At 67.9% G+C, this 112200-nt stretch carries 104 protein-coding genes (2 of these 104 running past the window's edge); 50 read left to right on the forward strand and 54 right to left on the reverse strand.

From position 1 onward, the window contains the following. From ACZ5YA_RS06940 to ACZ5YA_RS06950, 3 genes are all read right to left on the reverse strand, one after another. On the reverse strand, positions 1–246 hold the 5' portion of the coding sequence (locus ACZ5YA_RS06940; RefSeq protein WP_464092241.1) for a hypothetical protein. The gene continues 72 nt to the left of window position 1, outside the view; only the first 246 of its 318 coding nucleotides appear in the window; it begins with the start codon at positions 244–246; the stop codon falls past the left edge of the window. After that, the gene (locus ACZ5YA_RS06945) at positions 236–754 is read right to left on the reverse strand and encodes a 2-thiouracil desulfurase family protein (RefSeq protein ID WP_464092242.1); all 519 of its coding nucleotides are present in this window, start codon (positions 752–754) and stop codon (positions 236–238) included. Before ACZ5YA_RS06945 ends, ACZ5YA_RS06940 begins: the two co-directional genes overlap by 11 nt. 104 nt (positions 755–858) lie before the next feature. Further along, the gene (locus tag ACZ5YA_RS06950) at positions 859–1125 is read right to left on the reverse strand and encodes a hypothetical protein (RefSeq protein ID WP_059380117.1); all 267 of its coding nucleotides are present in this window, start codon (positions 1123–1125) and stop codon (positions 859–861) included. Positions 1126–1222: 97 nt separating this feature from the next. Between ACZ5YA_RS06950 and ACZ5YA_RS06955 the strand changes: the two genes are divergently transcribed. Further along, entirely contained in the window at positions 1223–2017 is a 795-nt protein-coding gene (locus tag ACZ5YA_RS06955; RefSeq protein ID WP_118933940.1) for an AraC family transcriptional regulator, read from the forward strand. Between the two features lie 26 nt (positions 2018–2043). Here the strand turns inward: ACZ5YA_RS06955 and ACZ5YA_RS06960 are convergent, their stop codons facing one another. After that, entirely contained in the window at positions 2044–3798 is a 1755-nt protein-coding gene (locus ACZ5YA_RS06960; RefSeq protein WP_464092243.1) for an NYN domain-containing protein, read from the reverse strand. A 101-nt stretch (positions 3799–3899) separates the two neighbouring features. Between ACZ5YA_RS06960 and ACZ5YA_RS06965 the strand changes: the two genes are divergently transcribed. The 3 genes from ACZ5YA_RS06965 to ACZ5YA_RS06975 all read left to right on the forward strand — a co-directional run bounded on the left by ACZ5YA_RS06965 (position 3900) and on the right by ACZ5YA_RS06975 (position 6543). Beyond that, the gene (locus ACZ5YA_RS06965) at positions 3900–4469 is read left to right on the forward strand and encodes a GNAT family N-acetyltransferase (protein WP_464092244.1); all 570 of its coding nucleotides are present in this window, start codon (positions 3900–3902) and stop codon (positions 4467–4469) included. Between the two features lie 221 nt (positions 4470–4690). Beyond that, positions 4691–5581 (forward strand): motility protein A, encoded by an 891-nt coding sequence (locus ACZ5YA_RS06970; RefSeq protein WP_464092245.1) that lies wholly within the window; start codon positions 4691–4693, stop codon positions 5579–5581. After that, complete coding sequence (locus tag ACZ5YA_RS06975; RefSeq protein ID WP_306637271.1) at positions 5578–6543, forward strand: OmpA/MotB family protein; 966 nt, start codon at positions 5578–5580, stop codon at positions 6541–6543. Before ACZ5YA_RS06970 ends, ACZ5YA_RS06975 begins: the two co-directional genes overlap by 4 nt. Before the next feature lie 46 nt (positions 6544–6589). Here ACZ5YA_RS06975 and ACZ5YA_RS06980 read toward each other — a convergent pair whose 3' ends face one another. Further along, entirely contained in the window at positions 6590–7042 is a 453-nt protein-coding gene (locus ACZ5YA_RS06980) for an Lrp/AsnC family transcriptional regulator (RefSeq protein WP_059380123.1), read from the reverse strand. Positions 7043–7142: 100 nt separating this feature from the next. On the opposite strand from ACZ5YA_RS06980, the gene ACZ5YA_RS06985 reads away from it, so the two are divergent. Then, positions 7143–7775, forward strand: a complete 633-nt coding sequence (locus tag ACZ5YA_RS06985) for a LysE family translocator (protein ID WP_118933944.1) — start codon at positions 7143–7145, stop codon at positions 7773–7775. 17 nt (positions 7776–7792) lie between these two features. On the opposite strand, the gene ACZ5YA_RS06990 is transcribed toward ACZ5YA_RS06985, so the two are convergent. Then, the gene (locus ACZ5YA_RS06990; protein ID WP_464092246.1) at positions 7793–9529 is read right to left on the reverse strand and encodes a SulP family inorganic anion transporter; all 1737 of its coding nucleotides are present in this window, start codon (positions 9527–9529) and stop codon (positions 7793–7795) included. Positions 9530–9687: 158 nt separating this feature from the next. On the opposite strand from ACZ5YA_RS06990, the gene ACZ5YA_RS06995 reads away from it, so the two are divergent. Both ACZ5YA_RS06995 and ACZ5YA_RS07000 read left to right on the forward strand, forming a co-directional pair. Further along, positions 9688–10116 carry an SgcJ/EcaC family oxidoreductase gene (locus ACZ5YA_RS06995; RefSeq protein ID WP_118933946.1) on the forward strand — a complete coding sequence of 143 codons (429 nt, stop codon included), beginning with the start codon at positions 9688–9690 and terminating at the stop codon, positions 10114–10116. A 115-nt stretch (positions 10117–10231) separates the two neighbouring features. Then, entirely contained in the window at positions 10232–10585 is a 354-nt protein-coding gene (locus tag ACZ5YA_RS07000; RefSeq protein ID WP_059380126.1) for a YciI family protein, read from the forward strand. Between the two features lie 49 nt (positions 10586–10634). On the opposite strand, the gene ACZ5YA_RS07005 is transcribed toward ACZ5YA_RS07000, so the two are convergent. Then, complete coding sequence (locus ACZ5YA_RS07005) at positions 10635–10787, reverse strand: hypothetical protein (protein WP_165867926.1); 153 nt, start codon at positions 10785–10787, stop codon at positions 10635–10637. A 202-nt stretch (positions 10788–10989) separates the two neighbouring features. Between ACZ5YA_RS07005 and ACZ5YA_RS07010 the strand changes: the two genes are divergently transcribed. The 6 genes from ACZ5YA_RS07010 (at position 10990) to ACZ5YA_RS07035 (ending at position 15639) form a co-directional block, all read left to right on the forward strand. Next, on the forward strand, positions 10990–11400 hold the full coding sequence (locus ACZ5YA_RS07010; RefSeq protein ID WP_059380127.1) for a YciI family protein: 411 nt from the start codon (positions 10990–10992) through the stop codon (positions 11398–11400). Positions 11401–11437: 37 nt separating this feature from the next. After that, complete coding sequence (locus tag ACZ5YA_RS07015) at positions 11438–11977, forward strand: SRPBCC family protein (protein ID WP_059380128.1); 540 nt, start codon at positions 11438–11440, stop codon at positions 11975–11977. Between the two features lie 18 nt (positions 11978–11995). Next, on the forward strand, positions 11996–12403 hold the full coding sequence (locus tag ACZ5YA_RS07020; protein ID WP_464092247.1) for a VOC family protein: 408 nt from the start codon (positions 11996–11998) through the stop codon (positions 12401–12403). After that, entirely contained in the window at positions 12400–13677 is a 1278-nt protein-coding gene (locus tag ACZ5YA_RS07025) for an RNA polymerase sigma factor (RefSeq protein WP_059380130.1), read from the forward strand. Before ACZ5YA_RS07020 ends, ACZ5YA_RS07025 begins: the two co-directional genes overlap by 4 nt. 50 nt (positions 13678–13727) lie before the next feature. Further along, positions 13728–14597 carry an AraC family transcriptional regulator gene (locus ACZ5YA_RS07030; RefSeq protein WP_464092248.1) on the forward strand — a complete coding sequence of 290 codons (870 nt, stop codon included), beginning with the start codon at positions 13728–13730 and terminating at the stop codon, positions 14595–14597. A gap of 82 nt (positions 14598–14679) precedes the next feature. Beyond that, entirely contained in the window at positions 14680–15639 is a 960-nt protein-coding gene (locus ACZ5YA_RS07035) for a DMT family transporter (RefSeq protein ID WP_059380131.1), read from the forward strand. A gap of 11 nt (positions 15640–15650) precedes the next feature. Here ACZ5YA_RS07035 and ACZ5YA_RS07040 read toward each other — a convergent pair whose 3' ends face one another. Both ACZ5YA_RS07040 and ACZ5YA_RS07045 read right to left on the reverse strand, forming a co-directional pair. After that, positions 15651–16325, reverse strand: a complete 675-nt coding sequence (locus tag ACZ5YA_RS07040; protein ID WP_464092249.1) for an HAD family hydrolase — start codon at positions 16323–16325, stop codon at positions 15651–15653. 70 nt (positions 16326–16395) lie between these two features. Further along, the gene (locus ACZ5YA_RS07045; protein WP_118933948.1) at positions 16396–17574 is read right to left on the reverse strand and encodes an MFS transporter; all 1179 of its coding nucleotides are present in this window, start codon (positions 17572–17574) and stop codon (positions 16396–16398) included. 107 nt (positions 17575–17681) lie between these two features. Between ACZ5YA_RS07045 and ACZ5YA_RS07050 the strand changes: the two genes are divergently transcribed. Beyond that, positions 17682–18620, forward strand: a complete 939-nt coding sequence (locus ACZ5YA_RS07050; RefSeq protein ID WP_280016905.1) for a LysR family transcriptional regulator — start codon at positions 17682–17684, stop codon at positions 18618–18620. Here the strand turns inward: ACZ5YA_RS07050 and ACZ5YA_RS07055 are convergent. After that, entirely contained in the window at positions 18587–19378 is a 792-nt protein-coding gene (locus ACZ5YA_RS07055; protein WP_059380135.1) for a DUF169 domain-containing protein, read from the reverse strand. The genes ACZ5YA_RS07050 and ACZ5YA_RS07055 overlap by 34 nt on opposite strands. 173 nt (positions 19379–19551) lie before the next feature. Between ACZ5YA_RS07055 and ACZ5YA_RS07060 the strand changes: the two genes are divergently transcribed. Then, a complete protein-coding gene (locus ACZ5YA_RS07060; RefSeq protein ID WP_054456432.1) occupies positions 19552–20301 on the forward strand; it encodes an SDR family oxidoreductase in 750 nt (249 codons plus the stop codon). A 48-nt stretch (positions 20302–20349) separates the two neighbouring features. On the opposite strand, the gene ACZ5YA_RS07065 is transcribed toward ACZ5YA_RS07060, so the two are convergent. Together ACZ5YA_RS07065 and ACZ5YA_RS07070 are read right to left on the reverse strand one after the other, a co-directional pair. Then, positions 20350–21129: a HEAT repeat domain-containing protein gene (locus ACZ5YA_RS07065; protein WP_059380136.1), complete on the reverse strand. Its 780-nt coding sequence runs from the start codon at positions 21127–21129 to the stop codon at positions 20350–20352. Continuing rightward, positions 21126–21656: a MarR family winged helix-turn-helix transcriptional regulator gene (locus tag ACZ5YA_RS07070; RefSeq protein WP_464092250.1), complete on the reverse strand. Its 531-nt coding sequence runs from the start codon at positions 21654–21656 to the stop codon at positions 21126–21128. The genes ACZ5YA_RS07065 and ACZ5YA_RS07070 overlap by 4 nt, the downstream gene beginning before the upstream one ends. A gap of 126 nt (positions 21657–21782) precedes the next feature. On the opposite strand from ACZ5YA_RS07070, the gene ACZ5YA_RS07075 reads away from it, so the two are divergent. After that, positions 21783–22298, forward strand: coding sequence for a GNAT family N-acetyltransferase (locus tag ACZ5YA_RS07075; RefSeq protein WP_464092251.1), 516 nt, complete (start codon positions 21783–21785; stop codon positions 22296–22298). 39 nt (positions 22299–22337) lie between these two features. Then, positions 22338–22796, forward strand: a complete 459-nt coding sequence (locus ACZ5YA_RS07080) for a bleomycin resistance protein (protein ID WP_464092252.1) — start codon at positions 22338–22340, stop codon at positions 22794–22796. 43 nt (positions 22797–22839) lie between these two features. On the opposite strand, the gene ACZ5YA_RS07085 is transcribed toward ACZ5YA_RS07080, so the two are convergent. The 3 genes from ACZ5YA_RS07085 to ACZ5YA_RS07095 form a co-directional block, all read right to left on the reverse strand. Then, a complete protein-coding gene (locus tag ACZ5YA_RS07085; RefSeq protein WP_464092253.1) occupies positions 22840–24822 on the reverse strand; it encodes a TRAP transporter large permease in 1983 nt (660 codons plus the stop codon). Then, positions 24819–25442 (reverse strand): TRAP transporter small permease subunit, encoded by a 624-nt coding sequence (locus tag ACZ5YA_RS07090; protein ID WP_059380141.1) that lies wholly within the window; start codon positions 25440–25442, stop codon positions 24819–24821. Before ACZ5YA_RS07090 ends, ACZ5YA_RS07085 begins: the two co-directional genes overlap by 4 nt. 80 nt (positions 25443–25522) lie before the next feature. Next, complete coding sequence (locus tag ACZ5YA_RS07095) at positions 25523–26647, reverse strand: TRAP transporter substrate-binding protein (RefSeq protein WP_059380142.1); 1125 nt, start codon at positions 26645–26647, stop codon at positions 25523–25525. Between the two features lie 264 nt (positions 26648–26911). On the opposite strand from ACZ5YA_RS07095, the gene ACZ5YA_RS07100 reads away from it, so the two are divergent. Further along, positions 26912–27649: a hypothetical protein gene (locus tag ACZ5YA_RS07100; protein ID WP_118933264.1), complete on the forward strand. Its 738-nt coding sequence runs from the start codon at positions 26912–26914 to the stop codon at positions 27647–27649. Here the strand turns inward: ACZ5YA_RS07100 and ACZ5YA_RS07105 are convergent. From ACZ5YA_RS07105 to ACZ5YA_RS07120, 4 genes are all read right to left on the reverse strand, one after another. Beyond that, entirely contained in the window at positions 27636–28301 is a 666-nt protein-coding gene (locus tag ACZ5YA_RS07105; protein ID WP_464092254.1) for an NHL repeat-containing protein, read from the reverse strand. The two genes, ACZ5YA_RS07100 and ACZ5YA_RS07105, sit on opposite strands and share 14 nt — an antisense overlap. A gap of 35 nt (positions 28302–28336) precedes the next feature. Continuing rightward, entirely contained in the window at positions 28337–29566 is a 1230-nt protein-coding gene (locus ACZ5YA_RS07110; RefSeq protein WP_118933265.1) for a helix-turn-helix domain-containing protein, read from the reverse strand. Between the two features lie 111 nt (positions 29567–29677). Next, positions 29678–31066 (reverse strand): ATP-binding protein, encoded by a 1389-nt coding sequence (locus ACZ5YA_RS07115; RefSeq protein ID WP_464092255.1) that lies wholly within the window; start codon positions 31064–31066, stop codon positions 29678–29680. Then, positions 31063–31725: a response regulator transcription factor gene (locus ACZ5YA_RS07120; RefSeq protein WP_059379509.1), complete on the reverse strand. Its 663-nt coding sequence runs from the start codon at positions 31723–31725 to the stop codon at positions 31063–31065. Before ACZ5YA_RS07120 ends, ACZ5YA_RS07115 begins: the two co-directional genes overlap by 4 nt. Before the next feature lie 139 nt (positions 31726–31864). Here ACZ5YA_RS07120 and ACZ5YA_RS07125 point away from each other — a divergent pair, with 139 nt between their 5' ends. From ACZ5YA_RS07125 to ACZ5YA_RS07170, 10 genes are all read left to right on the forward strand, one after another. Continuing rightward, positions 31865–32002: a hypothetical protein gene (locus ACZ5YA_RS07125; protein WP_251879778.1), complete on the forward strand. Its 138-nt coding sequence runs from the start codon at positions 31865–31867 to the stop codon at positions 32000–32002. Then, on the forward strand, positions 31999–32940 hold the full coding sequence (locus ACZ5YA_RS07130) for a LysR family transcriptional regulator (RefSeq protein ID WP_251879776.1): 942 nt from the start codon (positions 31999–32001) through the stop codon (positions 32938–32940). Before ACZ5YA_RS07125 ends, ACZ5YA_RS07130 begins: the two co-directional genes overlap by 4 nt. 129 nt (positions 32941–33069) lie before the next feature. Then, the gene (locus ACZ5YA_RS07135) at positions 33070–33903 is read left to right on the forward strand and encodes a DUF3348 domain-containing protein (protein ID WP_059379512.1); all 834 of its coding nucleotides are present in this window, start codon (positions 33070–33072) and stop codon (positions 33901–33903) included. 10 nt (positions 33904–33913) lie between these two features. After that, positions 33914–37603 carry a DUF802 domain-containing protein gene (locus ACZ5YA_RS07140; protein ID WP_464092256.1) on the forward strand — a complete coding sequence of 1230 codons (3690 nt, stop codon included), beginning with the start codon at positions 33914–33916 and terminating at the stop codon, positions 37601–37603. After that, entirely contained in the window at positions 37600–38250 is a 651-nt protein-coding gene (locus tag ACZ5YA_RS07145; RefSeq protein WP_054456414.1) for an OmpA family protein, read from the forward strand. Before ACZ5YA_RS07140 ends, ACZ5YA_RS07145 begins: the two co-directional genes overlap by 4 nt. Continuing rightward, entirely contained in the window at positions 38240–38890 is a 651-nt protein-coding gene (locus tag ACZ5YA_RS07150) for a DUF2894 domain-containing protein (RefSeq protein ID WP_464092257.1), read from the forward strand. The genes ACZ5YA_RS07145 and ACZ5YA_RS07150 overlap by 11 nt, the downstream gene beginning before the upstream one ends. 80 nt (positions 38891–38970) lie before the next feature. Then, a complete protein-coding gene (locus tag ACZ5YA_RS07155) occupies positions 38971–39216 on the forward strand; it encodes a ParD-like family protein (protein WP_054456412.1) in 246 nt (81 codons plus the stop codon). Continuing rightward, positions 39217–40008, forward strand: a complete 792-nt coding sequence (gene map, locus ACZ5YA_RS07160) for a type I methionyl aminopeptidase (protein WP_054456411.1) — start codon at positions 39217–39219, stop codon at positions 40006–40008. 104 nt (positions 40009–40112) lie between these two features. Further along, a complete protein-coding gene (locus tag ACZ5YA_RS07165; protein ID WP_464092258.1) occupies positions 40113–41333 on the forward strand; it encodes an MFS transporter in 1221 nt (406 codons plus the stop codon). Positions 41334–41427: 94 nt separating this feature from the next. Further along, positions 41428–42051 (forward strand): glutathione S-transferase family protein, encoded by a 624-nt coding sequence (locus ACZ5YA_RS07170; protein ID WP_464092259.1) that lies wholly within the window; start codon positions 41428–41430, stop codon positions 42049–42051. 12 nt (positions 42052–42063) lie between these two features. On the opposite strand, the gene sodC is transcribed toward ACZ5YA_RS07170, so the two are convergent. From sodC to ACZ5YA_RS07190, 4 genes are all read right to left on the reverse strand, one after another. Next, positions 42064–42588 (reverse strand): superoxide dismutase family protein, encoded by a 525-nt coding sequence (gene sodC, locus ACZ5YA_RS07175; RefSeq protein ID WP_054456408.1) that lies wholly within the window; start codon positions 42586–42588, stop codon positions 42064–42066. Between the two features lie 605 nt (positions 42589–43193). After that, the gene (locus tag ACZ5YA_RS07180) at positions 43194–44513 is read right to left on the reverse strand and encodes a DUF445 domain-containing protein (RefSeq protein ID WP_373429127.1); all 1320 of its coding nucleotides are present in this window, start codon (positions 44511–44513) and stop codon (positions 43194–43196) included. Positions 44514–44565: 52 nt separating this feature from the next. After that, entirely contained in the window at positions 44566–45954 is a 1389-nt protein-coding gene (locus tag ACZ5YA_RS07185) for a GntP family permease (RefSeq protein ID WP_059373075.1), read from the reverse strand. Between the two features lie 139 nt (positions 45955–46093). Next, positions 46094–47023, reverse strand: coding sequence for a LysR family transcriptional regulator (locus ACZ5YA_RS07190; protein WP_059373077.1), 930 nt, complete (start codon positions 47021–47023; stop codon positions 46094–46096). A 203-nt stretch (positions 47024–47226) separates the two neighbouring features. Between ACZ5YA_RS07190 and ACZ5YA_RS07195 the strand changes: the two genes are divergently transcribed. From ACZ5YA_RS07195 to ACZ5YA_RS07220, 6 genes are read left to right on the forward strand one after another with little or no spacing between them, the layout of a single operon-like run. Then, on the forward strand, positions 47227–49347 hold the full coding sequence (locus ACZ5YA_RS07195; protein ID WP_464092260.1) for a 3-hydroxyacyl-CoA dehydrogenase NAD-binding domain-containing protein: 2121 nt from the start codon (positions 47227–47229) through the stop codon (positions 49345–49347). A 25-nt stretch (positions 49348–49372) separates the two neighbouring features. Continuing rightward, entirely contained in the window at positions 49373–50554 is a 1182-nt protein-coding gene (locus tag ACZ5YA_RS07200; RefSeq protein WP_118933274.1) for an acetyl-CoA C-acyltransferase, read from the forward strand. 9 nt (positions 50555–50563) lie between these two features. Beyond that, positions 50564–51760 carry an acyl-CoA dehydrogenase family protein gene (locus ACZ5YA_RS07205; RefSeq protein WP_464092261.1) on the forward strand — a complete coding sequence of 399 codons (1197 nt, stop codon included), beginning with the start codon at positions 50564–50566 and terminating at the stop codon, positions 51758–51760. A 9-nt stretch (positions 51761–51769) separates the two neighbouring features. After that, the gene (locus ACZ5YA_RS07210; protein ID WP_464092262.1) at positions 51770–52903 is read left to right on the forward strand and encodes an acyl-CoA dehydrogenase family protein; all 1134 of its coding nucleotides are present in this window, start codon (positions 51770–51772) and stop codon (positions 52901–52903) included. A 15-nt stretch (positions 52904–52918) separates the two neighbouring features. After that, the gene (locus ACZ5YA_RS07215) at positions 52919–54850 is read left to right on the forward strand and encodes an acyl-CoA synthetase (protein ID WP_464092263.1); all 1932 of its coding nucleotides are present in this window, start codon (positions 52919–52921) and stop codon (positions 54848–54850) included. A 44-nt stretch (positions 54851–54894) separates the two neighbouring features. Next, complete coding sequence (locus ACZ5YA_RS07220) at positions 54895–55878, forward strand: tripartite tricarboxylate transporter substrate binding protein (protein ID WP_059373090.1); 984 nt, start codon at positions 54895–54897, stop codon at positions 55876–55878. Positions 55879–55898: 20 nt separating this feature from the next. Here ACZ5YA_RS07220 and ACZ5YA_RS07225 read toward each other — a convergent pair whose 3' ends face one another. Continuing rightward, on the reverse strand, positions 55899–56513 hold the full coding sequence (locus ACZ5YA_RS07225; protein ID WP_118933278.1) for an ABC transporter ATP-binding protein: 615 nt from the start codon (positions 56511–56513) through the stop codon (positions 55899–55901). Positions 56514–56825: 312 nt separating this feature from the next. Between ACZ5YA_RS07225 and ACZ5YA_RS07230 the strand changes: the two genes are divergently transcribed. Further along, entirely contained in the window at positions 56826–64379 is a 7554-nt protein-coding gene (locus ACZ5YA_RS07230; protein WP_464092264.1) for an autotransporter-associated beta strand repeat-containing protein, read from the forward strand. A 132-nt stretch (positions 64380–64511) separates the two neighbouring features. Here the strand turns inward: ACZ5YA_RS07230 and ACZ5YA_RS07235 are convergent, their stop codons facing one another. After that, positions 64512–65108 (reverse strand): short chain dehydrogenase, encoded by a 597-nt coding sequence (locus ACZ5YA_RS07235; RefSeq protein ID WP_059373096.1) that lies wholly within the window; start codon positions 65106–65108, stop codon positions 64512–64514. Between the two features lie 130 nt (positions 65109–65238). On the opposite strand from ACZ5YA_RS07235, the gene ACZ5YA_RS07240 reads away from it, so the two are divergent. Continuing rightward, on the forward strand, positions 65239–66129 hold the full coding sequence (locus ACZ5YA_RS07240; protein ID WP_118933280.1) for a LysR family transcriptional regulator: 891 nt from the start codon (positions 65239–65241) through the stop codon (positions 66127–66129). 43 nt (positions 66130–66172) lie between these two features. Here the strand turns inward: ACZ5YA_RS07240 and gcvA are convergent, their stop codons facing one another. Continuing rightward, positions 66173–67090, reverse strand: a complete 918-nt coding sequence (gene gcvA / locus ACZ5YA_RS07245; protein WP_464092265.1) for a transcriptional regulator GcvA — start codon at positions 67088–67090, stop codon at positions 66173–66175. 149 nt (positions 67091–67239) lie between these two features. On the opposite strand from gcvA, the gene ACZ5YA_RS07250 reads away from it, so the two are divergent. From ACZ5YA_RS07250 to ACZ5YA_RS07275, 6 genes are all read left to right on the forward strand, one after another. After that, a complete protein-coding gene (locus ACZ5YA_RS07250; protein ID WP_464092266.1) occupies positions 67240–67914 on the forward strand; it encodes a cupin domain-containing protein in 675 nt (224 codons plus the stop codon). Next, positions 67911–69023 (forward strand): flavin monoamine oxidase family protein, encoded by a 1113-nt coding sequence (locus ACZ5YA_RS07255; protein ID WP_464092267.1) that lies wholly within the window; start codon positions 67911–67913, stop codon positions 69021–69023. The genes ACZ5YA_RS07250 and ACZ5YA_RS07255 overlap by 4 nt, the downstream gene beginning before the upstream one ends. After that, on the forward strand, positions 69020–70090 hold the full coding sequence (locus tag ACZ5YA_RS07260; RefSeq protein ID WP_464092268.1) for an alcohol dehydrogenase catalytic domain-containing protein: 1071 nt from the start codon (positions 69020–69022) through the stop codon (positions 70088–70090). The genes ACZ5YA_RS07255 and ACZ5YA_RS07260 overlap by 4 nt, the downstream gene beginning before the upstream one ends. 25 nt (positions 70091–70115) lie before the next feature. Then, positions 70116–71339 (forward strand): MFS transporter, encoded by a 1224-nt coding sequence (locus ACZ5YA_RS07265; RefSeq protein ID WP_118933284.1) that lies wholly within the window; start codon positions 70116–70118, stop codon positions 71337–71339. Positions 71340–71396: 57 nt separating this feature from the next. Next, entirely contained in the window at positions 71397–72425 is a 1029-nt protein-coding gene (locus ACZ5YA_RS07270) for a MerR family transcriptional regulator (RefSeq protein WP_059373637.1), read from the forward strand. A gap of 79 nt (positions 72426–72504) precedes the next feature. After that, complete coding sequence (locus tag ACZ5YA_RS07275) at positions 72505–73191, forward strand: GntR family transcriptional regulator (RefSeq protein ID WP_059373109.1); 687 nt, start codon at positions 72505–72507, stop codon at positions 73189–73191. A 16-nt stretch (positions 73192–73207) separates the two neighbouring features. On the opposite strand, the gene ACZ5YA_RS07280 is transcribed toward ACZ5YA_RS07275, so the two are convergent. Further along, positions 73208–74092 carry a LysR family transcriptional regulator gene (locus ACZ5YA_RS07280; RefSeq protein WP_464092269.1) on the reverse strand — a complete coding sequence of 295 codons (885 nt, stop codon included), beginning with the start codon at positions 74090–74092 and terminating at the stop codon, positions 73208–73210. Between the two features lie 153 nt (positions 74093–74245). Between ACZ5YA_RS07280 and ACZ5YA_RS07285 the strand changes: the two genes are divergently transcribed. Beyond that, a complete protein-coding gene (locus ACZ5YA_RS07285; RefSeq protein ID WP_464092270.1) occupies positions 74246–75757 on the forward strand; it encodes an MFS transporter in 1512 nt (503 codons plus the stop codon). A 26-nt stretch (positions 75758–75783) separates the two neighbouring features. Here the strand turns inward: ACZ5YA_RS07285 and ACZ5YA_RS07290 are convergent, their stop codons facing one another. The 9 genes from ACZ5YA_RS07290 to ACZ5YA_RS07330 all read right to left on the reverse strand — a co-directional run bounded on the left by ACZ5YA_RS07290 (position 75784) and on the right by ACZ5YA_RS07330 (position 87488). After that, positions 75784–77067 (reverse strand): cystathionine gamma-synthase family protein, encoded by a 1284-nt coding sequence (locus tag ACZ5YA_RS07290; RefSeq protein ID WP_059373115.1) that lies wholly within the window; start codon positions 77065–77067, stop codon positions 75784–75786. 290 nt (positions 77068–77357) lie between these two features. Further along, positions 77358–78371, reverse strand: a complete 1014-nt coding sequence (locus ACZ5YA_RS07295; RefSeq protein ID WP_059373117.1) for a response regulator — start codon at positions 78369–78371, stop codon at positions 77358–77360. A 34-nt stretch (positions 78372–78405) separates the two neighbouring features. After that, positions 78406–79416 carry a chemotaxis response regulator protein-glutamate methylesterase gene (gene cheB / locus ACZ5YA_RS07300; protein ID WP_059373119.1) on the reverse strand — a complete coding sequence of 337 codons (1011 nt, stop codon included), beginning with the start codon at positions 79414–79416 and terminating at the stop codon, positions 78406–78408. Next, positions 79413–81671 (reverse strand): response regulator, encoded by a 2259-nt coding sequence (locus ACZ5YA_RS07305; RefSeq protein ID WP_464092271.1) that lies wholly within the window; start codon positions 81669–81671, stop codon positions 79413–79415. The genes cheB and ACZ5YA_RS07305 overlap by 4 nt, the downstream gene beginning before the upstream one ends. Beyond that, positions 81668–82321, reverse strand: a complete 654-nt coding sequence (locus ACZ5YA_RS07310; RefSeq protein ID WP_223283417.1) for a chemotaxis protein CheW — start codon at positions 82319–82321, stop codon at positions 81668–81670. Before ACZ5YA_RS07310 ends, ACZ5YA_RS07305 begins: the two co-directional genes overlap by 4 nt. A gap of 1 nt (position 82322) precedes the next feature. Continuing rightward, positions 82323–83606: a CheR family methyltransferase gene (locus tag ACZ5YA_RS07315; RefSeq protein ID WP_464092272.1), complete on the reverse strand. Its 1284-nt coding sequence runs from the start codon at positions 83604–83606 to the stop codon at positions 82323–82325. Further along, on the reverse strand, positions 83603–84139 hold the full coding sequence (locus ACZ5YA_RS07320) for a chemotaxis protein CheW (protein ID WP_464092273.1): 537 nt from the start codon (positions 84137–84139) through the stop codon (positions 83603–83605). The genes ACZ5YA_RS07315 and ACZ5YA_RS07320 overlap by 4 nt, the downstream gene beginning before the upstream one ends. Further along, complete coding sequence (locus tag ACZ5YA_RS07325) at positions 84139–85758, reverse strand: methyl-accepting chemotaxis protein (protein WP_464092274.1); 1620 nt, start codon at positions 85756–85758, stop codon at positions 84139–84141. The genes ACZ5YA_RS07320 and ACZ5YA_RS07325 overlap by 1 nt, the downstream gene beginning before the upstream one ends. Before the next feature lie 248 nt (positions 85759–86006). After that, positions 86007–87488, reverse strand: a complete 1482-nt coding sequence (locus tag ACZ5YA_RS07330; protein WP_464092275.1) for an amidase — start codon at positions 87486–87488, stop codon at positions 86007–86009. A 217-nt stretch (positions 87489–87705) separates the two neighbouring features. On the opposite strand from ACZ5YA_RS07330, the gene ACZ5YA_RS07335 reads away from it, so the two are divergent. Beyond that, the gene (locus ACZ5YA_RS07335; RefSeq protein WP_059373127.1) at positions 87706–88113 is read left to right on the forward strand and encodes a group III truncated hemoglobin; all 408 of its coding nucleotides are present in this window, start codon (positions 87706–87708) and stop codon (positions 88111–88113) included. On the opposite strand, the gene ACZ5YA_RS07340 is transcribed toward ACZ5YA_RS07335, so the two are convergent. The 9 genes from ACZ5YA_RS07340 to ACZ5YA_RS07380 all read right to left on the reverse strand — a co-directional run bounded on the left by ACZ5YA_RS07340 (position 88114) and on the right by ACZ5YA_RS07380 (position 99589). Continuing rightward, positions 88114–90384 carry an ATP-dependent DNA helicase gene (locus ACZ5YA_RS07340; RefSeq protein WP_280016212.1) on the reverse strand — a complete coding sequence of 757 codons (2271 nt, stop codon included), beginning with the start codon at positions 90382–90384 and terminating at the stop codon, positions 88114–88116. Then, positions 90381–92024: a VRR-NUC domain-containing protein gene (locus tag ACZ5YA_RS07345; RefSeq protein ID WP_464092276.1), complete on the reverse strand. Its 1644-nt coding sequence runs from the start codon at positions 92022–92024 to the stop codon at positions 90381–90383. The genes ACZ5YA_RS07340 and ACZ5YA_RS07345 overlap by 4 nt, the downstream gene beginning before the upstream one ends. 69 nt (positions 92025–92093) lie before the next feature. Beyond that, the gene (locus ACZ5YA_RS07350) at positions 92094–92606 is read right to left on the reverse strand and encodes a P-loop nucleotide/nucleoside kinase family protein (protein ID WP_464092277.1); all 513 of its coding nucleotides are present in this window, start codon (positions 92604–92606) and stop codon (positions 92094–92096) included. Between the two features lie 256 nt (positions 92607–92862). Beyond that, on the reverse strand, positions 92863–94176 hold the full coding sequence (locus ACZ5YA_RS07355) for a cytochrome c (protein WP_059373137.1): 1314 nt from the start codon (positions 94174–94176) through the stop codon (positions 92863–92865). 12 nt (positions 94177–94188) lie between these two features. Beyond that, the gene (locus ACZ5YA_RS07360; RefSeq protein ID WP_059373138.1) at positions 94189–95964 is read right to left on the reverse strand and encodes a GMC family oxidoreductase; all 1776 of its coding nucleotides are present in this window, start codon (positions 95962–95964) and stop codon (positions 94189–94191) included. A 3-nt stretch (positions 95965–95967) separates the two neighbouring features. Beyond that, positions 95968–96681 carry a gluconate 2-dehydrogenase subunit 3 family protein gene (locus ACZ5YA_RS07365; protein ID WP_059373140.1) on the reverse strand — a complete coding sequence of 238 codons (714 nt, stop codon included), beginning with the start codon at positions 96679–96681 and terminating at the stop codon, positions 95968–95970. Between the two features lie 323 nt (positions 96682–97004). After that, complete coding sequence (locus ACZ5YA_RS07370; RefSeq protein ID WP_464092278.1) at positions 97005–97727, reverse strand: arylmalonate decarboxylase; 723 nt, start codon at positions 97725–97727, stop codon at positions 97005–97007. A gap of 32 nt (positions 97728–97759) precedes the next feature. After that, positions 97760–98719, reverse strand: a complete 960-nt coding sequence (locus ACZ5YA_RS07375; RefSeq protein WP_464092279.1) for a Bug family tripartite tricarboxylate transporter substrate binding protein — start codon at positions 98717–98719, stop codon at positions 97760–97762. Positions 98720–98812: 93 nt separating this feature from the next. Beyond that, a complete protein-coding gene (locus ACZ5YA_RS07380) occupies positions 98813–99589 on the reverse strand; it encodes a GntR family transcriptional regulator (protein ID WP_118933295.1) in 777 nt (258 codons plus the stop codon). A 177-nt stretch (positions 99590–99766) separates the two neighbouring features. Here ACZ5YA_RS07380 and ACZ5YA_RS07385 point away from each other — a divergent pair, with 177 nt between their 5' ends. The 4 genes from ACZ5YA_RS07385 (at position 99767) to ACZ5YA_RS07400 (ending at position 102225) form a co-directional block, all read left to right on the forward strand. Next, positions 99767–100333 carry a hypothetical protein gene (locus ACZ5YA_RS07385; RefSeq protein WP_306637222.1) on the forward strand — a complete coding sequence of 189 codons (567 nt, stop codon included), beginning with the start codon at positions 99767–99769 and terminating at the stop codon, positions 100331–100333. A gap of 154 nt (positions 100334–100487) precedes the next feature. After that, positions 100488–101084, forward strand: coding sequence for a hypothetical protein (locus tag ACZ5YA_RS07390; RefSeq protein ID WP_251879741.1), 597 nt, complete (start codon positions 100488–100490; stop codon positions 101082–101084). Next, on the forward strand, positions 101081–101662 hold the full coding sequence (locus tag ACZ5YA_RS07395) for a hypothetical protein (RefSeq protein ID WP_280016218.1): 582 nt from the start codon (positions 101081–101083) through the stop codon (positions 101660–101662). The genes ACZ5YA_RS07390 and ACZ5YA_RS07395 overlap by 4 nt, the downstream gene beginning before the upstream one ends. Continuing rightward, positions 101659–102225: a hypothetical protein gene (locus tag ACZ5YA_RS07400; protein WP_059373162.1), complete on the forward strand. Its 567-nt coding sequence runs from the start codon at positions 101659–101661 to the stop codon at positions 102223–102225. The genes ACZ5YA_RS07395 and ACZ5YA_RS07400 overlap by 4 nt, the downstream gene beginning before the upstream one ends. Position 102226: 1 nt before the next feature. Here the strand turns inward: ACZ5YA_RS07400 and ACZ5YA_RS07405 are convergent, their stop codons facing one another. Next, entirely contained in the window at positions 102227–103501 is a 1275-nt protein-coding gene (locus ACZ5YA_RS07405; protein ID WP_306637217.1) for a hypothetical protein, read from the reverse strand. Positions 103502–103608: 107 nt separating this feature from the next. Here ACZ5YA_RS07405 and ACZ5YA_RS07410 point away from each other — a divergent pair, with 107 nt between their 5' ends. Next, positions 103609–104064: an N-acetyltransferase family protein gene (locus ACZ5YA_RS07410; RefSeq protein WP_464092280.1), complete on the forward strand. Its 456-nt coding sequence runs from the start codon at positions 103609–103611 to the stop codon at positions 104062–104064. Here ACZ5YA_RS07410 and ACZ5YA_RS07415 read toward each other — a convergent pair. The 3 genes from ACZ5YA_RS07415 to ACZ5YA_RS07425 all read right to left on the reverse strand — a co-directional run bounded on the left by ACZ5YA_RS07415 (position 104057) and on the right by ACZ5YA_RS07425 (position 107939). After that, positions 104057–105670 (reverse strand): ATP-binding cassette domain-containing protein, encoded by a 1614-nt coding sequence (locus ACZ5YA_RS07415; protein WP_464092281.1) that lies wholly within the window; start codon positions 105668–105670, stop codon positions 104057–104059. The genes ACZ5YA_RS07410 and ACZ5YA_RS07415 overlap by 8 nt on opposite strands. Before the next feature lie 162 nt (positions 105671–105832). Then, the gene (locus ACZ5YA_RS07420) at positions 105833–106960 is read right to left on the reverse strand and encodes an alpha-hydroxy acid oxidase (RefSeq protein ID WP_118932179.1); all 1128 of its coding nucleotides are present in this window, start codon (positions 106958–106960) and stop codon (positions 105833–105835) included. A 7-nt stretch (positions 106961–106967) separates the two neighbouring features. Continuing rightward, positions 106968–107939 carry a Bug family tripartite tricarboxylate transporter substrate binding protein gene (locus ACZ5YA_RS07425; protein WP_118932178.1) on the reverse strand — a complete coding sequence of 324 codons (972 nt, stop codon included), beginning with the start codon at positions 107937–107939 and terminating at the stop codon, positions 106968–106970. A gap of 143 nt (positions 107940–108082) precedes the next feature. Between ACZ5YA_RS07425 and ACZ5YA_RS07430 the strand changes: the two genes are divergently transcribed. Further along, on the forward strand, positions 108083–108997 hold the full coding sequence (locus ACZ5YA_RS07430) for a LysR family transcriptional regulator (RefSeq protein WP_464092282.1): 915 nt from the start codon (positions 108083–108085) through the stop codon (positions 108995–108997). Positions 108998–109009: 12 nt separating this feature from the next. Here ACZ5YA_RS07430 and ACZ5YA_RS07435 read toward each other — a convergent pair whose 3' ends face one another. The 5 genes from ACZ5YA_RS07435 to ACZ5YA_RS07455 form a co-directional block, all read right to left on the reverse strand. Then, entirely contained in the window at positions 109010–109531 is a 522-nt protein-coding gene (locus tag ACZ5YA_RS07435) for a helix-turn-helix transcriptional regulator (RefSeq protein ID WP_059373175.1), read from the reverse strand. Positions 109532–109535: 4 nt separating this feature from the next. Next, the gene (locus ACZ5YA_RS07440; RefSeq protein ID WP_251879733.1) at positions 109536–109811 is read right to left on the reverse strand and encodes a hypothetical protein; all 276 of its coding nucleotides are present in this window, start codon (positions 109809–109811) and stop codon (positions 109536–109538) included. Positions 109812–110060: 249 nt separating this feature from the next. After that, positions 110061–110474, reverse strand: a complete 414-nt coding sequence (locus ACZ5YA_RS07445; RefSeq protein ID WP_059373177.1) for a PaaI family thioesterase — start codon at positions 110472–110474, stop codon at positions 110061–110063. A gap of 221 nt (positions 110475–110695) precedes the next feature. Further along, positions 110696–111829 carry a thiolase family protein gene (locus ACZ5YA_RS07450; protein WP_280016224.1) on the reverse strand — a complete coding sequence of 378 codons (1134 nt, stop codon included), beginning with the start codon at positions 111827–111829 and terminating at the stop codon, positions 110696–110698. Between the two features lie 24 nt (positions 111830–111853). After that, positions 111854–112200: the end of an SDR family NAD(P)-dependent oxidoreductase gene (locus ACZ5YA_RS07455; protein WP_464092283.1), read on the reverse strand. It continues 454 nt past the right edge of the window; 347 of the gene's 801 nt are visible here — the last part of the coding sequence; its start codon lies beyond the right edge, outside the window — the gene reads right to left on this strand; it ends in the stop codon at positions 111854–111856.

The following is a 112200-nucleotide window of genomic DNA, read 5'->3' on the forward strand; positions in this document are numbered from 1 at the left end:
GAATCCCGAATCCGTGTAGACCACCTGCTCGACCGGGTCGTAGTAACGGCCCAGCTCGTTGAAATCCCACTTCAGGTATTGCGCGTACCAGGCGTAGAAAAAGAGCGCGGACAGGGCCAGGCTTACGCCGGCGGCCGCACGCAGCAGGCCTTTGCTGCGGCCGGCGCGCACGGCCGCCTTCCAGGCCAGGACCGCGCAGCCTGCCACGGCCAGCAGCACCAGCAGGTCGCCCACGTCAGCGCCCATCCCAACGCCCATCCGCCGCCTCCAGGCCGGCCAGACAGGCCTGGGCCTCATCCCATTGCTTTTCACTGAAGACGCGCAGGCCGGCACGGGCCAGCAGTTCGGCCGTCACGCCCACGCCGGGCTGCTGGCGGCCGGCGAAATGGCCGTCGTACACGTAGCCGCTGCCGCAAGAAGGACTGCCCTCCTTCAGTACCGCGATGCCGATGCCATGCTTGCGCGCGGCTTCCAGCGCCGCTTGCGCGCCGTGCACGAAGGGGGCGGTGACGTCCTCGCCCGACACCGCCATCACCCGGGCGCGGCCAGCCAACACGGCGGCGGCGTCCGAGTCCGGCTCGATCTCGGCGGGCGGGCGCGGAACCGGCATGCCACCCGCCATTTCCGGACAGACCGCCACCACCCGGCCCTCGTCCCGCCAGCGGGCCAGCACGGCGTTGTCATGGGACACGCCGCGTCCGTCGTAGCGCACGGGGTTGCCCAACAGACAGGAACTGACCAGAACGTATTGCATGCGTAATCCGAGGCAATGAGCCGCTGCGCAGCGCGCGGCCCGTATCCAAAGCATGCATGATAGAGCACCGGACCCTGGCTGCTGGTCGTCCGCATAGCCTGGGCTCAGCCTGCCGCCGCGCCCATTTCAAGCAACCACGCGCGCAGCGCAGGATCGCGCACTTGCAGCACCTCGAACAGTCCCAGCGCATTCAACGCCGGCAAGGCCTCCTGGATGTCCCTGCGCGCATCGGCCACGGCCTGGGCCGGCGCCTGCGGATCGAGGCAGACGCGGGCGTTGGCGAGAAAAGCCCCCACCGTACCCTTGCGGACGGCCACGCCGTTGAACTGGCCCAGATCCCTGCCGTCGGGCAGGACGTCGCTTGCTTTCATGTTGTGCTCCTGTAGGTGTTCGAGACAGGAGTTACGATAGATGCGCCCGCGTGGCAAGTCTGCGCGGTTTTAGCCATTCAATACGGTGTTTCTGCCAATGGCACTGCCTGCTCCCAACGCTCCCCTGCTCGACCCCGGACGCACCCGCGCCGGCGGCGGCCCCAGGCTGATCGCCGTGCGCAGCCAGGACGGCGCGCTGCGCCATACCGCCATGCATCAGCATGCGCGGGGGCAGCTGTTGGGCGCCTATCAAGGCCTGCTGACGGTCTATGCGGGAGACCATCAATGGGTGGTGGCATCCCGACAGGCGGTCTGGATACCCCCCGACGTGCCGCACGGGCTGTACTCGCATGGTCCGTATGCCGGCTACAGCGCGTACTTGAGCCCGGCGGCGTGCGCGGGGCTGCCCGCCGCGCCCTGTGTGCTGCACGCCTCGGACTTGCTGCGGGCCGCCGTGGACCGCGCCGCATCCTGGAGCGACAGTGCGATCGACCCGGCGCGCAGCCGCGTGATCGAGGTGATCCGGGATGAGATCAGAACCCTGCCGCATGCCGGCCGGCCCCTGCTCCTGCCGCGCGACGCGCGGCTGCAACGGTTGGCGCTTGCGCTATCGGACCAGCCTTCGGACCCCCGGACACAGGAAGAATGGGCCGCCGCCATCGGCATGTCGCCGCGCACGCTGGCGCGCCGTTACCTGGCGGAAACCGGTCTGACCCTGGGCGCCTGGCGGCAGCGCGCCCGTCTGATGCGGGCGCAGGAGATGCTGGCCGAAGGCGCGGCCGTGACCACAGTGGCCTTGGAGCTGGGCTATGACAACGTCAGCGCCTTCATTGCCATGTTCAAGCGCGAACTGGGCGCCACGCCGGGCCGTTACGGCGGCCCGGGCGGTTAAGCGCTGTCAGCCCTGAGGCCCGGGCTTCAGGATTCCTCGGCCGTCTTGCTGGCCCGGCGCGCGCGGGGAGCCGCCTTGCTGGCGGTCTTGGCGGCGCTCTTGCGGGCAGGCTTGGCGGGCGCTTCGGATGCCGCCGCCACTGGCTCGGCCGCCGCCGCTGGCGCGGTCTTGGCAGAGGTCTTGGAGGCGGTCTTGGCGGCGGTCTTCTTGGCGGCGGGACCGCTGCGGGTCGTGGCCCGCTTCGCAGCGGGCTTGTCGGCTGCGGGTTCTGCCGCCGCAGGCGTATCCGCGACCGGCTTGCCGGCCTTGGCCTCGTCCCTTGCGGCAATCCTGGCCATGCCGCCCTCGAACGGGTCGGACATCTTGGCAGGCGTCTTGCTCGCGGGCTGGCTGCGGTTTTCCGCGGCAGGCTGGGCAAAGGTCCATTCAGCGATGTTCACCGCCGGCAGCGGCTGACGCGCCTGCGGCAAGGGCTTGGGCATGGGCGGCAGGCGCGAGGGTTGGACGGGTTTCGATTCCTGCGCCCGAGCCAGGGCGTCGGCCCGCATGGCATCCAGCTTGGCGGCATCCGCTTGTTCGCCGGGCTGCCGGGCGGCGTCGGCCTGCGCGGCTGCCGGCGCGGTAGCGGACGATTGCGCGGCTGGCACGCTTGGAGCCGGCGCCTTGGCCGGCGCTTCGGCCGAGGGTTGCGCGGAAGACACCACGGGCGAAACTTCGGAGGCTGCGGCAGCGCTCTCACCGCCGGCTTCCTGCTCGGCGACCTGGCCGGTTCCCCTGCCCTCGCCGCCCGATTTGCGCCCGCCACGCGATTTGCGGCCGGAGCGGGAACGGGATTCTTCCTGAGCCGCTCCGACTGGCGCATCGCCGGTCTCAGCCGCCGCCGGCTGACGAGTCGAGGCAGAACGGGATCCGCCATCGACGGGGGCTCGGTTCACTGCCGGCGCGCCGCCTGCGCTGTCGCGGTACACATAGGTGCCGGCGTTTTCCTCGCGCCCGACTTCCAGCAGGCCGCGCGACTGCGCCTCGTCCAGCAGGTTGCCGAAGGCGCGAAAGCCGTAGTAGGACTCGTTGAAATCCGGGCGGCGGCGCTTGAGGGCGTCCTTCAGGGCGGACGCCCAGATCTTGCCGCTGTCGCCGCGTTCGGCCATGAGCGCCTCGAAGGTTTCCGCGACCATTTCCACGGCCTGGGTCTTGCGGGCCTCCAGCTCTTCCTTGCGGCGGCGTTCCTCGTCGGGCGTGCGGCGCTGCTGGCCCGCGGCGGCGCCGCCACGGTTGTCGCGGCGCGCGTCCGCCGCGCGCTGGCCTTCGCGCGCCAGGTCGTCATAGAAGATGAATTCATCGCAGTTGGCGATGAGCAAGTCCGAGGTGGACTGCTTCACGCCCACGCCGATCACTTTCTTGTTGTTCTCGCGCAGTTTGGAAACCAGGGGCGAAAAATCGGAATCGCCGCTGATGATCACGAAAGTATTGACGTGCGACTTGGTGTAGCAGAAGTCCAGCGCGTCGACCACCAACCGGATGTCGGCGGAATTCTTGCCCGACTGGCGCACGTGCGGGATCTCGATAAGTTCGAAATTGGCCTCGTGCATGGGGGCCTTGAATTCCTTGTACCGCTCCCAGTCGCAATAGGCCTTCTTGACCACGATGCTGCCCTTGAGCAGCAGCCGTTCCAGCACCGGCCGGATATCGAACTTCTGGTACTTGGTGTCGCGTACGCCCAGCGCCACGTTCTCGAAATCACAGAAAAGCGCCATGCTGACGTTTTCGTTGGGGGTATTCATGTTTTTGCTCCAATGCTGCGGCGGCGCCGGGCGAGACGCCGCCAGATGACGCTCATGATATACATATATGCCGCCGGTACGCGGCGCCCACCCCAGCAGCCATGCCTGAAGCTCCGTTGTTTCCCCCTCTTGCCACCGACCGCCTGGTCCTGCAGCCCTTGGAAATCGGCGACGCCGAGGCCATCCAGCGCCTGTTTCCGCAGTGGGAAGTGGTGCGCTACCTGGTCGACCAGGTGCCATGGCCCTACCCGCCCGACGGCGCTCGCAACTATCTGGAGCAAGTGGCGATCCCTGCGATGCGCCAGGGCAAGGAGTGGCATTGGTCCATCCGCACCCGTGAGAACCCCGGCAACCTGATCGGCATCGTCAGCCTGATGGACGATGATTCCTGGAACAACCGTGGTTTTTGGCTGGACCCCGCCCATCACGGCCGGGGCTACATGACCGAGGCCAGCGAAGCCGCCACCGCCTACTGGTTCGAGGTGCTGGGCAAGCCGCTGCTGCGCGCGCCCAAGGCCTCCGTCAACGCGGCTTCGCGCCGCATCTCGGAGCGCGGCGGCATGCGCCTGGTCGCCACCGAGGAGCGCGGTTACGTCAGCGGACGGCTGCCCACGGAAATCTGGGAGATCACGCGCGAGGAATGGTTCGCCCGCAAGCCTGGCCAGGGCTGATGCCGGACCCGCGGCATGCCGGCGCCAGACGCCGGACGATTCCGCGCCTTATCCGCCCCCATTATTTCCGGGACGACGCGCGCCGCCCGCCCGGTCCAAGCCGCCGCTTACCGCCCTTTTCGCCCCGTTTTCCGGCCGATTGACTCGGACCTGCCCTGGCTAGAATTCCCCGAAATCCGGCATTCCGCGTACGGGATGCCTATGTTTATCGGGCAAGATCCATGAATCCGTCTACCGTCATCGGCGCCGCCGTCGGCCTGCTTACCCTGGCTATCGTCGTGGCCCTGGCCGCCACCGACCCTGGCATGTACATCAACCTGCCGGGCCTGGCCATCGTGCTGGGCGGCACCGCGGCCGCCGTGTTCATCGCCTATCCGCTGCCGGAAGTGCTGCGCGTCTTCAAGCTGGTGCGCACCGTCTTTCGCAACGACCAGCACGACCAGCAGCGCGACATCGAGGAACTGGTGTCCATGGCCCAGCTGTGGATGAACACCGACGTCCGCAAGGTCGAGCAGGAACTCAAGAAGGTCAGCAACCCCTTCCTGCGCACCGGCGTGCAGCTGATCATTGACAACACGCCCGAAGACCAGATCATCGAGCTGCTGCAATGGCGCGTGGCGCGGCTGCGCGCCCGCGAGCAGGCCGAGGCGCAGATGTTCCGCGTCATGGCCACCTTCGCCCCGGCCTTCGGCATGCTGGGCACGCTGGTGGGCCTGATCAACCTGATGTCGGTGCTGGGCGACGGCAGCATGCAGATGATCGGCCAGCAGCTGGCCATCGGCCTGATGACCACCTTCTACGGCATCCTGCTGGCCAACCTGGTCTGCAAGCCCATCGCGCTCAAGCTGGAACGCCGCACCGCAAGGCGCGTCGAATCCATGAACATGGTGCTGCAAGGCATCGCCATGATGTGCGAGAAGCGCGGCCCCGCGGTAGTGCGCGAAACCCTGAACTCCTTCGTCATGCACGTCGAGGACGAGATCTACGATGGCGGCGCGGACGCCAAGCCGCAGGCCGCGCAAGCCAAGGCGGAAGGTCAGATCAAACCCGCGGCCAAACCCGCCGCAGCCCAGCCCGTCTCCATCGCCCGTCCTGCCGCCGCGCGCCAATGAGCCTGATTTCCCCCACCCTGGCGCAGCGGATCGAGCAGGCCCGCCAGGCCCAGCTGCGCGCCGAGAAAGCGGCGGCCAACAGCGGCTGGCGTCCCAGCCAGAGCGACCGCAAGGACCGCTATGCCCGCTGGCACGTCGAGGAAACCGTCGAACAGGATTCCGAGAACTGGCTGCTCAGCTACCTGGACCTGATCACCCTGCTCCTGGCCATGCTGGTCGTGCTGCTGGCGCTCACGCGCCTGCATGGCGGCGCATTCGGCCAATCGGAACAGCCGGTGGAGCTGGTCGGCACGCTGGCGGCCAGCGGCCTGCCCACTTACGACGGCGAGTATTCCGAATTCGACGCCGTCCAGATTCCCGCAAGCTGGGCGCAGGCCGAGACGCCGGCGGCCGCCGCCGCGACCACGCCGGCGCAGCCGGCCCAGGAAGGCGAGATCGTCGCCGACGCCGCCCCGCCGCTGCGCGCGCCCTCCAAGGAATCACTGGGCCTGGGCGACCTGGGCAAATCGGTGGACGTGATCATCAACGAACAGTCGGTGAGCTTTCGCATCAGCAATGAACTGCTGTTTCCGTCCGGCCAGGCCACCCTCAGCCCCACCGGCCTGGACGTGATCAAGCGCCTGGCCGCCATCCTCAACAAGAACGAGTACCAGGTCTCGGTCGAGGGCCACAGCGACCCGGTGCCCATCCAGACCCGGCAATTCGCGTCCAACTGGGAACTGTCCAGCAGCCGCGCCACCAGCGTGCTGCGCGAACTGGTCCGCGACGGCGTATCGGCCCAGCGCCTGCGCGCCGTCGGCTACGCCGAGACCCGTCCCATCGAGTCCAACGACACCCCGGCGGGCCGCGCGGCCAACCGGCGCGTGGAACTCATCATGGACATTGCACCCGCGCAAAAGGCGGCGCAGGGCGCGGCGCCTGGCGCCGCGGCGGCCGCTCCCGCCTCCGCCACAAAATCCTGATCCGGGTCCAGGCCGCGCAGCCGCGCGGCCTGTCTCTCCGTCCGCCTCAGAGCGGCACAGGCCGGTTCCTCAGCACGTTCTTCATCACCAGCGTCGACCTCAACCGCAGTACGCTGGGCAACGCCGACAGCACGCGGTCATAGAGCGCCTGGAATGCCGGCAAGTCCTGGGTGACGACGTGCAGCATGTAGTCCGGGTCGCCGAACAGCCGCTGCGCCTGCACCACCTCGGGAATATCGGCCAGGGCGGCCTCGAACGCCGACACCCGGTCGCTGCTGCCTTCGCGCATGGTGACGAAGACGATGGCCGAAAAATTCAGCCCGACCGCGGCCAGATTGATGTTCGCGCCATAGCCGCTGACGACGCCCGCCTCTTCCAGCGCCCGCAGCCGCCGATGACACGGAGACAGGCTCAAGCCGACCCGTTCCGCCAGGTCCGTGATGGAAATGCGGCCGTCTTCCTGTAGCTGCGCAAGAATTTTTCTATCTAGATCATCCATTAGGAAGATTCTACCCAGAACTTCAATTCTTGCGGTAGATGGAAGAAGCACTTCCCCCTGCTTCGCCGATAACATTCCCCGCCTGAGATTCATTTGGGGTATGCAGTTGGAAACCGGCAATCTGGTGGCGTTTTGGCTTGTTTCGCTTTCTTTGGTTGTCGTCCCGGGCGCGGATTGGGCCTATGCCATATCCGCCGGCTTGCGGGACAAGGCCGTCCTTCCCGCCGTGGCGGGGATGTTGACCGGCTATCTGATGATCACCATGGTGGTCGCGGCGGGCATAGGCGCCCTGGTGGCGAGCGAACCCGCGATCCTCACCGTCCTGACCCTGGTCGGCGCGGCGTATTTGCTTTGGCTCGGGGCCAACGTGCTGGCGCATCCCGCCGAGCCCAAGGCGGGCGATGCGCAGGCCGCGGGGCATTGGCTGGGCTGGGCCGCAAGAGGTTTCGCCGTCAGCGGCGTGAATCCCAAGGCCATCCTGCTGTTCCTGGCCCTGCTGCCGCAATTCACCAGCCGCGACGGCGCCTGGCCGATATCCACGCAGATCACGGCGTTGGGGATCCTGCAGATCCTCAATTGCGCCGTCATCTATACCCTGGTGGGCCTGGGGTCGAAGGCGGTACTGCAATCGCGCCCGGTCGCCGCGCGCAGGGTCAGCCAGTTTTCGGGCCTGGCCATGATCGTCATTGCGCTGATCCTGTTCGGCGAACAGGCCGCGGTATTGATGGCCTGACCCAAGCGAGGCGGGTCTTAATCTCCGGGATGCCTGCCGCCCGCGCTTTCCTGGTAGCTGTCCACCGCGCTCCCCACCGTGGGATGGAAACGGTCGTCGCCGAACACCTCCGTCAGTTCGAAGCGCTTGAGCTTGTCGCGCACGGGATCCTTCATTTCCGCAAAATGCAGCGCCGCGCCTTGCTGGGCCAGGCTGCGGCTTAGTTCACGCAGCATGTCCGCCGACGTGACGTCTACGCTGGTGACCGGCTCTGCAGCCACCACCACCCAGCGCACCGGCGTGGGCGAGGCCTCCACGGCTTCCATCAGGCGCTGCTGGAAGAGTTCGGCATTGGCGAAGAATAGCGGCGCATCCCAGCGGAACAGCACCAGGCCGTCGATCAGCGCGGCATTGGGATAGCGCTTCATGTCATGGTAGCCGCGCAGGTTGGGCACGCGGCCGAGCACCGCGAAATGCGGCCGCCAGCCGTCCCACAGGAATTCGATCACGGCGATGACCACGGCCAGGCAGATGCCCGGAATGGCGCCGAACACGGCCACGCCCGCAAAGCACGCCATCGACAGCCAGAATTCCCATTGCTGGATGCGGTAAATGCGGCGCAGGTCCTTGAATTCAAAGAGGCCGATGGCCGCCGCGATCACCACGGCCGCCAGCGCGCTGTTCGGCAGATAGCGCAGCAGATTGGGCGCCGCGACCAGCAGTACCGCGACTGCTATCGCCCCCACCACGCCTGTAAGCTGCGTGCGCGAACCCGCCGCCTCGGCCACCGGCGTGCGCGAAGCGCTGCTGCTGATCGGAAAGCCCTGGAAGAAGCCCGCCGCCAGGTTGGCCACGCCCAGGCCCACCATTTCCTGGTTCGGATCGACCCGGGTGTTGGTGCGCGCGGCATAGGTGCGCGACAGCACGCTGGTGTCCGCGAAGGCGATCAGCGCCACCGCGCAACCGCCCAGCGCGATCTTGACCAGGTCCGCATGGCTGAGCCAGGGCAAGACGAACTTGGGCAGACCTTGCGGGATTTCGCCCAGCACCTTCACGCCTTGCGAGTCCAGGTGGAACAGGCTGACGGCCAGCGTCGCCAGGATCACGGCGATCAGGATGCCCGGCACGCGATCGTAGCGCTTGAGCAGCAGGATCAGCGCCAGGGTCGCCGCTCCCACGGCGAAGGTAAACCAGTTGGCCTCGCCCATGAATACCGCCCGCCCCAGCCGCCACAATTCGGTCAAGGGGCCGGCATCGTCTATCGATACCGCGAACAGCTTGGGCAACTGGCTGACCAGCACCGTCAGCGCGATGCCGTTCATGTAGCCGTAGCGGATCGGCTTGGATAGCAGTTCGGTGATGAAGCCCAGCCGCAGCAGGCCCATCACGATGCAGAACACCCCGGCGACCAGGGCCATCAGGCTGGCCGCGGCCACCGCACGCATGGGGTCGCCTTCGGAAACGCTGAGCACCACCGCCAGGATGGGCGCGGCCAGGGCGGAGTCCGGACCCAGCACCAGGATACGGCTGGGGCCGAACAGTGCATAGGCCAATAGTGGAATGATGGTGGCATAAAGGCCGTAGACGCCTGGGACGCCGGACGCTTCGGCATAGGCGATGCCGACCGGCACCAGCATGGCCGTCAGCACCAGGCCGGCGGCCAGGTCCTTGGGCAGCCAGGCGGCCTGGTATGACCTGAGCACCGCCAGCCCGGGCAGCCAGCGCAGCCAGCCGGCGGCGGACACATCCTTGGAGGCGGGAGTATGGGATGCCATGGGACCTTCGCAATGTGAGCAGGCGCCGGCAGCGCGTATCAGGCTGCAAATCCGGTGGCGCCGATTCCATAGTCTGACGCATTATTCATGCTTGCGGCTATGCATGACGGCGCGAGGCACGGCGTCCTCTCTTTATACAGACACTGGTGACAACCCACATGACACAGATGCGGAATCCCGAGGACATTCCAGGCGCGTTCCAGGCGGCCTGGAACGACCACGACATGCAGGCGCTGGGCGCGCTGTTCCATGAGGACGCGACATTTGTGAACCGGTTCGGCCACTATGTGCGCGGCGTCGAGGAAATCGTCAAGATGCATGCCCCCATCCACTCCACCATCTATAGCGATTCCACGCTGGCGAACGAACTCGTCGACGTGACGCCGGTAGGCGGCGATGCGGCGATCGTGCACTTCTGGAGCCGCCTCTCGGCCGGCGCTGCCCATCCGGCGGGCGTGCATGCCGTCGACACGATGATTCTTGCCGTGCTGACGCGGCAGGCCGGCGCCTGGCGCATCCAGGCGCTGGAGAACGTCACGCTGGTGAATCCCCGCACGGGAGCGGCAGTGCTGCGGGACGATGGATAAGCTCCGTCTACCTCTGCTTACAAAGAACGCCGGGGCGTGTATTGCAAGATGGCACCGGCGCAACAAATAGCGGTAATCTGGCGAACCTTATCGGCAGTCCGTACTGGAAGATCCCATGTCCTATCTGCTTTTCATCGTCGAACCGGTGGGCCAGCGCGCCCAGCGCACGCCCGAAGAGGGCCGCGAAGCCTATGCGCAAATGCTGCGCTATGCGGAAGACCTGAGTTCGCGCGGCCTGTTGGCGCGCGCGGAATCCTTGAAGTCCGAGTCGGAAGCCGTGCGCCTGCGCATCCGCGACGGCGAACGTTCCCTGGTGGATGGCCCCTATGCCGAGGCCAAGGAAATGATAGGCGGCTTCTTTCTGCTGAACTGCGATAGCCGGGAAGAAGCGCTGGCGCTGGCGGCCGAGTGCCCGGCCGCGCAATGGGCCACGGTGGAGGTCCGCGAACTGGGCCCGTGCTTCATGTAGGCACAGGGCCCATGCTGGACCGGCGGCTGGCGCGCGCCAGCCGCACGATTCAACAGTTCCCTTTCTTGGCCTGGCCCGGCGGACAGAAACCGCCACGGCCGCCGCCGTCGTGGGGATCGACGATGACCGCGCCGCTCGGGGTATAGACGGCACAGCCCGTCAGCAAGGAAGCCAGCAAGGCAAGACTGCACAGGATCTTCATATCGGTGTTCAAAGTTGTGGACGCTGCGAGTGTATGGAGGCGCGCTGCAACCAGGGCTGTACCTTTGTAACCGTGTGCGGACCCATTTTCCTGGTACTTACCCTAGGTTCATCATTTTTCTGTCGATTTCGCGTCTTGCCGTTCGTCGTGCCAGTACAAGCCCCCCTTCGGGCCTTGTTTACCGAATCCAGGAGTCACAGGAATGCGATACATGATCATCGTCCGCGCCACGGCGGACAGTGAAGCCGGCGTGATGCCGCAGGAAAGCCTGCTGGGCGCCATGGCGTCCTATCACGAGGCGCTGGCCAAGGCTGGCGTGCTGTTGGACGCCAATGGCTTGCACCCCTCCTCCAAGGGCTGGCGAGTGCAGTACGACAAGGATCAGCGCACGGTGGTCGACGGCCCGTTCGCCGAGACCAAGGAGCTGATCGCCGGCTACACCATGATCCAGGTGCGCTCGCGCGAGGAAGCCATGCAATGGGCGCTGCGCTTTCCCCAGCCTTTCCCCGGCCAGTCCTGCGCCGTCGAAGTGCGCCAGGTCTTCGAGCTGGACGACTTCGGCCCCAGCGAGGGCGTCGAACGCTTCCGGCAGATACCCGGCAACGGCCAATGAGCACGCTCGCCGCCTTCACCATCAACGGACCTGATTCATGCTGAAAACCTTGTTGCTCATCGTCCTGGCCGCCATCGCGCTGGTGCTGGCCTACGCGGCCACGCGCCCGGACACCTTCCGCGTCGAACGCAGCGCGCGCATCCAGGCGCCGCCGGCGCGCGTGTTCCCGCTGATCAATGACCTGCACGCGTTCAACACCTGGAACCCCTACGAAAAGAAAGATCCGGCGATCAAGGGCACCTATGGCGCCGTGACGGCGGGCCCGGGCGCAACCTACGCCTGGGAAAGCAAGGAAGTGGGCGTGGGTGAAATGCAGATCGAAACGGCCGTGCCGGATTCGTCCGTGGCCTTGCGGCTGACCTTCGTGAAGCCCTTCTCCGCCGTCAACCAAGTCAACTTCACCCTGACGCCGGCCGGCGACGGCACACAAGTCACCTGGGCCATGGAAGGCCGGCTGAACTACGTCGCCAAACTGATGCATCTCTTTTTCAACATGGACAGCATGGTCGGGAAGGACTTCGAAGACGGGCTGGCCAACCTCAAGACCCTGGCAGAAAGGCGCCAGGACTCACACTAAAAAGGAAGCGGGAACATCATGCACAACCAGATCTTCGTCAATCTCCCCATCAACGACATGCAGAAATCGCAGGCTTTCTTCAAGAGCCTGGGCTTCAGCTTCAATCCGCAGTTCGCCAACGACCAGGGCGCCTGCATGGTCGTGAGCGACAGCATCTACGTCATGCTGCTGGTGAAGGACTTTTTCCAGACCTTCACCGGCAAGCCGGTGGCCGACGCCACCAAGACCACCGAGGTGCTGATCGCGCTGTCCTGCGACAGCCGCGCCGAAGTTGACGAACAGGTGAAGCGCGCGCTCGCCGCCGGCGGCACCGCTCCGCGCCAGCCGCAGGATCACGGCTTCATGTACGCCCATGGTTTCGAGGACCTGGACGGCCATGTGTGGGAGCTGATTTACATGGTCCCCGGCGAAGTGCCCAACGCATGACGCGGGAGGCCGTGCATCGCGCCATCGAGGCGGTCTGGCGGATCGAGTCCGCCAGCGTCATCGCCGGCGTCGCGCGCCTGGTGCGCGACGTCGGACTGGCTGAAGAGCTGGCGCAGGATGCCTTGGTCGCCGCCCTGGAACGCTGGCCCGAAACCGGCGTGCCGGACAACCCGGGAGCGTGGCTGATGACTACCGCCAAGAATCGCGCGCGCGACCGCCTGCGGCTGGACGCGCTGCATACGCGCAAGCACGAGCAGATCGGGCACGAGCTGGAGGCCCTGCAGGCCGACGTCGAACCTGATTTCGTCGACGCGCTGGACGCCGCGCGCCAGGACGACATCGGCGACGACCTGCTGCGGCTGGTGTTCACCGCCTGCCATCCGCTGCTGTCCACCGAGGCGCGCGTGGCGCTCACCCTGCGCCTCTTGGGCGGGCTGACCACGGCCGAGATCGCGCGCGCCTTCCTGGCATCCGAATCCACCATCGCGCAGCGCATCGTGCGCGCCAAACGCAGCCTGTCCGCGGCCAACGTGCCGTTTGAAGTCCCGCGGGCAGAGGAGCGCGCGCCGCGCCTGGCGTCGGTGCTGGAAGTCATCTACCTGATATTCAACGAGGGCTATTCGGCCACTTCGGGCGATGACTGGATGCGCCCGGCGCTGTGCGACGAAGCGCTGCGCCTGGGCCGCATCCTGACCCAGCTGGCGCCGGGCGAAAGCGAAGTCCATGGACTGGCGGCGCTGATGGAATTGCAAGCCTCTCGCCTGCATGCCCGCACCGACGCGCAAGGCCGCCCCGTCCTGCTGATGGAGCAGGACCGCGGCCGCTGGGATCCCTTGCTGATCCGCCGCGGGCTGGCGGCGTTGGCGCTGTCGGACAGCCTGGGCGCGCCGCGCGGCCCTTACGCCTTGCAGGCCGAGCTGGCCGCCTGCCATGCCCGCGCGCGTACGCCCGAGGACACCGACTGGCCGCGCATCGTGGCCTTGTACGACGCGCTGGCGCAAGCCATGCCCTCGCCGGTGGTGGAGCTGAACCGCGCAGTGGCCGTGGGCATGGCGTTCGGCCCCCAGGCCGGGCTGGACCTGGCCGACCATTTGGCCGAGGAGCCCGCCCTGGCCAATTACCATTGGCTGCCCAGCGTGCGCGCGGACCTGCTGGCCAAGCTGGGGCGCCGCGCCGAAGCGCGCGCCGAGTTCGAACGCGCGGCCGGCATGACGCGCAATGCGCGCGAGCGGGAATTGCTGCTGGCGCGGGCGCGCGACATGTCCGACTCCTAGGCGCGCCGGTCCGGGCGCAGCGGACCCGGCCGGCATGCTTAAATCCCTCCATGCGCCCCGCCGATCATGTCCCGTCCGACCTGGCCGCGCCCGTCATGCCGGGCGTGCCGCAGGCGTTCGAGCATCCCGGCGACCGCGCCGAGTTCCGGCAGGCGGCGTACCTGCCCGGCGTGGAGCTGTATCGTGCGCACATCATCCGCTACGCCTTCGAACCTCACACCCATGAAGCCTACGGGCTGGGCGCGATCGAGTCCGGCGTCGAGCGCTTCCGTTACCGCGGCGCGGAGCATCTGGCGCCCTCGGGCTCGGTGGTGCTGATGAACCCCGATGAATTGCACACCGGCCGCGCCGAAACCGAGGGTGGCTGGCGCTACCGCATGGTCTACCTGGACCCCGACGTGGTGGCCCGCGTCACCGGCGAAAGCGGCTGGTGGTTCGATACGGCCGTCGGCCATGACGCGGCCGGCGCGCAGCGCGTCACCGCGCTGCTGGACACCTTGTGGCAGGCGCGCGAACCGCTGGCTTTCGATAGCGCCTTGTACGCGCTGCTGGCTGAATTCCGCCGCCACGCGCGCGTGCCGCGGGCGGCCCGTGACGAAGGCGCGCCGCGCTTCGCGCCCGTCATCGACTACCTGCGCGCCAATCTGGCCCACCGCCTGACGCTGGATGAACTCGCGGCCGTGGCCGGGCTCAGCCCTTTTCATTTTCTGCGCAGCTTCCAGGCGCAGTACCACGCCACGCCGCAGCAGATGCTGATGGCGCTGCGGCTGTTCGAGGCCAAGCGCCGGCTGGCCGCCGGCGAATCGCCGGCCCAGGTGGCGCTGGCCTCGGGGTTGACCGATCAGGCCCACCTGACCCGCGCCTTCTCGCGCCGCTACGGCGTCACACCCGCCCGTTATCAGAAGCAAGTCCGCGCCTGAACTCCGCACCGCAATCTGGTACAAGACGCGGCGCCCGCCCGCTGGCTAGACTGCCGCCATTCGTGACCTGGAGCGACGTCGTATGTGGGCTGGAACCCTTTATGCCCTGGCCGCCGGCCTGATGTGGGGGCTGGTGTTCGTCGGGCCCCTGTTGCTGCCGGAATACCCTGCCGCGCTGCAATCCGTGGCGCGCTACCTGGCGTTCGGCCTGATCGCCCTGCCGCTGGCCTGGCTGGACCGCCGCGGCCTGCGCCAGTTGCAGCGCGCCGACTGGATCGAGGCGCTGAAGCTCGCCGCCATCGGCAACCTGCTCTACTACCTGTGCCTGGCCAGCGCCATCCAGCGCGCGGGCGGCCCCTTGCCCACCATGATCATCGGTACGCTGCCGGTGGTCATCGCCATCAGCGCCAACCTGCGCAACGCGCGCCGCGACGGCCGGCTGCCCTGGAAGCGGCTGGCGCCCGCGCTGGCCTTGATCGCGCTGGGCATTGCCTGCGTCAATCAGGTCGAATTGCAGGCCTTGCGCCAGGATGCCGACGCCGACATGTCGCGCTACGCCATCGGCGCGCTGCTGGCGCTGGGCGCGGTGGCCTGCTGGACCTGGTATCCGCTGCGCAACGCGGACTGGCTGCGCGCTCATCCCGACCGCAGCCCGCGCACCTGGGCCACCGCCCAGGGTGTGGCGACGTTGCCGCTGGCGCTGGCGGGCTATGCGGTCCTATGGGCAGGCATGGCGGTGTCCGGCAGCGCCTTTCCCATGCCAGCCGGCCCCAGGCCCGAGGTCTTCCTGGCCTTGATGGCCATCATCGGCCTGTTCGCGTCCTGGCTGGGCACCTTGTGCTGGAACGAAGCCAGCCAGCGCCTGCCCACCGCGCTGGCGGGGCAATTGATCGTGTTCGAAACGCTGGCGGCGCTGGCCTATGCCTACATCCTGCGCGGACAGATGCCCCAGCCGCTGACGCTCATCGGCATCGCCTGCCTGATGGTGGGCGTGCTGCGCGCCGTGCGGGTCAAGCCGGAGCCCGTGCCTGCGGCGGCATAGGCGCGCGCACCCTAGTCCAACAGCAATTCCGGCAAGCGCCGCAGATCGTCGATGACGTCCGATGCGCCTTCGTCCAGCAAGCGCTGGCGCTGGTCCGGCCCGTTATGCGTAGCGCCCACGTAGCCGATGGCGCGCATGCGCGCGGCGCGGGCGGCGCGCACGCCGGGGACGCTGTCCTCAACCACCACGCAATCCAGGATTGCGGCGCGCATCTGCCGGGCGGCAAAGAGAAACACGTCCGGCGCCGGCTTGCCGTGCGCGACCTGCGCGGTGCTGAATATATTGGGCGTGAACTCGTCCCAAAGACCCACCAGCTTCAGGGCCGCCTCCAGCTTGGGCGGCGTGCTGCTGGAGGCCACGCAGACCTGCAGGCTGCGCTCGCGCAGCATGCGAACCGTCTGCAGCGCGCCGGGCAGCGCGCGCAATTCCTGGCGGAAGATGGCTTCCAGCCCGTCCGCGTATTCGCGCGCAAAGCCTTCGGGCAAGCTGCGGGCGTTTTCCTGTTGCAGGGTCCGCCACATGTCCGCGTCGGGAATGCCGGCGAAGCGGCGCGCGGCGTCCTCGGGCGTGATGGCGATGCCATGCTCGGCCAGCGCCCGCGATTGGGCGCGCGCCGCGATGATCTCGCTATCGATCAGGACGCCATCGCAGTCGAAGATGACCAGGCGGGGGGCAGGCGTATGCATGGTGGCTCCATTTCAGGACAAGTCCCCATGATATGCCTGGCTCGTGACACCACCGCGCTATCCGCGCCGCCTACATCCCCGGACCTTTGAGGCGCCGCAAGCGCCACGCCAGAAACACCCCGCCCAATCCGGCGGCCGCGACGATAAGCGACGCCACCGACCAGCCGTAGCGGTCGATCGCGCCGCCCACCGCCACCGGGCCGATCACCTGCCCCAGGCCGCTGCCCTGCATCACCAGCCCCACCGAAGCCGGCGTCAGCGCCGGCCGCGGCGCCAGCAACGGCGCCGTGCCCAGCAGCGTGGCCGGTATCAGTCCGCCCACGGCCGAGAACAGCACGCACAGCAGGAAGGTGGGCATGGCCGGCAACACCGAGCGGAAGATCAGCAGCGCCACCGCGCCCATGACCAGGCTGGCGCAGGCGATCAGAGTGGAACGCCGCCAACCGCGCGCCAGCAGCACGCCCGCGCCCAGGTTGCCGACCACGTTGGCGGCGCTGGCGATGGCGCTGTACAGGCCGGCGGTCGCCAGCGGCAGGCCCAGCTGTTCGGTCAGCAGCACGGGCAAGAACGTGAACAGCGCGAAGAACATCAGGCTGTAAAGCGTGAACGACAGCGCCAGCAGGCGCGGACCGGGCGCGCCCATGGTATCGGCCGTGTCCTGCCGCAAGCCCCGCCACGACAGGCTGGCGCCGCCCGGCGTGGCTGGCGCCAGCGCCGCCACGCACACCATGGCCACCAGCACCGCCGCGCCCGCGCACCACCAATAGGCCTGCCAACCGCTGAAGGCCTGCGAGGCCAGCATCGCAATCGCCATCCCGGCCGGCATGTAACAGCTCCATAGCGCGAAGGCGAAGTCGCGGGTGGCGGCCGACACCATGCGTTGCAGGGCCGCGGGTCCGGCCACGGTAATCATCAGAAAGCCCAGCCCCTCCACCACCCGCGAGACCAGCAGGACGCTGTAGGCGGTCGCCATGGCGCCCATCACGGAGCCTACCGCCGTCGCCGCCAGGCCCGCCAGCAGCATGCGCCGCGCGCCGTAGCGGTTGATGACCCCGCCCGCGGCAATGCCGCCGACCAGGCCCAGGATCGAGAACACCGCGGCCAGCGCCCCGATGGAGGCCAGATCCAGCCCCATGTCCTTGCGCAGCAAGGGCGCGGCGATGATGACCTTGCCCACTTGCAGCGCCGCAACCACCCCAGCCCCCACGATGGCCAGCACCGCCGACCAGCGCGTTCCTTCCTTGCCCATCCTTGTCTCCCTTGTTCTACGACCCAGCCAGGATGCCAGCGCAAACCGATCCTGGTAAGTGATAATCTTTTGATGGAATTGATCGATTGGATAGATCAGCCGGCAGAATGATAGACGCCCTGACCCTGGACCAGTTGCGCGTATTCGCCGCCGTGGCCGACGCCGGCAGTTTCCGCGCGGCCGCGCGCCGCCTGGCGCGCGTGCAATCGGCCGTCAGCCACGCCATCGCCAACATGGAAGCGCAGCTGGGCGTGACCCTGTTCGACCGTAGCGGCCACCGGCCCGTGATGACGCCGCAAGGCGCGGCCCTGCTGGTCAACGCCCGCGACATCCTGCTGCGCGTGGACGCCATGCGCGCCCGCGCCCAGGGCCTGGGCGAAGGCGTGGAGCTGGAGCTGTCGCTGGCGGTGGACACGCTGTTTCCGATCGCAGACGTAGGCGCCGCCCTGAACGCCCTGCGCGCGGCCTACCCGTCCGTCGCCGTCCGCGTTTCCGTGCTGCCTCTGGGCGGCCCGGTGGAAGCCCTGCTGACGCGCAGCCATACGCTGGCCATCGTCGCGGGCGACCATTTCCGCCATCCGCGCGTCGTGATGCAGGCGCTGTCGTCCGTACAGATGGTGGCGGTGGTCGGCGCCGGGCATGCGCTGGCGCAGCGCGTCGCCGCCGACATGCCGCTGGGCCCGGCCGAACTCGCCGACCATGTGCAGATCGTGCAGATGGACCCTTCCTCCCTGACCCAGGGCCGGGACTTCGCGGTGCTGTCGCCGCAGACTTGCCGCGTCAGCGGCCAGGACACCAAGCATGCGCTGATCCTGGCGGGCGTGGGCTGGGGCCGGCTGCCCTACTGGCAGGTGGAGCGCGATCTGGCCGAAGGCCGGTTGCTGCGCCTGCCGACCGACAGCCTGGGGCGCGGCAGCCAGGTGGTCAGCGAAACCTATCTGGCGCACCGCATCGACCAGCCGCTGGGACCGGCCGCCCGCGTGCTGGCGGGCGCCTTGCGCGCCGCCGTCCATCAGGGCTTGGACGACGCGGGCGCACGCGCATAGCTGACGCCCATGCCGGCGCGCACGTCGTTCTGGATGCCGTAGGGCGGAATCGGGTAGCGCAGGCCATTCGCCGACAGCGCCTTCATGCCCTCGATGGCGATGGGCAGGTAGCGCGGCGGCAAGGCCATCAGCATTTCCTCGTCGGGCACGCCGCCGTAGCGGCGCTCGGCGTAACAGGGCAAGGACAGGCTGGGCTCGCCGGTGGCGAGCGCGCGACCCCAGGAGTCGGCACAGGCCGTTTCGCCCACCACGCTCCAGTCGAAGCGCCGGTAGTTCTTCCATTGCAGGCCATTGATGAGGATGATCATCTGGCCCGGCGTGGCGTAGATCAGGCAGATGTCCGGCGGGTCCAGCCGGCCCGCCGCCAGCGGCGACGCCACCAGCCCGCGGTACTTGCCCGCCGGCACACAGGACAGCGCCTCCTGGCGCGCCTGGGCGTCTTCCTGCGTGGCGTGCCAGACGCCCACGTAATCTTCGCCGCGCTTCCAGGCCTCGTCCTGCGGCCCCAGGCCGACCACGGCGCGGCATTGCGCGCCGACCAGGTCGTCACCCGTGATCCCCACCGTCCAGCCCAGCCTGGCGGCCATGCCCACGATCTGGTCGGTGGTGTGCGTGGCTTGCGGGCGCCGCAGGCCCTTGACCGCGGCCATGTCGTCTTCACGCTCGTAGAGCTTCATGCCGATGACCGTGGTCTTCAGGCGCAGCAATTTGTTCAGGTCATCGACCAGCGATGCCCAGTTCAGTGTCGTCTCTTCCATGCCCGTCCCTTGGACTGTTGTGCGCGGACTTTGCCGCATTGCCGCAGATTGAGCGCGGTCAGCGATGACTATAACGAATCGCCCGCCGGGCCCCTGATTGATCTATCGTGGATGGCGGCAAACCCGCCCGCCGCAAACGCGCAGGACACACCCCGGCTTCCAAGGAGCCCGACATGAACCGTTTCGAACAGAAGACCGTCCTGATCACCGGCGGCACCAGCGGCATCGGCCTGGCCGCCGCCCAGGCCTTCGCCGCCGAAGGCGCCCGTGTTGTCGTCACCGGCCGCGACGCCGCGGTGCTCAAGCAGGTGCGCGCCAGCCTGGGCTCGCACGCGCTGGCGCTGCGCAACGACGCCGGCGCCCCCGGCGCGCCCGCTGCGCTGGCGGCTGAACTGCGCCAGGCCGGCATCCGCCTGGACGCCGTCTTCATCAACGCCGGCGTGGCCCGCTTCGCGCCGCTGGCCGAAGCCACCGAAGCGCTCTGGGACCAGACCTTCTCGACCAACGTCAAGGGCGCCTTCTTCCAGTTGCAGGCGCTGGATCCGCTGCTCAACCCGGGCGCGTCCATCGTGCTCAACGGCTCGATCAACGCCCGCATCGGCATGCCCGCCTCGTCGATCTATGCCGCCAGCAAGGCCGCGCTGATTTCGCTGGCCAAGACCTTGTCGGCCGAGCTGCTGCCGCGCGGCATACGCGTCAACGTCATCAGCCCCGGGCCGGTCGCCACGCCGATCTACGACAAGCTGGGTCTGGATGCGGCGGCGCTGGAGAAGACCGCCGCCAGCATCCGCGCCCAGGTGCCGCTGGGACGCTTCGGCACGCCGCAGGAAATCGCCTCCACGGTGCTGCACCTGGCCTCGCCCGAGTCCGCCTTCATCGTGGGCACGGAGATCATCGCGGACGGGGGCATGAGCCAGCTGTAGTCGCTGGCCGGCCAGGGTTGGCGCAAGCGCACCTGCCGATACCCGCGGCTAGGCGCCGATGGAACGCAGCGCGCGCTTGCAAATCCGCTGCGTCGCCTCGGCCGGCCTGCCCTTGGACCAGCGCGCGCAGACCTCCCGCACCCAGTCCGGCTGGTCCTTGCTGGCGTCGTTCAGCCAGTTCGCCACCGAGTCCTGCACATAGACGGCCGGATCGGCCCGCAGCGGCTCCAGCAGCGGCAACGCGCGGCCGGGATCGGCCTTCAAGGCCGCGATATGCGCGCACCAGACCCCACGCGGCCGCAGCGATTCACTGGCGAACCGGCGCACGCGTTCGGACGCATCCGCGGTCCAGGGCCGCAGCAGTTCCACTGCAGCGGCCAGTTCCGCCGCCAGTTGCGGACGCAGCGCCAACCAGGCCCATTCCCTTACGCCGAAATGCGCGTCATCGGCCAGCGGCCGGATCAGCGCCAGCCGCTGCTCCAGGCTCAGGTCCGGCATTGCGCCGACCATGAAGCAGGCCCATCCCCGGATGGTATCCGAGCGGTGATCGCGCAGTTGCTCGAAAGCGTCCGCACCCAGGCCGTCCAGCAGCGTCCGCGCCGCCACGGCCATGCGCTTGGAGATTCCCGTCGCAGCCTGCGCGCGCAGAACGGCGATGGCTTCGGCGCCGACCTGCGGCGCGGCTGCCTGCATCAATTCGGCAAAGTCCACCGCCAGGCATTCGGTCAGGTTGCGCGCCGGCTCGCCCGCGTTCAACTGCGCCAGGCGTTCGGCGCTGATGTCCTTCACGCCCCGGCCCGTCGGCGCAGCAGCTGCTTTCTTGGTCATCGCGTGGTCTCCTTTCGCGCGGCCCGGCCCGCGTCGGTTCCCTGCCAGATCTTGCCCAGCAGCGCGCGCAAGCTGGCCCGGTCCGCCGGGCCCAAGCCCGCGAACAAGGCGCCTATCCAGTCCGTATGCGTCTTGAACAGCTGCGCGGCCTCGGCCCGCCCCTTGGCGCTCAGCTTCACCACGATCTTGCGCCGGTCGTCCTTGCCCGCGCGGCGCGAGACGAAACCATCGCGCTCCAGGCCGTCCAGCAGGCCGGTGACCGTGGCCCGCGTGACACCCGCGCCATCGGCCAGCTCGTGCGGCGACATGCCGTCGGCCTGCTCGTGCAGCAGGAACAGCAGCACGAACTTCCCTTCCGACAACTGGCGCGGCGCCAGCCGGGCAGCGCAATCGCGGTCGATGGCGTTGGCCAGCGACAGCAGCTGAAAGCAAAGGGCTATGCCGTCGGCCGACGCCAGGCCGCGCCTGGCGGCGACGTCAAGCAGCGCGCGGTGCTTGGGTTCAAGCATGTGTTGTGGGTCTTGCATGAGTAAACCAGCCCTGGTGATTCTCGATGCCATTATAGTAAGGCGCCTAACTATATCTATGCAAGACGGATCGATGGCTTCGAACCGCTATCATCCCGGCTATCTCAGCGATCAGTGACTGAATCCATGCCCTTGCCTTCCCGCGTGACCCTGCGCCGCATGCAGGAAGATGACATCCCCATGCTGCTGGCCATGGAGTCCGATCCCGAGGTCATGCGCTACAGCACCGGCGTCAAACCTGCAGACGAAGCGCGGCGGCAGGAGCTGCTGGCATGGCTGCGCGAACCGCTGACCAGGCTTGGCCACTGGGCAATCACAGTAGACGGCGCCGCCGTGGGCTGGGTGAGTCTGGTCCCTTTGGCTGGCACGGACAGCATCCAGCTTGCCTATCGGCTGCAACGCGCGGCTTGGGGAAAGGGATATGCGAGCCAGGCAGCGAAGCAGTTGTGCGAGTACGCCTGGCGCGAGACGGAAGTTTCCGAACTGGTCGCGGTTGTCTGGCCCGACAACCAAGCCTCCGTACGTGTCCTGGAAAAGCTCGGGTTTGCGTTCCGGTCGCGCGAATGCCACTACGACCGCGAAACCATCGTCTATACACTGCCGCGTCCTGCCGCTGGATCCGACCGATTCCCGCAGCCTTGATCCCCGCCCTCCTGCGCGCCATTCCTGCAGATATACGCCATGACCTATCCCGTCCTTCCCGCCTCCGAATTCTTCGCCGCCCGCGTCGTGCCCGAACTGCTGGTGTCGGACATCCACAAAAGCCTGCATTTCTGGTGCGGGCTTTGCGGGTTCTCGATAGCCTACGACCGCCCGGAAGACCGTTTCGCCTACCTGGACAAGAACGGCTCCCAGGTCATGCTTGAGGAATACGGCCACGGCAGGAACTGGATCACCGGCCCGCTGGAATCGCCCCTGGGACGCGGAATCAATCTGCAGATCGAGGTGCCCGCGATCATGCCGATCGTCGATGCCTTGCGCCTCACCGGCTGGCCGCTGTACATGCAGCCCGAGGAAAAGTGGTATCGCGCCGGAACCACGGAGGTGGGCGTGCACCAGTTCCTGGTGCAGGATCCGGACGGTTATCTCATCCGCTATTCGGCGGGCCTGGGCCGGCGCGACATTCAGGCAGAGGGCTGAAGCAAGGCGGCACGGGAGGCGGCGCGCCGGCCGCCCCCGCCTTTTACCGGTACAGCACCGTCGGCAGCCACAGGCCGATGCCCGGGAACACGTACAGCAGGAAGATCGCCACCACCTGGATCCCCATGAACGGCATCATGCCCAGGAAGATCTGGTTCAGCGTCACGTGCGGCGGCGACACGCCCTTCAGGTAGAACGCCGACATGGCGACTGGGGGCGACAGGAAGGCCGTCTGCAGGTTCAGCGCGACCAACAGGCCGAAGAACAGCGGGTCGATGCCGAAGGTGTTGAGCAGCGGCACGAAGATGGGCATGAAGATCACGATGATCTCGGTCCACTCCAGCGGCCAGCCCAGCAGGAAGATGATGACCTGCGCCAGCAGCAGGAACTGCAGTTGCGACAATCCCAGCGACAGCACCCATTCCTCGATGATGCGCTGTCCGCCCAGCAGCGCGAACGCCGCCGAGAAGATCGATGAGCCGACGAACAGCCAGCACACCATGGCGCTGGTCTTGGCCGTCAGGTACACCGATTCGCGCAGCACCGGCAGGTTCAGCCGCCGGTACGCCAGCGCCAGCAGCGCGCCGCCCATGGCGCCCATGGCCGCGGCCTCGCTGGGCGTGGCCAGGCCGAAGGCGATGGAGCCCAGCACCGCCGCGATCATCACGGCCAGCGGAAAGAACGACGCCATCAGCATCTTGAAGATTTCCATGCGCGCCCAGGTCAGCATCGCATAGAACGCCACCAGGATGGCCGCGCATATGGCCGCGAAGATCCAGAAGCCCTGGGGCGCGGCGATACTCTCGTCGGCGGATGCCGGCGCCTGCGCGGCGGCCGTCCCGGGTGCGGCCGCTGGCGCCGCGGCGGGCGTGCCCGGCGGCTCGGCCAGGCCGCCGGCCGCGGGCGGCTCGCTCGAAGGCGGCTCCGCCAACTCGTTCGCAGGCGGTTCGACCAATTCGTTCGAAGGCGGCTCCGCCAGTCCGTCCGACGGCGGCTCGCTCAGGCCCGAATCGAATCCCCCCGATCCCAGCTGCAATTCGGCGGGGATCTCGTATACCACCGCCGGCCGCGTCGTCGCCTGGTAGACCACGGCCACCAGCAGCACCGTAACCGCCAGCGGCGCAATCGCCAGCGCCATGTTGCGCATCAGGAAGCCCAGTGGCACGTCCTTGTTGCGGCGACCCTTGAACAATGCCGCCAGCATGCCGGACACGGCGCGCGTGTAGCCTCCGGAGGCCAGCGCCGCGGATTCCGGGGACAACGGCACGCCGCGCTCTTCCTTGGGCAGGGGCGGCGCCATGTCGGGGCGCAGCTTGGCCACGATGATCACGTAGATCATGTACAGCACCGCCAGCATGATGCCCGGGAACAGCGCGCCGGCATACAGCTGCACCACCGACACGCCGGTGGTCGCGCCGTACACGATCAGCATCACGGAAGGCGGCAGCAGGATGCCCAGGCAGCCGCCCGCCGTGATCGACCCGGCTGTCAGGCGCACGCTGTAGCCGGCCTTCAGCATGGCCGGCATCGCCAGCAAGCCCATCAACGTGACCACGGCGCCCACGATGCCCGTGGCGGTGGCGAAGATGGCGCAGGTCGCCAGCGTGGCCACCGCCAGCGCGCCCGGCAGGCGCGCCAGCGCCAGGTGCATGGAGCGGAACAGCTTTTCGATCAGGTTGGCGCGTTCGACCAGATAACCCATGAACACGAACAGCGGGATCGAAATCAGCGAGTCGTTGGTCATCGTGGCGTAGGTCCGCTGCACCATCAGGTCCAGCGTCTGCCCGACCGAACGCGCCGCGTCCGAACTCTGCATGTAGTACGCCAGGAAGGTGAACAACACCCCCATGCCCATCAACGTGAACGCCGTCGGAAAGCCCAGCATGATGGCGACCACGATAAGCGCCAGCATCAAGAGGCCGATATGCCCCGTGGTCAGATGGTCCCAGGGCGTCAGGAACACGATCATCAGCAGCACCAGGCCGATGCACGACAGGCCGAACCACAGCGCCTTGTGGATCTTCATGAGCGCGGCTCCCCGGTGGTGACGTAGCGGTCCAGCTTGGCGATGTCTTCGTCCTTCACATGCACCATCTTCTTGAGCTTGTCGACGTCCACTTCCTCGACGTCCTCCTCGCGCGAGGGCCAGGCGCCGCGCTTCAGGCACAGTACGCAGCGCAACACTTCCGCCACGCCCTGCACCAGCAGCACCGCGCCGGCTATCGGGATGAAGGCCTTGAAGGGATAGATGGGCGGCCCGTTGGCCATCAGCGACGAATGCTCGCGGATGGCGATGGAGTAGCCGGCGTAGTACCAGCCCGCCCACACCAGCGCGATCACGCCGGGGAAGAAGAACACGATGTACAGGATCAGGTCCAGCGCCGCCTGCACGCGCGGCGGCAGGAAGCCGTACAGGATGTCTCCGCGCACGTGTCCGTTCTTGGCCAGGGTATAGGCCCCCGCCATCATGAACAGGATGCCGTAATACATCATCTGCATGTCGAACGCCCAGGCGCTGGGCTGGTTCCACAGGTAGCGCGCGGCCACCTCCCAACACACATGCAAGGTCAGGACTACGATCAACCAGGCAAAGGCCTGCCCGACAAACGTGGAGATGCGGTCTATGAAACGTATGATTCGGATCATCTCGCTTCCAGGTCAAGACGCATGGCGTCCCGCCGCGCGCCGGGGTGCGGCGCGCGGCGCGGAATACAGGTAGCGGCCCTTCAAGCCTGTTTGGTGGAGCGCGAGAAGTAGTGGTTGTAGGCCATGCGGAAGTTGACCGAGGTATCCCCGTGCCAGCGCCCGACGCGCTCGGCGAAGGCCCGCTGGGATTCCAGCACCTTCTTGAACAAGGGGTTTTCGGCCGAGCGCTTGGCGATCATCTCGTCCCAGATCTTCAGCTGCTGCTGCAGGATGGCGTCGGGCGTCTTGTAGAACTTGACGTTGTGGTCCTTCTGCAGCTTGACGTAGTCCTGCGAATAGCGGTTTGCCGCCTTCCAGGACATGTCCGCGCTGGAGGCCTGCGCGGCATAGCTGAGGATGTGCTTCAGGTGCTCCGGCAGCGCGTCGTACTTGGCCTTGTTGAACAGGATTTCGAACTGCTCCGCGCTTTGGTGGAAGCTCTGCAGCATGCAGATCTTGGAGACGTCCTGGAAGCCCAGGGCCAGATCCGACGAAGCGTTGTTGAACTCCGCCCCGTCCAGCAGGCCGCGGTCCAGCGCGGGCACGATTTCCCCGCCGGGCAACGCGTTCACGGCGGCACCCATGGCCGTGTACATGTCGATGGCCAGGCCCACGGTGCGGAACTTGAGGCCCTTGACCTCCTCCATCTTTGTGATAGGACGTTTGAACCATCCGAAAGGCTGAGTCGGCATCGGCCCGTACATCAGCGACACCACGTTCACGCCCATGGCTTTCTGGATCTCGACCAGCAGCTCCTTGCCGCCGCCGTACTCGTGCCAGGCCAGCAGCATGTTGGCATCCATGCCGAAGGACGGCCCCGATCCCCACAGCGCCACCGCCGTGTTCTTGCCGTACCAATAGGCGACCACCCCATGCCCGCCGTCCAGCGTGCCGGCGGACACCGCGTCCAGCAGGTCGAAGGCCTTGACCACGGCGCCAGCCGGCAGGATCTCGATCTTCAACTGGCCGCCGGCCATGTCGTTGACCTTCTGCGCATAGTCGCGGGCGAACTCGTGGAAGATGTCGTTGGCGGGCCAGGTGCTCTGGAAGCGCAGGGAAACCGGGGCGTTCTGCGCGCGGGCCACTGCCGGAAATCCTAGTGCGGCGGCCCCGGCGACAGCGGCGCCGGAGATGAACTTGCGGCGGGGCTTGGTAACGTGTTGCATGGCGTCTTGTCTCCTGAATTAGGACTACATGGACCAGCTTGTAGTTACTACTCCTGCGTGGGCGCGGGATGGTGAAGCCTGCTGCGGGATCCCGCCGGCGCGATTGCGGACGATGCGCAAAGCGTGAGCCTGATTAAACCTTTCTGACTAATCGCTGACAATCAGCTTCTTGTCAGGAATTACCCTAGAAATGCGGATTAGGTCTTTTGGATGATGGACAGTGCACGCGTTACCATCGCGGCACTGTCATCAGCAGGGGTAGGAATGAACCAGAAGCAGCGCGCCGTCAACCGCCGCCGGATGCCACGCAAGGCCTGGGCCTTGGGCCTGATCATCGCTGGCGCCGCGGGTTTTTATGCATGGTGGCAATCGCCGCTGGGCCCGGGCCTGAGCGAAGGCAAGATGCGCAAGATCCTGGTCGAGGCCACGGCGCAACCGGAATATGCGCCGGTCGGCGCCTGCGTCAACGTCGTGGGCGTGCGGCCCTTGCCCACCGATGTCTACACCGCGTTCCTGGAAAGCCAGGACAGGATCGTGCAGGGGTTGATCAAGCATCAGCTGGTCACGGTCAAGCGCGTCAGCGCCAGCGGCGACGGCGGGCCGCCGCGAGCGGACGAGGATCCGGAGGACGCGAGCAGCCGCATGGAGCTGACGGATAAAGGCCGGCCCTACTACACCGATGGCGAGGCCCGCCTCAGCTCCAAGCTGGTCTATACCGCGAAGTTCTGCGCCCCCGGCCTGCAGATCGGCAAGATCCTCACCCATACCAAGCCGCTCAAGAATCCATTCGACGACAACCCCAACCTGGTCTCGGCGGTGAAGTTCGAGTGGCGGCTGGACCGGAGCACTGCGGATTGGGCGGCGGATCCCGCCTTCCGTCCGTATCTATCCGGCTTTGCGCCGGAGGACCAGCCGGACGAATGGCAGACCGAGTACATCATGCTGGAACGGAAAAACGGCGTGTGGGAACTGGGAGACAGGCCCTACATCATCCGTTGGTGACCGCCGTATCGTCGGCCTTGGCTGGCGGACGGCGCACCGCCCTCAGCTTGCCGCTGTCGCCGCCGCCGCAGAAAAAGCAGCCGGCGCCATCCGATTCCAGCCCCGACACGCCGATGCCGGCCGGCATCTCCACGCTTTGCAGCACTTCGCCGGTCTTTTCGTCCAGCTGCCGCAGATCGCTGGCGCCGTCCTCCCAGGTGCCGTGCCACAGCTGGCCGTCCACCCAGGTCACGCCGGTGACGTAGCGGTTGGATTCGATGGTGCGCAGCACGCGGCCGGTTTCGGGATCCACCTGGTGGATCTTGCGCTGGCGGTACTCGGCCACCCACAGGCTGCCCTCGGCCCAGGCCATGCCCGAGGCGCCGCCGCCACCGGGCGCTGGGATGCGGCTCAGCACCCGGCCGCTCCGCGGTTCCAGCTTGACGATGGTGCCGTCGGAAATCTGATAGAGATGCTTGCCGTCAAAGGCCGTGCCCGCGTCGGCGACGATGTCGATCGTGGCTTGGGTGCTGCCGCTATCCGTGTCCATGGCAATCAGCTTTTCGCCGGCGGCGAACCACACCTGCCGGCCGTCATAGGTCACGCCATGCACGGCCTGCACGCCGGGAAATGGGCCGTACTCGCGGATGATCTGGGCTTGCGTTCGTTTCATGTCGATGTCCTTGAACTGGAGTTCGAGCATTCATGCTAGTCGGCGGCCAGCGCGGCCGGGAGTAACAAGGTTGTCGTGAATCCCGGTACCGGCGGCGTCATCCAGCGGCGGGCCCGGCCCTGTCCGCAAGCCTGCACCTTGCCCGCCACGGCCAATGCGTCCAACGTACGCTGCACCGTGCGCTGGCTTGCCCCCAACGCCAGGGCCAGGGCGGAACTGGACCAGGCTTCGCCGTCCGCCAGGCAGGCCAGCACCGCTCCCTGATCCCTGTCGCCTTCGCCGCCAGGCTGGGCCAATAGCGCGACCGGCCGGCCGGCCTGCGGTTTGAGGACGAAACCGCCGCGCGCGGCGCTGATACCGGCCACACCGTCCAAGGCCGCGCGCAGGCGCCCTATCTCGACGCGCAGGCGCGCGCGGTGCGTTTCATCGAAATAGGCGGTGCGGAAGGCCTGCTCGATGAGCGTTTCCCTGGGCGCGGGCTGCGGCCAGGCTTCGGCCAGGACACGCGCCAGCGCGAACAGCACCGGCCGGCTCGCCAGCGCAATCTCGCGGCCCGCGCTGCGCACCGCATGGCGACAGCCGTCCACGACCAGCGTGTCGGATGCCAGCAGCGCCTCCACTTCATCCAGCAGAATGGGCCGCTGGACGCCCTGCCCGATCAGGCGCGCGGCTGGCGTATTCAGGACCAGGGTGGCCTGTTCCACCTCGGCCATCAGCGCGGGGATGCCGGCGACGCGGGCCGCCAGCTCCGCCTGGGTCAGCGCGGCGCGCGCGCGCTCAGTGCGCAGGCGCCGCAAGGCGATACCGGCAGCTATCAATTCATGGATGGCGCGGGAAGCCGGGGCCAGCAAGGCCGGGTCCAGCGTGGTCAGGGCGTCCTCGGCCCGGTCGAGCTGGCCAAGCAGCAGTTCGCGCCGGGCCTGCAGATGACGCGCATGCGCGGCATTGGCCGGGTCGCCGTGGGCTTGCAGCGCAGCGCGCGCGGTCTCCAGGGCCTTTTCCGGCCAGGCCAGATCGCGCGATACCAGGGCGATCTCGGCCTCGGCCACGACGCATCGGGAGCGCGCCAGCACATTCTTGTGATCGAAGTTCCGGGCCGCGCTGCGCAGCAAGGTCCGGGCGCGGCGGAAATCGCCCAGCTGGGCCATGGCGATGCCGCGCAGGGCCAGCGCGGGCGCGTCGTCGCGCAGGGCCACAAGGTTCAGGGCGCCCAGCGGATTGCCGGCGGCCAGCGCGCGCGCGGCCGAGGTGATCAGAACATCCATGGAACTCCCGCCACTGACGCTGCTCCCGCAGTCCGCTTACCGGGAACTAATCTACCATCCGGCGGCGATTCGCAGCGTAGTCGGGGCAGCCGGCTTCACGGCCGGCGGGATTCAGGCGCGCGGCGCCGCTGCCGCGGCAGTTCCCCCGACCGCAGGCGGGAAACTCACTGTCAGCGCCACGCCCGCGCCGCGCAGGCCCTCGCCCAGCGTGACCTCGGCGCCGTGCTGCTGCGCGATCTGCGCCACCAGCGACAGGCCGATGCCGCTGCCGCCCGCGGCGCTGCCCGGGGCGCGATAGAAACGGTCGAACACGCGCGCGCGTTCCTCCGGCGCGATGCCCGGCCCATCGTCCGCCACGCGCAGACAGGCTCCGCCGTCCGCCGACGGTTCGCAGGACACGGCGATCTGGCCGCCGCTCTGCGTATAGCGCACGGCATTGTCCAGCAGATTGCGCACCAGCACGCCCAGCGCGTCCAGCCGCCCCCTGACGACGCAGGCCTGCACGTCCAGCTGGATGCGCAGCTGCTTGCGGGTGGCGTCGGTTTCCCAGTCGCGCACCAGCATGGCGACCAGCGCGTCCAGTTCGACCAGCTCCGGTTCATCGGCGCTGGCGCTGAGCGCATCCATGCGGGCCTGGTCCAGCAATTGTTCCGACAGGCGCGAGGTGCGCTGGGCGACCAGGCGCAGTTTCTCGATGGCGGCCGGGGCGTCTCCCGAACCCGCGCTGCGGGCCACCAGCTCCGCGTGCGCGCTCAGCGCGGCCAGCGGGGTGCGCAGCTCGTGCGCAGCATCTTCCAGAAAGCGTCGTTCACGGTCCATGCCGCCCTTGACCCGCAGCAGCAGCTGGTTGATCGAGCGTATGAAGGGACGCAGTTCGCCCGGCATGCCGGCCATGGGCAGCGGCGCCAGGTCAAACGGACCGCGCCGCGCAATGGCCACGCCGGCACGGTCCACCTTGCGGAAGGCTCGGCCGACCACCATCCAGCTCACCACGGCCAACAGCACGAACAGAATAGACACGATGAGCAGTCCGCGCTTCAGGCTGTACAGCGACTGCGCGCGCAATTCGCTCTGCGGTCGCGCCACCTGCACCTGCACCCGCCCCTGCGCGTCGGAGATCGCGTACACGCGCCAGTCCATGCCGTCGGCGCGCACGTCGAAATAACCGTCCTGGAAGCCGCCGCTCAAGGGCTGCGCGGGCGACTCGGGCGAGCGCAGCAGCAGCCGGCGGTCGACCAGCGACCACAGGTGGAAACGCACCTTGTCGCCGTCGACACGGCTGGATGCGGGCGGGGTAAAACGCTCGGACGGGGCCTCGTTGCCCAGCAGGCTGACCGGCAGCGACGCCAGCATCTGGCTGGCCGCGTCGTGCAGCCATTGATCGCGCGCGCCGGTCTGCGAGCGCGCGGCTTCGTACTGCTGGAAGGCGAACACCGCGATCCAGGACAGCGCCATCGTCAACAGCAGCGTCAGCGTGAGCTGCTTGCGCAGCGTCTTCATTCGCCGGCCTCGATGCGGTAGCCCAGGCCGTGGACGGTGGCGATGAGCTTGTCGCCCAGCTTGCGGCGCAACTGGTGGATGTAGACGGCCACCGTGTTGCTTTCGATGGCGCCGCTGTCGCCGTAGACCGCGGCCTCCAGCTGTTCGCGGCTGACGGTGTGGCCGACGCGCTCCATCAGCGCCAGCAGCGTGCGGTATTCATGCGCGCTGAGGCTGACCTCGACGCCCGCGCGGGTCACCGCCCGCCTGGCCGGCTCCAGCACCACGTCGCGGCAGCGCAGCGCCGAGACCACGGCGTTGCTGCTGCGCCTGACCACGGCGCGCAGCCGCGCCAGCAGTTCGTCCAGTTGGAATGGCTTGACGATGTAGTCGTCGGCGCCGGCATCCAGGCCCTGTATCCGCTCGCTCAGCCGGTCGCGGGCGGTCAGGATCAGCACCGGCGTGGCATCGTAGCGCGTACGAAGATGCTTCAGGACCGCCAGTCCGCTGCCGTCCGGCAGCCCCAGGTCCAGCAGCACGGCTTGAAAGCCGTGATCCACCAGGGCCAGCCGCGCCTGCGCAACATCGCGCACCCATTGCACGTCGGCGCCGGACTGCGCCAGGCTGGTATGCACGGCGTCGCCCAGCATGGCGTCGTCTTCAACTAGCAGGACACGCAAGAAAACTCCAGAACCGTCCACGATGCCGCAGCATGCAGGCATCGCTTTAAAAAATTATTAAAACCCCATGCCGACAATGCGCTCCTATGACGGGGAACTGGACCCCGGCCCGCCGAAAAAACGCATGGGAAGCAACGGAATGAAGCAACACATTTTAGCAAGCGGCCCCCTGACGGCCGGCGCGCTGCCCGCCGCGAGCGGCGCGCTGGCCAGCCAGGGCCGTCCGGACTTCATCAGCGCGCCAGCGCGCCTGGCCGCAGGGGAGGCACGCCCATGAAACGCCTGCAAGGCATGGAACTGTTCGCCGAAGTGGCGAAGGCGCATAGCTTCAGCCGGGCCGCCGCGACGCTCGGCATGCCCACCTCCACGGTGTCGCGCCAGGTGGCCGAACTGGAGCGCTCGGTCGGCCTGCGGCTGCTCAGCCGCAACACGCGCCGCGTGGAGCTGACCGACGCCGGGCGGCTGTATTTCGAACGCTGCCGCCGCATCGTGGCCGAGGCCGAGATCGCCCACGAGGAACTGCGCGAACAGCTGGAAATCCCCAGCGGGCCGCTGCGCATCCAGTTGCCCGCGGCCTATGCGCTGGACGCATTGATGCCCGCCCTGGTGGCGTTCGGCAGCCGCTACCCGGCTATCCAGCTCCAGATGAGCGTGGCCGGACCCGAGTTCGCCGAGCACCCGCCCGAGATCGGCGACGTCGCCATCCGCCTGGGCGAACTGCCCGACTCGTCGCTGGTGGCGCGCCGCCTGGGCGCGGTGCATGCCGGCCTGTATGCCTCGCCCGCCTACCTGGCCGCGCGCGGCACGCCTGTCAGCCCCGCCGACCTGGCGCGCCACGACTGCATCGGGCTGCGCGCCGGCGGCGGGCAGCCCGCGCCCTGGCCGCTGCAGCGCGGGCGTGAACAGTTGCTGGTTCCGGTGGAGCACCGCTACGGCGCCAACGACGCCTGCATGGCCAGGCAGCTTGCCGTGTTGGGCGCCGGCATCGCGGCGCTGGGCGGCGACGAAAGCGGCCGGCTGCGCTCGGGCGAGCTGGCGCGCGTGCTGCCGGCCTGGAGCCTGGGACCGATCGAGGTCCATGCCCTGACTGAAACCCGCTTGCTGCCAGCCCGGACCCGGTACCTCATCGATTTTCTGGCCGAATACCTGGACGCCCGGCAGGACAACCCGGCGCATGGCTTGGCGCCAGAACTCCGGATCCGCCGGGTGGCATAACCCCGTCACAATATTGCATCCGCAGATGATGCGACCCTCTTTTTGCCGACGGCACGCCCTTGCCGCCCGCCCCCTGCCCCTGACGCCGCCCTCCACCGTGTAAACTCCCCCCTTTTTGACTCTGGTGGTATGTTGCAGGCCCCACAGCGCACAGGTTTAAGCGGCCCGACGCTCATTCGCTTGCTGACTCGCCTGACGGATGTCGACGTTCCGCAATCCAGGCAATCGCTCTCGGACCATCTGAGCCAGTGGCTCGGCTGGACGGACGCGATCGCGCTCTCTGCGGCGCTGAATACCAGCCCGCCGGTAATCGCCCCCGGCGCGCGCATGTTCAGCAGCGCCGAAGAGCGCGAGTGCGAACGCGTGCGGACCACGTTGGCCGACGCCATCGCCAGCGACACCGCGGCCACGGCCGCCAAGCGGCGCACGCCGGGACAAGCGCCGGCCCCCGCCAAACAACTGGCGGCGCTGGCCGAGGCCGACGCCGATTACGCGAATTTTCGCCAGCGCTATCTGTCGTTGCAGCACACGATGGAAACCGCGGTGGGCAATCTGCGCAGCCGGCTGCGCGGCATGGTCGCGGCCAAAAACGGCGAAATGACGCGCCTGGCGGTGGTCGACGCCATCATGGACCGCGCCCTGCTGCCCAAGGAACGCGCGCTGTTCGGCGCGATTCCGAAGTTGCTGCAGGGCCATTTCGAGCGCCTGCGCGACGCGGAGGCCGCTGCCTTGGCCGAGGCTGCCGCATTGGCTGAAGTTCCAGCCGAGGCCGGCGCCGAGACCGAGGCGCAAGGCGATGCCGCGGCCGAGACGGGCGCGGCGCCCGCTGCGGCGCCGGCATCGATAACGCCGGGCGCCTGGCTGGACACGTTCCGCAAAGACATGCGCAGCGTGCTGCTGGCCGAATTGGATGTTCGTTTACAACCGGTCGAAGGGCTGCTTGCCACCCTTCGCGCCAGCTAACCGGGACACTATGTCCAAATATCTGACTAATCTCGTGGTTTTCTTGGCGGGTCTGGCCGTCGTGGGCTGGATCGGCGTGGGCTATGCGGGCACCAACCCGCTGGCGCTGGCCGTGACCTTGCTGATAGGCGTCTGTTACCTGGGCGGCGCGCTGGAACTGCTGCGCTACCAGCAGGCGACGTCCTCGTTGACGCGCGCGCTCTCGGGCCTGTCCGAAGCGCCCGGCAATCTGGGATCCTGGCTGAACCAGTTGCCGCCGGGCCTGCGCAACGCCGCGCGCCTGCGCATCGAAGGCGAGCGCGCGGGCCTGCCTGGCCCGGCGCTGACGCCATACCTGGTCGGCCTGCTGGTGCTGCTGGGCATGCTGGGGACCTTCCTGGGCATGGTCGTGACCCTGCGCGGCACCGGCCTGGCGCTGGAAAGCGCCACCGACCTGGCCGCCATCCGCGCCTCGCTCGCCGCGCCGGTCAAGGGCCTGGGCTTTGCCTTCGGCACCTCGATCGCCGGCGTGGCCAGCTCCGCCATGCTGGGTCTGCTGGCAGCCCTGTGCCGCCGCGACCGCGTGCGCGCGGCGCAACTGCTGGACAGCAAGGCCGCAACCACCCTGCGCGTGTACTCGCAGGGCTATCAACGCGAAGAATCCTTCAAGCTGCTGCAACGCCAGGCTGAAGTGATGCAGCGCCAGGCGGAGGCCATGCCCACCCTGGTCGACAAGCTGCAAGCCATGATGGGCGACATGGCCCGCCAGAACCAGGCCCTGAGCGACCGCCACATGGCCAGCCAGGACGCGTTCCAGGGCAAGGCCGAGGCCGCCTATTCGCGCCTGGCCGCCGTCATGGAACAGTCCATGAAGGAAAGCGTGTCGCAAAGCGCGCGCTCGGCCGGCGCCGCCCTGCAACCCGTGGTGGAAGCGACGATGGCCAGCCTGTCGCGGGAAACCGCGTCCCTGCAGGACACCGTGACGCAAGCCGTGCAGCGCCAGCTGGAAGGCCTGACCTCGGGCTTCCAGGCCACCACCAGCAACGTCGCCGGCATCTGGAACCAGGCCCTGGCCGGCCAGCAGCGCGCCAGCGAGGCCCTGTCGCAGGACCTGCGCGCCTCGCTCGACCACTTCGCCCAGACCTTCGAACAGCGCTCGGCCGCCCTGCTGGACAGCGTGTCCTCGCGCCTGGAGGAATCGTCGGGCAGCATGTCGCAAGCCTGGACCCAGGCGCTGTCGCGCCAGGAGCAGGCCAGCGAAAAGCTGGCTGGCGACAATCTGCAGGCCCTGACCGCGGCCGCGGCCAGCTTCGAGCAGCATTCGGCCTCGCTCTTGCGCACGCTGAACCAATCGCACACCCTGCTGCAGTCCGAGCTGGCCTCGCGCGACCAGCAGCGCCTGGCCGCCTGGACCGACACCCTGGGCGCCATGGGCGCCACGCTGCGCCAGGAATGGGAGCAGTCCGGCGCGCAGGCCGCCGAACGCCAGGAAGCCATCAGCGCCACGCTGGCGCAGACCGTGCGCGACATCACCGCGCAAGCGGAAGTCCAGGCGCGGCTGCTGGAAGGCGTGTCCGCCCGCATGGAGGCGGCCGCCAACGGCGTCTCGCAGCAATGGGCCAGCGCCCTGGCGCGCCAGGAACAGGCCGGCGAAAAGCTGGCTGGCGACAACCGCGAGGCCCTGGCCGCCGCGGCCGCCACCTTCGAACAGCATTCCGCGGCCCTGCTGCAGACGCTGGACCAGTCGCACACGCAACTGCAGGCCGCGCTAGCCTCGCGCGACCAGGAACGCCTGGCCGCCTGGACCGGCACGCTCACCGCCATGGCCGCCACGCTGAACCAGGAATGGCAGCAGGCCGGCGCCGACACCGTGGCCCGCCAACAGGCCGCCAGCGACACGCTGGCCCAGACCGCGCGCGACATCGCCGCGCAAACGCAGGCCCAGGCCGGCCTGCTGGAAAGCGTCTCGGCCCGCCTGGAAACGGCGGCCGGCAGCGTCACCCAGGCCTGGACCGAGGCGCAAGCCCGCCAGGAACAGGTCAACGCCAAGCTGGCCGGCGACAACCAGCAAGCGCTGGAAACCGCCGCCGCCACCTTCGAACAACATTCCGCCGCACTGCTGCAAACGCTGGACCAGTCGCACGCCGAATTGCAAACCGCGCTGGCCTCGCGCGACCAGGAACGCCTGGCCGCCTGGACCGGCACGCTTACCGCCATGGCCGCCAAGCTCGGCCAGGAATGGGAACAGGCCGGCACCCAGGCCGCCCTGCGCCAGCTGGAAGTCAACGACACCCTGGCCCAGACCGCGCGCGACGTTTCGGCGCAAACCCAGGCCCAGGCGGGATTGCTGGAAAGCGTATCGGCCCGCCTGGAAACGGCCGCCACCGGCGTCACCCAGGCCTGGACCGAGGCGCAGGCGCGCCAGGAGCAGGCCAACGCCAAACTGGCCGGCGATACCCAGCAAGCGCTGGAAACCGCCGCCGCCTCCTTCGAGCAACATTCCGCCGCGCTGCTGCAAACGCTGGACCAATCGCACGCCGAGTTGCAGGCCGCGCTGGCCTCGCGCGACCAGGAACGCCTGGCCGCCTGGACCGGCACGCTCACCGCCATGGCCGCCAAGCTCGGCCAGGAATGGGAACAGGCCGGCACCCAGGCCGCGCTGCGCCAGCTGGAAGTCAACGACACCCTGGCCCAGACCGCGCGCGACATCACGGCCCAGACCCAGGCCCAGGCCGGCCTGCTGGAAAGCGTATCGGCCCGCCTGGAAACGGCCGCCACCGGCGTCACCCAGGCCTGGACCGAGGCGCAGGCGCGCCAGGAGCAGGCCAACGCCAAGCTGGCCGGCGACAACCAGCAGGCGCTGGAAACCGCCGCCGCGGCATTCGAACAACACTCCGCCGCCCTGCTGCAAACGCTGGAGCAATCGCAGACGGACCTGCAGAACGCGCTCGCCGCCGAGGACCAAGCGCGCCTGGAAGCCTGGACCGGCAAGCTCGGCACGATCGCCGACTCGCTGCGCGCCGAATGGGAACAGACCAGTTCCTACACGGCCAACCAGCAGCAGCAGATCTGCGACACACTGGCCATCACGGCGCAGGACATCAGCGCGCAGACCCAGGCGTCCGCCAACGACACCATCGCCGAGATCGGCCGCCTGGTGCAGGCCGCGTCCGAAGCGCCGCGCGCGGCCGCCGAAGTCATCGGCGAACTGCGCCAGAAGCTCTCCGACAGCATGGAGCGCGACAACGACATGCTGGAGGAACGCAACCGCCTGCTGGAAACCTTGGGCACCCTGCTGGACGCCGTCAACCACACCGCCGCCGAACAGCGCACGGCCGTGGACGCGCTGGTGTCCTCGTCGGCAGAGCTGCTGGACCGCGTCGGCACGCAGTTCACCGAACAGGCGCAGGCCGAAACCGGCAAGCTGGCCGAGGTGGCCGCGCAGGTCGCCAGCGGCGCGGCCGAAGTGGCCAGCCTGGGCGAGTCCTTCGGCACTGCCGTGCAGCTCTTCGGCGAGTCCAACGACAAGCTGGTGGCGCACCTGCAGCGCATCGAAGCGGCGCTGGACAAGTCCATCGCGCGCGGCGACGAGCAGCTCGCCTACTACGTGGCGCAGGCCCGTGAAGTGGTGGACCTGAGCATGGTGTCGCAGAAGCAGATCGTCGAGAACCTGCAGCAGCTGGCCATCCAGCGCGCGACGGCCGGAGCGGAAGCGGCATGAGCGAGGACATCGACGGCGGCGTGGAGCCCACAGTCCCGGCCTGGGCCGTCTTCGGCGACCTGATGTCGGTGCTGCTGGGCGCCTTCGTCCTGATCCTGGTGAGCGTCGTCGCGGTGCAGCTGCAGCTGTCCACCCAGCTGGAAGAAGAGGTCAAGCAACGCCAGGTCGAAACCCAGCGCCGCGAAACGCTGGAGCAGGCGCTGGCGGGTCCGCTGGCCGCCGGCCGCGTGACCCTGATCGACGGCCGCATCGGCATCAGCGGCAGCGTCCTGTTCGCCCTGAACTCCGACCAGTTGCAGCCCGAGGGCCGTGAAGTCCTGAAAAGCCTGATCGAACCCTTGTCGGCCTATCTGAAGTCGCACAACGAGATCCTGATGGTCAGCGGCTACACCGACGACCAGCAGGTGCGCGAAGGCAACCGGCGCTTTGCCGACAACTGGGACCTGTCCGCGCAGCGCGCCTTGACCGTGACGCGCGCGCTGATCGACGAGGGCGTGCCTTCGTCGGCCGTGTTCGCCGCCGCCTTCGGTTCGGAACAGCCGGTGGCCTCGAACGCGGATGAGGACGGCCGGTCCAAGAACCGCCGGGTCGAAATCGCGCCCATTCCCAAGCCCTCCAGCGACGCCGGGACCTCGCATGGCCAGTGACGGCACCCGCGGCGAGATCATCGACGCCCGCGCCATGCTGGACGCCTGGCGCGAGGCCGGCGCCGACCGCGTGGCTCCCGTCCGCTTCCAGTTCATGGACGCGCTGCAACGGCGCGCAGCCGCCCAAGGCGGCGAAGCCCGCAGGCTGCTGGACGGCAAGCTGGCGGCGCTGATCCAGGCCTACGAGGCCGAGCTGGACGGCGCGCCCGCGGATGCGGCCGAAAACGTCTCCGCGCCTGCTGCCGGCATCCCGGAACCCGGACCGCTGGCGGCGCTGACCGCGTACATCGCCGACGCCGGCCCCGACGCGCGCGGCGCCGCCGACCTGCGCGCTTCCTACCCCGAACTGCAAACGCTGGAATACTTCCGCGGCGTCTGGTCGCGGGTCAGCGCCGACCGCCAGGTGCGGCAGTCCCAGGAGCAGGTGCACAAGAACGCCGGCCCGCTCAACTCCAACCAGCTGGTGCACCGCGCGCTGTCGCTGATGCGCGAGGTGTCGCCCGGCTATCTGCAGCAGTTCCTGTCGTACACCGACGCGCTGATGTGGATGGAGCAGGTACACGCCGCCATCGCGCCCCCGCCCAAGGAAGCCGCGCCCCGCGCCGGCGCCAAGAAGACGGCGCGCGGCAAGGGCCGCTAGCCCACTGCCGATTTGCGCCCTGCCGCCCATCGGCGGTAAGATACGATCCATATACAAACCATATATGGATCATTCACTCCATGGGTATCGTCAAGATCTCCGAGCAGATGCATGAGAACCTCCGCGTCGCCAGCGGCGCGCTCAGCCGCTCCATCAATTCCCAGGCCGAACACTGGATGCGCATCGGCATGCTGTCCGAGCTCTACCCCGAGCTGCGCCACGCCGACATTTGCCAATTGCTGATCCGCATCGAACAGGCCGAGGGCTTCGCCATCGCCTCCTTGTCCCAAGGCTTGCCACAGCCAGCCCAGCAGGAGGCCGCGTAAATGGCGAAGAAGGTTTCCATCAAGTCCGCCGCCGACATCGAAATGGCCCGCAAGGCCGGCGCCATGGCGGCGGAAGTGCTGCACATGATTGCCGAACACGTCCGCCCCGGCGTCACCACCGATGAGCTGGACCGCATCTGCCACGACTACATCGTCAACGTGCAGAAGGCGATACCCGCCAACGTCGGCTACCACGGCTTTCCCAAGACCATCTGCGCCTCGGCCAACCACGTGATCTGCCACGGCATCCCGTCCGCCAAGGTGCTGAAGAACGGCGACATCCTCAACATCGACGTCGCCGTGATCAAGGACGGCTGGTTCGGCGACACCAGCCGCATGTACTACGTGGGCCAGCCCAGCCCGCTGGCGCGGCGCCTGGTCAACACAACCTATGAAGCCATGCGCGCCGGCATCATGGCCGTCAAGCCCGGTGCGACGCTGGGCGACATCGGCCACGCCATCCAGACCGTGGCGCACCGCGAGCACTTCAGCATCGTGCGCGAGTACTGCGGCCACGGCATCGGCCAGATCTACCACGACGATCCGCAGGTGCTGCACTACGGCCGCCCCGGCGAAGGCATGGTGCTGCAGCCTGGCATGATGTTCACCATCGAACCCATGATCAACGCCGGCAAGCCCCAGACCAAGCAGCTGCCCGACGGCTGGACCGTGGTCACCAAGGACCGCTCGCTGTCGGCGCAATGGGAGCACATGGTGGTCGTGACCGAGACCGGCTACGAAGTGCTGACGCCCTGGCCGGACGGCTTCGGCGACTATCCGCCCATCCCTTGATGCGGTGAGCTGAGGCGCCGCCTTGCCCATGGCAAGGAACGGAGTGCCGGCGGACAAGGGCACGATCATGATCGTGCCCTTGTCGTTTCCGCCGTCCGCGCCCCATGTCCGCCCTGCCCTCAGCGTTCCGCCGCCTGGCCGCCTCCAACCTGGCCGCCCAATTCTCCGAACAGATGGCGCTGGCGGCCGCCCCGCTGGTCGCGGTGCTGGCGCTGGGCGCCAGCGCGGCCGAAACCGGCTATCTGCAAACCGCCCAGACCCTGCCCTTCCTGCTGCTGTCCCTGCCCGCCGGCGTGCTGGCCGACCGGATGTCCCGGCGCGCGCTGATGACCGCGGCGGAGTGCGTGCGCGCCGCCAGCCTGCTGGGCCTGCTGGCGCTGCTGGCCACGGGCGGGCTTGACCTGGGCTGGCTGGCCGCGCTGGGATTCCTGGGCGCGGTCGGCACGGTCGCGTATAACGTCGCCGCGCCGACGCTGGTGCCGCGGCTGGTCGCGCCCGCCGGACTGGCCAGCGCCAACCGCTGGCTGGAACTGGCCCGCAGCACCGCCTTTTCCGCAGGGCCAGCCGCCGGCGGCGCGCTGGTCGGCTGGATGGGCGCGCCCTCGGCCTATGTGCTGGCCACCGTGCTGTCGCTGCTGGCGGCCCTGCTGCTGGCCGGCCTGCCCCACGACACGCCCGGCCTCGCGCCGCGCCGCCACCTGCTGGAGGAACTGCGCGAAGGCGCGGCGTTCGTCCTCACGCATCCGCTGCTGCGCCCGGTGCTGGTGACCGCCGTGTTCTTCAATACCGCGTGGTTCGTGCTGCAGGCCATCTATGTGGCCTACGCCATCGAACGGCTGGGCCTGTCGGCCGCGGCCGTCGGCCTGACGCTGGGCGTGTACGGCGGCGGCATGGTGGCCGGCGCCTTGCTGGCCCCCTGGCTGGCGCAGCGGCTGAGCTTCGGCGGCATGATCGCCGTGGGCCCGCTGGCCGCGCTGATCGCAAGCGCCATCCTGCTTTCCACGCTGGCATTTCCGTCCGGCGCATGGGCCGCGGCGGGCTTCTTCCTGTTCGGCGCGGGCCCCATACTCTGGACCATCACCACCACCACGCTGCGCCAGGCGATCACGCCCAACGCCCTGCTGGGCCGCGTGTCCGCCGTGATCCTGACCGCCACCTTCGGCGCCCGGCCGGTCGGCGCACTGATCGGCGCCGCGCTTGCCGCGCGCGTCGGCGTCGAAGCCTGCCTGTGGGTATCGACCGCCGGCTTCGCAGTGCAATTCGTGGTGCTGTACACCTCGCCCGTGCTGCGCCTGCGCACCCAGCCCGAGGCCGGCGCCTATTAAGCGCTGTTGCGCACGCAAAAGCGGCAATCTGTATCTGTGCGCGCCCGCCGGCGACCGCTAGACTGCCGCCGTCAATCAACACGGCGGCGGCAAGATGCTGAAAATCCTGGGTAAAGCCTCATCCATCAACGTGCGCAAGGTGCTCTGGACCTGCGCCGAACTGGACCTGCCTTTCGAGCGCGAAGACTGGGGCTCCGGGTTCCAGCCCACCGGCGATCCCGCCTTCCTGGCGCTCAACCCGAACGCGATGGTGCCCGTCATCCAGGACGGCGACTTCGTGCTGTGGGAGTCCAACAGCATCATCCGCTACCTGGCCGCGCAATACGGCGGCCAGCGCCTGTATCCCGTCGAACCCAGACTGCGAGCCCGCGTCGACCAATGGATGGACTGGCAGGCCACCGACCTGAACCGCGCCTGGAGCTACGCCTTCATGGCCCTGGTGCGCGAATCCCCCGCCCACCGCGAGCGCGCCGCGATCGAGGCGTCCTGCCGCGAATGGGCGCGCTACATGGCGATACTGGACCAGCGCCTGGAACAGGCCGGCCGCTACGTCGCCGGCCCCGCGTTCTCGCTGGCCGACATACCGGTCGGCCTGTCGGTGAACCGCTGGTTCAGCACCCCATTTGAAAAACCACGGTTGCCGGCCGTCGCCGCCTACTACGACCGGCTCGCCGAACGGGCCGGCTACCAGCTGTACGGCCGCAACGGCACGGCCTGACCGCCCAAGCGGCTACTTCACCACGCCGCAAACCAGCCGGCCGCCCCCGCCGCCCAGCGGCGCCGGGGTATCGCTGTAGTTGTCGCCGCCCACGTGCACCATTACCGCACGGCCCTTCACATCGGCCAGCTTCAGATGCGGCGCCACCACCGCCTTCGTCGCCGTGCCATCGGCAGCGACCACGATGAACGGCAGATCGCCCTGATGCCCGTCGGTCGCCATCGGCCCCTTGTGCGCCTTGGTGCCCTTGGGATCGAAATGCCCGCCCGCAGCGCCGCCAGCCGCCATCTGGTTGTTCACCATGCCAGGCTCGCAAGAACCCTTCTCATGCACATGAAAACCGTGTTCGCCGGGCGGCAAACCCTTCAAATGCGGCGTAAGCTGCAGCCCGCCCTTGGTGTCCTTGAGCGTGATCGTGCCAGCGCTCTTGCCCACGCCGTCCACGCTCAGGAACGACATCGACACGTCTTCCGCCAGCGCCGCGCCAGACGCGCCTGCGAACGCAAGCGCCGCGACCAGCATCGAGATTTTCTTCATGGGGTGCCTCCAGGATACGCGCCCGCAGGCCGCGGACGCCCGTTGCTACATGGCCGGCCCGTTGCCGTCCATTCCGAAAAAAACAATAGCACCGGCTTCCGCGCACCTGCCAGCAATCTTCGTTCCTGATACAAACAAGGGCGATACGGCCAGAGAAAATCTGACTGTTCTGCTTGCCCGCCAAAAATCCCGCGCCCGCCCCGTCCGCGCGGACCCACCGCCCCACCACCACGTACGCAACCGCGTAAGCCGCCAATGGCCGCCCGCGCGGCCATTGGCGGCGGGCCCCGCAAACCTCGCAACCAAACACGGCTGCAGCAGCGCCCCATACCAAGACATGGATAGCCCGTCGGCGCGGGCGCATGGGTGGCGAGCAACCTCGATGCGCCCGAGGGAATCGGAAGGAGCCGCCGCAGGCGGTGACGACGATGACGACGGGGCAGTCCGGAGCGTAGGCTCCGGACCGCAATCGTGGGCGCTCGCCGCCCATGCGCCCGCGCCGACGGGCGGCCTACGAAGCACAGGAAACAGCAGTCAAATCCCGGCCTACAAAGCCCCGGGAGGACTAGCAAAGCCTCGAATGAAACAGTCAAAAAGCACCCGCATCACCCTCGAACCAGCAACACCACAGCATGCAGCACCACCCCTATCAACCCGCCCACCAAGGTGCCATTGAACCGGATGTACTGCAGATCCTTCCCCACGCTCAGTTCAAGCTCATCCACCAGATGCCGCTCATCCCAATTCTTCACCGTGCGCGAAATATGCTCCGTGACCCCGCTACGCAAGCGCCCCGTCAGCCTCCGCGCCCCGCCCAGCACGTGATTGTTGATCGCCTCCCGCAACCCCGGATCTTCCCCCAGCTTGCGCCCCAAGGCCAACAAGGCGCTCTCCAGATGCCGCGCCAGCGCCGAATCCTCCGATGACAGATCGCGCCGCAACGCCGCGTGGATATCGTCCCACAGCCCCTGCACATACTCCTGCACCTTCGGATGATCGATCGCCCGCTGCTTCAAGGCCTCCACCTGCGCCGACAACGCCGGATCATCCCTCAGCCGTCGGATGTAATCCTGCACCCAGGCCTCATAATCCCGCCGCACCGGATGCCCAGGCTCGGACAGCACGTCCCGCAGTTCCTCCACCAGCGCTCGCGCCAGCCGGTCCGCCAGATTGTCGGCAATCCCGTCCACCGACTTGACCACGTCCACCGCCGCAATGATGCGCGGCCATTCCTTCTTCGCGAACTTCACCAGAAGGCTTGAGGCCCGCGCCTTCACGTCCTCGTCGCCCAGATAGCCGCCCAGCCGCTCCAGCGCCGCGTCCAGCAGCTCCTGGTGTCGCCCGTCGCGCGTCAGCAGCCCCAGCACCTCGCCCGCCGTGTCCGCCGCGTCCCAGCGCCGCAGATTCTTCACCACGAACTCCTGGATCACCCCGCGCACCGCCCGCTCGTCCAGCAGGTCCAGCGTCTGCAACGCCACATTGCGCGCCCCCTCGCTCAAGGCCCGCGCCTGCCGCGGACGCCCCAGCCAGCGCGCAAGCCGCGCCGCGGGATCGAACACTCGCAGCTTCTCCATCAGCGTGTCCGGGTCCAGGAAATGGTCGCGCACGAACACCGCCAGGTTGTCGCCGATGCGGTCCTTGTTGCTGGGAATGATGGCCGTGTGCGGGATCGGCAATCCCATCGGCCGGCGGAACAGCGCCACCACCGCGAACCAATCGGCCAGCGCGCCCACCGTGGCCGCTTCGCAGAACGCCCGCACCCAGGCCCAGGCGCCCTGCCCGCCCATGACGTGGCTGGTGATGAAGCCGCAGACCATCGCCACCAGCAGCGCCAGCGCGGCGATCTTCATGCGCCGCAACTGCGTGCGGCGCGCTTCGGAAGCCAGCGCGGAATGCGTGGCGGCGGAACGGGGCATCTCTGTCATGGGGTCTCCGGAAACGACAGACCCAGCATAACAATTGCGGCCCGCAGGCGTGTCAGCCCAGCGGCGGCAGCATGTTGAACAGCAGCACCATGACCAGCCCCACCACCGACACGATGGACTGCACCACCGAGATGGTCTTGGTCGCTTCGCCCATGGTCATGCCGAAGGACTCCTTCACCATCCAGAAGCCCGCGTGATTGGCGTAGTTGAAGAACAGCGAACCGCAGCCGATGGCCAGCGCCAAGAGCGGCAGGTTCAGGCTGGGATCGGCGCCCGCCAGCGGCGCCAGCAGGCCCGCCGCGCCCACGATGCCGACCGTGGCCGACCCCGTGGACACCGACAGCAGCATGGCGATCAGCCAGCCCAGCGCCAGTGGCGGCAGCGAAAACTGATGCGTCAGCTGCACAATGGCATCGCCCACCTTGGCGCTGGTCAACACCTGCTGGAACGCGCCGCCGCCCGCGATGATCAACATGATGCCGGCGATGGGCTTGAGGCTCTTGCCCATGGCATCGCGCAGTTTTTCCGCGTCGCCGCCGCGCATCAGCACCAGGGTGAATGCGGCGAACAGCACGCCCAGCAGCATCGCGACCATCGGGTCGCCCAGGAACGCCGCCACGTGCATGGCGCGGGAATCCTTGGGCAGCAGCATCTCCGCGCCCGCGTGCACCAGCATCAGCAAGGCGGGCAGCAAGGCCGCCAGCACCCCCAGGCCCACGCTCGGCGCATTGCGGCCGGCGGCATCCTGGCGGGTCGTGGTGAACTGTTCCAGCAGCGCCTCGTCCGGACGCGTCGTCATGCGCCGCGAAATGAAAGCGCCATACAAGGGACCGCCGAAAACCATGGCCGGCAGCGCCGCGATGAAGCCGTAAATCATCGTCGGCCCCACCGTGGTCTTGAGCGTGGCGATCGCCGTCAGCGGCCCCGGATGCGGCGGCACCATGCCGTGCATCGCCGCCAGCGCCGATATCACCGGCACGCCCACGTACACGTAGGCCGAGCCCTTGAAGCGCTCCTGGCTTTCCAGCTTGCGCGCCACGCTGAAGATCAGCGGCAGCATCACCACCAGGCCGACTTCGAAGAACATCGGTATGCCGATGACGAAAGCCACCAGGGTCATGGCCCAGGGAATCATGCGAGGCGAGGTATGGTTCAGGATGGCATTGGCCAGGCGTTCGGTCGTCCCCGAATCCGCCAGGATCTTGCCCAGCATCGCGCCCAGCGCGATCACCACGCCCACCGCTCCCAGCGTCTTGCCCGCGCCATTGCTCAGGTTCTTGACGATGGCCACCGGCTCCATGCCGGTGGCGAAACCCACGCCGATGGAAACGATCAATAGCGCCAGCAGCGGATGCATGCGGATGCGCGAAACGATCAGCGCAACCAGCACCAGCACGCTTGCCAGCGCGGTAAGAAGCAATTGGACGTCGGAGGAAGACATGGACGGGCCTGGGAAAAAATGGGCGCGGCCCCGCGGCCGTTTGCCGTAAAGAACAGGAATTTTATGCCTGCCAAGCTGAACGCCCAGTCAGGAACGCCGCGCCTCCCGACCCTGTACAGCCCTCCACGGACCGGCGCCGCTAGCCCGCCGCCTCCAGCAATCCCGGCTTGCCTTCGTGCGCGGCCTGGGCGCGTTCGAGGATGAATTCGATGATCATCGAGATCGCCCGCGGGTGGTGGCGGTTGGGCATGTACAGCATATACATGCCGCGCCCGAAGATGCTCAGCCGCCACTGAGGCAGCGCGGCCACCAGGTCGCCGCGCGCGATGTCGTCGTGCACCACGTAATCCGGCACCACGCCCACGCCCAGCCCCGCCAGGGTCGCATCGCGCAGGAAGGCGTAGTTGCGCGAAATCACGGTCGGCTCCAGCACCACGTGCTGCCGCGGCTGGCCGCCGTAGTAGGCGGAAAGCCGCAAGGGGCGGCCGATGACCGCGGCGCTGATGGTGGGTGTGCGCGCCAGCTCTTCCGGATGCTGCGGCAGGCCCCGGGCGGCGACATAGTCCCGCGAGGCGCAGGCCACGTAGCGGACCTGGCCCAGCTCGCGCGCCACCAGGTTCTGCGGCGGCTCGGACATGATGCGCACCGCGATGTCGACCTCGTCGCGCAGCAGGTCATCGACACTGTTCTCGAACAGCACGTCCAGCACGATGTCCGGATAGGTCCGCTTGAACTCCAGCAGCCAGGGCGTCATCACGAACTGCCCGTAGCCGCTGGGCACGCTCAGCCTGACCTTGCCCTGCGGCGTCTTGCCCAGGGTCTCGACGGATTCACGCGCCGCCGCGAGTTCGTCCTGGATGCTGCGGCCGTGGCGATACAGCTTCAGTCCGATTTCAGTCGGTTCCACATGCCTGGTGGTGCGGCGCACCAACTGCATGCCGACCGAGCGTTCCAGCTGATTCAGGTGGTAGCTGACATTGGCGCGCGTCATCTTCAAACGGCGCGCGGCCTCGCTGAGATTGCCCGCGTCCAGGATTTCCACCAGCAAGGTCAGGGATTTGGTGTCCATTCGGGCCTCCACGCCGCCGCAATTCACCCCGGCATTGTCAAATTTTTTTGACCTCAATGTCAATTATCGATGCCATTGTCAAGACTTCTTTACTGCGAAAGAATGAGCCCATAAAAGACGGGCCGTTCCTGGTCCGCCCGGCCGGGCCCTGGCGGCCGCCCCAAGCGGCGTCGCAGCGGCAGGCCTCATCGGAGACACTGTCCATGACAGACAGCGCAAGCACCGGCGCGGCCAGCGCGCGCCGCTACGACGACATCCTTGTCGTCACCATCGACCATCCCCCCGTCAATGCCCTGAGCGCCGCCGTGCGCCGCAATCTGGCCGCGGCCGTGCGCGACGCCCAGGCCGATCCGCAAGTACGCGCCATCCTGCTGATGGGCGCGGGCAAGAACTTCATCGCCGGCGCCGACATCCGCGAATTCGGCAAGCCGCCGCAGCCGCCCATCCTGCCCGACGTCTGCAACCTGATCGAAGCCAGCGCCAAGCCGGTCGTGGCCGTGCTGCACGGCGCGGCGCTGGGCGGCGGGCTGGAAGTAGCGCTGGCCGCGCACTACCGCGTCGCGCTGGGCGGGGCCAAGCTGGGCCTGCCTGAAGTGAACCTGGGCCTGCTGCCCGGCGCCGGCGGCACCCAGCGCGCGCCGCGCCTCATGGGCGCGCAGGCCGCGCTGGACTTGATGCTGACCGGCAAGCACCTCTCCGCCAGCGCCGCCCTGGAAGCCGGATTGGTGGACGCGCTGTCCAGCGAAACCGATCCCCTGGACGCGGGCCTGGCCTATACCCGGCAATTGCTGGCGATCGGCGCCGGTCCGCGCCGCACCCGCGACGCCGGCGCGCTCGCCGACCGGGCCGCCGCGTTGGCCCAGGTCGAGGCAGCGGCCGAACGCGTGGCCCGGACCACCCGCGGACTGTACTCGCCCGGCAAGATCGTCGAGGCCGTGCGCGCCGCCATCGAGCAGCCTTTCGAGGACGGCCTGCGCACCGAACGCGCGCTGTTCCTGCAATGCCTGGACAGCCCGCAGCGGGCGGGCCTGGTGCATGCCTTCTTCGCCGAACGCGATACGGCCAAGATGCCGGGACAGCAGCCCGCCCGGGCGCGGCGGCTGGAGCGCATCGGCATCGTCGGCGGCGGCACCATGGGCGCTGGCATCGCCGTTTCGGCGCTGGACGCCGGCTTTCCCGTGACCATGGTCGAACAGGACGAGGCCGCGCTGGAACGGGGCCGCGCCCGCGTGGCGCAGGTCTACGAACTGCTGGTCCAGAAAGGCCGGATCAGCGCAGACGAGCGCGACGCCCGCATGGCGCGCTACACCGGTTCGACCCGCTACGAGGCGCTGGACGACGCCGATCTCATCATCGAAGCCGTGTTCGAGGACATGACGGTCAAGCAGGCCGTGTTCGCGCAGCTGGACCGCGTGGCCAAGCCCGGCGCGGTGCTGGCCACCAATACCTCGTACCTGGACGTCAACCTCATCGCCGCCGCCACGCGCGGCCCCGCCGACGTGCTGGGCCTGCACTTCTTTTCGCCGGCCAACATCATGAAGCTGCTGGAAGTCGTGGTGGGCGAGCACACCGCGCCCGACACCGTGGCCACCGGCTTCGAACTGGCCCGGCGCCTGCGCAAGATCCCGGTGCGCGCGGGCGTGTGCGACGGCTTCATCGGCAACCGCATCCTGGCCGTGCACCGCCAGGCGGCCGACATGATGATGGAGGACGGCGCCTCGCCCTACCAGATCGACGCCGCCGTGCGCGCCTTCGGCTACCCCATGGGCCCCTATCAGATGGCGGACCTGGCCGGCGGCGACATCGGCTGGGCCACGCGCAAGCGCCGCGCGCCCACGCGCGATCCGGCGCTGCGCTACGTGCAGATCCCCGACCGGCTGTGCGAACGCGGCTGGTTCGGCCAGAAGACGGGCCGCGGCTTCTACCTCTACCCCGATGGCGCGCGCCAAGGCGAACAAGACCTCGAAGTCCTCGCCATCATCGACGCCGAACGTACGCGCGCCGGCGTCGCGCCGCGCGCCTACACCCAAGAGGACATCCAGCGCCGCTACCTGGCCGCGATGATCAACGAAGCGGCCAACGTGCTGCACCAGGGCATCGCCCAGCGCCCGTCCGACATCGACGTGGTGTTCCTGTCCGGCTACGGCTTTCCGCGCCATCGCGGCGGCCCCATGCACTACGCCGACAGCGTGGGACTGGAGCGCGTGCTGGCGGACATCCGCGGCTACGCGCAGGAAGACCCCGCCTTCTGGAAGCCCTCGCCCCTGCTGGTGCAGTTGGCCGAATCCGGCCGCGATTTCGCCAGCCTGAACCAGGCCGCCTGACCCGCACTCCACACAGGAACACGCCATGCGCGAAGCCGTCATCGTCTCCACCGCCCGCACCCCCATCACCAAGGCGGGGCGCGGCGAATTCAACCTTATCGCCGGCCCCACGCTGGCCGCGCACGCGGTGCGCGCCGCCGTCGACCGGGCCGGCATAGACCCCGCCCTGATCGAAGATGCCTTCATCGGCTGCGGCTATCCGGAAGGCGCCACCGGCCGCAATATCGGCCGCCAGGCCGTGGTCCGCGCCGGCCTGCCGGTCAGCGTTGGCGGCGCCACCGTCAACCGCTATTGCGCCTCCGGCCTGCAGGCCATCGCCTCGGCCGCCAGCCGCATCGTCATGGACGGCGCGCCCGCCATGATCGCGGGCGGCGTGGAACTGGTCTCGCAGATCCGCACCCGCGACGACGGCGTGAGCGGCATGGATCCGTGGATCGTCGCCAACAAGCCCGAGCTCTACCTGCCCATGATCGAAACCGCCGATATCGTGGCGGCCCGCTACGGCATCAGCCGCGAAGCCCAGGACCATTTCGCCGCGCAAAGCCAGGCGCGCACCGAAGCCGCCCAGGCCGCGGGACGGTATCTGGAAGAGATCATCCCCGTCACCACGACCATGTCCGTCACCGATCGCGCCACCGGCGCCGTCAGCGAACGCGAAATCACCGTGGACCGCGACACCTGCAACCGCCCCGGCACCACCTACGAAGCCCTGGCCTCGCTGGCGCCGGTGCGCGGCGCGGGCCAGTTCGTCACGGCGGGCAATGCCTCGCAGTTGTCCGACGGCGCTGCCGCCTGCGTGCTGATGGAAGCCTCCGAGGCCCAGCGCGCCGGCATCCAGCCGCTGGGCGCGTTCCGCGGACTGGCGATCGCCGGCTGCGAACCCGACGAGATGGGCATAGGCCCGGTCTACGCCGTGCCCAAGCTGCTGGCGCGCCACGGCCTCAAGGTGCAGGACATCGACCTCTGGGAACTGAACGAGGCCTTTGCCTCGCAAGCGCTGTATTGCCAGCAGAAGCTGGGCATCCCGATGGATCGCCTGAACGTGGACGGCGGCGCCATCGCCCTGGGCCACCCCTTCGGCGTCACCGGCGCCCGCCTGGCTGGCCACGTGCTGATCGAAGGCCGCCGCCGCGGCGCCCGCTATGCCGTCGTCACGATGTGCGTGGGCGGCGGCATGGGCGCGGCCGGCCTGTTTGAAATCTACTGAGGATCCCCCATGGACCTGGAATTCACCCCCGAAGAAAACGCCTTCCGCGACGAAGTGCGGGCCTTTCTCGCCAGCAAGCTGCCCGAGCGCCTGTCCGCCAAGGTCGCGCAGGGCAAGCTGCTGACGCGCGCCGACATGGTCGAGTGGCACGCCATCCTCAACCGCCAGGGCTGGCTCGCCAGCCACTGGCCAATGGAATACGGCGGTACCGGCTGGAGCGCCGTGCAGAAGTACATCTTCGAAAACGAATGCGCGCTGGCCGGCGCGCCGCGCATCGTGCCCTTCGGCCTGAGCATGCTGGGCCCGGTGCTGATCAAGTACGGCAGCGAGGCACAGCGGCGCCACTGGCTGCCGCGCATCCTGGACGGTTCCGACTGGTGGTGCCAGGGCTATTCCGAACCCGGCGCGGGCTCGGACCTGGCCTCCGTCAAGACCACCGCCGTGCGCGACGGCGACAGCTACGTCGTCAACGGCCAGAAAACCTGGACCACGCTGGGTCAGTACGCCAACATGATCTTCTGCCTGGTGCGCACCTCGCAGGAAGGCCGGCGCCAGGAAGGCATCAGCTTCCTGCTGATCGACATGACGAGCCCCGGCGTGGAAGTGCGCCCCATCATCACGCTGGACGGCGAACACGAAGTCAACGAGGTGTTCTTCTCCGAGGTGCGGGTGCCTGCCGCCAACCTGGTGGGCGAGGAAAACCGCGGCTGGACCTGCGCCAAATACCTGCTGACCTACGAACGCACCAACATCGCCGGCGTCGGGCAATCCACGGCAGCGCTGGAACGCCTGAAGACGGTGGCCGCAAGACTACGCAAGAACGGACGTTCGCTATCTGAAGACCCGGACTTCGCTGCCCGGCTGGCGCGCGTCGAGATCGAGCTTGCCAATATGCGCACCACCAACCTGCGCGTGGTCGCGGCGGTTGCCGGCGGCGGCGCGCCCGGCGCCGAAAGCTCGATGCTGAAGATCCGCGGCACCCAGATCCGCCAGGAAATCAGCGCGCTGAACCGCCGCGCCATGGGGCCTTACGCCCGTCCCTTCGTACCCGAGGCGCTGCACGACGGCTACGACGCGCCGCCCATCGGCCCCGAGGGCGCCGAGAGCGCGGCCGCGCAGTACTTCAACAACCGCAAGCTGTCGATCTTCGGCGGCTCCAATGAAATCCAGAAGAACATCATCTCCAAGATGATCCTCGGACTGTAAGGGCCGGCCATGAATTTTGAACACACCGAAGACCGGCGCATGCTCTCCGACATGCTGCGCCGCTTTGTCGCCGAACAGAGCGACTTCGCCACGCGCGACCGCAACGCCCGCTCGGAGCGGGGCTACAGCCTGGAACTGTGGCAGCGCTACGCCGAACTGGGCGCCATCGGCGCGCTGTTTGCCGAAACAGATGGCGGGCTGGGCGGAAGCGGCTTCGACATTTCCGTCGTGTTCGAGGCGCTGGGCCGCGGCCTGGCCGTCGAACCGCTGCTGGACGCGCTCATGGTCGGCAGCGCCATCGCCGCCGCCGGCACGCCAGCCCAGCGCGAAGCCCTCGAAGGCCTGATCGCGGGCGCCATCACCGCCGCGCTGGCCCACGCCGAGCCCGGCTCCGGCTATGAGCTGGCGCACGTCGAAACCCGCGCCGAACGCAGCGCGGACGGCTGGGTGCTCAACGGCGCCAAGGCCGTGGTCGCGGCGGGCGAACACGCCGACCTGTTCCTGATCCCGGCCCGCAGCGCGGGCGGTCCGGACGACGAAGCCGGCATCAGCCTGTTCCTGGTCAGCGCCGGCACGCCCGGCCTGAAGGTGCGCGGCTATGGCCTGATCGACGGCGGCCGCGCGGCCGAACTGGTGCTCGACGGCGTACAGCTTGCGCCAGATGCCCTGCTGGGCGAGGCCGGCGCAGGCTACCCGCTGCTGGAGCGCGCCGCCGGCCGCGGCATCCTGGCGCTGTGCGCCGAAGCCGTGGGCGCCATGGACTGCGCCCGCGACGCCACCCTGGAATACCTGCGCACGCGCCGCCAGTTCGGCGCGCCCATCGGCAGCTTCCAGGCGCTGCAACACCGCATGGCCGACGTGCTGCTGGAAATCGAACAGGCGCGCTCCGCCGTGATCAACGCCGCGGCCGCGCTGGACCACCCGGACCGCGCCACCCGCGAACGCGCGCTGTCCGCCGCCAAATTCACCATCGGCCGCATCGGCACGCTGGTGGCCGAGGAAAGCATCCAGCTGCACGGCGGCATCGGCATGACCTGGGAGCTGCCGCTGGCGCACTACGCCAAGCGCCTGGTCATGATCGACCACCAGTTGGGCGACGAAGACCATCACCTGCGGCGCTACATCGCGCTGGGGCAGGCCTGAGCGGAGGACCACGCCATGACCCAGGTCCATGCCGCCCCGCCCCTCTCGCCGCCTTTCGCCGCCCCGTTCCCCGTGCGCAGCGCGGCGGACGTACAGCGGCTGCAGGCCCGCCCGCTGACCGAGACGCTCACGGTGCGCAGCACCTACGAGATCTTCCGCAACTCGGCCGCGGCCTTCGGCGACAAGACCGCGCTGACCTTTCTGCGCAGCGCCGACCCCGGCGACGCGCCGGTGCGCTGGAGCTACCGCGAACTGCTGGCCGGCATCCACCAGACCGCCAACCTGCTGCATGAACTGGGCGTGGGCCCGGGCGACGCCGTCGGCATCCTGCTGCCCGGCTGCCTGGAGTACCACCTGGCGCTCTGGGGCGGCGAGGCCGCCGGCATCGTCCAGCCTTTGAACCCCCTGCTGGCCGAGGACAAGCTCGCCTCCCTGATGACCACGGCGCGCGCCAAGGTGCTGATCGCCTATGGGTCCGACGTGGAATGCGGCTCCTGGTCCAAGGCGCTGCGCCTGCGCGAACGCGTGCCCACGTTGCACACGCTGCTGCGCGTGGCGCCCTTGGACGAGCCGCCCTCGGCGCGCCCGGCGCTGCCCGGGCATGCGCTGGATTTCAACGCTGCGCGCACCGCGCAGCCGGCCGACCGCCTGGTCAGCAACCGCGACATCCATGCCGGCGACGTGGCCGCCTATTTCCATACCGGCGGCACCACCGGCGCGCCCAAGCTCGCCATCCACACGCACGCCAACCAGGTCTTCAGCGCCTGGGCCGCGGTGCAATTGCAGAACGCCGGACCGGACGACGTGGTCATCAACGGCTACCCGCTGTTCCATGTGGCGGGCGTGCTGCCGGCATCCCTGGCCGCCTTGTCGGCGGGGGTCGAGACCGTCATCCCCACCACCCTGCTGCTGCGCAACCGTGACGTGCTGCGCAACTACTGGCGCCTGGTCGAACACCACCGCGCCACCTCGCTGCAAGGCGTGCCGACCATACTCGCGGCGCTGGCCGAGGTGCCGCTGGCCGGCGCCGACATCTCGTCGCTGCGCTATTGCCGCACCGGCGCCGCGCCCTTGCCCGCCGAGCTGGCCGCGCGCTTCAAGCGCCTGTTCGGGCTGCACGTCAACGAAAGCCTGGGCATGACGGAGATGGCGGGCATCTCCACCATTTCGCCGCCAGGCTGCGAGTTTCCGGTGGGTTGCGTCGGCTTTCCGCTGCCCTACGTGCAGGTACGCATCGTCGGGCTGGACGTGCCGGCTGGCGCGCCCGCGCGCGACCTGCCCGCCGGCACGCCCGGCATGGTGCTGTTCAAGGCGCCCAACGTGATCCCGGGCTTTCTGGACGCCGAAGACACGGCGCGCGCTTTCACCGACGACGGCTGGCTGATCAGCGGCGATGTGGGCTATCTGGACGAAGCCGGCCGCCTGCATCTGCAGGGCCGCGCCAAGGACCTGATCATCCGCAGCGGCCACAACATCGATCCCAAGACCATCGAGGACGCGCTCGCCTCGCACCCGTCGGTGCAGCTCTGCGCCGCGGTCGGCGCCCCCGACGCCTATGCCGGCGAGCTGCCCATCGCCTTCGTCACGCTGGCCGAAGGCGCGCGGGTGCAGGAAGCCGAGCTACTGGCCTACGCCGCCGAACACGTGGACGAAAGCCCGGCGCGGCCCAAGCGCGTCATCGTGCTGGACAACATGCCCATGACCAACGTGGGCAAGATCTACAAGCCCGATCTGCGCCGCCTGGCCACCGCCGTGTCGGCGCAGGCCGTGGTGGCGCGCACCCTGCAGGACGCTGGCCTGATCGACGACGGCGCGCTGTTCCGGGTCGAGCCCGACGCGCAGCCCGATATCGCAGTCCTGGCCGACGCCCGCGCGCCCGCGGCGCTGAAAGCCAGCCTGCGCGACGCGCTGGCCCGCCTGCCGGTCAAAGTCGTCCTGCGCGACTGAGCAGTCCCCCTCCCACACACAACAACACCCCAGGAGACAAACCCATGACCCACCAGCCCCTGCGGCGCGCCTGCCTCGGCGCCGCACTGCTCTCGATCGCCGGCGCCGCCCTGCCATTCGCCGCCGCGGCGCAAGGCGCCTATCCGTCCAAGCCCATCACGCTGATCGTGCCCTTCCCGGCCGGCGGCTCCACCGATCGCCACATGCGCATCGTGGCGCAGGACGCCTCCAAGTACCTGGGCCAGCCCGTCATCGTCGAAAACCGGCCCGGCGCCGGCGGCACCCTGGGTCCGGCCACCATGGCCAAGACCGCCAAGCCCGACGGCTACACCATTACCCTGTACACCCTGGCCATGCTGCGCATGCCGTACATGCAGAAGAGCAGCTGGGACCCCATCAACGATTTCACTTTCATCCTGGGTCTGTCCGGCTACACCTTCGGCTTCACCGTCCGCTCCGACTCGCCGTACAAGACCTTCAACGAATACATCGAGGCGGCGCGCAAGGCGCCCGGCACCATCGACTACGGCTCCACCGGCATCGGCTCATCGCCGCACCTGCTGATCGAGGAAGTCGCCATCAATGCCAAGGTGAAGCTGAACCACGTGCCGTTCAAGGGCAACGCCGACATGCAGCAGGCGCTGCTGGGCGGCCACGTCATGGCGCAGAGCGACGCCACCGGCTGGGACCAGTTCGTGGATTCCGGCAAGATGCGCCTGCTGGTCACCTTTGGCGAAAAGCGCACCACGCGCTGGCCCGACGTGCCTACCGCCCAGGAGTTGGGCTACAAGGTCGTGTCCACCTCGCCCTACGGCCTGGCGGGCCCCAAGGGCATGGACCCGGCAGTCGTGAAGACCCTGCACGACGCCTTCAAGAAGGCGCTGTTCGATCCCGCCAGCCTGGACGTCATGAAGCAGCTGAACCAGGAACCCGCCTACCGCAACAGCCAGGACTACAAGGAATGGGCGCAGGCCACCTACGTCAAGGAAAAAGGCCTGATCGAATACCTGGGCTTGATGGCGAAGTAGTAATAAGGGCCGCGGCGCCTTCAGCGCAGCGCCGCAACCTCGACTGATCTGGCGCCGCTGGCTTCCACCAGCTCGGGGTCGTGGCTGGCGAACAGCACCACCCGATCCTGCGCCCAGATCTTGAACTGTTCGGCCAGCACGCCGCGCGCCTGCGCATCCAGGCCGTTGCTGGCCCCATCCGCAATGATGACGGCCGGGTCGCCCAGGGCGGCGGCAGTCAGGTAGACCTTGCGCCGCGTGCCCGTGGACATCTGCTCGAAGCGCTTGTCCAGATGCGGCTCCAGCCCCAGCCGGAACGCCAGGTCCAGCACGCTGTCGGCCAGCGGCACATTTTTCTCCGCCGCAACCTGCTCCAGCAATCCGCGCCCCGTCTGCGCGGGCAGCGCCATGCAATTGTCGGGCACATAGGCCAAGCGGGACCGGGCTTGCGCCGGTGCCTGGGTCAGCGCGTGTCCGTCGATCCAGACCTCTCCCGCATCCGGCGCGATCACGCCCGCAATGATGCCCAGCAGCGTGGACTTGCCGGTGCTGTCTTCTTCGCATAACGCCACGCATCCGGGCGTGAACGTATGGGTCAGCCCCTGGAAGACGAGATGGTCGCCGTAGCGCTTGCCGAGATTGTCGATTCGTAGCATGGCCGGGAGTGTACGCAGGAATGCGGCGCTCGGCCATCGCCGCCTCGGCGTGGCGTCAACGCAGCAAATGTGAACTGAACTCAAATTTTTCCGCATTGACGATGTGGAAATCTGCATTTTTGCCGTACATTACGCGGCGTAAATAAATGTTAATTTTCAGCAAAACATTTCGAATTCTGTAACGGTTGCCTCGTCCGTTCGTGCTATCGGCCCAGTTGAGCGACCTACCACCAAGACGCATTTAGTTTCATTTACATCAATACAACGTCCAATTTTGCCGGGCTGGCATCGGCTCCGGCATAGAAGAGATCAATGAATCACGTCTATCGAGTAGTCTTCAACGCCGCCGCCGGCGTGTGGCAGGCCGTCAGTGAAATCGCCCGCGGGCCGGCAAAAAGCAGCAGTCCTGCCCGGCGCCTGCGTCGCGGCGGTGCACAACTGGCGGGCGCGCTGGGCATGGCGATGGTCGCCGCCAACGCCTACGCAGTTCCCCCCAGTCTGTACTGGGACGGCAGCCAATCCGTGGCGAACGGTTCGGCGGATGGCGGCTCTGGCATCTGGGATTACTCCGATACCAACTGGACTTCCGATATCGGGACGCCGAATCAATCCTGGAACGGCGGCAACGCGGTATTCTCCGGCCCCCCCGGCACCGCCGGCACCGTGGCGGTCGGCGGCCAACACAGCATCACGGGCCTGGAGTTCCAGAACGACGGCTACAAGCTGGTGGGCGGAGCCAATGGCCAGCTGAATACCAGCGGCATTGCCAATATTCGGGTCAATCCCAACGTGACCGCAACCTTGGGCGTCGCCATAGGCGGCAGCGGCACCCTGCGCAAACAAGACAGCGGCACGCTGGTACTCAACGGCAACAACAGCTATACCGGCGGCACGATAATCGAGGCCGGCCGTCTGGAGGTCGGCAGCAATACCGCTCTGGGCAGCGGCGCCCTGACGGCGCTCAACAACACGGTTCTCGACGCCAATAACAAGGTGGCCCTCGACAACAATGTGAATCTGATGGGCAGCGTGGGGATAGGCGGAAGCGCCGACCTGACGCTGAACGGCGTCGTTGACGGCCCAGGAGGATCGCTGATCAAGAACGGCGCCGCCAACCTTGCCTTGAACGGGGCCAATGTCTACCAGGGGGGCACCACGCTGAACGCCGGCACGCTGACGGTGGGCAACGATCAGGCTTTGGGTTCCGGCGGCCTGACCGTGGGCGGCGCTTCCACCCTGACGGCAAGCAACACCGTAACGCTAGGCAACGCCATCGCCCTCAATGCGAACCTGACGGTTGCCGGCGACAATGACCTGACCTTGAATTCGCTGATCTCGGGCCCTGGCCAATTGGTCAAGACCGGCACTGGCACGCTCACCCTCAACAACACCAACCCCGGCCACGCCGGCGGCATCGCCCTCAATGGCGGCACATTGGCGTTCGCCAACGCGACTTCCCTGGGGAGCGGCACGCTGGTCGCCAACGGCACGGCCACGCTGAAGAACAACGGGCCCGTGATGCTGCAGAACGCCATCAGCGTCAATGGCGAACTGACCATGCAGACCTCGAATCCGCTGCAATTGGCCGGCCCATTGAGCGGCAGCGGCAAGCTGATCAAGACTGGCGCGGAAGAATTGCTCCTGTTTACCAGCAACACATACTCCGGCGCTATCGACATCGAACAAGGGTACGTCACGACATTCGCCAACAATGCTCTGGGTACCCCCGGCAGCGTGAAGTTGGCCGCAGGCACTGTTCTGACCCTTACTGGCAACGCGCAGATTGGGGCTCTTAGCGGCAGCGGCACCACCAGCACCGGCGTGGCCAGCTTGCTCCAACTGGGCGGCACCAACGCAGACAGCACCTATGCCGGCGCGCTGGTCGGCGGCGGTTCGGTTGAAAAAGTGGGCATTGGCACACTGGAACTCTCGGGCAACAGCTCCCTGAGCGGCCCTGTCACCGTCAAAGCCGGCACCCTGAAAGTCAGCGGCGCCTTGAACAACACCGGTGTCACCGTCCAGAGCGGCGGCACCGTGAGCGGCGGCGGCGCCATCAACGGCACGCTGACCGTTGCCAACGGTGGCACCCTGGCCGGCAGCAGCGGCCAGAAACTGACCGCGGGCGCGATAGACCTCTCGCAGACCTCCAATATCAATGTCGCGCTGGGTGCTCCTAGCACGGGCAATCCCGCGCTCTTCCAGGCCAACAACGGCTTGACCTTGGATGGCGTGTTGAACATCACCGATGCCGGCGGGCTCGGCAATGGCGTCTACCGCCTGTTCGACTACTCCTCCGGCAACCTCGTGAACAACATCCTCGACTACGGCACCTTGCCTGGCACGATGCCCACGTCGGAACTGACGTTGCAAACCTCGGTCACGAATCAGGTCAACCTGATCGTCGACTCGCCGAACCGGACCATGCAATTCTGGGATGGCGCCGCCACGGTGCCCGACGGCCTTATCGCTGGCGGCAACGGCTCGTGGGATTCCACAAACACCAATTGGACCGACTCCAACGCCGTTCTCAATCGGTCGTGGATCGGCCAGTTCGCCGTATTCCAAGGCCAGGCCGGCACCGTGACGGTGAAGGGCGAGCAGACCGTGAACGGCATGCAATTCATGACCGATGGCTACCAACTGGCGGCAGGCATCGACGGCAAGCTCATAGCGGTCAACCGCGATGGCGGCAATTTCGCCGTGCGGGTCGATCCGGGCGTCACCGCGACGATCGGCGTGGACATCAATGGCACCGGCACCCTGCAGAAGCTGGACCAGGGCAAGCTGGTGCTCAATGGCAACAACGGCTACCAGGGCGGTACCCTGCTGGCGGGCGGCACGCTCGTGGTCGGCAATAACAACGCGCTGGGCACGGCGACCCTGACCGCTACAGGCGGCACCACGCTGGACAACAACCAGGCCCTCACGCTGACCAACCAGATCGTTGCCCAAGGCCAGCTGAACCTGGGCGGCAGCAATAACCTGATCCTGAACGGCGACATCGCCGGCAACAGCGGCGGCCTGAACAAGAACGGCAGCGGCACCCTGACCCTGGGCGGCAACAACTCCTTCGGCGGCACGATGGCGCTGAACGGCGGCACGCTGGTGCTGGCCTCCAGCAATCCGCTGGGCAACAGCACCCTGACTGCCGCCTCCGGCATGCAGCTGGACAACAGCGTGGCATTGAGCCTCGCCAACACGGTCAACCTGGCCGGCGACCTGAGCCTCGTCGGCAACCAGGACCTCACTTTGGACGGCCTGGTCAACGGCACAGGCGGCCTGGCCAAGCGCGGCACGGGCAAGCTGACCTTGAACGGCGCCAACACCTTCCAGGGCGGCGTCAACCTGACGGGCGGCAACCTGGCCGTGGGCCACGACGCCGCGCTCGGCGAGGGCACGCTGACCGTGCGCAACGCGGCCACCCTGGAAGCCAGCCGCGCGGTGACCCTGGCCAACAACGTGCAACTGAGCGCTTCCCTGACGCTGGACGGCAGCAATGATTTCACCCTGAACGGCGTGATCAACGGCTCCACCGAGCTGGTCAAGAACGGCGCCGGCCGACTCACCCTCAATGGCGAAAACCGCCATAGCGGCGGCACCACGGTCAATGCCGGCGACTTGAGCCTGGGCAATGCCGCGGCGCTGGGCACCGGCATGCTGACCGTCACGGGCAACACGCAGCTGGACACCGCCGGTCCGATGCGCCTGAACAACGACGTCAATGTAGGCGGCACGCTCAAGGTGGCGGGCAACAACAGCCTGATCCTGGATGGACAGCTCAACGGCAACGGCACGCTACGCAAGACGGGCGCGAACGACCTCTCGCTCACCAGCAGCGCCAACACCTTCAGCGGCATGATCGATCTGCAAGGCGGCAGCTTGACCACCGCGGGCAACAACGCGCTGGGCCAGAATGCCACCGCGAACGTGGCAGCCGGCGCCAATCTGTTCATCACCAATCTGGCTCGTCTGGCCAGCCTGAACGGCAACGGCACCGTAACGGTCTCGAACGGGAACAACCTGACCATCGGCGCCAACGGGGCCAACAGCAACTTCGGCGGCCAGCTCGACGGCATGGGTTGGTTGACCAAGAGCGGCACGGGATCGATGGTTCTTTCCGGCAACAACACGCTTACCGGCCAGACCTCAGTCAGCGCCGGCAGCCTGTGGGTAGACGGCTCGCTCGCCAGCACCAATGTGATGGTGTACAGCGGCGCTGCCCTGGGTGGAACCGGCAGCATCGCCGGCGACGTGACGCTCCAGAGCAACGCCACCCTGAACTTGACGGACGGCCACACCCTGTCGGTCGGCAGCATGGGGCTCGGCACCCAGTCGATCGTGAATGCCAGCCTGGGCGCCCCCGCCCTGGGCGGCGGCACTGCCTTGGTGAACGTGACCGGCAACCTGCAGCTGGGCGGCACGCTCAATATCAGCGACGCCGGCGGCTTCGGCACCGGCGTGTACCGCCTCATGAACTATGGCGGCAGCCTGACCAACAGCGGCATGCGCTTCGGCAACCTGCCCAGCAATGTGCAGGCGCCCGACCTGACGCTGCAGACCTCCGTCGCCAACCAAGTCAACCTGCTGGTCGCCGCGCCCAACGTCACCGTGCAGTTCTGGGACGGCTCGCAAACCGTCGGCAACGGCGCGATCGAAGGCGGCAGCGGCACCTGGGACGGCGCCAACGCCAACTGGACCGGCGTCGACGGCAACGGGAACCGCTCCTGGGCCGGCAACTTCGCGGTGTTCCAGGGCGCCGCAGGGACGGTCACCGTCGCAGGCGCGCAAAGCACGACGGGCATGCAGTTCTTGACCGACGGCTATGTCCTGGAGCCCGGCTCGCTGGGATCGCTCAACCTGGTCAACGGCGGCTCGGGCTACGCCTTCGTGCGCGTCGATCCCGGCGTGACCGCGACCATCAACGCCCCGCTCGTTGGCAGCGGCACGCTGGCCAAGGTCGACCCCGGCACCCTGGTGCTCAACGCGTCCAACGGCTATACCGGCGGCACGGCGCTCAACGGCGGCACGCTGGTGCTGGGCAACGACAAGGCCTTGGGCAACGGCCTGCTGACCGCTGCCAACGGCACCACGCTGGACAGCAACACGGCAGTCACCGTGCGCAACAAGGTCGCGCTGAACGGCGCGCTGACGATCGCCGGTTCCAACACCATGGAGCTGAACGGCACCGTCGGCGGCGCGGGCGGCCTGATCAAGAACGGCGCGGCCAACCTGACCCTCAGCGGCGTCAACAGCTACGTCGGCGGCACCCTTCTGAACGCGGGCGGCCTGATCGTCGGCAACGGCGCCGCGCTCGGTTCCGGCACGCTGACGGTAGGCGGCGCGGCCACGCTGGACAACACCCAGGCGCTGGCGCTGGCGAACAACATCGCCCTGAACGCCGGCCTCACGGTGCAAGGCAGCCAGGACCTGACGCTCAACGGCAACATCTCGGGCGCGGGCAGCCTGACCAAGAACGGCGCCAGCACGCTGACGCTCAACGGCGCCAACAGCTACACCGGCGGCACCTACGTCAACAGCGGCACGGTCGCGTTGGGCGCGGGCAGCAGCCTCGCCGCCACCGGCGTCGTGACCGTCGCCAACGGCGCGACCTTCGACCTGTCGGCAGGCCAAGGCGCCCAGGTGTTCGGCACCCTCGCGGGCGCCGGCAACATCAAGATGGGAACCAACACCCTGCTGGCGGGCGGTTCGGCCGACGGCATCTTCGCCGGTTCGGTCATCGGCACCGGCACCCTGGTCAAGCAGGGCTCGGGCACGCAGACCCTGACCGGCGTAAACAGCTATACCGGCGGCACGCTGGTCGCGGGCGGCACCTTGCGCGCAGGCTCCGCGACGGCATTGGTCCAAGGCACCGGCTATCAGGTATTGACGGGCGCCGTGCTGGACCTCAACGGCAACTCGCTGCTGGCCAGCAGCCTGAGCGGCGGCGGCACCGTGGCGCTGGGCGGCGGGCGCTTGACCGCCGACATCGCGGCGGGCAGCGCGTCCACCTACATGGGCATCTTCGTGGGCGGCGGCGACCTGGTCAAAACCGGCGCTGGCGCACTCGCGCTGACCGGCGGCAGCACCTTCACGGGCGGCGTGCAGCTCAAGCAAGGCAGCATCGCCCTGGGCCATGCGCAAGGCCTGGGTACGGGCACGCTGGCCATGGACGACGGCACCGTCATTAGCCTGATCGCCAACGGCATGACCATCGCCAACGACCTGGCCATGACGGGCACCAACGACCCGGTCATCGACACCGGCGCCAACACGGCCACCTGGGCCGGCGCCATCACCGGCGGCGGCTTCCTCACCAAGCAGGGAACCGGCGTCCTGACGCTGACCAGCGCAGGCAACAGCTACACCGGCGCGACCGATGTCGCGCAAGGCACGCTCAAGGCCGGCGCGGCAAACACCTTCAGCAGCGCCTCTGCCCACACCGTGGCCAGCGGCGCGGTGCTGGACCTGGCAGGCTACAGCCAGACCGTGGCCAGCCTGAACAACAGCGGCGCGGTCAATCTCAGCGGCGCCACGCCGGGGGCCGTGCTCAAGGTCACCGGCCCCTATGTCGGCAACAACGGCAAGTTGGGCGTTTCCACCGCGCTGGGCGCGGACGGCAGCGCCACCGACAAGCTGCTGTTGAGCGGCCCCAGCGCCATCGCCAGCGGCAGCACCACGGTGCAGATCACCAATGCCGGCGGCCTGGGCGCACAGACAGGCAGCCAGGGCATCCAGGTCATCGCCACCGAAAACGGCGCCAGTCTGCAACCCGGCAGCTTCACCCTCGCGGGCAACCATGTCGACGCCGGCGCCTATGAGTACCGCCTGACCCAGACGACGCAGGGAGCCGCGCTGCACTCGACCAACACGCAGAACCCCGGCCCCGGCGTCACGCCGGCGCCCGCCTACCGCGAAGAAGTGCCGCTGCTGTCCTCCCTGCCCGCGCAACTGCGCCAGGCGGACATGGCGATGCTCGGCGACATGCGCAAGCGCATGGGCGACGACGCCGCTCAAGGCGCCATCGATCAGGACCCGAACCACCGCGCCTGGGCCCGGGTGCTGCGCACGGCGCCGACCATCACGCAGCAAGGCACGGTCAATCCCGAGAGCAGCGGCCACCTGACCGGCTTCCAGGCAGGCGTGGACGTGTACGCCGACCGCAACCTCAAGGCCGGCCTGTACGTGGGCCAGCTGGACGGCGACATGGGCGTGCGCGGCTTCTCCAGCGGCATGGAGCGCAAGTACGCGGGCTACAACAACCTGCGCGGCCGCTACGTCGGCCTGTACGGCACCTGGCAGCATGACTCCGGCCTGTACGCCGACGCCGTGATCCAGGGCGCCGACTACCGCAGCAGCCTGCGCACGGCCGACACCGGCGCTGGCGCCACCACCAAGGGCCACGGCTGGCTGGCCTCGCTGGAAGTGGGCAAGCCCTTCGACCTGGGCGGCAGCTGGCAGTTGGAACCGCAAGCGCAAATCATCTACCGCAAGCTCAACCTGGACGACACCACGCTGAGCCTGGCCAAGGTGAAGAACGATGCGGACGATGACTGGACCCTGCGTCTGGGCGCCCGCGTCAAGGGCAGCTACAGCATTGGCGGCACCGTGCTGCAGCCCTTTGCCCGCGTCAATCTGTACAAGGCCAGCAACACCACCGACGTGGCCAGCTTCAGCGCTCCAGCCGGCACCACCGACATCCGCGCCAAGGGCGGCTACACGTCGACCGAGTTCGCGGTGGGCGCCATGCTGCAGCTGACCAAGAACACCAGCCTCTACGGCGACGTGGGCAAGCTCTGGGCCAACAGCGGCGACAGCCGCGTCAAGACCGGCGCGCAGGGCTCTGTCGGGTTGAAGGTGCTCTGGTAAGCCTCGTGACCTGGGCCGGGCAGCCGGTCCCTGGCATGCCCAAGCCCGCAGCGGTCCGTCCGCTGCGGGCTTTGTTTAGGCTGGGTCCCAGGGTGGCGGCATGCCGCTACCGCGCCAGGACCTCCTGAGCAATCACCACACCCGGAACACCCGCCCCGTCTGCGCGCCTTCCACGCTGCGGCTGTAGGCCAGCGCGACGCGGCTGGCCGGCGCGGATTCGAAGCCCTGGAAGTACGGCCCGTAGGCATCCAGCGATTCCGTCAGGACCGTGGGGCTGACCGAATTGATGCGCACGCCCCGCAGTTCCACGGCGGCGCCGCGCACGAAACCGTCGATGGCGGCATTCACCGCGGACGCATTGGCGCCGTAGCGGATCGGTTCATCGGTCAGGATGCCGCTGGTGAGCGTGATGGAACCGCCTTCGTTGACGTAATGCTGGCCGATCAGCGCCAGATCCACCTGCCCCAGCAGCTTGTCGTGCAGGCCGATCTTGAACTGCTCCGCCGTCATTTCGGCCAGCGGTCCGAAGTGCAGGCTGCCGGTGGTGGAGACGATGGCGTCCACCTTCCCCACGCGCTCGAACAAGGCGCGGATGCTGTCGCTCCGGGTCACGTCGACCTGATGCTCGCCGCGCGTCTTGCCGACGGCAATGATGTCGTGGCGCTGGCCCAGCTCTTGGGCGACCGCGCGGCCGATGGTGCCGGTGGCGCCGATCAGGATGATTTTCATGGGAACTCCGATTCGTATGTTGTGGGGTGCGCCCGCGATATCGCCAGCGCTTGTACGCATTCTGGCCAAGGACGCATCCTGGAAAAATCCTAGAATGGTGGGTTCACTTCACACTCAGGGTGCGTAATCCATGGACCGCTTGCTCAGCATGGAAGTCTTTGTGGCGGTCGTTGAGCTGGGCAGCCTGACCGCGGCGGCGGCCCGCCACGAGATGTCGCCCGCCATGGCGGCCAAGCACATCAAGGGCCTGGAAGCGCGGCTGGGCCTGAGGCTGATGAACCGCACCACGCGCCGCCAGAGCCTGACGGAAGCGGGCCAGGCCTATTTCGCCCGCTGCAAGGTGATCCTGTCGGACATCCGCGATGCCGAACAAGGCGCCGAAGCCATGCGCGCGGCGCCGCGCGGCCATCTGCGCATCACCTCCACCGTGACCTTCGGGTCGTTCGCGCTGGCCCCCGCCATCGCCGACTACCTGTCCGAGTACCCCGACGTCAGCGTGGACCTGGCCTTGAGCGACGCCGTCGAAGACGTGGTGGCCTCGCGCTACGACCTGGCGGTGCGCATCGGCGAACCCGCCGATTCCAGCCTGGTCGCGCGCAAGATCGGACGCTACCAGATGATCATCTGCGCGGCGCCCGCCTATCTGGAACGCCACGGCACGCCCGAAACGGCAAGCGACCTGGCGCGCCATCAATGCCTGGACTTCTCCTACTGGAACCGCCGCACCGGCTGGCGCCTGAACGCGGAGAATGGCGGCGCGGCCTACCCTGCGGGCCGCTTCGTGTCGAACAACGGCCAGGCGCTCAGGCAGGCGGCGCTGGCCGGATTCGGCATCGTGCTGCAGCCGGAGCTGCTGCTGGCCGAAGACGTGCGCGCGGGCCGACTGGTCCCGATCCTTGAATCGGCCTGGCCCGTGGCCCGGCCGATCACGCTGCTCTATCCCAAGGACCGCAAGGCCCTGCCCAAGCTCACGACCTTCGTGGAATTCATGGTGAAGAGATTCACCCGCGCCGCGAAGTAAGCGCGGCGGGTGTCACGCAAGGTCCGCCGGACTCCGAACCCGGCTACCGACAGGCAGCGGCCTCGTCGAACAGCCAGTCGCGGAAGGCGGCCAATCGGGGCAGCTCCCGCTCCTGCGGCCGATAAACAACGTAGTAGGCCAACGCGGAGGGAACCGCCAACTGCGGAAACAGGCGCACCAGGCGGCCGGCGGCGAGATCATCATGCGCCATCACGCTGCGGGCCAGCGCCACGCCATGGCCATCGATAGCCGCCTGCAGCACCGCGGCGGAATTGTTGATCTTCATGCCTCGGGCCGTGGATACGCCTTGCACGCCGACTTTCTCCAGCCACATGGCCCAGGTCGGAAATCCCGTCTGCGCGTCCATCGACAGATCATGGATCAAGGTCTCGCCCGCCAGCTCGGCCGGACGCTTCACCGCCTTGCGCCGACGCAACAGTTCCGGGGAGCAGACCGGGTAGACCTCTTCGTCCATCAGCTTTTCCGCCGCCAGGCCGGGCCAGACGCCAGCGCCATAGCGCACACCGATATCGATCTGCTGGGCCGCGAAATCCACCGGCTTGAGGTTGGTGTCCAGGCGCACGTCGGTATCGGGCCAGGCGTGCTGGAAGCGCTCGATCCGGGGCAGCAGCCACTTGGCGGCGAACGCCGGACTCACGGCCACGGTGAGCATGCCGCTCAAGGAACCTTCCTTCAAGCGCTCCAGGCCGAGTGCCAGCTTGCCGAGCCCCGCCTGTATCTCCGGCAACGCGCGTTCAGCCGCCGCCGTCGGGACCAGCCGCGCCTTGCCGCTGGCGCCGCGATGGAACAGCGGCGCGCCCAGCCATTGCTCCAGCGCGCGCACGAGCTGGCCCACCGCGGCAGGCGTCACGTGCAGCTCGGCCGCGGCTGCCGAAAAGCTTTGATGGCGCGCGCTGGCCTCGAAGGTGCGCAGCGCGTTGAGGTGCGCAAGAGACTTCATGACGATAAAGTTTTTCTTTCTATTAGAGGTAGTTTATCTGGTTTGTCTGCTGCTGCCGATTGGCCAAGAATACGCTCTATCTCTAGCCTTTTCAGCACATGGCAGCCAAGGGCCAGACGTCATCCTGAAATAGCTTTTCTACCAATATCATGCTTATCAATGCCGATTTCTCACGCAACGTCGTCGTAACGCCGGAGCAGTACCAATGGATGCCGTCGCCGCAGCACGGCGTGGAACGCATGATGCTGGACCGCGTGGGCGGCGAACAGGCGCGCGCCACCAGCATCGTGCGCTACGAGCCGGACAGCCGTTTTCCACCGCACGCCCATCCCGGCGGCGAAGAAATACTGGTGTTGTCCGGCACTTTCTCCGACGCCAGCGGCGACTATCCGGCAGGCTGGTACCTGCGCAATCCGCCCGGTTCCGCCCATGCCCCTTCCAGCAGGAACGGCGCCACCATCTTCGTCAAATTGCGGCAGATGCCCGCGGATGAACAATCCATCGTGCGCATCGACACGCGCGATCCCGCTGCCTGGACGCGCGAGCGCGGCGGCGAAACCTGCCCGCTTTACTCCGCGTCCTATGAGCAGACTTGCCTGCGGCGCCTGCCCGCCCACGCACCGCTGCCACGGACCGCGGCCGCGGATGCGGAAATACTGGTGCTGGCCGGATCAATTGCCGATGGACAAGCCTCTTACCCGCAAGGCAGCTGGCTGCGCCTTGCCCGTGGCGCGCACGCCGCGCTCGCCGCTGGCGCCCAGGGCGCTACCGTCTATCTGAAGACCGTCCATCTGCCGGACCCGAACGGCGGGAGCCAGCCATGACGACACAAGTGGACACCGTCATCGTCGGAGGGGGACTCTCCGGCCTGTACGCGTCCCTGCTGCTGCAACGGCATGGCGCCGGCAGCCATCTGCTGCTGGAAGCGCGCGACAGGCCCGGCGGCCGCATCCTGGGCGCAGGTTCCTACGATCTGGGCCCCACGTGGTTCTGGCCTGCGATCCAGCCCGGGCTTGGCGCCATCGTCCGCGATTTCGGCTTGTCTATCATCCCGCAACACGAAGCGGGTTCCATGATGGTCGAGCGTTCAGGAACGCCGGTGCGCATGCATGGCTACCCCAGCCATCCGGCGTCCATGCGGCTGGCGGCCGGCATGAGCGGCCTGATCGATGCCCTGCGCGCACGCCTGGATCCGGCGCGCATCAAGCTGGGCCAGACCGTGACCCGGCTGCGTGCGACCGGCCCCGCCATCGAAGTGCACGCGCGGGACAGCGAGGGACGGCCCAGCGTCTTTCAGGCCTCGCGAGTGCTGCTGGCCGTGCCTCCGCGCCTGGCGCAATCCCGTATCGATTTCGACCCTCCGCTGCCGAGCGCGCTGGCAACGCAATGGCGCGGCACGCCGACCTGGATGGCTCCCCATGCGAAGTACCTCGCCGTCTACGGCTCGGCATTCTGGCGCGAGCAAGGCATGTCTGGCGCGGCCCGCAGCAGCCGCGGGCCTCTGGCCGAGGTCCACGACGCGAGCACCCCGCAAGGTCCTGCCCTGTTCGGATTCGTAGACGTGCCCGCGGCGGCGCGCCGTTCCGTCGGCCAGGACGTGCTGATGGCCCACAGCCGCGCGCAGCTCGCCCGGCTGTTCGGCCCCCAGGCGCTCAAGCCCGAGCGGGAGTTCTACAAGGACTGGTCGCAAGACCCCGACACCTCCACGGCGGCGGACTGCATGGATGGCGGCGCGCACCCGGCCGCACCCGCGGTTGCGGCCGAGACTGGCGTATGGGCGGGCCGCCTGGCCGGGATAGCCAGCGAATGGTCCGCCGCATTCCCCGGCTATCTGGCTGGCGCCATCGATGCCGCGGACGCCGGCGTGAAGTGGCTGCTGGACCGCGCTGCACCCGCCCCCAACGCGGTCCCGCCCGGAGTCCCCGCCCGATGACGCGCGTCCCTTCCACCTATCGCGCCATTCGGACCACCGCGCCCGGCCGGCTCGAATTCGTTGAATTGCCCACGCCCGAACCCGGCCTCGGAGAAGTACTGCTGCGTGTCGAAGCCTGCGGCGTCTGTGGCGCCGACGCGGCCGATATCGACAATCCGGCGCTGCAACGGCCGCGCATCCCCGGCCACGAAGCCGTCGGGCGCGTCGCCGCGCTCGGCGCGGGCGTCGACGCCCACTGGAACATCGGCCGACGCGTCGGCGTGGGACGCCTGGGCGGTCATTGCAGTACCTGCGCGCAATGCCGCCAAGGCCTCTTCAATCTCTGCACGAATCAACCGGTAGTCGGCGTCACCCAGGACGGCGGCTATGCCGAACTGATGCTGGCCCGGACGACCGGACTGGTTGCCATACCCGACGAGCTCGACGCCATACAAGCCGCCCCGATACTCTGCGCCGGCATCGCCACCTTCAACGCGCTCAGGAAATGCGGGGCGCAGGCCGGCGATCTCGTCGCCGTGCTGGGCATAGGCGGCCTGGGCCACATGGCGCTGCAATACGCCCGCCGCATGGGCATGAAGGTTGTAGCCATCGGCCGGGGCTGCGACATAGCCGCTGACGCCTTGCGCCTGGGCGCCCATGTCTACATCGACAGCAACGGGGAAGACGCCGCGCAACGGCTCCTCGGCATGGGCGGCGCACAAGCGCTGATCGCCACCATCACCGACACGCAGGCCGTGTCCGAGGCCATGCGCGGACTGGCTCCGCAAGGCCGCACGATGTTGCTGGGCGTGGGCCGCGTCCCGCTGGCGGTGCCTCCGGGCTTTCTGGTGGGCGGCGAGCGGACCGTTGCCGGGTCCATGACCGGCACGCCCTGGGAAACTGAAAAAGCGCTGAACTTCAGCGTACTTGCAGAGGCGCTGCCCATGGTCGAGACTCTACCCCTGGAACGCGCAGCCGACGCCTTGCTGCGCCTGAAGTCCGGCGATGCGAAGTTCCGCGTGGTCCTGACCATGGACGCCGCGCGGGAACGACGCCGCACATGGCAAACCGCTACCCATACCAACTAAAACCGCAATCCTCGAGGAGACCCACTTGTCCGCATCAACCCCGGCGCCATCGGCCGCGCCCAGCGCTGAACTCTCGCCCCAGGCGCAGCGCGGCAACATCGCCCGGCTGACGATCGCCCAGGCGCTGGCAGGCGCCAACGCCGTCGTGGTCTACGCCACCGGCGCCATCGTCGGCGACATGCTGGCGCCGGACAAGGCGCTGGCGACCCTGCCCATTTCCCTCTTCGTGGTCGGCATGGCCGCCTGCATCCTGCCCATGGGCGCCATCGCGCGGCGTTACGGCCGCCGGGCCGCCTTTCTCGCTGGCACGGCCTGCGGCGTGCTCGTGGGTCTGCTGGCCGCCGCCGCCATCGTGCTGAGCTCGTTCTGGCTGTTCTGCCTGGGTACCTTCTTCGGCGGCGCGTACGCCGCCGTCGTGCTGTCGTTCCGCTTCGCGGCGGCCGACGGCGTGTCTCCCGCCCGGCGCGCCCGCGCCCTGTCCTTCGTGATGGGCGGCGGCGTGCTGGCCGGCGTGGTCGGCCCGCAACTGGTCACATATACGATGTACCTGTGGCCGGTCCACATGTTCGCGGCGACCTATCTTGTGCAGGCCGCGGTCGCGGCGATCTCGGCCCTGGTCCTGCTGGGCGTGCACCTGCCCATGCCCAGCGCGGCCGAAGTCGCGGGCGGACGGCCGCTGGGCTTGATCGCGCGCCAGCCGCGCTTCATCACGGCCGTGGTCTGCGGCGCCGTCTCCTACTTGCTGATGAATTTCCTGATGACCGCCGCGCCGCTGGCCATGCATCTTTGCGGCCATTCGCAGGAAAGCGCCAACCTGGGCCTGCAATGGCACGTCATCGCCATGTACGGCCCCAGCTTCTTCACCGGACGCCTCATCACGCGTTTCGGCGCCGGACGCATCGTCACGGCGGGCCTGGCGCTGACCGGCCTGTCCGCGGCCATCGGCCTCACGGGGATCGACGTGGCGCATTTCTGGGTCACGTTGATCCTGCTGGGCCTGGGCTGGAACTTCGGCTTCGTGGGCGCGTCGGCGCTGGTGCTGGAATGCCATCGGCCCGAGGAAAGGACCCGGGTGCAGTCGCTCAATGACTTCATCATCTTCGGCACCATGGCGGTCGGCTCCTTTGCATCGGGCGGCCTGCTGGCCGCGTACGACTGGGCCACGGTGCTGTGGGTGTCATTCATTCCCCTGGCGATTGCGGCGGTCGCGCTGCTGGCCGGGTCCGCCAGGAGCCGCCAACAGGCTTGACCCTCACGCAACGTCATGTCCCAGAGTTCGTTCCGCGCCATCAACAGGAGGAATGCCGTGCAACTGAAAGTAGGAGAACTGGCCAAGCGCAGCGGACTGACCGTCCGCACGCTGCACCACTATCACGCGATCGGGCTGCTCACGCCTTCGGCGCGCGCCGACAACGGCTATCGGCTGTATGGCCGCGACGACATTGCCCGGCTGCATCAGATCCAGGCGCTGCGCCGCTTCGGATTGCCGCTGGCTGAAATCGGCGCTTATCTGGACCAGCCCGACACTCCCATGGACGAGATCATCGCCAGGCAGATCGCGATGCTCGACCGCCAGATCCAGCAAGCCTCCCGGCTGCGCGAGCGTCTCGCCCAGCTGCAGGGCCAGTTGGCGCAAGGCAAGGAGCCAGAGCTGGCCGATTGGCTCACCACTCTGGAACTCATGACCATGTACGACAAGTATTTTTCCCCCGATGAACTGGCCCGCCTGCCCATGTACCGCAGCAGCCAGGATGGCGACGCGGACTGGCTCGCGCTGATCAAGGAGGTGCAGGCGCAGATCGATGCCGGCGCCGCACCCGAAGAGGCGCGACCGCGCGAATTGGCGTTGCGCTGGATGACCTTGCTGCTGCGCGACACCAATCGCGACCCGCGCCTGCTGGTCAAGCTGAACCGGATGCACGAACGGGAGCCCGCGATGCAGGCGCACATGGGCGTCTCGCCGGCCTTGCGCGACTACGTGCTGCAGGCCTTCTCGGAAAGCAAGCTGCGGATCTACGAGAAGTACCTCACCGCGGACGAGGCGCGCTACATGCGTGAGCATTACGGCGACCGCATCGGCGAATGGCCCGAGCTGATGGCCGACGTGCGCGACGCGCTCGACGCGGGCGCGGCGCCGGACTCGGCCACGGCGCTGGCGCTGGCCCGGCGCTGGCTGGACCTGTTCCGCAGCTATGCCGGCAACGACCCCGCCACCCAGGCGAAATTCCGCCAGGCGCTGATGAACGAGCCCGAACTCACCGCCGGCACCTGGACCGATGACGCCACCCTGTCGTTCATGCGGCAGGCGATGGGCGCGCTGGCGGCGGCGCGCTAGGCCCGGTCCGGCAGGCCCCGTCACCGCCGGGCCTGCCCATTTGCTAGACTGACCGGCCCTGTCCCTCTCCTGCCCCAACATGTCCCAGGAAGTCCGCCCCGACCCCAGCGCCGACGATATCGCCAAGGAAATCTCGGCGGCCATCGTCGCGCACAAGCTGCCGCCGGGCACACGGCTGCGCGAAGAGGCGCTGGCGGGGGTGTATCAGGTCAGCCGGACCAAGATCCGCGCCGCGTTGCTGATGCTATCCAAGGACAAGCTGATCAACATCGTGCCGGACAAGGGCGCCTTCGTGAGCAAGCCGGACGCGAACGAGGCGCGCGAGGTCTATGCCGTACGGCGTATCCTGGAAGCGGCGCTCGCGCGCGAGTTCGTGGCGCGGGCAACGGCGGCGGACTACCGCCGCATCGACGCGCACCTGGCCGCGGAGCGCCGCGCGCTGGAAGGCGGCGACGTGCAGGAACGCAACCGGTTGCTTGGGCATTTCCACATCCTGCTGGCCGAGGCCGTAGGAAATTCCGTGCTCACGGGGATGCTGCGCGAACTCTCGGCACGCAGCGCCGTCATCACCGTGCTGTACCAAAGCTCGCACGATGCCAGTTGCTCGTCGCAGGAACATCACGCCTTCATCGAGGCCGCCCGCGCGGGCGATGCCGACCGCGCCTGCGCGCTGATGGATGCGCATCTGGAACACGTACAGACGGCGCTGGATTTCAAGAACGGCGGCCGCAGCGGCGGCGATCTGGTCAGCGCGCTGCTCAGTTGAAACCGGGCCGGCCGTGCTACGGCTGCGCCTGCGTCCCCGCCAATAGCTGGCCCATGCGCTGCTGCAGCCAGAGTTCCGTCTCGCTCAGGCTGCCGCCCCTCAGCCACAGCGTGCGCACGGACAGCATGGGCAGGAACAGGTCCGCGCAACGCACGCTGACCAGCGCGTTGCTGAAGCCCTCGTATTCGCCGATATTCAGCGGCAGGATGGCCCAGCCCACGCCATTGGCCGCCATGGCCGCGATGTTGTAGCTGCTGTCGGCCCGCCAGACCGAGGGGCTCAGCACCACCTGGTCTACGCCGTCCATCTGCATGAGCAACTGCCTGTGCCGCGCCAGATCGTTGCGCCCGACCTCGGGCAACGCGGCCAGCGGATGGCCCTGGGCCACGAAGATGCCTTGCGCCACGTTGCCCAGATGGCGGTGGGCGAAGGCGCTGCCGGGATCGCCGCGATCGAACTGGAAGGCCAGGCTGGCGCGGCCCTGCTCCACGTATTCGGCGACCTCCGTCGCGGTGCCGTTGAGCTGGGTCAGCTCCAGCGCCGGATAGCGTTCGGCCAGTTCCTTCAGCAACTGGTCGGCCACCAGATAAGGCAGGCCTTCGTCCAGCGCAAGGCCCAGGCGCGCTTCGCGCCCGGCGGCGAACGACAAGGCGCGCTGCTCCAAGGCGCCCGCTTGCCGCAGCAGCTCCTGGGCCTCCTGCAGCATGACTTCCCCGGTAGCCATCAGCGTGGCGTTGCGCCGCGACCGGTCGAACAGCTCCACGCCCAGATCCGTTTCCAGCAGGCCCACCGAGGTGCTGATCGCCGATTGCGCCTTGCCCAGGCGCCGCGCGGCCGCCGAGAACGATCCCGATTCCGCGGCGGCGACGAAATGGCGCAGCTGGTCCAGTGTCCATTGCATATCCCAGCCCTCCTTTATCCATCCATTTTATAGATGGTTTCCAACTTTTTTATGGCAAATAGAAGATGGATAATGGCGCGCTCTGGAACCCGGCCATCCCGGCCCCGCCCGTATCCTCGGCGCGGCAGGCGTTTCAGTTTCAGGAGTAGAACCATGCAGCGGACTGAACCGAACGCTGTCGCCACGGCCGCGCCCGGCCGCTGGCTGGTGCTGGCCATCGTGTCCAGCGCCTTGCTGTTGATCGTGGTCGACATGACCGTCCTCTATACCGCCCTGCCCCGGCTCACGCATGAGCTGAACGTCAATGCGTCGGAAAAGCTGTGGATCGTGAACATCTACGCGCTGGTCGTGTCCGGCCTGCTGCTGGGCATGGGTACGCTGGGCGACCGCCTCGGTCACAAGCGCCTGTTCATGGCGGGGCTGATCGTGTTCGGCGCGGCGTCCCTGTGCGCGGCCTACTCGCCAGGCGCGGCCACGTTGATCGCGGCGCGCGCGCTGCTGGCCGTGGGCGCCGCCATGATGATGCCGGCCACGCTGTCCATCCTGCGCCTGACCTTCGCCGACGAGCGCGAACGCGCCATCGCCATCGGCGTATGGGCCTCGGTGGCCTCGGGCGGCGCCGCGGTCGGTCCGGTGGTGGGCGGCGTGCTGCTGGAGCATTTCTGGTGGGGGTCCGTATTCCTCATCAACGTGCCCATCGTGCTGCTGGCGCTGCCGCTGGCCTGGCGCCTGATCCCGGCCAGCCGTCCGGACGCCTCGCGCCCCTGGGATCTGCTGGGCTCGCTGCAGGTCATGGCCGGCTTGATCCTGTGCGCCTACGCGCTGAAGGAACTGGGCAAGACCGCCCCTTCCTGGCGCGATGCCGGCCTGGCCTGCGCCGCGGGCGCGGCCATGCTCGCCGTATTCGTGCGGCGCCAGCGCGCGCGGCCCTATCCGCTGATCGACTTCGCCATCTTCCGCAACCTCAGCTTCAGTTCGGCGGTGGCGGCCGCGCTGTTCGCCGCCGCCGCTCTGCTGGGCATGGAGCTGGTGTTCAGCCAGCGGCTGCAGCTGGTCATGGGCATGTCGCCGCTCGAAGCCGCGCTCTTCATCCTGCCGCTGTCGCTGGCCGCTTTCATCGCGGGTCCTCTGGCGGGCTGGCTGCTGGGCCGCGTCAACAGCGCCACGATGCTGTTCCTGTCGCTGCTGGTCTCGGGCCTGGGCATGACCGGCTATCTGCTGAGCTATGACGCGGCGCTGCTGCCGCAGATGGTCAGCCTGTGCGTGCTGGGCGCGGGCATAGGCGCCACCATGACGGCGGCGTCCAGCACCATCATGCAGAGCGCCACCCCGGAGCGCGCCGGCATGGCGGCCTCGATCGAAGAGGTCTCGTACGAGCTGGGCGGCGCGCTGGGCGTCACCCTGATGGGATCGATCCTGTCCGGGGTCTATGCGCACACGCTGGCCGTGCCGGCGGGCCTGCCCCAGTCCGACCTGGCGCGCGACAGTCTGGACCAGGCCCTGATCGTGGCGGACGGACTGTCGTCGGACCTGGGCATGGCCTTGACGCGCCTGGCCAAGACCGCCTTCGACACCGGCTATGCCGCGGTCATCGCCACCGCGGCGCTGATGCTGCTGGTCACGGCGGGATTCGTGCTGTTCAACCGGCGGCGCATGGCGGCCTGAAACCGGCCGGCCATGCCGGCCCCGGCTCAGCAGTTGCGGAAGGCGTGGTCCATGTCCGCGATCAGGTCTTCCTCGTGCTCCAGTCCGATCGACACACGCACCAGCCCCTCGGACACGCCGGCCGCCTCGCGCTCGGCCGCCGGCACGCCGGAATGCGTGGTGGACGCCGGATGGCAGATCAGCGATTCGGTGCCGCCCAGGCTGACGGCCGACTTGAAGAGGTGCAGCGCATTGATGAAGCGAAAGGCCTTGGCGCGCCCGCCCTCCAGCACGAAGGCGAAGGTCGAGCCGGGCCCGGTGCACTGGCGCTTGTAGACGTCCTGGTAGGCCCGGTCGGCAATCATTTCCGGATGGAAGATCTGCACTTTTTCATGCGGATTGCCGGACAGCCATTGGGCCACCTTGGTCGCCGTGCGCGCGGCCTGCTTCATGCGCAGCACCACGGTTTCCATCGAGCGCGTGATCATCCAGCAGGAATGCGGGTCCAGCTGCGAACCGAAGGCGCTGCGGATGGCGCGCACCTTCTTGATCAGCGCCTTGCTGCCGGTGACGGCCCCCGCAACCAGGTCGCTGTGGCCGCCCACGTACTTGGTCAGCGAATACACGCACAGATCCACGCCATGCTCGGCCGGCTTCTGGAAGATCGGGCCCAGCAGCGTGTTGTCGCACACCGACACGGGACGATAGCCGTGCCGCGTTTCGAAGGCGTCCAGCTCATTCTTCATGGCTTCGAAATCGATCAGCGCATTGGTCGGATTGGCGGGCGTTTCAACAAAAAACAGCCGCACCGGCCCCTGGGCCGCCGCGGCCTCCAGCGCGGTGCGCATGCTCTTGGCCGACAGGCCGTCTTCGACCGCATGCGAGCCTATGCCCCACTCCGGGAAGATCTTGGAGATCAAGGTCTCGGTGCCGCCATACAGCGGCACGGACTGCACCAGTTGATCGCCCGGCCGCAAAAAGGCCAGGAACACCGCGCTGATCGCCGACATGCCGCTGGAAGTCACCGCGGCATCTTCCGAGCCATCCAGCAGCGCCAGGCGGTCTTCGACGATTTCCAGATTGGGATGGTTGAAGCGGCTGTACACCAGCCCCGCCGACTCCCCCTGCGGCAAGGGCTTGCGGCCTGAAACCAGGTCGAAGAACGCCGCGCCGTCCTCGGCCGAGCGGAACGCGAAGGTGGACGTCAGGAACACCGGCGGCTTGACCGCGCCCTCCGACAGGAAGGGGTCGAAGCCGTAGGACATCATCTGGGTTTCGGCATGCAGCGGGCGGCCGAAAATGTCCTTCTTGTGATAGCTGGAGTAACTCATGCTGTGCCTCTCTGTCTGGTTTCCGGATGCCCGGCCGGGCCGCCGGGCAGACGCGTCACGCATGCGGAAACGATAGCGCTGTCGGCCCCGGACTGCATGGAAGAATGACGGTGGCCGGCCGCAAGGGCCTTTCCACCTGCATCGTCCGGCAGGGACAGTGAGAAACAATATTTCTCTTCACCAGGATTTCATGAAAGACGCTGCCGGGTTACATCGACTTGGCGCAATCGCTTGGAAAATCATGAGATCCCGCGGAAGATGGCTGGCGCAGCCTGCCCGCGGCCGCGCCCCTACATCACGCCGGGAACGACGCGGTTGCGGCCCTGCCGCTTGGCTTGATAGAGGCCGCGGTCGGCCACCTGGATCAGGTCGGTGCAAGGCTGGTCGCCCTGAGGCACCGCCGTGGCCGTGCCTATGCTGACCGTCAGCCAGGGGCCATCACCCGTGTCCTTCTGCGGAATCTGCATGGCCTCGACGGCGCGGCGCAGCTTCTCGGCGGCCAGCCGCGCGCTGCCGGCCGGCGTGCCCGGCAGCACCAGCGCGAACTCTTCGCCGCCGAATCGCGCCGCCAGGTCGGTGGACCGGTCGCAGCTGGCGAAGATGGTGTTGGCCACCCGCTTGAGCGCCTCGTCGCCAGCGATGTGGCCATAGGTGTCGTTGTAGGCCTTGAAGTGGTCCACGTCGATCATGAGCATGCTGATTTCGCGGCCGTCGCGGCGCGCGCGCTGCCATTCCGCATTCAGGTACTCGTCGAAATAACGGCGGTTGCCCAGGCCCGTCAGGCCGTCGGAATTGGTCAGCCGGCGCAGCTCCATATTGCTTTCCAGCAGTTGCTGCTGGCTCTGGCGCAAGGCCTGGTAGGCCTCGTCGCGCTGCACCAGCGCCAGATACGAGCGCGAGTGATAGCGGATGCGCGCCACCAGTTCAATGGAGTCGGGCAGCTTGACCAGGTAGTCGTTGGCGCCGGCGGCAAAGGCCGCGCTCTTGATCGCCGGATCTTCCTTGGTGGACAACACGATGATGGGGATGTCGCGCGTCACCGGATGGCCACGGTACTCCTGCACCAGGCTCAGTCCGTCCACGCCCGGCAGCACCAGGTCCTGCAGGATGACGGTGGGCCGGGTCTGGATCGCCACGGTCAGCGCTTTTTCCGGGTCCGAGCAATAGTGGAAGTCGATGTTGCCCTCCGTGGCCAGGGCCCGTCTGATGGCCTCGCCGACCATCACCTGGTCGTCGACGAGCAACACCATGGCCGCATGCGAATTCAGGTTCGCCGAAGCCGAGCTGTCAATGGGAGGTTGCATAGTGAGTCCTTGAATGCTGTCGTGGTCCGCGCGCTCAGGCAAAGGCCTGGATCACGCGGGGAGCGATTTGGTCCAATGGGCGGATTTCCACGGCCGCCTGCATGGCGGCCGCGGCCTTGGGCATGCCGTAGACGGCGCTGCTGGCCTGGTCCTGCGCAATCGTCAGGTAGCCGCGCTCGCGCAGCGCCTTCAGCCCGCGCGCGCCGTCCTGGCCCATGCCCGTCAGCAGCACGCCGACGGCCAGGCCGCGCCAGTGCTGCGCCACGCTATGGAAAAAAACGTCGATGGAAGGCCGGTACAGGCTTTCCTTGGGGGTTTCGGTGTAACGCAGCGTACCGTCGGCCAGCATGTGCAGGTGATCGCCCGTGCCAGCCAGCAGTATCTGGCCGGGCTCGGGCCATTCGCCCTCGCGCACCAGCCTGACGGGCAGCGGCGCCTGTTCATTGAGCCAGTCCGCCATGCCCGCGGCAAACGAGGCGTCCACGTGCTGTACCAGCACGATGCCGGCGGGGAACTCCGGCGGGATTCCCTTCAGCAGTTGCGCCAGCGCCGGCGGGCCGCCAGCCGACGCGCCAATGACCAGGAGCCGCTTGGCGTCCGCCAGCTGCATGGGCCGTGCGACCGGCGTCAGCGCGGGCCGCTTGCCGTAGCGGCCGATCAGCCAGCCCACGTTGCGGATCTTGCGCAGCAGCGGCGCCGCCGCCATGCGCATGTCGCCGCTGCCGATCACTGGCGTGTCCGCCGCGTCCAGCGCCCCGTGGCCCATGGCGTCGAACACGCGCGAGGTATGGCGCGCCACGTCGGCGGTCACCACCACGATCGCGCAGGGCGTTTCGGCCATGATGCGGCGCGTGGCTTCGACGCCGTCCATGATGGGCATGATGAGGTCCATCAGCACCACGTCCGGCCGGTCGCGGGCGCACAGGTCCACGGCCTCCTGGCCGTTGGTCGCGACCCAGGCGAGGTCCAGCCCCGGCTCCAGCGCGATCGCGCGCCGCAGCACTTCCACTGCCATCGGCATGTCGTTGACGATTCCGACTCTCACGTGCGCGCCTTTCCGATCAGGTCTTCCACCGCGTCGAGCAGCGCGTCGTCATGGAAGCTGCCCTTGGCCAGATAATAGTCGGCGCCGGCGTCCAGCCCGCGCCTCCTGTCTTCTTCCCTGTCCTTGTACGACACCACCATCACCGGCAGGCCCTGCAGCTTGGGATCGGCCTTGATGCGCGACACCAGTTCGATGCCGTCCATGCGCGGCATGTCCACGTCGGTCACCACCAGGTCGAATGCCTCGCTGCGCAACATGTTCCAGCCGTCCATGCCGTCCACGGCCACGGCCACGTCGAAGCCGCGGTTCAGCAGCAGCTTGCGTTCCAGCTCCCGCACCGTGAGCGAGTCGTCCACCACCAGCACGCGCTTGCGCCGCCGCGCCTGTTCGGCCGCGCCCGCGCCGTCCACCCGGCTCAGCTGTCCGCCTTCCACCAGCTTCTGCACCGACACAAGCATGTCTTCCACGTCCAGGATCAATAGCGGCGTACCGTCGTCCATCAGGGCGCCCGCCATCACGTCCTGCACCTTGCCCAGGCGCGGGTCCAGGGGCTGCACCACCAGCGTGCGTTCGCCCACGTAGCGGTCCACGGCCACGCCGTAAAGCCGGTCGTGGTCGCCCACCAGCACCACGCACACCGTTTCGGCGGCCGGCGCGGCGCCGCCCGTGCGCAGGATCTGGCGCGCGGAAACCAGCCCGATCTGGCGGTCCATGAAACGGAAATGCTGATGCCCTTCGAGCTGTTCGATGTCTTCGGCGCGCACTTGCAGCGCGTGGTTGACGTAGGCCAGCGGGAAAGCGTAGATCTCTTCCTGCACCTTGACCAGCAGGCTGCGCACCACCGACAGCGACAAGGGCATCTCCAGCATGAAACGGGTGCCCTGCCCCGTCACTTGCTGGATGCGCACCGCGCCGCGCAACTGGCGCACCATGGTCTGCACCACGTCCAGCCCCACGCCGCGCCCCGAGATCTCCGTGACTTCGCCGCGCGTGCTGAAACCCGACAGGAACAGGAACTCCAGCAGCTCGGCCTCGGTCAGCCTGGCCGCGGTTTCCGCGCTGGCCAGCTTGCGCTGCACCACTTCCACGCGCAGCCGGTCCAAGGAAATGCCGGCGCCGTCGTCGCTCAGCTCGATCAGCAGCATGCCGGCCGCATGGCGCGCCGACAGCCTGATCCGGCCTTCGGCCGGCTTGCCCGCGGCCAGCCGGTCCTGCGGCATCTCGATGCCGTGGTCCACTGCGTTGCGCAGCAGGTGCATCAGCGGCGCATCCAGCTTTTCCAGGATGTCGCGATCCACCTGGGTGGATTCGCCTTCGATCTCCAGCCGCACCTGCTTGCCCAGCGCGCGGCCTACATCGCGGACCATGCGCGCCATCCCGCCCACCCCGTCGCCGAACGGCCGCATGCGGCAGGCCAACGCGGTGTCGTACAGACGCTGGGCCAGGTGGCCCATGCGCCAGCCGAATTCGTCGACCTCGCTGGTGCGCTGCGACAGCTCCTGCTGGCATTGCTGGACGATGCGCAAGGCATCGTCCAGCGCGGCTTGCGCCTGCGCGTCCAGCGCCTGGCCAGCCAGGGCCGCGCGCACGCCATCCAGCGCCTGGACCGCGCCCGCCTGCATGCGCTTCAGACGCAGCATGGACGCGCCGAAGGGCGCGATCCAGTGCGACTCCACCAGGGTTTCGCTGGACAGGCCCAGCAATTTATTGAGGGTGTCGGCCGTCACGCGCAGCACGCGTTCGCCCTCGCCCAATCCCGCGTCCGAGCTGCGCCGTTGCGGCGCGGTGGCGGGCGGCTCATCCAGGACCGGAATCGGCGGCAGGAAATCCGCGGGCTTGGGGAGCGGCGCGGCAGCCGGCGCTGCCGGCAGCGCATGCGGCGCATTGCTCAGCCGCGCCACCAGTTCGTCGATCTCGCTGCCCAGCTCCGCGCCCGGCGTGGCCACGCGCTGCAACAGGTCCGCGCCCATCAACAGGGCGTCGATGTCCGCGGCCTGCAGCCGCAGCCGGCCTTCGCGCGCCTCGACCAGGCAATCCTCCATGGCGTGCGCGATGCGCACCGCCGGATGCAGATCGACGATGCGGGCCGCGCCCTTGAGCGAATGCGCCGCGCGCATGCAGGCTTCCAGCTGCGGCGCGGACGTGGGGTCGTGTTCCAGCGCCAGCAGGCCCTTGTTCAACACCTGCACCTGGGTGCGGGTCTCCAGCTGGAACAATTCCAGAAGCGAGGCGTCGCGCATCTGTTCCGGATTCACGCCAGGCTCCGTTCCAAAGCTTGCATCAGCAAGGTCTCGTCCAACACGCCCACCGCGCGTCCGCCGCAGCGGGCCATGCCGCGCGAGTACTTGAGGCTTGCGCCCTCCACGGTCGCGGGCAGGGGCTCCAGCCCGTCCAGGTCCACGGCATGCATGCCTTCGACCTCATCCACCGGCACGACCACCGCGCGGCCCGCGCCGCCCAGGATCAGCATGCGCGCCGTGGCGGGCCGCTCGCGCGCGTCCTCGACCGCGGCCTCCAGGCCCAGCAGACGCGCCAGCGATACGCACACGGTAAGGGAGCCGCGCACGTTGGTCACCCCCAGCATCGCCGGGTCACGGCGGTGCGGCAGGCTCAGGATGCCGCGGCTGCCGGCGACTTCATCCAGCGCGCGGGTCGGCAGTCCCAGCCATTCGCGGTGCACGCGGAACACCAGCAGCGAAGACAGCCTGCCGCGCTCCTGCGGGGCCGCTTCGGCGCCCTGCTCTTCCATTTGCGGCGGCAGACGGTCAAGTATGCGCTTGGCCGCCGCCGCATAGACCGGACAGTTGCGGCAGTGCACGTGCTCGGCCAATTGCGCGCAACTCTTGTCGCCGCGGATGCCGATGCGGTTCCAGCAGTCGTCCACGTCGGACAGCGCGTGCATCATTTCATCCACGTCGCGCCTCCCCGCGCGCCGCGCGCGCCTGCAGGCGGCTGGCCGCTTCGTGATCGCCGTCCGACGCCACCAGCGCGGCCAGGTGCAGCAGGGCTTCGCGATGGGTCGGATCCAGGTAGAGCGCCTTGCGGTAGGCCGCTTGCGCCTGGCGCGCATCGCCTGCCGCGTCCTGCAGCAGGCCTTGCAGATACAGGGCCTCGGCGCTCGCGCCGTGGGCGCCTATGTGCGCCAGGCACTGCGTCATCGCGTCCTGCACCCGGCCCTGGTCGGCCAGGGTCGCGATATGGCGCAAGGAGGCCTGCGCGTCGGGCAACGCGGCCGAGGCGGCCACGGGCGCCGCGGGTATCGCCGGCATGGGCGCATGCGCCAAGGGCAGGCCCGGCTCCGGCGCCTGGGCCAACGGCCTCCTGGGCGGCATCCAGCTGTGCACGATGGGCCGCGCAGCCGCCGGCGCGGCAGGTTCCGCGGGCGGCGGCAGCGGCTTGGCCAGAAAGGCGAACGAACGCGCCATCGGCACCGCGGGCAGCCTGCGGCCCGTCAGCAAGGTGGTTTCGGCCGGGCCGACGAAAAGCACGCCATCCTCGCGCGTGAAGCTGCGCAGCACCTGCACCGCGCGGGCCTGCGTCGCCGCGTCGAAGTAGATGAGCAGGTTGCGGCAGAACACGAAGTCATAAGGCGCCACCCCGGCCAGCAGATCGGGATCGAACAGGTTGCCCGCCTGAAACCGCACCTGCGCCGCCACGTGGGCGGCCAGTTGGTGGCCGTCGGCGGTCTCGGAAAAATAACGGTCGCGATAGCCCAGGTCATCGCCGCGGAACGAATTGCGGCCGTACAGGCCGCGCCGCGCGAACTCGACCATGCGCACGCTGATGTCGAAGGCGTCGATCTGGAAGCGTTCGGCGGGCACGCCGGCGTCCAGCAGCGCCATGGCAATGGAGTAAGGCTCCTCGCCGCTGGAACAGGGCACGCTCAGCACGCGCAGCACACGGCCTTCGGCGCCCGCGGCGTACAGGCGCGCCCGCGCCAGCGCGGCCATGGCCGTCTGCGATTCGGGATAGCGAAAAAACCAGGTCTCCGGCACGATGACCGCTTCGATCAGCTGCTGCATCTCGGCGGGTGCAGCCTGCACCTGCCACAGATAGTCCTGTTCGTCGGCAATGCCGGCCATGCCCATTCTGCGCCGCACCGCGCGCTCCACGGCGGCCTTGCCGATGGAGCCGCTATCCAGGCCCATGCGCCGCTTGAGCAAGGCGCTGAACTCGTCGATCAGCATCATGGCCGCGCCTCGCGCGCCGCGCCAGCGGCATCGGCATGGGCGGGAAACAGCAGCGTCCGCACCGGGGCGGGCAGCAGGTCGCCCACGTTGACGGCCTGCACCATGCCGCCGGCATCGCCGAGCACCGCGCCCAGATAGCGCGCCTGCGGATTGTCCAGGCCGCCGGACTGGAACGCGGCGGGATCGTAGTGCACGGTTTCGGTCGCCTGCTCCAGGATCAGTCCCAGCAGATGCTCCGGCCCGCCTGCCTGCGCCTGATAGCGCACCAGGGCCAGCCGGGTGCTGGTCACGGCGGCGGCCGCTCCGCCCCCCGCCAGCGCGCTCATGTCGATGACGGGCACTGCCACGCCGCGGCGGTCCATCACGCCGGCCACCCACGCGGGCGCGCCCGGCACCTGCTTGAACTGGCGCAGGCCCAGCACCTCGGCAATGTCTCTTGCGTCCAGCGCATAGCGGTCGCCGCCGATGCGGAACAGCAGGTACAGCCGGCGTCCGGCCGCGGCAGAGGGAGCGTGCTGCGCCATGGCAACCATCACACCTTGAAGCGCGAAACGCCGCTGCGCAGGTCGTTGGCGACCAGCGTCAGTTCCTCGATCGCCAGCGTGGACTGGCGCAGCGATTCCACGGTCTGCTGGGCGGCGTCGCTCAGCTGCTGCAAGGCCTGGTTGATCTGTTCGGCGCCGGTGGCCTGCGCCTGCATGCCTTCGTTGACCATCTGCACGCGCGGCGCCAGCGTCTGCACCTGCTGGATGATCTGCGACAGCTGGTCGCCCACCTGTTGCATGTCGGCCATGCCGCGCCGCACTTCCTCGGAGAACTTGTCCATGCCCATGACGCCGGCCGACACCGAGGACTGGATCTCGCGCACCATCTGCTCGATGTCGTAGGTAGCGACGGCGGTCTGGTCCGCCAGCCGGCGGATCTCGGTCGCCACCACCACGAAGCCGCGGCCGTATTCGCCCGCCTTCTCGGCCTCGATCGCCGCGTTCAGCGACAGCAGGTTGGTCTGGTCCGCCACTTTCGTGATGGTAGTAACCACTTGTGTGATATTGCCGGCCTTCTCGTTCAGGATCGCCAGCTTGGCGTTGACCGAACCGGCCGCGCCGACCACGTTGCGCATGGTGTCTTCCATGCGCGCCAGGCCCACCTGGCCGCTGCCCGCCAGCGCCGCGGTCTGCTCGGCGGCGCCGGAGACTTCGGCCATGGTGCGGACCAGCTCGCGCGAGGTCGCGGAAATTTCGCGCGAGGTCACGCCGATCTCGGTGGTGGTGGCGGCGACTTCGGAAGCCGTCGCCTGCTGCTGCTTGGAGGTGGCCGCGATCTCGGTAACGGAGGTGGCCACCTGCACCGCGGAGCGCTGCGTCTTGCCGACCAGCCCGGTCAGCTCGTCCACCATGCCGTTGAAGCCGGTTTCGATGGCGTTGAATTCGTCCTTGCGCGCCAGCGTCAGGCGCCGCGTCAAATCGCCGCCGCCGGTGGCCTCCAGCGTCTTGACGATGGCGCGCATGGGATTGGCGATGGCGCGCATCAGCAGGATGCCGCAGATGATGGCGGCCACGATCGCCAGGCCCAGCGACAGCAGCATGCGCGTTTCGGCGCTGCTCACCGATTGCTTGATGGCGACGGCCGCTTCATCGGCCTGTTTCTTGTTTTCCAGCACCATCCTGGCGAGGATGTCGCGGCCCTTGTAGAACGCCGGTCGCAGGTCGGCCTTGATCAGCCCCTGCGCCCGCGCCGGGTCCGCCAGCGTGGCGGGTGCAAGAATGTTGGCGCGAATGCGCCTGTACTCCTGCAGTTCTTTCTCGAACTCCTCGAACATCTGCCGGTCATCGTCGCGCGCGATGGTGCGGCGGTACTGTTCAGTGTGTTCCGCCAGCAGCTTATCGGTTTCGGGCAGCCCCGCCAGGATGCTGCTGCGTTCCTGCTCCGTCTCCATATTGAAGGCATCCTGGACCAGCACGAAACCGGCGAACCAGGAGGCGCGGATCGAGGTGCTGTAGTAGATGCCGGGCACGGCATCGTTATTGATCAGCTCGACTTCGGACTCGATGACCAGCAGGCGCCGGTAATCCATCACCACCATCAACGCCATGATGGCCAGAATCGCCAGGAAGCTGGCCAGGATGCGCTGGCGTAGTGTCAGATTCTTCATGCCGGGAGACCTCTATGCAAAATCAACTCGTCGATTGGACCGAAATATTCTGGAACAAAACCAGGGACACAAGGCTGTCCATTTATTACGGGATGTTGTGAGTTGGTCGACAATTATTGCAAAGGCAAACGCCGACAGCCACGTAAAACGCGGAAATTGCCGGAAATATGGCGTTTTGCGTCGGAAAAAAGCAAAGCCCTCTTACAAGGGCTTGTCTTTTCCCGCAACAATGCGTACCGGACCCGTTTTCAGGCGGCGCCGCTCCAGAGCGCCGCGGGCGGGCGGGATTGCACCCAGTCGCGCGCCTGCCCGTAGGCGTGCGCAAGCTGCAGCACGGCCAGGTCGGCCTGCGGCGGCCCGATAAGCTGCATGCCCATGGGCAGCCCGGCGGCGTTGAATCCCACCGGCACGCTGATCACCGGGCAGCCCGCCAGCGTCCAGGGCGTAACGGTCTCCATCCAGCGGTGATAGGTGTCCATGGAACGCCCGGCGATCTCCTTGGGCCAGTCCAGCGCCGCGTCGAAGGGGAACACCTGGGCCGACGGCACCGCCAGATAATCCACGTCGTCAAACATGCGCAGCACGGTCTGATACCAGGCGCTACGCTCTTCCGTGGCCTGGTAAACCTGCCGCGCCGTCATGCCTTCCAGCCCTTCGACCTCCCAGACCACGGCGGGCTTCACCAGCTTGCGGGTTTCGGGATTCTGGACCAGGGGGTGCAGTTGTCCGCCCACCATCAGGTGGCGGTGGGCCAGCCAGATGCGCCAGAGGCGCTCGCCGGCGAATGGCACCTGGTAGTCGACCGCTACGCAGCCGGTCTGCGCCAGGTCGGCCAGCGCCTGCTCGCACAGTTCCAGAATGCCCGCCTCCATCGGCAGATAGCCATTCCAGTCGCCCAGCCAGCCCACGCGCTTGCCGCGCAGGTCGGCGTCCAGCGGCTGGGCGAACTGCGCCGGGTCGCCGGTCAGGGACAACGGCACGCGGCGATCGGGGCCGGCCATCACGGACAGCAGCATGGCCACGTCGCGCGGCGTGCGGCCCATCGGCCCCTCAAACGCGAGCTGCTTGAGGAACACCTCGGTCGATGGCCCGTAAGGCACCCGGCCGGCGGACGGACGCATGCCGTAGACGTTGCAGAACGCCGCGGGATTGCGCAACGAGCCGCCGAAATCGCTGCCGTCCGCCACCGGCAACATGCGCGCCGCCAGCGCAGCCGCCGCCCCGCCGCTGCTGCCGCCCGCTGTCCGGGAAGGATCGTAGGGGTTGCCGGTGGCGCCATACACCTGGTTATAGGTGTGCGAGCCCAAGCCGAACTCCGGCACGTTGCTGCGGCCGATGAAGATGGCGCCGGATGCGCGCATGCGTTCGATGATGATGGAGTCATGCGCCGTGACCTGATCCTTGTAGACCAGCGAGCCCATGGACGTGACCATGCCGCGCACCGCGATCAGGTCCTTGGGCGCCTGCGGCATGCCATGCAGCCAGCCCAGCCACTGTCCCGCAGCCAGTTGGGCGTCGCGCTCATCGGCTTCGCGCAGCAGTTCGTCGCTGTCGCGCCGCGCAACGATGGCGTTGAGCTTGGGATTGACCCGGTCGATGTGCGCCAGATAGGCCGCCATGACCTCGCGGCAAGACACCTGACGCTTGCGGATCGCCTCGGACAGCGCGTGCGCGGGCAGCGCCACGATGTCGTTCAATGGGGCGGCTGCGGCCGGGGCGGCAATGGTCATGCGGGTCTCCTTGCGGCGCGCCTTCGACTCGGGGCGCCTGTTCATATGGGGTCGCGCTTGCCGGACGCCGGCCGCGCAGGCAGACAATACTACGCAAACCACAGGCGCCGCGCTTGCCGCGCCGGATCCCGCGGCAGGCCGGAAAACTTGCGCCAGATCAAACCGCTGGCGGGCGCACCCGCCCTAAGATCGCCATCCGCCCCCCAAGGAGACGAGCTTGAACTCGACCGCCGACATCTGCACCGAAGCCGAAATCCGCGACCTGGTGCACGCCTTCTACGGCAAGGCGCGCGCCGACGCGCAGCTGGGCCCGGTCTTCAACAGTCAAGTGCACGACTGGGACGAGCATCTGGCGACCCTGTCGGATTTCTGGTCCGCCGTGCTGCTGGGCACACGCCGCTTCACCGGCATGCCCATGCCCAAGCATGCCGCCATGCCGCATCTCAGCGCGGAACTGTTCGAGCGCTGGCTGGCGCTGTGGCAGGAGACCACCGACGCCCTGCCCAACCGCGCCCTGGCCGACGCGGCACAGGAAATGGCCAGGCGCATGGCGCGCAGCCTGTGGTACGGCTACCAGCTCAGCCGCGATCCCAACCAGCCGCTGACCGAGTTGCGCCCGGCCTGATCACTCCACTCGCCACCAGCCGGGCAACAAGCCGCGCACCTTGGCGCGGCGGTAGCGGTCGTCGATCAGGTGCACCGTGCCCACGTCGTGTTCCGTGCGGATGACGCGGCCCGCCGCCTGCACCACCTTTTGCATGCCGGGGTACAGGTAGGTGTAGTCGTAGCCGTTCTCCACGCCATAGCGCAAGTCCATGGCGCGCTTCATGTTCTCGTTCACGGGATTCACCTGCGGCAACCCCAGCGTGGCGATGAACGCGCCGATCAGCCGCTTGCCGGGCAGGTCCACGCCTTCTGAAAAAGCGCCGCCCAGCACCGCGAAACCCACGCCCTGCCCCGTTTCGGTAAAGCGCGCCAGGAACGCGGCGCGGCCCGCCTCGTCCATGCCCGGCGTCTGCAGCCAGATCGGCACCGAAGGATGGCGCTCGCGCATCAGGTCCGACACCTGGCGCAGATAGTCGAAGCTGCTGAGAAAGCCCAGGTAGTTCCCCGGCCGCTCGGCGTATTGCCGCGCAATCAGTTCGACGATGGGCGACAGCGAGCGCTCGCGGTCGCGATAGCGCGTGGACACATTGCCCACCACCCTCACCGCCAGCTGCTCGGCCTGGAATGGCGCGGCCACGTCGAGCCAGGGGGTGGCCGCGGGCAGGCCCAGCGTGTCGCGGTAGAACTGCTGCGGGCTCAGCGTGCCCGAGAACAGCACCGTGGCGTGCGCGGCCGCGTAACGCGCCGCGAGGTACGGCGCCGGGATCACGTTGCGCACGCACAGCACGGAGGGCGGCGTCTTGGCGCCGGCCGCGCTGGCGTCCGACAAGGTCACGTCGAACAGCGCATGCGAGCCGAATTGCTCGGCCAGGCGCATGAACTGCAAGGCCTCGAAATAGAACCCCAGCACGGGATCATCCTGCGGCAACGGGTTTTCGGCCATGTGCTCCATGATCGCGCCGACCGCCTTCTGCACCGCGGCCAGCACCCCGGCCGCGACTTCGTCATAGGCCTGGTAGCGCTCCGCCTGCTTCTTGTTGAGCGCGTTCCATGAGCGCTGCAAGCCATCCAGGGACTTCTTCAACCCCTTGGGCGCGGCGTAGCGCGCCGCCGCCAGCGAGCCCTGGTCGAGCTCGCCCGTGTACATGCGGCGCGCCCGGTCGACCAGGTTGTGGGCCTCGTCCACCAGCACGGACACCTTCCACTGGTAGGCCTGCGTCATGGCGTACAGCATTGCCGTGGCGTCGTAGTAGTAGTTGTAGTCGCCCACCACCACGTCGCTCCAGCGGATCAGCTCCTGCGACAGGTAGTACGGACAGACCTGGTGTTCGCGCGCGGCCGCGGCCACCGTCGCGGCATCCAGCCGCGCGTGCGCCAGCGCGGCCTCGCGCGCCTGCGGCAAGCGGTCGTAGAAGCCCTGGGCCAGCGGACAGGATTCGCCATGGCAGGCCAGGTCCGGATGCACGCAGGTCTTGTCGCGCGCCTGCAGATCCAGCACCCGCAAGCCGGGCGCGGCGGGCTGCGCGTTGACCGTGTCCAGCGCCTCCAGTGCCAGGCCGCGGCCCGGGCTCTTGGCGGCCAGGAAGAAGATCTTGTCCAGGCCCGCGCCCGGGCTGGCCTTGAGCAGCGGAAAAATCGTCCCCAGCGTCTTGCCTATGCCGGTGGGCGCCTGCGCCATCAGGCAACCGCCGTCGCGGGCCGTGCGGTACGCGGCCACGGCGAGCTCGCGCTGACCCGCGCGGAATTCGCCGTGCGGAAACTTCAGCGCCTCCAACGCCGCGTCGCGCGACTGGCGGTGCGCCAGTTCCGTCGCCGCCCTGGCCAGGAATCGTCCGCATTGCTCGCGGAAGAACGCCTCCAGCGCGGCGGCCTCATGCGTTTCCACCAGCACCGTCTCTTCCTCGGTGACCACGTTGTAGTACACCAGCGCCACGCGCAGGCTTGCGAGTCCGCGCGCCTGGCAGAGCAGATGCCCATACACCTTGGCCTGCGCCCAATGCACGGCGCGGTGGTTGTCGCGCACGCTATCGAGTTGGCCGCGGTAGGTCTTGATTTCTTCGAGTTGCTTGGCCACGGGGTCGTAGCCGTCGGCGCGGCCGCGCACCAGCAGATTTTCATGCTGGCCGGACAGCGCCACCTCGGTCTCGTAATCCGGCCCCCGGCGGCCCGTCACGGCCGCGTGGCCCGCCATGCCCTCCAGGCCGGTGGGCGCGGGCGTGAAGCGCAGGTCCAGATCCCCTGCCCGCGCCGTGAATTCGCACAGGGCGCGCACCGCCACGGCATAGCTCATGCACCGTCCTCGCGCCAGCTGACGTGGCACACCCGCACCGGCATGCCATGCGACACGCAATACCGCAGCCAGCGGATCTGGTTGTCCTGCAGCTTGTCGCCCGGCCCCTTGACCTCGATCAGTTCATAGCGGCGCTCGGCCGGCCAGAAGCGGATCAGGTCCGGCAGGCCGGAGCGGTTGGTCTTGACGTCGCGCAGCAGGCGTTCGAAGTACAGCTTCAAGTGGGCGGCAGGCAGGCAGTCCAGCGCCTGCGTCAGCAGGTCCTCCGACAGCGCGCCCCAGAAAACGAAGGGCGATTGCAGGCCGGATTTTTCGACATAGCGTTGCAGGATCAGGTCGCGGTAGCCCGGCGTGTCCAGCTGCGCCAAGCACTGGGTGAACAGCGCCGCGCGGCGCTCATGGAAATCCGGCGCGTCCAGGTCGGCCGGGCCGCGTTGGAACGGGTGGAAGAAAGCGCCCGGCAAGGGCGCGAACACCGCGGGCCAGCACAGCAGTCCGAACAACGAATTGATCAGCGCATTTTCCACGTAGTGCACGGGCGCATCGTCGCGGTGCAGGTGGTCGCGCGTGACGAACTCCACCGAAGCGGGCTCTGCCGGCCGCGCCAGCGTCAGATCGGTGCGCAGCAAGGCGGGAGCCGGTTCGCGCGCCGGAGCGCCCTGCCCTGCGCCACGGTACAGCCGCGGCAGCATGCGCGCCAGGCGCTGGCTTTCCTCTTCGCTTTCAGGCTGAGCCTGGGCCTGCAGCGCCAGGGCCAATGCGTCGCCGTGCCGCGCCATGCGCTCATACACGCGGATGCGGCGGTGGCGCGCGCCGGGATACGCGCAGGCCTCGTACACGCGTTGCGCGGTGCCCCAGTCCTGCAACCGCTCGCAAGCCTGCCCAATGCGCAGCAGAACCTTGGCCCGGCGCTTTTCCAGCCAGGGGTTGCCGCTGGCGCAGGCCTGGACGGCCAGCATCAGCGCATCGGCATCGGCCCCCTCTTCCAGCGCGACGCGGCAGGCGTGCAGCGCCAGATAGCAGTCCACGTCTTCACGCGTCTGGAACGCGCGCGACGAAGCGTCGAACGGCACGGTCTCGTACTGGAACACGCCCAGGTCGGCCAGCACGAACTCCGACCAGTCCTGGTGCAGATTGCCGAAAAACATCAGGCGGAATCGCTCGCAGATGTCCGATACGGTGACCCGCCAGACCGACTCGTCCGCCGCGGGATTCCAGTCCGCATAAGGCCGCGCCTCCGCGTGCGCCGCGCGCGCGGCCTCCAGCAGATCGCCCTTGCGCGAGGCGGACTTGGCCGGCAGCTGCGCAAACATGCGGTTCAGCTCCGGCTTGGTATGCAGGCCGAAGAGTTCATCCAGCGTCATCGGCGCCTGCGCGTCCAGCCAGCCCAATTGCAGCAGCGGGCCCGCGGCGGCCTCCGTCGCGCCGATCTCTTCGTAGGTCAGCCGGCTGGCGCGGAACCAGGGGCCGCGCCGCATCAGCATGCGCACCATCAGGGCCTGGGATGCCTGCGGCAAGGCGGGAAATTCCGCCATGAAGCGGCGCTCGGCGTCGTCCAGCAGGTCGGCGTAGCGCTCGCCCACCCAGGTCAGCGCGCGCTGGAAGTTGTGCAGATAGTAGTAACGGTAGGCGGGAAACATCGGCCGGGCCGGAGGACTGGATATTTATCCAGCAATCATAGCAGGCGCGCCCGGCCCGCGTCCCGCGCTTCAGGCCTGCCCGTGGCGCACCAGAACGAAACCTTCGTCTTCTTCCGGCTCGACGAAGTACGCCGTGATCGCGTCGTATTGTTCGTCCGTGGTGGTGTATGGGTGCGTGCCCGAGGCATTGCGCGCGCGCAGCCTGGCCTTGCAGACCTCGTCGGGCAGATCCAGGAAATGCAGCTGATGGGCGCAGCCGGCCTCTTGCGCCACCTGGCGTAGCCATGCGCGGCTGCGCCGCGTGTTGGCCGGGAAGTCCAGCACCACCGACAAACCCGCCCTGACCAGCGCCGCCACATGGCTGCCCATGGCGTTGCGCAGGCGGCTGGCGCAGCGGGCGTAGTCGGTCAGGTCCACGATCTCTCCGGGGTACAGCGTCGCCAGCCAGCTGTCCTCGCTGAGCAGGATGGTGCCGGGCCGCGCCGCCAGCGCCTGCGCCAGCGTGGATTTGCCGGCGCCGATCTTGCCGCACAGGAAGTGCAGCATGGGCGTGGCCGTGGAGGAAGGTTCTGTGGACATCATGAAGTGCTCTCCTGGAAAAAACTGCGGCAGGAGGCGGGCCAACAAAAAACCCGCCTCTGGCGGGTTTATGTAGCGATGTACCGACGCGCGCTAACCCACCATGGACCTGATGGTGGTAATAATCAGCGCGAAGGCGGTTGCGGGGCTATGCATGTGGCGTAGCTTGCGCCCGGCATCGGGGCTTGTCAAATCGCCCATGAAAAACGCGGCGCCGGCAGCCGCAAGGGCTTGCCGGCGCCGCGCGCGCGGTCAGGCGTCAACGCGCCGGCTGCGGCGCCGCCCCCACATCCTTGCGCACCTTGGCCACGTCGGCGGCGGTGACGGCCGCCCCCTGGTTGCCCCAGCTGGACCGCACGAACGTCACCACGTCGGCGACCTCCTTGTCGGTCATGCGCCAGTCAAAGCCCGGCATCGCGTAAGCAGTCGGCGCGGCGGCGGTGGCCGGCATCTGCGCGCCCTTGAGCACGATGTGGATCAGGGACGCGGGGTCCGCCGAGTTCACCGTGGAGCTGAGCGCCAGCTGCGGGAAGGTTTCCGCATAGCCCTTGCCCGTGCTGCGGTGGCAGGCCGCGCAGTTGTTGAGGAAAGCCATGGCGCCGTCGCCCTTGTCGTGCCCTGTGCGCAGCGCCTGCGCCACGGACTCGTTGTAGGCCAGCGGCTTGGTGGCGTCCTTGTTCACCGGCGGCAGGCTCTTCAGATAGGCCGCGATGGCGTTCAGGTCGGCATCGGACAGATGCTGCGTGCTGTCGCCCACCACCTGAGCCATGCCGCCGAAAGCCGCGGAATGGCCGTTGCGGCCGGACTTCAGGAAGGCCACGATGTCCGCCTGGCTCCAGCTGCCCAGGCCGTCGGTGGTGTCGCCGCGCAGGTTCTTGGCCAGCCAGCCTTCGACCACGCCGCCGGACAGGAAGGCCGAGCCGTCCGCCTCGGTCAACGCCTTTTCCTGCAAGGCGACGCCGCGCGGCGTGTGGCAGGTGCTGCAATGGCCCAGGCCTTCGACCAGGTACTGGCCGCGCAAGAGCGCGGCGCGGTCGGCGCCCTGGGTGTCAGCCGTCACCGGCGCCGTGGCCACGTCGGGCGCAAACATCCAGCGCCACACGCCCAGCGGCCAGCGCATCGACAAAGGCCAGATGATGTCCGTGTCCTTGTTCTCCTGCTTCACCGGCTCGACGCCGTGCATGAAATAGGCGTACAGGGCCTTCACATCCTCGGGCGTGACCTTGGCGTAGGCGGTGTACGGCATCGCCGGATACAGCGAGTGTCCGTCCTTGGCCACGCCGTGGCGCACGGCACGGTCGAAGTCCTCGTAGGAGTAGCCGCCGATGCCGGTGTCCTTGTCGGGCGTGATGTTGGTGGAATAGATCATGCCCAGCGGCGAATCGATGCCCAGGCCGCCCGCGAACGGCTTGCCGTCCTTGGCCGTGTGGCAGGCGATGCAGTCGCCGGCGCGCGACAGGTACTCGCCCTGCTTGATCATCTGGGCGTCGGCGGCGGCCGGCGTGCCGTCCGCGGCGAACGCGGCGCTGGCCGCCAGGGCGGAGATGGCCGCAACAATGGTCTGCTTAATCATTGTGCCGTCTCCTTAAGCCTGGACCAGCGGGCCGGGGTTCTTCAGGTACAGGTCGCGGATCGCCTGCGCCGACCAATAGGCCAGCGCCCCGACCAGGCCGGTGGGGTTGTAGCCCATGTTCTGCGGGAACACGCAGGCGCCCATCACGAACAGGTTGGGCACGTCCCAGCTCTGCAGGTACTTGTTGACCACGCTTTCCTTGGGATTGGAGCCCATGATGGCGCCGCCCGTGTTGTGCGTGCTCTGGTAGACCCGTGTGTCGTAGCGCGCGCCCTTCTTGCGCACCCCCACGGCATACTTTTCGGGCTTCATGGCCTTGGCCACTTCTTCCATGCGCTTGCCCATGTAGCCCAGCATGTCGAATTCGTTGTCATGCCAGTCGAAGGTCATGCGCAGCAGAGGCTGGCCGAAGCTGTCCTTGTAGGTGGGGTCCAGCGACAGGTAGGCGTCGCGGTACGACATCACTGAACCGGAAATGCCTATGGTCATGTGGCGCTGGTAGGCGTCCTGCACCCCGGCCTTCCAGCCCGTGCCCCAAGTGGGCGTACCCGGCATGGTGGGCGTCTGCTTGATCGGACGGCCGCCGTAGCGCACGTGGCGGATGCTGGCGCCGCCCAGGAAACCCAGGGGACCGTGGTCGAACTGGTCGCCGTTCAGGTCGTCCATGCCCACGCCGCCCGCGCCCGTGCCCACGAAGGGGTTGAGCTGGGTGCCCTTGGGCAGCAGCACGCTGACGCCGCCGTTCATCTGGTAGGCGTAGTTCTTGCCCACCACGCCTTCATTGGTCTTGGGATCGTAGGGCTTGCCGATGCCGGACAGCAGCAGCAGGCGCACGTTGTGCATCTGGTAGGCCGACAGGATCACCAGGTCCGCCGGCTGCTCCACTTCGCGGCCTTGCGCGTCGATGTAGGTCACGCCCACGGCCTTCTTGCCGCTGGAATCCAGATTGACCTTGATCACGTGCGAATGCGTGCGCAGTTCGAAGTTGGGCTTCTTCAGCAGCACCGGCAGGATGGTGGTCTGCGGCGAGGCCTTCGAATACATGTAGCAGCCGTAGTTCTCGCAGAAACCGCAGAAATTACAGGGCCCCAGGCGCACGCCATATGGGTTGGTGTACGGACCCGAGGCATTGGCCGCGGGCGCCGGATACGGATGGAAGCCGACTTCGCGCGCCGCCTTGTCGAACAGCTGGGCGCCGTAGGTGGTGGTCAGGGGCGGCAGCGGGAATTCCTTGCTGCGCTTGCCTTCCAGCGGGTTGCCGCCTTCGACGATCTGGCCGTTCAGGTTGCCGGCCTTGCCGGAGGTGCCGCAGACGTATTCGAACTTGCTGAAGTACGGCTCCAGCTCGTCATAGGTCACGCCGAAATCCTGGATGGTCATGCCTTCAGGAATGAAGCTCTTGCCATAGCGCGTTTCGTAGCGGGTGCGCAGCTCCAGCTCTTCGGGCAACACGCGGTAGTGCATGCCGTTCCAGTGGAAGCCCGCCCCGCCCACGCCCGTGCCCAGCAGGAACGAACCGTTCTGCCGGTACGGCACCGCCACATCGTCCACGCCATGGCGGATGGTCACGGTTTCCTTGGACAGGTCCTGGAACAGCTTGCCGCGCACGGAATACGCCAGCTCGTCCGCAACCTTGGGGTACTCGGCGTCCTTGGGCGTGTCCTGCATCGCGCCGCGCTCCAGCGCCAGCACGTGCAACCCGGCCTCGGTCAGCTCCTGGCCGAGGATCGCGCCGGTCCAGCCGAACCCGACCAGCACCGCATCGACTTTGTCTTTTTTGATCGCCATGGCTTAACCCTTCTCCCCAGAGATCGACACGGGGCCGTAGGGATACTTCGCGTTGGGCTGGTCGGCCCAGTCCATGAAGTCCGCGCGCGCACCCGGGAAACCCACCATCTTCCAGCCCACCATGTTCTTGTTGCCGCCGTACATCGGATCGGCGAAAAAACCTTCCTTCGTGTTGGAGAGCAGGAAACTGAAGAACGTCCTGGCGGGCACGCTCTCGAATTCGATCTTGCCGCCTTGCAGGTCCTTGAGGATCTGCTCTTGCAGCGCCTTGTCCAGTTCGGCATAGACCTTGCCGTGCGTCTTCACGCACCAGGCGTCACAGGCCTCGATGCCGTGGCGGTAGACCTCGCGGGGATTCTGGTTCAGCTGGTAGCCCAGTTCCGGCACCTGGTCGGTGTGGAACGGACCTTGCATGTACCAGAGCTTGCCGTGGCCGAACGGGGTTTCCATCTGGCGGTCGATGAACTCCGGCACGCCGGCCTCGATGGCGCCGGGACCGTACTGGTCTGCGGGAATCAGATGATCCACCGCGGCCACGATGAAGGCCCATTCGGCCTTGGTGAAGTAGGTGGGTTCGTAGGGCTTGGCCGCGCGCGCAGCGGCGCTATCCGGCTCGTTGGTACAGCCGGTGGTCATTGCGCCCACCGCCAGCGTCGACGCCGGCACGATGGCCAACGCCTGCAGGAACCGCCTGCGCGGCTTTGCGTCTTCTGTCATAGACATCTCCGTGAATACTCCAAGTTGTCCTAGCTACCGAACATGAACCTGGGAACACGAACCGCCGAGCTAGTGACAACACGCTCTTCGCTTACAGAAAATCGACCCGATCCCCATGACATGCAGCTTGGGAAAGGGTGCGCACATTATGCGCTTTTTAAGCCATCTGATACGCTCAACAGACCATATCAGATCGATTTTCTTGACATGAAAATAAGTTTTGCATTAAGGACAAAGTAAGAAACCCGCTTGCGCGGGTTTCATGTCACTGCGGTGCGCGGCTAGCGCGCGATTGCGGCCTTGCCGCCGGCGAGCCGCTATCGTCAGGACTCGTCGAACAGCCGGCCGTATCCGGGCCTTGCCTTGGCCCCTCCCCCCGCAAGCCGCACGGCGTCCCAGAACCCCGCCGGCGAACTCGACACCACTGGCACGCCCAGGCGGCGCTCGACTTCGGGTATGGCGTCCAGCGTCAGCAAGCCGCCGCAAGACAGCAGGATGCCGTCGCTATCGGGCGCCGTTTCGAAGGCACGCACGCACAGGTCGACCAGCGTGGCCGTATCCACGCGCGCCATGGCCTCCACGCCCGTGATGCCAAGGCTGCGGCAGCCGGTGGGAACCAGGCTCTCTTCGGCCAGGAATGCCGCCAGGCGCTCGTTCACATCGTCGATATAGGCCGTCGCCAACGCGACGCGGCGCACGCCCAGGCCGCGCAATCCGTTCAGGACCGCCGTGCTCATGGTCGTGCATGGCAGTCCCGTGGCTTCGCGCATCGCTACGGTCAACGCGGCATTGAAGGCCGCGCCCCGGTAGAAGCTGAGCGAGGTGCCCATCAGCGAAACCACCGCCGCACCCTGCTTTTGCAGGCGGCGCGCATGGTCCACCACCGATTCGATCACGGCGTCATAGCCTTCCGGCGTGACGGAGCCCAGCCCCAGCCCGCTGGCAATGAAGGGCAGATCGGGATAGAGCCGCGCCCCATCCGCCGGCACCAGACCCGCGGCGGGCGGCACGATCATGCCGATGGTGGGAGTGCTTGCTTGCTGCATGAAAAGTTCTCCTACTGTGGATACCGAAAATCTCAAGGGGCGAAGGTCAGCTTGGCGCGCGAGATCAGGTCGACCCAGCGCTGCTCCTGCGCGGGCAGCCACGCGGCGAGCGCGTCGGCGGGCTGGTAGCGCACCAGCGAACCCTGCGCGATGAAAGCTTCCCGCAGCTTGGCGTCGGACAATACCTGCGGCAGCGCCTGCGTGATCCTTGCCAGCGCGGCAGGCGGCGTCTTGGCTGGCGCCAGCAGGAAGATCGCCGGGGTCGCGTCAAAGCCCGGCAGCGTCTCTGCCACGGTCGGCACATCCGGCAAGCCCGGGAACCGCTCGGCGCCCAGCACCGCCAGAATGCGTATGCGCCCCGCGCTTGCCTGCGGAATCACCGCCGGCAGGCTGGAAATGGCGGACGACACCTGATCCGATGCGACCGCCTGGGTGGCCGGGCTGCCGCCCTTGTATGGCACATGCACCAGATCCACGTTGGCCATGGACTTGATCAGTTCGCCACCCAGATGATGCATGGAGCCCACGCCTACGGAGGCATAGGTGTAGCGGGCCGGCTCCTTGCGCGCCATGGCCAGCAGGTCCGGCAGCGTGCGCGCCGGGCTGGCTGCGGGTACCGCCAAGGCCAGCCCGGCGTCGCCCACCATGGCGACCGGCGTGAAGCTCGTGTTCATCCGGTAATTGACCTTCGGATAGATGTGCGGCGCAAGCAGCAGCGAGGTATCCGCCAACAGCAAGGTCGCGCCGTCGGGCTCGGCGCGCGCCACCACGTCGGCGGCGATGGTGCCTCCAGCCCCCGCGCGATTTTCCACCACCACCGGCCGGTCGATCGCCTGCGCCAGCCCCTGGGCCAACAGGCGCGCCAAGGTATCGACGCCGCCGCCCGGCGAGAACCCGACCACGATCTTGACCGGCGTGGTCTGCGCCTGCGCGGCCGGACTGGCGGCGGCGATGAACAAGGCGGCCGCAAGGCCTGCAACTCGATGGAACACGGCTAGTCTCCTGCTTCTGTTTTTGATCGATGGCGCAAAAACGCCGGACAGCATCGCGCCCCGGCCGGCGCCGGTAAACGCGGTGGACAAGGTTCAATTGACCGGCTTGGTATGCCTGCCCGCGGTGCGCGGGCCATACAGCCAGGCAAGCGTGGCCGCGGCCGGCGCGGCCTGCTCCGCGGCGCGCATGCTGCCTACCGCGGCGTACAGCCCCTGCGGAAAGCGCTCGGCGAACTCGCGGAACTGCTGCCCGCCCTCGACGATGTGGCGGGTGGCGGCCTGCGAGGCCGCACGCTCGTCGCCGTCCAGCACCGCCTCCAGCACGCCGGCGTGTTCCCGCCAGGAACAGGCAAGGCGGCCCGGCTGGTCGAAATGCCGCAGCCGGTACGGATGGGTGCGCTTGCGTATCGCCATGATCTGCTGGATCAGGTAGCTGTTGCCGCTGGCGCGATAGAGGATGTCGTGGAACGCGAGATTCGCCGCGGCGTAGCCGCCGGGACGGCTTGCGGCCCGGGCCGGCTCGGCGTCGCGGTGCGCAGCCAGCAGTTCGGCGCGCCCGGCCTGGGTGATGCGCTGGCTGGCCAGCCCCGCGCACAGCCCTTCCAGATAGGCCAGGGTTTCGAACATATTGGCCAGTTCGCCGGGTTCCAGCGCCGCCACGAAGATGCCGACACGCGGCTTGATGTGCACGAAGCCCTGGGCCGAAAGCTGCAGCAAGGCGTCCCGCACGGGCGTGCGCGAAACGCCGCAACGTTGCGCCAGCAACGCCTCGTCCAGCGCCAGGCCCGGAGGCAACTCGGCATTGACGATCTGATCCTCCAGCGTCTGCCGTATCCGATCAGCCGCCGTGGCGGGGTAAGGCTTCTGCATCACGATTCCTAGCGGGCAACAGTGGAAGAATTATCGTCAGGGAGATCTGATATATCAACGCACGCCCGCGCTCCGGCAAGCCGCGCGCCGTTCTGATTTTCTTGACAGGAAAACGCCTTCTGCATTAATGACAAGGCATGCCGCGCTGGACGCGATCCGCACACCTATGGATATCCAATGAACGACAAGACCAAGACTTGGCGCAGCACCACGACGACGCGCAGCTGGAGCGCCGCGCAGGACCTGACGCCCGAACAGCGCGCCAACATCGAAGCACTGCTGGACGGCGGGATGGACGGCGCCACGGTCAACGAGACCTGGAGCTATGCCGGCACCGAAAACGGCGAGTCCTTCAAGGTCGAGATCAAGAACGGCGCGGTCACGGTCAATGGCCGCAAGTACGACAGCCTGGACGACGTGCCGCGCGCCGAACGCGAACGCATCGAGGCATTGCGCGCCGGCCAGGGCGACGGCGGCCTGTGGGACATGCTGCGCAATGCCGGCGTGGACGTGGAGAACCTCGCGCCGGGATTGAAGCCGCAGGACGCCAAGCCTGAATTCGTGATCGAGACCGATGACCCGGCGCCGACCCGCGCCCCGGCGGCATCCGTTCAGTCCGCCCCGAACACGGGCCTGCCGCCGGGCGCCGTGCCGCCCAAGGGCGGCGGCCTGCGCAGGACGCTGCTGATCGGCGTCGCGATCGGCCTGGGCTGGTGGGTGGCGCGGGCGCTGAACCTGTTCTGAGGCATGCTCCCGGCGAATTGTTTCAAAACTTGGCCGCCGCACGTGGCAACGCCATGCGCGACATGCATGGAAACATAAGGACAGAACCCGCCAGGAGCAGCGCGCCTACGATCTGGGATTCCCGATGCGCGCCATCTGCGCGCCTGGAGTCCGGATGCGCGTACTGCACTCGCTCAGAGCCCGTATCGCCGCCAGCCTGGCAGGCATAGGCTCTCTGCTCGCCGCGGCCAGCGTCGCGATTTACGGCGCCTACGGCAAGCTCAACCGCGCGTCCGAACCGGTATATGGCCCAGATGTCTCGATCCAGACAGGCCAGTGGCAGGTGGTGCCGCGCCGCGCCTGGACCGCGTCCACCCCCAAGGTCTACGGCGTGCCGGTCAAGCCAGGTGCCACCGCGCTGGTGGTCGAGGCCGACCTCACCAACCGCACGGCCGAATCGAGCGCCGACTATCTCGGACTGCTGCGCTGGAATGCGCCGCTGGGAGCGGCTGCCGGCAAGCCCATGGTGGTCGGCCTGCGCGACTCGCAGCAAATGCCTTATCTGCAGCCCGGCCTGCCCGAGCGCATGGCCTTCGTCTGGATGCTGCCGCCCGCGGCCGCGGCGCCCGTGCGCACCGCGCTTGCCCTGCAGAGCAAGATCTACAAGCCCGTCGACAATTTGTACGGCGCGCCGGGCTGGTTCAATCCCGCGAACGTGGGCCGGATCGAGTTGCCGATAGCCCCGGACGGCGCACCGGAGTCAGCGCCATGAGCGCGCGGCTGGGCACGCTGCTGCTGGTGCTGGCCGCCGCGCTGGCCCTGTACGCCATGCAGCGCAGCACGCCCCGCTACATGGCGCTGACCGGACCCATCACGGCAAGCGGCGCAATGGGACAGACGGTGAGCGCCAGGCAGTTCGACGTCACCGTGGAGCGCGTGCAGTTCGCGCAGCAATTGCACTACCGCAGCCTGAGCGCTACGCAGACGCGCACGACGGGCGGCGTATGGGCCATCGTCTGGCTGCGCCTGGCGGCCCGGGACACGTCGGCCACTGTCGGCGAAGCCGCCTGGCTCGGACCCGACGGCCTGGCCTACCGCCACACGGACCGTCTCGTGCTCGCGCGCAACCAGCCGCCCCACGCAGTGGAACCGGGCCTGCCGCGCACCGTGCGGCTGGTGTTCGAGATCCGGCCCGATCAGGCGCGCAACGCCACGCTGCTGCTGTCCGCGCGCTATGACCCGCGCCTGGATTCGCAGGTGCGCATTGCGCTGGACGACATCCCGCTGGACGCCTCCGGCCGGCCCGTCAGCGCCACCAGCTACGATCTCGAACAGGAGGCCGCCCCATGAATGATGCGGCCGCGAGCGAACGCCGCTGGCGCCGCCGCAGCCTCTGGTTGCTGCCCATCTTGCTGGCCCTGACGCTGTACTGGAGCGCCCGCGACAGCGTGGCACGCTGGCTCGAGGGCCGCGAACTGCGGCCGCGCGAGATAGCGGCTGGCGCGCAGGCGCCGCTAGGCGGCGCGCAATGGCAGTTGCGGCAATTCGCGGTGCTGGAGCCGCCGGCCGGCAGGGGCTGGCAGCCCGGCTCGCGCGCCGCGCTGGCCGCCTTCTCCGTGCAGGTGCAATCTGCCGATCTGCCCACGCGCTGGCGCGGCTGCCGCATTGCGCTGCATGATGCGCAGGGGCGCACCTGGCTGCCCGCCATCGCCCCGGCCTTGCGCCTGCCGCGCGGCACCGCGCGCGGCTGCGTGGCCGCGGCCCACAGCGGCGCCGCCCCCGGCGCCAGCGTCGAAATCATGGAAGCCTTCATGGTGCCCGCCGACGCAGCCGCGCCCTGGTCGATCACCGTGTCCATCGATGCCGAGCGGCCCGCCTACCTGCGCTTCGCGCCGCCGGATCCTGCCGGCTGACTCATGCCGCGGGCGCGGGCGCCGCGCTGCGCATCTTCCAGGGCGCGTAAGCGCATTCCAGCACGGCGGCAAGAAAGCAGATGCGCAGGGGCTCGATCAGCAGGCCCGTGGAAGAATCGCGGAACGGACTGCCGAACAGCAGCGAAACGCCATGCGCCAGCACCTGCCAGGTATCCAGGTCGTTCGGACCGATCAGGCGCGCCGCGCCGTACCACAGCCACGCGGCGCCCCAGTCGATCAGGCGGTAGCCCACGATGAGCGTGACCAGCAGCAGCGCGCTGCTGTGAAAGGCCAACCGCACGCCGCTGGCCAGCGGCAGATAACGCTTGCGGTAGCCGGCCACGAAATGCTCGATGAAATCGCGCAGAAAACGCGGCACGGCGCGGTAGCGGTCGCCCAGCCGTTGCAGCCGTTGATAGCGCCTGAGATCGGCATCGTCGCGCACGTCATAGCCATAGACCAACGCGGCCATCACCAGCCATATCACCGGCAACAAGGCATAGAAGAACAGGCTGATCAGCGCCGTGCCCAGGCCGGGCCCTTGCGCCTCCACGGGCGTCATGCCCGCCGCCCAGGCATTCGTGACGGGCGTCAGCATGTTCATCAGGGACTGCAGCAACGCCTCCAGGCCGCGCCGGTCGGCCAGCCACTGCCACGCCTGGTCCTTCCAGCGGCTGATGACGTACAAGCCGATCAGCACCCAGTTGGTTTCGCATAGCACCACCAGCCATTGCCAGCGGCCCTTGCCCGTGCGGTCGCGCGCCGTCACCGCCGCCTTGCGCACCAGCCACGAAATCGCCACCGAGACCAGCAGCCAGCGGGAATCCAGCGCGTCCAGCACGTTGCCGTGCTCGCCCAGCGGATCCAGCCCGTAGGCCAGGCGCGAGTATTGCCGCACGATGTCGCCCAGAAAGCCCCAGGCCGCGTAGTAGGCGAAGAACGGCAGCAAGGCCACCGTCAAAGCCTGCCCCAGCCGCCCTCTGCTCCCGCCCGTCTCCGCCTGCCCGGCGCGCGCCGCTTCCTGCGCGCCGCGCAAGGCCGGCAGCCCCGGCAGCAGCACGAGAAACATCGCGACGGTGGTCACCAACTGAGCCAGCGCCACCAGCGTAAGCACGGCCAGGCCGGCGAGATGGTTGGCGAAGCCGGTCTGCGCCGCCACCCACAGCAGCACATCGCGGGCCAGCGTGCCTGCCAGCACCAGCGCCATCAATTGCGGCCAGAACCGCAGCCACAGCCGGCCGGTGAGCGCCCATGGCGCGAGTACGGACTCGAGCATGCCTACACCCTGCAGTGCGCGGATTGAAGCGGACGATGTTAATGCCGCCGGGACGCGCGGAGTGTTACCGCTCGCCACGATTGCGCACAGGGTGTCAATATGCGGACATGAGCACATTGACATTCCGCCCCGCCACCGCCGACGACGTCCCTGCCTGCGTGACGATCCGAGGCCTGACCAGAGAGAACGCATTTTCCGTGGAGCAACTGCGCGCGCTAGGCATCACCGAGGACAACTGGGCCGCCGGCGTACGCGCGGGCGATCTGCGTGGCTTCGTCGCCTGTGCGGACGGCCGTGTGACGGGCTACTGCTTCGGCGACCGCGAGACCGGTGAAATCGTGGTGCTGGCCCTGCTGCCCGAAAGCGAAAACCAGGGCGCAGGCAAGGCGCTGCTGCGGTTGATGGTCCAGCATCTGGCAAGCCTGGGACACGAACGCCTGTTCCTCGCCTGCGCCAGCGATCCCGCCGTGCGCTCCCATGGCTTCTACCGCCACCTGGGTTGGACACCCACCGGAGAACGCGATGACGCCGGCGACGACATCCTGGAACTGTCGATCAGATAGTTTCCAGGCGCCAGCCGCCGCTGCCCGCGGCCAGCCGGTGCGTCAGGTCCAGGCTGTCCATGAACGCGTCGTCATGGGACACCACGACCAGGGCGCCCCGGTAGGCGCGCAGCATCGCCTCCAATGCCTGCATCGACGGCAGATCCAGGTGATTGCTGGGTTCATCCAGCAACAGCAGCTGCGCGGGCGGGTCCGCGTACAGCGCGCAGGCCAGCGCGGCCTTCAGGCGCTCTCCTCCACTGAGTTCGCCGCTGGGCGCCGCGATCTTGCGCGCGTCCAGCCCCAGCTGGGCCAGGCGCGTGCGCAAGTCGGCTTGCGTCGCGCCGCGATTGGCCGCTTGCAGCTGCGCCAGCACGGACTGCTGCGGTGCCAGCATGGCTAATCGTTGATCCAGATACACGGCCTTTGCCGCGACTCGGCAGGTTCCGCCCGATGCCTGCAGCTGCCCCGCCAGCACCTTGAGCAAGGTCGACTTGCCGCAACCGTTCGGACCGACCACGCCCACGCGCTGCCGCCCGCTCAGCGCAAGGTCGATGCGGCGCGTGGCGGCCGGGACGAACGGCAGCTCCACCGCGTCCAGCTCGGCGACGCGCCGCTGCGCTGGCATTGCGGCTGGCGGCGCATGCAACACGATGGCGTCCTGCTCGTCGATCTGCCCAGCCGCCTCGCGCACGCGCAAGGCAAGCTGCTCGCTGGCGGCCTCATGCTGGCGACGCAGCTTGCCGGCGGAGGTTTCGCTGCGCGCCTTCTGCCGGCCCAGCAGGATCTTGGCCTGATTGGCGTCGCGCGCCTGCCGGTTGCCGCGCGCCTGGCGGCGCTCCTGGCGTTCGCGCTGTTCGCGCAGGGCCTGTTCTTCGCGTTGGCGCTCATGCTTGCGCTGCTCCAGCAGCGACAGCGCGCGGCCCCGTTCCTCTTCCTTGCGCTGCGCATAAAAGCTGTAGCCGCCGCCATACCCGCGCAACCCAAGCGGCGACAATTCCACGATGCGTTGCATCGCCTCCAGCAATTGCCGGTCGTGGCTGATCACCAGCAAACCGCGCGGCCAGCGTCGCAGCTGTTCGGCCAGGGCCAGCCGGTTCGGCCTGTCCAGGTGGTTGGTGGGTTCGTCCAGGATCAGGAAGTCGGCGTCCGACAGCAAGGCGCCGATCAGGGCGACACGCATGGTCTCGCCGCCGCTGAGCGCGGCGGCCGGCGTCGCGGCATCCAGGTGGCCCAGGCCGCAGCGTTCCAGTTCCTGCTGCAACGCAAGGCGCGCATCCCAGCGCTCGCCCACGATGTCGAAGTCCTCGGCGGCGGCGCTGCCCGCTTCGATGCGTCCCAGCGCAGCCAGCGTGGCCTGCATGCCCGCCAGGCCGGCCACGGTTTCCGCCGCGCCAGGCGCCGCCTGCTGGGCCAGGTAATGCACGCTGCCCGAACGCAGGCAGCGGCCGTGGGCCGGCGGCAGTTGTCCGGCAAGAATGCGGGCCAGCACGCTCTTGCCCACGCCATTGCGGCCCACCAGCCCGGCAGGCCGCAGGTCGAACTGTTCGTCGAGACCGGAGAATAATGTTCTGCCGTCCGGCAGAACATAAGACACGCCTTCCAGCGCGATATAGGGATTCGTCATGTGCAATTCCAAGGATGCCAAGAACTCCCCCTGCTCTTTGGGGGTGGGTGGAGACTGGCCGTCGCGAAGACGGCGGCATCAGTGGCGCATGGCGAATGACTCCTGGTGAGGTGATGAATGCGGCATTGTAAGAGCGACGGCGGCGCGGGCGCAAAGGTAAGGCTATGCCTGCTCCCGCCGCGCGCCACAAGCGCCAGTCCGTCCCGACAGGATCATGGTGCGCTCGTAGTCTTCCGCCAGCAAACGCATCACATCGGCCACACCCTGCGCGCCGCCGCAAGCCAGGCCATACAGCGCGGGCCGCCCGATGAATACGGCGCGCGCGCCCAGAGACTGGGCACGCACGATGTCCGCGCCGCTGCGCACGCCGCTGTCCAGGAATACCGGGATGCGGTCGGCGACCGCGTCGACGATCCCGGGCAGCACGCTGATCGACGAAGGCGCGGCATCCAGTTGGCGGCCGCCGTGGTTGGACACGATGAGGCCGTCCACGCCATGCCGCGCCGCCAGGACGGCATCCTCGCGATGCAGCACGCCTTTCAACAGCAAGGGGCCATCCCACAGGCTGCGCAGCCAGCGCAGGCTGTCCCAGGTCAATGAACGGTCCATGCTGCGCGCAAGCAGGGATGCCTGCACTTCCATGGACAGGGATTCGTCGGCGTGTGCAGCCAGGTTCACGAAGCGCGGCGGGCCACCGCGCAGCATGCGCAGCGCCCACCCGGGCCGCCGCGCCACGTCCCAGGCGATCCGAGGCGTGATCCGGAACGGCATGGAAAAGCCGTTGCGCACATCGCGCCAGCGCCTGCCGCCCACCGGCACGTCAGCCGTCAGGACCAGCGCACGGTAGTCCGCCGCGCGCGCCCGCCGCACGAGCTGTTCGGCCAGCCGGCGGTCCTGCATTACATATAGCTGCAGCCATTGTTCGCCGCCGCCAGCGATGGCGCGCACGTCCTCGGCCCGCTGGTTCGAGGCGGTGGACTGGACAAACGGCACGCCCATTTCCGCCGCCGCCCGCGCCAGCATGCCGTCGCCGCCGGGGCGGATCACGCCATTCAGGCCGGTGGGCGCCAGCGCAAACGGTTGCCGCCAGACCGATCCGTACACCTCAACCGAAGCGTCGACTTCTCGGGTATCCCTGAGCACCCGCGGCGTCAGCCGGATCCGCTCGAAGTCTTCCCGGTTGGCCCGCAGGCAGGTTTCGTGCTCCGCGCCCCCGTCCACGAACTCGAACACGAAACGGGGCAGCACCTTGCTGGCCCGGTTTCGGTAATCCTCCATCGTCAACAGCACGCCGCACCTACTGCAGGGTGATGCCGCGTTCGCGGATGATCTTGCCCCAGCGGCTGTTCTCGCCCGCCACGAAGCTTGCCATCTGGTCCGGCGAACTGAACCAGGGTTCGACCGCGATGTTGGCGTAGAAATCGATGACCGCCTGCGTCTTCAGCGCCGCCGCCAGCCCCTGGTTCAACGCGTCCACGGTGGCGCGGGGGGTGCCGGCGGGAACCAGCATGCCCTGCCACGCGAACGCCTCAAAATCCTTCAAGCCCTGTTCATGCAGCGTGGGGATGTCCGGGAAATTCTTCATCCGCTGCGGGCTGGCCACGCCCAGCACCTTGAGCCTGCCCGTCTTCATCTGAGGCACCACCGTGGAAGCGTCCATCAAGGCGAAGGACACCGCGCCTGCCATCAAGTCCGTTACCGCCGGCGCGCCGCCGCGGTAAGCGACGTGCGTCATTTTCAAGCCGGTGCGCTCGCGGAACAGTTCGGCGGCCAGGTGCTGGGGAGAGCCCACGCCGGAACTGGCGAAATTGGCGCTGTCCGGATTGGCGCGCGCCCATTGCAGGAACTCGTCCAGGTTGCTGGCCGGCACCTTGCTGGAGACCACCAGCAGTATCGGATAGCGGGCATACAGGCCGACCGAGACGAAGTCCCGGGCGCTGTCGTAAGGCAGGCTGGCGAACAGATGCGGATTGGCCGCCAGGGTGGCGAAGTCGCCCGTGAAGACGATGTTGCCATTGGCGCGGGTATTGGCCACATAGGCCGCGGCGATGTTGGTGGCCCCGCCCGGCTTGTTGCTGACGAAGAAACTGCGCCCCATCTGCGCGCCCACGCTTTCGGCCAGCTTGCGCGCAATGGCGTCGGAGCCCCCGCCCACGGGATAGGGATGGACCCATTCAATGGGCTTGTCGCTGGCCTGGGCCCAACAGGCCGCCGCGCCCGAGCCGGCCGCCAGTACAAACAGCGCTTTCAGGAACAAACGTTTCTGCATGCCGCTACTCTCCATGTGTGTATGCCGCGCATGTCCCTGCTCAGTTGCCGACCGCGGGACAGGCCGTATTGGATGGAGAGAGTGTGAGGCCGCTCCTCATTCCTGAAAATTGTTATTTAGCGCATAAGTCATTACATTTCGGTATGGCATACAACCTCAATGAATTGCGCGCGTTCCTTGCGGTGCTGGACGAAGGCTCACTCGGCAAGGCAGCGGACAAAATGAACCTGACGCAACCCGCTCTCAGCCGCATCGTCAAGCGTCTTGAAGCGGCTGTCGGCGAACCGCTGTTCGAGCGGCATTCCGGCGGCATGCGCCTGACGGCATACGGCAAGGCCCTGGCGCCGCACGCGCAACTGCTATGCCGCGAAGAAAAGATCGCTCGCGATGAAATGAACCGCATGCGCGGCCTGGCGACAGGCGCGCTGCGCCTGGGCGTCACCGCGGGCGCGTCCGCCCTCTTCATCCCCAAGGCGCTGGAGGCGTTCCTGGCTAAGTGGCCTGGCATCGCCATCGATGTGGTCGAGGGGATCTGGGACGAATTGGCTACGGCGCTGGACAGCTATCAGGTCGACCTGGTAATCGCCCCGGAAGCGCCCGAGACCAGCAGCATCGTGTCTGCGCGCAACTGCGCATGGCAAGAAAGCATGAACGTCGTCGTCGGCGCCGGCCACCCGCGACAAGGCGACGCGGCGGTGAGCATGGAGGCCTTGCTGGAAGAGCGCTGGTGCTTCGTGCCGCAACGCACAGAGCCGCACAACCGGCTCATGTCGCTGTTCAAGGCCCGGGGCCTGCCCGCGCCGACCATCGCGGTTTCCAGCACGTCGATTCCGCTGATCAAGAGCCTGGTCGCGTACTCCGGCTTCGTGAGTTGGCTGACACGACCCATGTACGGCGCCGAACTCAAGGCCGGCCTGATCCATGAACTGCGGGTGGACGGACTGGACCATGAGCGCAGATTTTCAGCCTACCATCGGCGTGTAGGCATACTGCCGGGGCCGGCCCTGCGCTTCCTGGAGGAAATCAGGAGGCTGGCGCGGGCAGGCGCGCCAACGTAGCCGCAACGCTCGTCACACCAGCGTTTCCAGTTCCTTGGAGGCAGCACGCGAAACGCGCTGCCCTTCCTTTGCGGCGTTGACCTGCAAGGCCACGCGGGCCACGTCCATGACCTGCTCGACCTGCGGATAGCCGCCCTTGGCCTGCAACCACGCCAGCACGTCCGCCAGGTGCCAGATCGAGGTGCTGCCCTCGTGGACCGGCAGCGGAAAGCTGTCCGGATACGCCAGCATCAGCTTGCGCATGTTCTGGCGGGAAACCCCGACGATCTCGGCCACATCGGTCAAGCCCACCAGATCGGGCGCGGCCTCGATCAGCTTCGCGGTTGGAACCGCGCGCCTGACGTCTCCAAGGGCCGAGCGCACCGCGGCTTCCGCGCTTTCAGATTCGCGGGTGAACGCTAGCGCAATGCGCCCCGGCAGCCCGGTGCCAACCAGGGCATCGTCGCAACCGGCCGCACCCAGGCGTTCGACCAGCGCATCGATGTCGTGATCGACGTCCGCAAGCTGGTACTTCAAGGTAAAGGTGTATTCCATCGCACTACTCCCATGCGCCGCCGTCTGCTTCGGGCAACCGGCGGTGCGCACTACAGTTGTTTACGACGCGCCGCAAGGCGCGCGCATGATTGCCGGGGTTCTTCGGGGTGCTCCAGATGCTGGTGATGCAGAATTCGCCACAACGGCAGTCCGCCAGATTGCTGGGGCAATAGATCCGCCCCCAGGCATGGCTGCCGCCAACTTCCACGCGCCAGCCGCATTCTTCGGCAAGGCGCAGCGCTGCCTCTACCTCTTTCTTGGGATGGGACGGACGAGCCATCATTGGTATCCAGTATGAAGACATTCAAACAGGTTGTCAATGGACAACCAGACCACAGCTTCAGGGATGCCAACAGCGCCGGATGTCGTGGATGGACAGCGTCCTCCGTGGCCGCCGGCCCTGAAAGCCGACGTTGCAGCTTATCGAGGGCACTCGCGGGAACCAAGGCTGAATCCGTCTGAGAAACGGACGAAAGGACTGGAATGGCTTGCGGGTTCTACCATTGCGGCCCATCTTCGGGCCGCGCGCTCACCAGAGGATGATCTGCGAACAACGGAACAGCGACAGCTTGCGGCCGCTTGCGTCGACCACGGTCGCCGACCAGATCTGGGTGGTGCGGCCCATGTGTTCCGCCACCGCCTCGACGGTCAGCACGCCTTCCCGCGCGGTGCCCAGGAAGTTCGATTTCAGCTCCAGCGTGGTGAAGCCCTTGGCCCCTGCGGGCAGATGCGCCAGGGTGGCGTAGCCGGCGCAGGTATCGGCCAGCATCACCTGCGAGGCTGCGTGCAGATAACCATTGGGCGCCATCATCCACGGCGCCACCGTCATTTCCATGGACATGCGTCCTTCCTCGATGGACAGCGGCCGCACGCCGAAGGTGTCCGGCAGCGTGCCGCGCTGGCGTTCGAAGAGACTTTCTATGGTTTCGGGGGAGCGCAGCATTGAATGTGTCCTCTGTACAGGTTGTCGAGAATCAGGAAGGTACTACCGCCGGCGCTTGCCCGCCATCAGCGCGGCGCATCCGAGCGCCATGCACGCGAAGAACAAGCCCAACTGCCACGCGCTCGGGCCAAGGCCCCCGTTAAGGCAAAGGCCGCATCGCGGCCAAGGGAAATGGAGGCATGCGTGCGCATGGTTCGATGAGGTCCGGCTGTCGATCGGGTTCAGGGCCGTTCCAGCACCGTGGCGATGCCCTGGCCGCCGCCTATGCATTGCGTGGCCAGCGCATAGCGCCCTTGGCTGCGCGCCAGCAACGCCGCAGCCTTGCCGGTGATGCGCGCGCCCGTGGCGCCCAAAGGATGACCGATGGCCAGGCCGCCTCCGTCGATGTTGACGCGGGCCATGTCCAGGCCCAGCTCACGGACGCAGGCCAGGGCCTGCGACGAGAACGCCTCATTTATCTCCACCACGTCCAGGTCGGCCGCCGCAAGCCCCGCGCGCGCCAGCGCCTTGCGCGTGGCAGGTATCGGACCTATGCCCATGACGGCCGGGTCCACGCCCACGGTCGCGAAACTGCGGATGCGCGCCAGCGCCTCCAGGCCGTGACGCGCCGCGAAGCCGTCGCTGGCAACCAGCACCGCCGCCGCGCCGTCGGTCAGCGGCGACGAGGTGCCCGCCGTGACCACGCCATCGGCGCGGAACGCGGGCTTGAGTCCCGCCAATGCGTCCAGCGTGGTACCCGGACGGATGCAGCCGTCGGCATCGACCACCTCGCCGTCCGGCAAGCGGATGGGCACGATCTCGGCCGCCAGCAAGCCCTGCTCGCGCGCCGCGGCGGCCTTGCGGTGGGATTGCAGCGCCAGCAGTTCCTGGTCGGCTCGGCTGACGTTCCAACGCTGCGCCACGTTCTCCGCCGTCTCGCCCATGGAGAGGTAGGCGTCGCTGGACGCCTGCAGCTCGGGGTTGGGCGAAAAGTTGAAGCCGCCCTGCGGCACCATCGTCATCGACTCCACCCCCACGCAAAGAAAGGCCTCGCCCATGCCGGCCTCGATCTGCGCCGCCGCGATGTGCACCGCCTGCATCGACGAACCGCAGAAGCGGTTCACGGTCATGCCGCCCACCTCCAGGGGCAGGCCGGCCAGCAGGCCGACGATGCGCGCCAGATTGTTGCCTTGCGCGGCTTCCGGATAGGCGCAGCCCAGTATCACGTCCTCCAGCAACGCCGGATCCAGGTCCGTGCGCCGCAGCAGGCCCTGTACCACCTGCGCGGCCAAGGTATCGGGCCGCAAGCCGGCCAACCGGCCCTTGCGGGCAAAGTGGAAAGGCGAGCGCGCATAAGCGGCTATGACTGCTTTCATGGTTTCAGCTTCCCAGGAGCAGGCTCAGACCGCGGCCGCGTAGCGCTGCGCAACGGTACTGCTGGACAGGTGCCCCGCCATGGCCAGGCGCGCGGCTTCGTAGGCGTCCCATTCCTCGCCAGCGTGCAGCGAGGGGATGGAGACCTTCTCGCCGCGCGCGAAGCCCAGCAAGGCGGCATCGACCAGGTCTTCGGCGCGCATCACGATGCGCTGGTCCAATGTTTCCACCGGCCGCCCGCCGATGGCCCAGAAGTCCGTGGCCGTGGCGCCGGGCAACACCGCCTGCACCTGCACGCCGGTCCCGGCCAGCTCGTGTTGCAGCGACTGGCTGAACGCCAGCACGAACGCCTTGCTGCCGCCATAGACGCCGT

Source organism: Achromobacter sp. JCM 18799, from assembly GCF_055395645.1.

Excerpts from the sequence above, each read along its gene's own strand:
- ACZ5YA_RS07370 (WP_464092278.1), bottom strand. The coding sequence starts at position 97,727 with ATGCAGCAAGCAAGCACTCCCACCATCGGCATGATCGTGCCGCCCGCC.
- ACZ5YA_RS06945 (WP_464092242.1), bottom strand. The coding sequence starts at position 754 with ATGCAATACGTTCTGGTCAGTTCCTGTCTGTTGGGCAACCCCGTGCGC.
- ACZ5YA_RS07115 (WP_464092255.1), bottom strand. The coding sequence starts at position 31,066 with ATGAAGACGCTGCGCAAGCAGCTCACGCTGACGCTGCTGTTGACGATG.
- ACZ5YA_RS07285 (WP_464092270.1), top strand. The coding sequence starts at position 74,246 with ATGCAGCGGACTGAACCGAACGCTGTCGCCACGGCCGCGCCCGGCCGC.
- ACZ5YA_RS07045 (WP_118933948.1), bottom strand. The coding sequence starts at position 17,574 with ATGGGCAAGGAAGGAACGCGCTGGTCGGCGGTGCTGGCCATCGTGGGG.
- ACZ5YA_RS07395 (WP_280016218.1), top strand. The coding sequence starts at position 101,081 with ATGAGCGCGCGGCTGGGCACGCTGCTGCTGGTGCTGGCCGCCGCGCTG.
- ACZ5YA_RS06950 (WP_059380117.1), bottom strand. The coding sequence starts at position 1,125 with ATGAAAGCAAGCGACGTCCTGCCCGACGGCAGGGATCTGGGCCAGTTC.
- ACZ5YA_RS07165 (WP_464092258.1), top strand. The coding sequence starts at position 40,113 with ATGTCCGCCCTGCCCTCAGCGTTCCGCCGCCTGGCCGCCTCCAACCTG.
- ACZ5YA_RS07225 (WP_118933278.1), bottom strand. The coding sequence starts at position 56,513 with ATGCTACGAATCGACAATCTCGGCAAGCGCTACGGCGACCATCTCGTC.
- ACZ5YA_RS07035 (WP_059380131.1), top strand. The coding sequence starts at position 14,680 with ATGTGGGCTGGAACCCTTTATGCCCTGGCCGCCGGCCTGATGTGGGGG.
- ACZ5YA_RS07015 (WP_059380128.1), top strand. The coding sequence starts at position 11,438 with ATGCTGAAAACCTTGTTGCTCATCGTCCTGGCCGCCATCGCGCTGGTG.
- ACZ5YA_RS07275 (WP_059373109.1), top strand. The coding sequence starts at position 72,505 with ATGTCCCAGGAAGTCCGCCCCGACCCCAGCGCCGACGATATCGCCAAG.
- ACZ5YA_RS07320 (WP_464092273.1), bottom strand. The coding sequence starts at position 84,139 with ATGGTTGCCATGGCGCAGCACGCTCCCTCTGCCGCGGCCGGACGCCGG.
- gcvA (WP_464092265.1), bottom strand. The coding sequence starts at position 67,090 with ATGAAGTCTCTTGCGCACCTCAACGCGCTGCGCACCTTCGAGGCCAGC.
- ACZ5YA_RS07155 (WP_054456412.1), top strand. The coding sequence starts at position 38,971 with ATGGGTATCGTCAAGATCTCCGAGCAGATGCATGAGAACCTCCGCGTC.
- ACZ5YA_RS06995 (WP_118933946.1), top strand. The coding sequence starts at position 9,688 with ATGACACAGATGCGGAATCCCGAGGACATTCCAGGCGCGTTCCAGGCG.
- ACZ5YA_RS06975 (WP_306637271.1), top strand. The coding sequence starts at position 5,578 with ATGAGCCTGATTTCCCCCACCCTGGCGCAGCGGATCGAGCAGGCCCGC.
- ACZ5YA_RS06980 (WP_059380123.1), bottom strand. The coding sequence starts at position 7,042 with ATGGATGATCTAGATAGAAAAATTCTTGCGCAGCTACAGGAAGACGGC.
- ACZ5YA_RS07240 (WP_118933280.1), top strand. The coding sequence starts at position 65,239 with ATGGACCGCTTGCTCAGCATGGAAGTCTTTGTGGCGGTCGTTGAGCTG.
- ACZ5YA_RS07060 (WP_054456432.1), top strand. The coding sequence starts at position 19,552 with ATGAACCGTTTCGAACAGAAGACCGTCCTGATCACCGGCGGCACCAGC.
- ACZ5YA_RS07190 (WP_059373077.1), bottom strand. The coding sequence starts at position 47,023 with ATGGACACCAAATCCCTGACCTTGCTGGTGGAAATCCTGGACGCGGGC.
- ACZ5YA_RS07110 (WP_118933265.1), bottom strand. The coding sequence starts at position 29,566 with ATGGATGTTCTGATCACCTCGGCCGCGCGCGCGCTGGCCGCCGGCAAT.
- ACZ5YA_RS07450 (WP_280016224.1), bottom strand. The coding sequence starts at position 111,829 with ATGAAAGCAGTCATAGCCGCTTATGCGCGCTCGCCTTTCCACTTTGCC.
- ACZ5YA_RS07405 (WP_306637217.1), bottom strand. The coding sequence starts at position 103,501 with ATGCTCGAGTCCGTACTCGCGCCATGGGCGCTCACCGGCCGGCTGTGG.
- ACZ5YA_RS07390 (WP_251879741.1), top strand. The coding sequence starts at position 100,488 with ATGCGCGTACTGCACTCGCTCAGAGCCCGTATCGCCGCCAGCCTGGCA.
- ACZ5YA_RS07070 (WP_464092250.1), bottom strand. The coding sequence starts at position 21,656 with ATGCAAGACCCACAACACATGCTTGAACCCAAGCACCGCGCGCTGCTT.
- ACZ5YA_RS07315 (WP_464092272.1), bottom strand. The coding sequence starts at position 83,606 with ATGATGCTGATCGACGAGTTCAGCGCCTTGCTCAAGCGGCGCATGGGC.
- ACZ5YA_RS07145 (WP_054456414.1), top strand. The coding sequence starts at position 37,600 with ATGAGCGAGGACATCGACGGCGGCGTGGAGCCCACAGTCCCGGCCTGG.
- ACZ5YA_RS06990 (WP_464092246.1), bottom strand. The coding sequence starts at position 9,529 with ATGGCATCCCATACTCCCGCCTCCAAGGATGTGTCCGCCGCCGGCTGG.
- ACZ5YA_RS07075 (WP_464092251.1), top strand. The coding sequence starts at position 21,783 with ATGCCCTTGCCTTCCCGCGTGACCCTGCGCCGCATGCAGGAAGATGAC.
- ACZ5YA_RS07050 (WP_280016905.1), top strand. The coding sequence starts at position 17,682 with ATGATAGACGCCCTGACCCTGGACCAGTTGCGCGTATTCGCCGCCGTG.
- map (WP_054456411.1), top strand. The coding sequence starts at position 39,217 with ATGGCGAAGAAGGTTTCCATCAAGTCCGCCGCCGACATCGAAATGGCC.
- ACZ5YA_RS07430 (WP_464092282.1), top strand. The coding sequence starts at position 108,083 with ATGGCATACAACCTCAATGAATTGCGCGCGTTCCTTGCGGTGCTGGAC.
- ACZ5YA_RS07355 (WP_059373137.1), bottom strand. The coding sequence starts at position 94,176 with ATGATTAAGCAGACCATTGTTGCGGCCATCTCCGCCCTGGCGGCCAGC.
- ACZ5YA_RS07005 (WP_165867926.1), bottom strand. The coding sequence starts at position 10,787 with ATGAAGATCCTGTGCAGTCTTGCCTTGCTGGCTTCCTTGCTGACGGGC.
- ACZ5YA_RS07235 (WP_059373096.1), bottom strand. The coding sequence starts at position 65,108 with ATGAAAATCATCCTGATCGGCGCCACCGGCACCATCGGCCGCGCGGTC.
- ACZ5YA_RS07425 (WP_118932178.1), bottom strand. The coding sequence starts at position 107,939 with ATGCAGAAACGTTTGTTCCTGAAAGCGCTGTTTGTACTGGCGGCCGGC.
- ACZ5YA_RS07105 (WP_464092254.1), bottom strand. The coding sequence starts at position 28,301 with ATGAAACGAACGCAAGCCCAGATCATCCGCGAGTACGGCCCATTTCCC.
- ACZ5YA_RS07215 (WP_464092263.1), top strand. The coding sequence starts at position 52,919 with ATGACCCAGGTCCATGCCGCCCCGCCCCTCTCGCCGCCTTTCGCCGCC.
- ACZ5YA_RS07230 (WP_464092264.1), top strand. The coding sequence starts at position 56,826 with ATGAATCACGTCTATCGAGTAGTCTTCAACGCCGCCGCCGGCGTGTGG.
- ACZ5YA_RS07020 (WP_464092247.1), top strand. The coding sequence starts at position 11,996 with ATGCACAACCAGATCTTCGTCAATCTCCCCATCAACGACATGCAGAAA.
- ACZ5YA_RS07025 (WP_059380130.1), top strand. The coding sequence starts at position 12,400 with ATGACGCGGGAGGCCGTGCATCGCGCCATCGAGGCGGTCTGGCGGATC.
- ACZ5YA_RS06960 (WP_464092243.1), bottom strand. The coding sequence starts at position 3,798 with ATGAATACCCCCAACGAAAACGTCAGCATGGCGCTTTTCTGTGATTTC.
- ACZ5YA_RS07440 (WP_251879733.1), bottom strand. The coding sequence starts at position 109,811 with ATGGCTCGTCCGTCCCATCCCAAGAAAGAGGTAGAGGCAGCGCTGCGC.
- ACZ5YA_RS07130 (WP_251879776.1), top strand. The coding sequence starts at position 31,999 with ATGAAACGCCTGCAAGGCATGGAACTGTTCGCCGAAGTGGCGAAGGCG.
- ACZ5YA_RS07030 (WP_464092248.1), top strand. The coding sequence starts at position 13,728 with ATGCGCCCCGCCGATCATGTCCCGTCCGACCTGGCCGCGCCCGTCATG.
- ACZ5YA_RS07445 (WP_059373177.1), bottom strand. The coding sequence starts at position 110,474 with ATGCTGCGCTCCCCCGAAACCATAGAAAGTCTCTTCGAACGCCAGCGC.
- ACZ5YA_RS07210 (WP_464092262.1), top strand. The coding sequence starts at position 51,770 with ATGAATTTTGAACACACCGAAGACCGGCGCATGCTCTCCGACATGCTG.
- ACZ5YA_RS07435 (WP_059373175.1), bottom strand. The coding sequence starts at position 109,531 with ATGGAATACACCTTTACCTTGAAGTACCAGCTTGCGGACGTCGATCAC.
- ACZ5YA_RS07250 (WP_464092266.1), top strand. The coding sequence starts at position 67,240 with ATGCTTATCAATGCCGATTTCTCACGCAACGTCGTCGTAACGCCGGAG.
- ACZ5YA_RS07135 (WP_059379512.1), top strand. The coding sequence starts at position 33,070 with ATGTTGCAGGCCCCACAGCGCACAGGTTTAAGCGGCCCGACGCTCATT.
- ACZ5YA_RS07010 (WP_059380127.1), top strand. The coding sequence starts at position 10,990 with ATGCGATACATGATCATCGTCCGCGCCACGGCGGACAGTGAAGCCGGC.
- ACZ5YA_RS07080 (WP_464092252.1), top strand. The coding sequence starts at position 22,338 with ATGACCTATCCCGTCCTTCCCGCCTCCGAATTCTTCGCCGCCCGCGTC.
- ACZ5YA_RS07180 (WP_373429127.1), bottom strand. The coding sequence starts at position 44,513 with ATGACAGAGATGCCCCGTTCCGCCGCCACGCATTCCGCGCTGGCTTCC.
- ACZ5YA_RS06955 (WP_118933940.1), top strand. The coding sequence starts at position 1,223 with ATGGCACTGCCTGCTCCCAACGCTCCCCTGCTCGACCCCGGACGCACC.
- ACZ5YA_RS07185 (WP_059373075.1), bottom strand. The coding sequence starts at position 45,954 with ATGTCTTCCTCCGACGTCCAATTGCTTCTTACCGCGCTGGCAAGCGTG.
- ACZ5YA_RS07325 (WP_464092274.1), bottom strand. The coding sequence starts at position 85,758 with ATGAAGAATCTGACACTACGCCAGCGCATCCTGGCCAGCTTCCTGGCG.
- ACZ5YA_RS07150 (WP_464092257.1), top strand. The coding sequence starts at position 38,240 with ATGGCCAGTGACGGCACCCGCGGCGAGATCATCGACGCCCGCGCCATG.
- ACZ5YA_RS07415 (WP_464092281.1), bottom strand. The coding sequence starts at position 105,670 with ATGACGAATCCCTATATCGCGCTGGAAGGCGTGTCTTATGTTCTGCCG.
- ACZ5YA_RS07360 (WP_059373138.1), bottom strand. The coding sequence starts at position 95,964 with ATGGCGATCAAAAAAGACAAAGTCGATGCGGTGCTGGTCGGGTTCGGC.
- ACZ5YA_RS07330 (WP_464092275.1), bottom strand. The coding sequence starts at position 87,488 with ATGACCATTGCCGCCCCGGCCGCAGCCGCCCCATTGAACGACATCGTG.
- ACZ5YA_RS07385 (WP_306637222.1), top strand. The coding sequence starts at position 99,767 with ATGAACGACAAGACCAAGACTTGGCGCAGCACCACGACGACGCGCAGC.
- ACZ5YA_RS07085 (WP_464092253.1), bottom strand. The coding sequence starts at position 24,822 with ATGAAGATCCACAAGGCGCTGTGGTTCGGCCTGTCGTGCATCGGCCTG.
- ACZ5YA_RS07295 (WP_059373117.1), bottom strand. The coding sequence starts at position 78,371 with ATGCAACCTCCCATTGACAGCTCGGCTTCGGCGAACCTGAATTCGCAT.
- ACZ5YA_RS07040 (WP_464092249.1), bottom strand. The coding sequence starts at position 16,325 with ATGCATACGCCTGCCCCCCGCCTGGTCATCTTCGACTGCGATGGCGTC.
- ACZ5YA_RS07280 (WP_464092269.1), bottom strand. The coding sequence starts at position 74,092 with ATGCAATGGACACTGGACCAGCTGCGCCATTTCGTCGCCGCCGCGGAA.
- ACZ5YA_RS07255 (WP_464092267.1), top strand. The coding sequence starts at position 67,911 with ATGACGACACAAGTGGACACCGTCATCGTCGGAGGGGGACTCTCCGGC.
- ACZ5YA_RS07260 (WP_464092268.1), top strand. The coding sequence starts at position 69,020 with ATGACGCGCGTCCCTTCCACCTATCGCGCCATTCGGACCACCGCGCCC.
- ACZ5YA_RS07095 (WP_059380142.1), bottom strand. The coding sequence starts at position 26,647 with ATGCAACACGTTACCAAGCCCCGCCGCAAGTTCATCTCCGGCGCCGCT.
- ACZ5YA_RS07200 (WP_118933274.1), top strand. The coding sequence starts at position 49,373 with ATGCGCGAAGCCGTCATCGTCTCCACCGCCCGCACCCCCATCACCAAG.
- ACZ5YA_RS07125 (WP_251879778.1), top strand. The coding sequence starts at position 31,865 with ATGAAGCAACACATTTTAGCAAGCGGCCCCCTGACGGCCGGCGCGCTG.
- ACZ5YA_RS06985 (WP_118933944.1), top strand. The coding sequence starts at position 7,143 with ATGCAGTTGGAAACCGGCAATCTGGTGGCGTTTTGGCTTGTTTCGCTT.
- ACZ5YA_RS07350 (WP_464092277.1), bottom strand. The coding sequence starts at position 92,606 with ATGATGTCCACAGAACCTTCCTCCACGGCCACGCCCATGCTGCACTTC.
- ACZ5YA_RS07055 (WP_059380135.1), bottom strand. The coding sequence starts at position 19,378 with ATGGAAGAGACGACACTGAACTGGGCATCGCTGGTCGATGACCTGAAC.
- ACZ5YA_RS07090 (WP_059380141.1), bottom strand. The coding sequence starts at position 25,442 with ATGATCCGAATCATACGTTTCATAGACCGCATCTCCACGTTTGTCGGG.
- ACZ5YA_RS07205 (WP_464092261.1), top strand. The coding sequence starts at position 50,564 with ATGGACCTGGAATTCACCCCCGAAGAAAACGCCTTCCGCGACGAAGTG.
- ACZ5YA_RS06970 (WP_464092245.1), top strand. The coding sequence starts at position 4,691 with ATGAATCCGTCTACCGTCATCGGCGCCGCCGTCGGCCTGCTTACCCTG.
- sodC (WP_054456408.1), bottom strand. The coding sequence starts at position 42,588 with ATGAAGAAAATCTCGATGCTGGTCGCGGCGCTTGCGTTCGCAGGCGCG.
- ACZ5YA_RS07220 (WP_059373090.1), top strand. The coding sequence starts at position 54,895 with ATGACCCACCAGCCCCTGCGGCGCGCCTGCCTCGGCGCCGCACTGCTC.
- ACZ5YA_RS07000 (WP_059380126.1), top strand. The coding sequence starts at position 10,232 with ATGTCCTATCTGCTTTTCATCGTCGAACCGGTGGGCCAGCGCGCCCAG.
- ACZ5YA_RS07340 (WP_280016212.1), bottom strand. The coding sequence starts at position 90,384 with ATGAGCTATGCCGTGGCGGTGCGCGCCCTGTGCGAATTCACGGCGCGG.
- ACZ5YA_RS07380 (WP_118933295.1), bottom strand. The coding sequence starts at position 99,589 with ATGCAGAAGCCTTACCCCGCCACGGCGGCTGATCGGATACGGCAGACG.
- ACZ5YA_RS07400 (WP_059373162.1), top strand. The coding sequence starts at position 101,659 with ATGAATGATGCGGCCGCGAGCGAACGCCGCTGGCGCCGCCGCAGCCTC.
- ACZ5YA_RS07290 (WP_059373115.1), bottom strand. The coding sequence starts at position 77,067 with ATGAGTTACTCCAGCTATCACAAGAAGGACATTTTCGGCCGCCCGCTG.
- ACZ5YA_RS06965 (WP_464092244.1), top strand. The coding sequence starts at position 3,900 with ATGCCTGAAGCTCCGTTGTTTCCCCCTCTTGCCACCGACCGCCTGGTC.
- ACZ5YA_RS07310 (WP_223283417.1), bottom strand. The coding sequence starts at position 82,321 with ATGATGCACGCGCTGTCCGACGTGGACGACTGCTGGAACCGCATCGGC.
- ACZ5YA_RS07345 (WP_464092276.1), bottom strand. The coding sequence starts at position 92,024 with ATGTTTCCCGCCTACCGTTACTACTATCTGCACAACTTCCAGCGCGCG.
- ACZ5YA_RS07195 (WP_464092260.1), top strand. The coding sequence starts at position 47,227 with ATGACAGACAGCGCAAGCACCGGCGCGGCCAGCGCGCGCCGCTACGAC.
- ACZ5YA_RS07365 (WP_059373140.1), bottom strand. The coding sequence starts at position 96,681 with ATGACAGAAGACGCAAAGCCGCGCAGGCGGTTCCTGCAGGCGTTGGCC.
- ACZ5YA_RS07410 (WP_464092280.1), top strand. The coding sequence starts at position 103,609 with ATGAGCACATTGACATTCCGCCCCGCCACCGCCGACGACGTCCCTGCC.
- ACZ5YA_RS07140 (WP_464092256.1), top strand. The coding sequence starts at position 33,914 with ATGTCCAAATATCTGACTAATCTCGTGGTTTTCTTGGCGGGTCTGGCC.
- ACZ5YA_RS07100 (WP_118933264.1), top strand. The coding sequence starts at position 26,912 with ATGAACCAGAAGCAGCGCGCCGTCAACCGCCGCCGGATGCCACGCAAG.
- ACZ5YA_RS07170 (WP_464092259.1), top strand. The coding sequence starts at position 41,428 with ATGCTGAAAATCCTGGGTAAAGCCTCATCCATCAACGTGCGCAAGGTG.
- ACZ5YA_RS07065 (WP_059380136.1), bottom strand. The coding sequence starts at position 21,129 with ATGACCAAGAAAGCAGCTGCTGCGCCGACGGGCCGGGGCGTGAAGGAC.